Source organism: Kribbella catacumbae DSM 19601 (genome assembly GCF_000372465.1).
Taxonomy (GTDB): Bacteria; Actinomycetota; Actinomycetes; order Propionibacteriales; family Kribbellaceae; genus Kribbella; species Kribbella catacumbae.
The window spans coordinates 1-115,343 of record NZ_AQUZ01000017.1; the positions used below are offsets into that span (position 1 = coordinate 1).

At 67.8% G+C, this 115,343-nt stretch carries 101 protein-coding genes and 1 tRNA gene (1 of these 102 running past the window's edge); 73 read left to right on the forward strand and 29 right to left on the reverse strand.

Features of this window, described 5'->3' with window-relative positions; all coding sequences use genetic code 11:
- Window positions 1-964: 964 nt before the first annotated feature.
- Window positions 965-1,843, reverse strand: a complete 879-nt coding sequence (locus tag A3ES_RS0118770) for a prephenate dehydratase (protein WP_020388381.1) — start codon at window positions 1,841-1,843, stop codon at window positions 965-967.
- A gap of 39 nt (window positions 1,844-1,882) precedes the next feature.
- On the reverse strand, window positions 1,883-2,686 hold the full coding sequence (locus A3ES_RS0118775) for a lysophospholipid acyltransferase family protein (RefSeq protein ID WP_020388382.1): 804 nt from the start codon (window positions 2,684-2,686) through the stop codon (window positions 1,883-1,885).
- Between the two features lie 195 nt (window positions 2,687-2,881).
- Between A3ES_RS0118775 and A3ES_RS0118780 the strand changes: the two genes are divergently transcribed.
- The 8 genes from A3ES_RS0118780 (at window position 2,882) to proB (ending at window position 13,621) form a co-directional block, all read left to right on the forward strand.
- Complete coding sequence (locus tag A3ES_RS0118780) at window positions 2,882-5,194, forward strand: M64 family metallopeptidase (RefSeq protein ID WP_026162995.1); 2,313 nt, start codon at window positions 2,882-2,884, stop codon at window positions 5,192-5,194.
- Between the two features lie 36 nt (window positions 5,195-5,230).
- The gene (locus tag A3ES_RS0118785; RefSeq protein ID WP_020388384.1) at window positions 5,231-5,731 is read left to right on the forward strand and encodes an anthrone oxygenase family protein; all 501 of its coding nucleotides are present in this window, start codon (window positions 5,231-5,233) and stop codon (window positions 5,729-5,731) included.
- Between the two features lie 60 nt (window positions 5,732-5,791).
- Window positions 5,792-6,619, forward strand: coding sequence for a TIGR03936 family radical SAM-associated protein (locus A3ES_RS0118790; RefSeq protein ID WP_020388385.1), 828 nt, complete (start codon window positions 5,792-5,794; stop codon window positions 6,617-6,619).
- Between the two features lie 145 nt (window positions 6,620-6,764).
- On the forward strand, window positions 6,765-9,944 hold the full coding sequence (locus A3ES_RS0118795) for an Rne/Rng family ribonuclease (protein WP_020388386.1): 3,180 nt from the start codon (window positions 6,765-6,767) through the stop codon (window positions 9,942-9,944).
- Between the two features lie 129 nt (window positions 9,945-10,073).
- On the forward strand, window positions 10,074-10,391 hold the full coding sequence (gene rplU / locus A3ES_RS0118800; RefSeq protein ID WP_012919954.1) for a 50S ribosomal protein L21: 318 nt from the start codon (window positions 10,074-10,076) through the stop codon (window positions 10,389-10,391).
- A gap of 12 nt (window positions 10,392-10,403) precedes the next feature.
- Complete coding sequence (rpmA, locus tag A3ES_RS0118805; protein WP_020388387.1) at window positions 10,404-10,664, forward strand: 50S ribosomal protein L27; 261 nt, start codon at window positions 10,404-10,406, stop codon at window positions 10,662-10,664.
- Window positions 10,665-10,792: 128 nt separating this feature from the next.
- Entirely contained in the window at window positions 10,793-12,436 is a 1,644-nt protein-coding gene (gene obgE / locus A3ES_RS0118810; RefSeq protein ID WP_020388388.1) for a GTPase ObgE, read from the forward strand.
- Window positions 12,437-12,508: 72 nt separating this feature from the next.
- Complete coding sequence (gene proB / locus A3ES_RS0118815; RefSeq protein WP_026162996.1) at window positions 12,509-13,621, forward strand: glutamate 5-kinase; 1,113 nt, start codon at window positions 12,509-12,511, stop codon at window positions 13,619-13,621.
- Between the two features lie 126 nt (window positions 13,622-13,747).
- Here proB and A3ES_RS0118820 read toward each other — a convergent pair whose 3' ends face one another.
- Genes A3ES_RS0118820 through A3ES_RS0118835 form a run of 4 tightly spaced genes read right to left on the reverse strand, consistent with a single transcriptional unit; the run spans window position 13,748 to window position 17,163 of the window.
- A complete protein-coding gene (locus A3ES_RS0118820) occupies window positions 13,748-14,161 on the reverse strand; it encodes a universal stress protein (protein ID WP_020388390.1) in 414 nt (137 codons plus the stop codon).
- Window position 14,162: 1 nt separating this feature from the next.
- Window positions 14,163-15,665 (reverse strand): tripartite tricarboxylate transporter permease, encoded by a 1,503-nt coding sequence (locus tag A3ES_RS0118825; RefSeq protein ID WP_020388391.1) that lies wholly within the window; start codon window positions 15,663-15,665, stop codon window positions 14,163-14,165.
- Window positions 15,665-16,159, reverse strand: coding sequence for a tripartite tricarboxylate transporter TctB family protein (locus tag A3ES_RS0118830; RefSeq protein ID WP_020388392.1), 495 nt, complete (start codon window positions 16,157-16,159; stop codon window positions 15,665-15,667). Before A3ES_RS0118830 ends, A3ES_RS0118825 begins: the two co-directional genes overlap by 1 nt.
- Window positions 16,159-17,163, reverse strand: a complete 1,005-nt coding sequence (locus A3ES_RS0118835; protein ID WP_040455008.1) for a Bug family tripartite tricarboxylate transporter substrate binding protein — start codon at window positions 17,161-17,163, stop codon at window positions 16,159-16,161. Before A3ES_RS0118835 ends, A3ES_RS0118830 begins: the two co-directional genes overlap by 1 nt.
- A gap of 147 nt (window positions 17,164-17,310) precedes the next feature.
- On the opposite strand from A3ES_RS0118835, the gene A3ES_RS0118840 reads away from it, so the two are divergent.
- From A3ES_RS0118840 to A3ES_RS0118865, 6 genes are all read left to right on the forward strand, one after another.
- Complete coding sequence (locus tag A3ES_RS0118840) at window positions 17,311-18,918, forward strand: sensor histidine kinase (RefSeq protein ID WP_202806543.1); 1,608 nt, start codon at window positions 17,311-17,313, stop codon at window positions 18,916-18,918.
- A complete protein-coding gene (locus A3ES_RS0118845) occupies window positions 18,915-19,598 on the forward strand; it encodes a response regulator transcription factor (protein WP_020388395.1) in 684 nt (227 codons plus the stop codon). The genes A3ES_RS0118840 and A3ES_RS0118845 overlap by 4 nt, the downstream gene beginning before the upstream one ends.
- A 140-nt stretch (window positions 19,599-19,738) precedes the next feature.
- Window positions 19,739-20,797 carry an Ldh family oxidoreductase gene (locus tag A3ES_RS0118850; RefSeq protein ID WP_020388396.1) on the forward strand — a complete coding sequence of 353 codons (1,059 nt, stop codon included), beginning with the start codon at window positions 19,739-19,741 and terminating at the stop codon, window positions 20,795-20,797.
- Complete coding sequence (locus A3ES_RS0118855; RefSeq protein ID WP_020388397.1) at window positions 20,794-21,114, forward strand: putative quinol monooxygenase; 321 nt, start codon at window positions 20,794-20,796, stop codon at window positions 21,112-21,114. The genes A3ES_RS0118850 and A3ES_RS0118855 overlap by 4 nt, the downstream gene beginning before the upstream one ends.
- Window positions 21,111-21,551: a cupin domain-containing protein gene (locus A3ES_RS47585; RefSeq protein ID WP_020388398.1), complete on the forward strand. Its 441-nt coding sequence runs from the start codon at window positions 21,111-21,113 to the stop codon at window positions 21,549-21,551. Before A3ES_RS0118855 ends, A3ES_RS47585 begins: the two co-directional genes overlap by 4 nt.
- Before the next feature lie 81 nt (window positions 21,552-21,632).
- Window positions 21,633-23,009 carry a glutamate-5-semialdehyde dehydrogenase gene (locus tag A3ES_RS0118865; RefSeq protein ID WP_272944628.1) on the forward strand — a complete coding sequence of 459 codons (1,377 nt, stop codon included), beginning with the start codon at window positions 21,633-21,635 and terminating at the stop codon, window positions 23,007-23,009.
- Here A3ES_RS0118865 and A3ES_RS47590 read toward each other — a convergent pair.
- Window positions 22,999-23,688 carry a 4'-phosphopantetheinyl transferase family protein gene (locus A3ES_RS47590; RefSeq protein WP_020388400.1) on the reverse strand — a complete coding sequence of 230 codons (690 nt, stop codon included), beginning with the start codon at window positions 23,686-23,688 and terminating at the stop codon, window positions 22,999-23,001. The genes A3ES_RS0118865 and A3ES_RS47590 overlap by 11 nt on opposite strands.
- On the reverse strand, window positions 23,685-24,560 hold the full coding sequence (locus tag A3ES_RS0118875; RefSeq protein ID WP_020388401.1) for a winged helix-turn-helix transcriptional regulator: 876 nt from the start codon (window positions 24,558-24,560) through the stop codon (window positions 23,685-23,687). The genes A3ES_RS47590 and A3ES_RS0118875 overlap by 4 nt, the downstream gene beginning before the upstream one ends.
- Window positions 24,561-24,654: 94 nt before the next feature.
- On the opposite strand from A3ES_RS0118875, the gene A3ES_RS47595 reads away from it, so the two are divergent.
- A complete protein-coding gene (locus A3ES_RS47595) occupies window positions 24,655-25,836 on the forward strand; it encodes an MFS transporter (RefSeq protein ID WP_020388402.1) in 1,182 nt (393 codons plus the stop codon).
- Here A3ES_RS47595 and A3ES_RS0118885 read toward each other — a convergent pair.
- Window positions 25,833-26,285: an Lrp/AsnC family transcriptional regulator gene (locus tag A3ES_RS0118885; protein ID WP_020388403.1), complete on the reverse strand. Its 453-nt coding sequence runs from the start codon at window positions 26,283-26,285 to the stop codon at window positions 25,833-25,835. The genes A3ES_RS47595 and A3ES_RS0118885 overlap by 4 nt on opposite strands.
- Window positions 26,286-26,426: 141 nt before the next feature.
- Here A3ES_RS0118885 and A3ES_RS56760 point away from each other — a divergent pair, with 141 nt between their 5' ends.
- The 6 genes from A3ES_RS56760 to A3ES_RS0118915 all read left to right on the forward strand — a co-directional run bounded on the left by A3ES_RS56760 (window position 26,427) and on the right by A3ES_RS0118915 (window position 29,128).
- Window positions 26,427-26,555, forward strand: a complete 129-nt coding sequence (locus tag A3ES_RS56760) for a hypothetical protein (protein WP_020388404.1) — start codon at window positions 26,427-26,429, stop codon at window positions 26,553-26,555.
- Window positions 26,556-26,634: 79 nt separating this feature from the next.
- The gene (locus A3ES_RS55060) at window positions 26,635-26,793 is read left to right on the forward strand and encodes a hypothetical protein (RefSeq protein WP_020388405.1); all 159 of its coding nucleotides are present in this window, start codon (window positions 26,635-26,637) and stop codon (window positions 26,791-26,793) included.
- 18 nt (window positions 26,794-26,811) lie between these two features.
- Window positions 26,812-27,432: a nicotinate-nucleotide adenylyltransferase gene (gene nadD / locus A3ES_RS0118900; protein ID WP_040454996.1), complete on the forward strand. Its 621-nt coding sequence runs from the start codon at window positions 26,812-26,814 to the stop codon at window positions 27,430-27,432.
- Window positions 27,433-27,460: 28 nt separating this feature from the next.
- Window positions 27,461-27,928, forward strand: a complete 468-nt coding sequence (rsfS, locus tag A3ES_RS47600; RefSeq protein WP_020388407.1) for a ribosome silencing factor — start codon at window positions 27,461-27,463, stop codon at window positions 27,926-27,928.
- On the forward strand, window positions 27,925-28,569 hold the full coding sequence (locus A3ES_RS0118910; protein WP_020388408.1) for a histidine phosphatase family protein: 645 nt from the start codon (window positions 27,925-27,927) through the stop codon (window positions 28,567-28,569). Before rsfS ends, A3ES_RS0118910 begins: the two co-directional genes overlap by 4 nt.
- A 483-nt stretch (window positions 28,570-29,052) precedes the next feature.
- A tRNA-Ala gene (locus A3ES_RS0118915) sits at window positions 29,053-29,128 on the forward strand.
- Window positions 29,129-29,863: 735 nt separating this feature from the next.
- Here A3ES_RS0118915 and A3ES_RS52645 read toward each other — a convergent pair.
- The gene (locus A3ES_RS52645) at window positions 29,864-30,907 is read right to left on the reverse strand and encodes a GNAT family N-acetyltransferase (RefSeq protein WP_157630604.1); all 1,044 of its coding nucleotides are present in this window, start codon (window positions 30,905-30,907) and stop codon (window positions 29,864-29,866) included.
- Window positions 30,908-31,368: 461 nt separating this feature from the next.
- Here A3ES_RS52645 and A3ES_RS0118925 point away from each other — a divergent pair, with 461 nt between their 5' ends.
- From A3ES_RS0118925 to A3ES_RS57105, 7 genes are all read left to right on the forward strand, one after another.
- Window positions 31,369-32,253, forward strand: coding sequence for a LysR family transcriptional regulator (locus A3ES_RS0118925; RefSeq protein ID WP_020388410.1), 885 nt, complete (start codon window positions 31,369-31,371; stop codon window positions 32,251-32,253).
- 144 nt (window positions 32,254-32,397) lie between these two features.
- A complete protein-coding gene (locus A3ES_RS0118930; protein WP_020388411.1) occupies window positions 32,398-33,159 on the forward strand; it encodes an SDR family oxidoreductase in 762 nt (253 codons plus the stop codon).
- Between the two features lie 46 nt (window positions 33,160-33,205).
- On the forward strand, window positions 33,206-33,586 hold the full coding sequence (locus A3ES_RS0118935; protein WP_020388412.1) for a hypothetical protein: 381 nt from the start codon (window positions 33,206-33,208) through the stop codon (window positions 33,584-33,586).
- A complete protein-coding gene (locus A3ES_RS0118940) occupies window positions 33,583-34,488 on the forward strand; it encodes an NAD-dependent epimerase/dehydratase family protein (protein WP_020388413.1) in 906 nt (301 codons plus the stop codon). The genes A3ES_RS0118935 and A3ES_RS0118940 overlap by 4 nt, the downstream gene beginning before the upstream one ends.
- A gap of 52 nt (window positions 34,489-34,540) precedes the next feature.
- A complete protein-coding gene (locus tag A3ES_RS0118945) occupies window positions 34,541-35,230 on the forward strand; it encodes a hypothetical protein (RefSeq protein ID WP_020388414.1) in 690 nt (229 codons plus the stop codon).
- Entirely contained in the window at window positions 35,227-36,147 is a 921-nt protein-coding gene (locus A3ES_RS0118950; RefSeq protein WP_020388415.1) for an NAD-dependent epimerase/dehydratase family protein, read from the forward strand. Before A3ES_RS0118945 ends, A3ES_RS0118950 begins: the two co-directional genes overlap by 4 nt.
- 84 nt (window positions 36,148-36,231) lie before the next feature.
- Window positions 36,232-36,465, forward strand: a complete 234-nt coding sequence (locus A3ES_RS57105) for a phosphotransferase-like protein (protein ID WP_420323148.1) — start codon at window positions 36,232-36,234, stop codon at window positions 36,463-36,465.
- Window positions 36,466-36,583: 118 nt separating this feature from the next.
- On the opposite strand, the gene A3ES_RS0118955 is transcribed toward A3ES_RS57105, so the two are convergent.
- Window positions 36,584-38,167 carry an MFS transporter gene (locus A3ES_RS0118955; protein ID WP_040454998.1) on the reverse strand — a complete coding sequence of 528 codons (1,584 nt, stop codon included), beginning with the start codon at window positions 38,165-38,167 and terminating at the stop codon, window positions 36,584-36,586.
- 70 nt (window positions 38,168-38,237) lie between these two features.
- Window positions 38,238-39,002 (reverse strand): SDR family oxidoreductase, encoded by a 765-nt coding sequence (locus tag A3ES_RS0118960; protein ID WP_020388417.1) that lies wholly within the window; start codon window positions 39,000-39,002, stop codon window positions 38,238-38,240.
- 129 nt (window positions 39,003-39,131) lie between these two features.
- On the opposite strand from A3ES_RS0118960, the gene A3ES_RS0118965 reads away from it, so the two are divergent.
- From A3ES_RS0118965 to A3ES_RS0118995, 6 genes are all read left to right on the forward strand, one after another.
- A complete protein-coding gene (locus tag A3ES_RS0118965) occupies window positions 39,132-42,356 on the forward strand; it encodes an AfsR/SARP family transcriptional regulator (RefSeq protein WP_020388418.1) in 3,225 nt (1,074 codons plus the stop codon).
- The gene (locus A3ES_RS0118970; protein ID WP_020388419.1) at window positions 42,349-42,783 is read left to right on the forward strand and encodes a YybH family protein; all 435 of its coding nucleotides are present in this window, start codon (window positions 42,349-42,351) and stop codon (window positions 42,781-42,783) included. Before A3ES_RS0118965 ends, A3ES_RS0118970 begins: the two co-directional genes overlap by 8 nt.
- 428 nt (window positions 42,784-43,211) lie before the next feature.
- Entirely contained in the window at window positions 43,212-43,754 is a 543-nt protein-coding gene (locus tag A3ES_RS47605) for a VanZ family protein (RefSeq protein ID WP_020388421.1), read from the forward strand.
- A 318-nt stretch (window positions 43,755-44,072) separates the two neighbouring features.
- On the forward strand, window positions 44,073-45,008 hold the full coding sequence (locus A3ES_RS0118985) for a daunorubicin resistance protein DrrA family ABC transporter ATP-binding protein (protein ID WP_020388422.1): 936 nt from the start codon (window positions 44,073-44,075) through the stop codon (window positions 45,006-45,008).
- Window positions 45,005-45,757: an ABC transporter permease gene (locus A3ES_RS0118990; protein ID WP_020388423.1), complete on the forward strand. Its 753-nt coding sequence runs from the start codon at window positions 45,005-45,007 to the stop codon at window positions 45,755-45,757. Before A3ES_RS0118985 ends, A3ES_RS0118990 begins: the two co-directional genes overlap by 4 nt.
- A gap of 13 nt (window positions 45,758-45,770) precedes the next feature.
- Window positions 45,771-46,607 (forward strand): DUF4097 family beta strand repeat-containing protein, encoded by an 837-nt coding sequence (locus tag A3ES_RS0118995; protein WP_020388424.1) that lies wholly within the window; start codon window positions 45,771-45,773, stop codon window positions 46,605-46,607.
- 166 nt (window positions 46,608-46,773) lie between these two features.
- Here A3ES_RS0118995 and A3ES_RS0119000 read toward each other — a convergent pair whose 3' ends face one another.
- Both A3ES_RS0119000 and A3ES_RS0119005 read right to left on the reverse strand, forming a co-directional pair.
- Window positions 46,774-49,890, reverse strand: a complete 3,117-nt coding sequence (locus tag A3ES_RS0119000) for an ATP-binding protein (protein ID WP_020388425.1) — start codon at window positions 49,888-49,890, stop codon at window positions 46,774-46,776.
- A 36-nt stretch (window positions 49,891-49,926) separates the two neighbouring features.
- Window positions 49,927-50,355, reverse strand: a complete 429-nt coding sequence (locus A3ES_RS0119005; protein WP_020388426.1) for an iron chaperone — start codon at window positions 50,353-50,355, stop codon at window positions 49,927-49,929.
- A 172-nt stretch (window positions 50,356-50,527) separates the two neighbouring features.
- Between A3ES_RS0119005 and A3ES_RS0119010 the strand changes: the two genes are divergently transcribed.
- The 4 genes from A3ES_RS0119010 to A3ES_RS0119025 all read left to right on the forward strand — a co-directional run bounded on the left by A3ES_RS0119010 (window position 50,528) and on the right by A3ES_RS0119025 (window position 55,926).
- On the forward strand, window positions 50,528-50,971 hold the full coding sequence (locus A3ES_RS0119010) for an SRPBCC family protein (protein WP_020388427.1): 444 nt from the start codon (window positions 50,528-50,530) through the stop codon (window positions 50,969-50,971).
- A 51-nt stretch (window positions 50,972-51,022) separates the two neighbouring features.
- A complete protein-coding gene (locus A3ES_RS0119015; RefSeq protein WP_020388428.1) occupies window positions 51,023-53,668 on the forward strand; it encodes a winged helix-turn-helix domain-containing protein in 2,646 nt (881 codons plus the stop codon).
- A gap of 64 nt (window positions 53,669-53,732) precedes the next feature.
- Complete coding sequence (locus A3ES_RS0119020) at window positions 53,733-54,443, forward strand: DUF4386 domain-containing protein (protein ID WP_020388429.1); 711 nt, start codon at window positions 53,733-53,735, stop codon at window positions 54,441-54,443.
- Window positions 54,444-54,489: 46 nt separating this feature from the next.
- Entirely contained in the window at window positions 54,490-55,926 is a 1,437-nt protein-coding gene (locus A3ES_RS0119025) for a GuaB1 family IMP dehydrogenase-related protein (protein ID WP_026163002.1), read from the forward strand.
- A 190-nt stretch (window positions 55,927-56,116) separates the two neighbouring features.
- Here A3ES_RS0119025 and A3ES_RS0119030 read toward each other — a convergent pair whose 3' ends face one another.
- The gene (locus A3ES_RS0119030; RefSeq protein WP_020388431.1) at window positions 56,117-56,746 is read right to left on the reverse strand and encodes a formylglycine-generating enzyme family protein; all 630 of its coding nucleotides are present in this window, start codon (window positions 56,744-56,746) and stop codon (window positions 56,117-56,119) included.
- Window positions 56,747-57,097: 351 nt separating this feature from the next.
- Window positions 57,098-57,886, reverse strand: coding sequence for a helix-turn-helix transcriptional regulator (locus A3ES_RS0119035; protein ID WP_020388432.1), 789 nt, complete (start codon window positions 57,884-57,886; stop codon window positions 57,098-57,100).
- Window positions 57,887-57,999: 113 nt separating this feature from the next.
- Here A3ES_RS0119035 and A3ES_RS0119040 point away from each other — a divergent pair, with 113 nt between their 5' ends.
- Together A3ES_RS0119040 and A3ES_RS0119045 are read left to right on the forward strand one after the other, a co-directional pair.
- Complete coding sequence (locus A3ES_RS0119040; protein WP_020388433.1) at window positions 58,000-58,977, forward strand: TroA family protein; 978 nt, start codon at window positions 58,000-58,002, stop codon at window positions 58,975-58,977.
- Window positions 58,974-59,762 (forward strand): siderophore-interacting protein, encoded by a 789-nt coding sequence (locus A3ES_RS0119045; RefSeq protein WP_040455016.1) that lies wholly within the window; start codon window positions 58,974-58,976, stop codon window positions 59,760-59,762. The genes A3ES_RS0119040 and A3ES_RS0119045 overlap by 4 nt, the downstream gene beginning before the upstream one ends.
- A gap of 146 nt (window positions 59,763-59,908) precedes the next feature.
- Here A3ES_RS0119045 and A3ES_RS0119050 read toward each other — a convergent pair whose 3' ends face one another.
- On the reverse strand, window positions 59,909-60,931 hold the full coding sequence (locus A3ES_RS0119050) for an NADPH:quinone reductase (protein WP_020388435.1): 1,023 nt from the start codon (window positions 60,929-60,931) through the stop codon (window positions 59,909-59,911).
- Between the two features lie 50 nt (window positions 60,932-60,981).
- Complete coding sequence (locus A3ES_RS0119055; RefSeq protein WP_020388436.1) at window positions 60,982-61,206, reverse strand: DUF6458 family protein; 225 nt, start codon at window positions 61,204-61,206, stop codon at window positions 60,982-60,984.
- A gap of 103 nt (window positions 61,207-61,309) precedes the next feature.
- Between A3ES_RS0119055 and A3ES_RS47610 the strand changes: the two genes are divergently transcribed.
- On the forward strand, window positions 61,310-62,152 hold the full coding sequence (locus A3ES_RS47610; protein WP_020388437.1) for a TerC/Alx family metal homeostasis membrane protein: 843 nt from the start codon (window positions 61,310-61,312) through the stop codon (window positions 62,150-62,152).
- Here A3ES_RS47610 and A3ES_RS0119065 read toward each other — a convergent pair.
- Window positions 62,122-63,411 carry an MFS transporter gene (locus A3ES_RS0119065; protein WP_020388438.1) on the reverse strand — a complete coding sequence of 430 codons (1,290 nt, stop codon included), beginning with the start codon at window positions 63,409-63,411 and terminating at the stop codon, window positions 62,122-62,124. The genes A3ES_RS47610 and A3ES_RS0119065 overlap by 31 nt on opposite strands.
- Window positions 63,412-63,731: 320 nt before the next feature.
- On the reverse strand, window positions 63,732-63,971 hold the full coding sequence (locus A3ES_RS0119070; protein WP_020388439.1) for a hypothetical protein: 240 nt from the start codon (window positions 63,969-63,971) through the stop codon (window positions 63,732-63,734).
- Between A3ES_RS0119070 and A3ES_RS0119075 the strand changes: the two genes are divergently transcribed.
- From A3ES_RS0119075 to A3ES_RS0119170, 20 genes are all read left to right on the forward strand, one after another.
- Window positions 63,970-64,566, forward strand: coding sequence for a GNAT family N-acetyltransferase (locus A3ES_RS0119075; protein WP_020388440.1), 597 nt, complete (start codon window positions 63,970-63,972; stop codon window positions 64,564-64,566). The two genes, A3ES_RS0119070 and A3ES_RS0119075, sit on opposite strands and share 2 nt — an antisense overlap.
- A 301-nt stretch (window positions 64,567-64,867) precedes the next feature.
- Window positions 64,868-65,866 carry an ABC transporter permease gene (locus A3ES_RS0119080; protein WP_020388441.1) on the forward strand — a complete coding sequence of 333 codons (999 nt, stop codon included), beginning with the start codon at window positions 64,868-64,870 and terminating at the stop codon, window positions 65,864-65,866.
- Window positions 65,863-66,765: a carbohydrate ABC transporter permease gene (locus A3ES_RS0119085; protein ID WP_040455020.1), complete on the forward strand. Its 903-nt coding sequence runs from the start codon at window positions 65,863-65,865 to the stop codon at window positions 66,763-66,765. Before A3ES_RS0119080 ends, A3ES_RS0119085 begins: the two co-directional genes overlap by 4 nt.
- Before the next feature lie 31 nt (window positions 66,766-66,796).
- On the forward strand, window positions 66,797-68,464 hold the full coding sequence (locus A3ES_RS0119090) for a type 2 periplasmic-binding domain-containing protein (RefSeq protein WP_020388443.1): 1,668 nt from the start codon (window positions 66,797-66,799) through the stop codon (window positions 68,462-68,464).
- Window positions 68,465-68,629: 165 nt separating this feature from the next.
- On the forward strand, window positions 68,630-69,664 hold the full coding sequence (locus A3ES_RS0119095; protein ID WP_020388444.1) for an ABC transporter substrate-binding protein: 1,035 nt from the start codon (window positions 68,630-68,632) through the stop codon (window positions 69,662-69,664).
- Between the two features lie 145 nt (window positions 69,665-69,809).
- Entirely contained in the window at window positions 69,810-70,829 is a 1,020-nt protein-coding gene (locus A3ES_RS0119100; protein WP_020388445.1) for an endonuclease/exonuclease/phosphatase family protein, read from the forward strand.
- 195 nt (window positions 70,830-71,024) lie between these two features.
- Window positions 71,025-71,918 (forward strand): hypothetical protein, encoded by an 894-nt coding sequence (locus A3ES_RS0119105; protein ID WP_020388446.1) that lies wholly within the window; start codon window positions 71,025-71,027, stop codon window positions 71,916-71,918.
- Window positions 71,918-73,693: a GMC family oxidoreductase N-terminal domain-containing protein gene (locus A3ES_RS0119110; protein WP_020388447.1), complete on the forward strand. Its 1,776-nt coding sequence runs from the start codon at window positions 71,918-71,920 to the stop codon at window positions 73,691-73,693. Before A3ES_RS0119105 ends, A3ES_RS0119110 begins: the two co-directional genes overlap by 1 nt.
- 81 nt (window positions 73,694-73,774) lie before the next feature.
- The gene (locus tag A3ES_RS51320) at window positions 73,775-75,127 is read left to right on the forward strand and encodes a CHRD domain-containing protein (protein ID WP_157630606.1); all 1,353 of its coding nucleotides are present in this window, start codon (window positions 73,775-73,777) and stop codon (window positions 75,125-75,127) included.
- A 131-nt stretch (window positions 75,128-75,258) separates the two neighbouring features.
- Window positions 75,259-76,026 carry a phytanoyl-CoA dioxygenase family protein gene (locus A3ES_RS0119120; protein WP_020388449.1) on the forward strand — a complete coding sequence of 256 codons (768 nt, stop codon included), beginning with the start codon at window positions 75,259-75,261 and terminating at the stop codon, window positions 76,024-76,026.
- Window positions 76,023-76,919: a helix-turn-helix domain-containing protein gene (locus tag A3ES_RS0119125; RefSeq protein WP_020388450.1), complete on the forward strand. Its 897-nt coding sequence runs from the start codon at window positions 76,023-76,025 to the stop codon at window positions 76,917-76,919. The genes A3ES_RS0119120 and A3ES_RS0119125 overlap by 4 nt, the downstream gene beginning before the upstream one ends.
- 123 nt (window positions 76,920-77,042) lie before the next feature.
- Window positions 77,043-77,903 carry a trypsin-like serine protease gene (locus A3ES_RS0119130; RefSeq protein WP_020388451.1) on the forward strand — a complete coding sequence of 287 codons (861 nt, stop codon included), beginning with the start codon at window positions 77,043-77,045 and terminating at the stop codon, window positions 77,901-77,903.
- Between the two features lie 107 nt (window positions 77,904-78,010).
- Complete coding sequence (locus tag A3ES_RS0119135) at window positions 78,011-79,453, forward strand: DUF3375 domain-containing protein (RefSeq protein ID WP_020388452.1); 1,443 nt, start codon at window positions 78,011-78,013, stop codon at window positions 79,451-79,453.
- Entirely contained in the window at window positions 79,450-80,061 is a 612-nt protein-coding gene (locus A3ES_RS0119140; RefSeq protein WP_020388453.1) for a DUF4194 domain-containing protein, read from the forward strand. The genes A3ES_RS0119135 and A3ES_RS0119140 overlap by 4 nt, the downstream gene beginning before the upstream one ends.
- Window positions 80,054-83,434: an ATP-binding protein gene (locus A3ES_RS0119145; protein WP_020388454.1), complete on the forward strand. Its 3,381-nt coding sequence runs from the start codon at window positions 80,054-80,056 to the stop codon at window positions 83,432-83,434. The genes A3ES_RS0119140 and A3ES_RS0119145 overlap by 8 nt, the downstream gene beginning before the upstream one ends.
- Window positions 83,435-83,436: 2 nt before the next feature.
- Window positions 83,437-84,594, forward strand: a complete 1,158-nt coding sequence (locus A3ES_RS0119150) for a Wadjet anti-phage system protein JetD domain-containing protein (protein WP_026163006.1) — start codon at window positions 83,437-83,439, stop codon at window positions 84,592-84,594.
- Between the two features lie 150 nt (window positions 84,595-84,744).
- Window positions 84,745-87,264, forward strand: a complete 2,520-nt coding sequence (leuS, locus tag A3ES_RS0119155; RefSeq protein ID WP_051084750.1) for a leucine--tRNA ligase — start codon at window positions 84,745-84,747, stop codon at window positions 87,262-87,264.
- Window positions 87,265-87,276: 12 nt separating this feature from the next.
- Entirely contained in the window at window positions 87,277-87,696 is a 420-nt protein-coding gene (locus tag A3ES_RS0119160; protein WP_020388457.1) for a YjbQ family protein, read from the forward strand.
- Between the two features lie 96 nt (window positions 87,697-87,792).
- Window positions 87,793-87,999 (forward strand): hypothetical protein, encoded by a 207-nt coding sequence (locus A3ES_RS0119165; protein ID WP_020388458.1) that lies wholly within the window; start codon window positions 87,793-87,795, stop codon window positions 87,997-87,999.
- A gap of 124 nt (window positions 88,000-88,123) precedes the next feature.
- The gene (locus A3ES_RS0119170) at window positions 88,124-90,685 is read left to right on the forward strand and encodes an ATP-binding protein (RefSeq protein WP_026163007.1); all 2,562 of its coding nucleotides are present in this window, start codon (window positions 88,124-88,126) and stop codon (window positions 90,683-90,685) included.
- 688 nt (window positions 90,686-91,373) lie between these two features.
- Here the strand turns inward: A3ES_RS0119170 and A3ES_RS0119175 are convergent.
- Complete coding sequence (locus tag A3ES_RS0119175) at window positions 91,374-91,880, reverse strand: pyridoxamine 5'-phosphate oxidase family protein (protein WP_020388460.1); 507 nt, start codon at window positions 91,878-91,880, stop codon at window positions 91,374-91,376.
- Window positions 91,881-91,932: 52 nt separating this feature from the next.
- Here A3ES_RS0119175 and A3ES_RS0119180 point away from each other — a divergent pair, with 52 nt between their 5' ends.
- The 5 genes from A3ES_RS0119180 to ngcE all read left to right on the forward strand — a co-directional run bounded on the left by A3ES_RS0119180 (window position 91,933) and on the right by ngcE (window position 99,221).
- Entirely contained in the window at window positions 91,933-92,775 is an 843-nt protein-coding gene (locus A3ES_RS0119180; RefSeq protein ID WP_026163008.1) for a DegV family protein, read from the forward strand.
- Between the two features lie 807 nt (window positions 92,776-93,582).
- On the forward strand, window positions 93,583-94,200 hold the full coding sequence (locus A3ES_RS0119185; protein WP_237744997.1) for a ComEA family DNA-binding protein: 618 nt from the start codon (window positions 93,583-93,585) through the stop codon (window positions 94,198-94,200).
- On the forward strand, window positions 94,187-96,610 hold the full coding sequence (locus A3ES_RS0119190; protein ID WP_020388463.1) for a ComEC/Rec2 family competence protein: 2,424 nt from the start codon (window positions 94,187-94,189) through the stop codon (window positions 96,608-96,610). The genes A3ES_RS0119185 and A3ES_RS0119190 overlap by 14 nt, the downstream gene beginning before the upstream one ends.
- A gap of 92 nt (window positions 96,611-96,702) precedes the next feature.
- Complete coding sequence (holA, locus tag A3ES_RS0119195) at window positions 96,703-97,686, forward strand: DNA polymerase III subunit delta (RefSeq protein ID WP_020388464.1); 984 nt, start codon at window positions 96,703-96,705, stop codon at window positions 97,684-97,686.
- Window positions 97,687-97,802: 116 nt separating this feature from the next.
- Window positions 97,803-99,221 (forward strand): N-acetylglucosamine/diacetylchitobiose ABC transporter substrate-binding protein, encoded by a 1,419-nt coding sequence (gene ngcE, locus A3ES_RS0119200; RefSeq protein ID WP_020388465.1) that lies wholly within the window; start codon window positions 97,803-97,805, stop codon window positions 99,219-99,221.
- Window positions 99,222-99,390: 169 nt separating this feature from the next.
- Here the strand turns inward: ngcE and rpsT are convergent, their stop codons facing one another.
- A complete protein-coding gene (gene rpsT, locus A3ES_RS0119205) occupies window positions 99,391-99,651 on the reverse strand; it encodes a 30S ribosomal protein S20 (protein ID WP_020388466.1) in 261 nt (86 codons plus the stop codon).
- A gap of 271 nt (window positions 99,652-99,922) precedes the next feature.
- Between rpsT and A3ES_RS0119210 the strand changes: the two genes are divergently transcribed.
- The gene (locus tag A3ES_RS0119210) at window positions 99,923-102,952 is read left to right on the forward strand and encodes a S8 family peptidase (protein ID WP_020388467.1); all 3,030 of its coding nucleotides are present in this window, start codon (window positions 99,923-99,925) and stop codon (window positions 102,950-102,952) included.
- Between the two features lie 138 nt (window positions 102,953-103,090).
- Here A3ES_RS0119210 and A3ES_RS47620 read toward each other — a convergent pair whose 3' ends face one another.
- The 4 genes from A3ES_RS47620 to A3ES_RS0119230 form a co-directional block, all read right to left on the reverse strand.
- Entirely contained in the window at window positions 103,091-103,537 is a 447-nt protein-coding gene (locus tag A3ES_RS47620) for a protein kinase family protein (RefSeq protein WP_157630607.1), read from the reverse strand.
- A 106-nt stretch (window positions 103,538-103,643) separates the two neighbouring features.
- Entirely contained in the window at window positions 103,644-104,891 is a 1,248-nt protein-coding gene (locus A3ES_RS0119220; RefSeq protein WP_020388469.1) for a hypothetical protein, read from the reverse strand.
- The gene (locus tag A3ES_RS0119225; RefSeq protein ID WP_237744998.1) at window positions 104,888-105,427 is read right to left on the reverse strand and encodes a SigE family RNA polymerase sigma factor; all 540 of its coding nucleotides are present in this window, start codon (window positions 105,425-105,427) and stop codon (window positions 104,888-104,890) included. Before A3ES_RS0119225 ends, A3ES_RS0119220 begins: the two co-directional genes overlap by 4 nt.
- Before the next feature lie 73 nt (window positions 105,428-105,500).
- Window positions 105,501-106,094: a hypothetical protein gene (locus tag A3ES_RS0119230; RefSeq protein ID WP_157630608.1), complete on the reverse strand. Its 594-nt coding sequence runs from the start codon at window positions 106,092-106,094 to the stop codon at window positions 105,501-105,503.
- A 153-nt stretch (window positions 106,095-106,247) separates the two neighbouring features.
- Between A3ES_RS0119230 and lepA the strand changes: the two genes are divergently transcribed.
- The 4 genes from lepA to A3ES_RS0119255 all read left to right on the forward strand — a co-directional run bounded on the left by lepA (window position 106,248) and on the right by A3ES_RS0119255 (window position 110,264).
- On the forward strand, window positions 106,248-108,137 hold the full coding sequence (lepA, locus tag A3ES_RS0119235) for a translation elongation factor 4 (RefSeq protein WP_020388472.1): 1,890 nt from the start codon (window positions 106,248-106,250) through the stop codon (window positions 108,135-108,137).
- Window positions 108,137-109,048 carry an aminoglycoside phosphotransferase family protein gene (locus tag A3ES_RS0119240; RefSeq protein ID WP_020388473.1) on the forward strand — a complete coding sequence of 304 codons (912 nt, stop codon included), beginning with the start codon at window positions 108,137-108,139 and terminating at the stop codon, window positions 109,046-109,048. Before lepA ends, A3ES_RS0119240 begins: the two co-directional genes overlap by 1 nt.
- Before the next feature lie 42 nt (window positions 109,049-109,090).
- Window positions 109,091-109,717, forward strand: coding sequence for an MOSC domain-containing protein (locus A3ES_RS0119245; protein WP_020388474.1), 627 nt, complete (start codon window positions 109,091-109,093; stop codon window positions 109,715-109,717).
- A 172-nt stretch (window positions 109,718-109,889) separates the two neighbouring features.
- Window positions 109,890-110,264, forward strand: coding sequence for a hypothetical protein (locus A3ES_RS0119255; protein WP_157630609.1), 375 nt, complete (start codon window positions 109,890-109,892; stop codon window positions 110,262-110,264).
- Here A3ES_RS0119255 and A3ES_RS0119260 read toward each other — a convergent pair.
- Genes A3ES_RS0119260 through kduI form a run of 3 tightly spaced genes read right to left on the reverse strand, consistent with a single transcriptional unit; the run spans window position 110,261 to window position 112,664 of the window.
- Window positions 110,261-111,016, reverse strand: a complete 756-nt coding sequence (locus A3ES_RS0119260) for an IclR family transcriptional regulator (RefSeq protein ID WP_020388476.1) — start codon at window positions 111,014-111,016, stop codon at window positions 110,261-110,263. The two genes, A3ES_RS0119255 and A3ES_RS0119260, sit on opposite strands and share 4 nt — an antisense overlap.
- Before the next feature lie 20 nt (window positions 111,017-111,036).
- Window positions 111,037-111,828, reverse strand: coding sequence for an SDR family oxidoreductase (locus A3ES_RS0119265; RefSeq protein WP_020388477.1), 792 nt, complete (start codon window positions 111,826-111,828; stop codon window positions 111,037-111,039).
- Window positions 111,825-112,664, reverse strand: coding sequence for a 5-dehydro-4-deoxy-D-glucuronate isomerase (gene kduI, locus A3ES_RS0119270; protein ID WP_020388478.1), 840 nt, complete (start codon window positions 112,662-112,664; stop codon window positions 111,825-111,827). Before kduI ends, A3ES_RS0119265 begins: the two co-directional genes overlap by 4 nt.
- 154 nt (window positions 112,665-112,818) lie before the next feature.
- Here kduI and A3ES_RS0119275 point away from each other — a divergent pair, with 154 nt between their 5' ends.
- Complete coding sequence (locus A3ES_RS0119275) at window positions 112,819-114,333, forward strand: sodium:solute symporter family protein (protein WP_020388479.1); 1,515 nt, start codon at window positions 112,819-112,821, stop codon at window positions 114,331-114,333.
- 167 nt (window positions 114,334-114,500) lie between these two features.
- Window positions 114,501-115,343, forward strand: the 5' portion of a protein-coding gene (locus tag A3ES_RS0119280; protein ID WP_026163012.1) for an aspartate-semialdehyde dehydrogenase. Its footprint extends 183 nt past the window's final position; the window shows 843 of its 1,026 coding nt (coding positions 1-843); its start codon is at window positions 114,501-114,503; its stop codon lies beyond the right edge, outside the window.

Below are 115,343 nucleotides of genomic sequence, written 5' to 3' on the forward strand. Positions count from 1 at the left end.
CTCAAAGTCGTCCCCGCCTGCAGGGTTGCCACCTTGGGCGCCCGCCGGTCGTCTGTTCGCCTGGTTGGTGTCCGCTGGGTGCTCAAAGTCGTCCCGTACTCCGCGTGGCTGCCGCCTTGGGCTGCCGCCAGTCACGCGTCCGCGCGATGGGTGTCCGCCGGGTGTCCAGTCGTCCCGTACCCCGCGCGGCTGCCACCTTGGGCACCCGCCGGTCGCGATTCTCCACGATCCATGCCCACCGTGTGCCCAAGGTCGTCCCGGCACCCAGCACGGTCGCCGCCTTGAGCACCGGCAGAGTCACGCGTCCGCGCGGTTCGTGCCCGCTGGGTGCTCAAAGTCGGCCCGTACTCCGCGTGGCTGCCGCCTTGGGCGCCGGCCAGTCGCCCGTCCGCGCGATTGGCGTCCGCCGGGTGTCCAATCGTCCCGTACCCCGCGCGGCTGCCACCTTGGGCACCCGCCGGTCACGGTTCTCCACGATCCATGCCCACCGCGTGCCCAAGGTCGTCCCGGCACCCAGCACGGTCACCGCCTTGAGCACCGGCCAGTCGCCCGTCCGCGCGGTTCGTGCCCATTGGGTGCTCAAAGTCGGCCCGTACTCCGCGTGGCTGCCGCCTTGGGCGCCGGCCAGTCGCCCGTCCGCGCGATTGGCGTCCGCCGGGTGTCCAGTCGTCCCGTACCCCGCGCGGCTGCCACCTTGGGCACCCGCCGGTCACGGTTCTCCACGATCCATGCCCACCGCGTGCCCAAGGTCGTCCCGGCACCCACACGGTTACCGCCTTGAGCACCGGCCAGTCGCCCGTCCGCGCGGTTCGTGCCCATTGGGTGCTCAAAGTCGGCCCGTACTCCGCGTGGCTGCCGCCTTGGGCACCCGCCAGTCACGCGTCCGCGTGGTTGGTGTCCGCCGGGTGCTCTAAGTCGGCCGGCGCCCAAGCGGGGGTGGTGGGTGTTCGCCAGGGCCGGGTGGTTAGTGGTGGGGGCGGAGGGCGCGGTTGGCGGCTGGTTCGGCTATTTGGGCTCGGAAGGGGTGGGCGGGGTAGACGCCCAGGAGGCGGACCTCGACGGAGAAGAAGGCGAGTTCCTCCAGCGCCAGGGCTACGTGCGGGTCCTCGGGGTGGCCCTCGATGTCGGCGTAGAACTGGGTGGCGAAGAACGAGCCGCCGAGTTGGTAGCTCTCCAGCTTGGTCATGTTGACGCCGTTGGTGGCGAAGCCGCCCATCGCCTTGTAGAGCGCGGCGGGGACGTTGCGGACCCGGTAGACGAAGCTCGTGATGGTCGGTCCCGAGCCCACTTCCGGTACGTGCGGCTCGCGGGACAGTACGAGGAAGCGGGTCGTGTTGTGGTGCTCGTCCTCGACATCCGACGCCAGGATCTCGAGCCCGTAGAGCCCGGCCGCGGCCACCGGGGACAGGGCGGCGACGGTCGGGTCGCTCAGCTCGGACACCTCGCGGGCCGAGCCGGCGGTGTCGTCGGCGACGACGGTCGACCAGCCGTGCTCGCGGATGATCTTGCGGCACTGGCCGAGCGCGTGCACGTGGCTGCGGACGGTCTGGATCGACTCGATCGAGGAACCCGGTACCGCCATCAGCTGGAAGTGGATCGGCAGGAAGAACTCGCCGATGATGTGCAGCCCGGAGTCCGGCAGCAGGTGGTGGATGTCCGCCACCCGGCCGGCGATCGAGTTGTCCACCGGGATCATCGCCAGCCCGGCCAGGCCGGTACTGACCGCCTCGAGCGCGTCCTCGAACGTCGTACAGGGCAGCTGTTCGCGGTCCGGGAACATCTCGGTGCACGCCATCGCCGAGTTGGCGCCTGGCTCACCCTGATAAGCGATCGGTCCGTCCACGGTTTCCCAGCCTAGTGCCACCCTGTCTCACCCCTTGATTCAGGTGTCCGACTTGCGGACTTTCTTGGGGGCGCCGGTGGTCGCCCGGCCTTCCAGCTGCTTGGCCTTGGTGGCGTACATGTCGATGTACTCCTGGCCGGACAGCTCCATGATCTTGTACATGATCTCGTCGGTGACGGCCCGCAGGATCAGCCGGTCGCCCTCCATCCCCTCGTACCGGGAGAAATCCAGCGGCTCGCCGAACTTGATCGTCGGGGGCGCCAGCGAGGCGACCACCTTGCCGGGCGGCGCGACCACATCGGTACCGATCACCCCGCAGGGGATCACCGGGACCTTCGCCTCCAGCGCGAGCCGGGCGACGCCGGTCCTGCCCTTGTAGAGCTTGCCGTCGTGCGAGCGGGTGCCCTCGGGGTAGATGCCGAACAGCTCGCCGCGCTCCAGCACCTTCATGCCGGCCCGGATGGCGCCCTCGGAGGCGGAGCCGCCGGAGCGGTCGATCGGCACCTGGCCGGTGCCCTTGAAGAAGCCGCGCTGGAACCGGCCCTTGATCCCGGCGCCGGTGAAGTAGTCGGACTTGGCCACGAAGGTGACCCGGCGGCGGACCACCAGCGGCATGAAGATCCAGTCCGCGTAGGACAGGTGGTTGCTGGCGATGATCGCCGGTCCGAGCGCCGGGATGTGCTCGGCGCCCTCCACCTTCGGACGGAAGATGCGTTTGACCGGCGGGCCGACCACGACGTTCTTCAGCACCCAGTAGATGCCCTTGCCGTCGCCGTCACTGGCGTCGTCGACCGGGCGCTCCCGGTCTGGCTCGGGTCGCGGCGATTGCGCCGGTTCCGTCATCGATGTCCTTTCCTCACGTTTCCCCGAGCCCTCATGATGCCGTACGCTGCCCGCGCTCGCCGCAAGTCGCCGCGCCTGCCGTTGGGAAGTCGCCGCGCGGGAACGGCTGACAAGTTCGGCGCCAGCTTCGTAGGCTTCTGACGGCGGGCCTGACGCGGGCCGTACCGGGGCGCTGGAGCTGGGAGGGGCCGGGTTGTGAGGACTGGTTTCAGGACGAGGCGGCTGACCGCCGTACTGGCTGTGGCGGCTGCCGCCTTCGCTGGGCTCCCACTGGCAGCCGCTGCGGTGAAGCAGCCTGCAGCAACGCCCGCCGCCGCACTGGCGCCCGCCGCGACGGTGGTGCCTCTGCAGGTGACCGGGCCGGCGGCCTCGCGATTCAACCTGGTGGTGATGGGTGACGGGTACACCGCCGCCGACCTGCCGAAGTTCCGCGAGCAGGTGGACAAGCACCTGAATGTCCTCTGGAGCATCGAGCCGTTCAAGTCGTACCGCAACTACGTCAACGTGTACGCCGTCGAGATCGCCTCACCCGAGAGCGGCGTCGACTGCGACCCCAGCCTGACCTCGCCCAAGGTCGACACCCCGCTGCAGATGGGCTTCTGGGGCGGTTGCAACCCGGCATCGGTCCAGCGGCTGCTCACGGTCAGCTCGACCGCCGCCGCGCAGTACGCCGATCTGGTGCCCGGCACGACCGCTGCGAACCGGCAAATTCTTGCTATCGGCAACAGCGACACGTACGGCGGCGCCGGTGGTACCTACGCGACCGCCTCCGGTGGCAACGCGCTGTCGGCCCTGATCACGCCCCACGAGCTGGGACACTCGCTGGGTGGGCTCCAGGACGAGTACGACTACTACGCCCGCGGCGAGCGCGGAGCGGCGTACGGGGGTCCGGAGCCGAGCTCGATCCACCACACGCTGCTGACCGAGCAGCAGATGCTCGACCAGCAGAAGAAGTGGTTCCGCTGGCTGGGGGAGCCGTCCGAGTCAGGCGGCCCGATCGCCCGCTACGAAGCCGGTATGTACGCCGGCTCCGGCGTCTGGCGCCCCAGCAAGCACTCGATGATGAAGACCCTCGGCTACTACTTCGACCAGGTCTCCCGCGAACGGATGACTCAGCGAATCTCCTCCCGAGCCTCCCTCTTCCAAGCCAGTACTCCGGCCGGCCCGGTCGCCCCCAACCAACTCGTCTGGCTCCAGACCCTGCACCCGGCCAGCCACGAGCTGACCGTCACGTGGACTCTCGACAACACGGTTCTGCCCACCAACAACAGCCGTGCGGTGGACCTGGGCTCCCTCAACCTGTCGCCCGGCCCTCACACGCTGACAGCCAAGATCGTCGACCCCACCTCCTTCGTCCGGGACCCGGCTGTCCGAGCTTCCTCGGCGCTGACGGCCACCCGCACCTGGACCGTCAGCCCGGCGCTCAGCGCCTCCCCGTCCGGTGACTCGCCTACCTTCACCACCTCGACCTCGACCGAGCACCCGGTCAATGCGGATGAGGTCGTCTACGTGGAGACCACGCAGCCCGACTCCGAGCAGCCAGCCGTCGAGTGGCGAGTCGACGGGATAATGGCGCCAAACCCGGGCAACGACCGCGACTTCCCGCTGGCTCCACTCAACCTGACCGGCCGGCACACCCTCACCGCCACCGTCGGTACGAGCACGCTCACCTGGGAGATCGACGGCATCGAGCCGACCGTCGACTCCACCCTGTCCAAGCCGCTCCTCAAGATCACGAAACCCACCGGACCGGAGTACATCTACAACGACGCCTTCACGATGGGGCTGAAGGCGACGGACGACAGCGCCGGGTACGTCGTACCGGAGTTCCGCGTGGACGGTGATGGCTGGTACAACTACTACGGCTGGCCGACCGACGCGGATGCTCCGTTCAAGTTCACCGCCGAGGGCACCGCGATCGACCAGCTCGTCTACGGCAAGCTCGGCGTACCGCGGGTCGTGCCCTGGGACGACGTGCCGTCGGGCTACGGCCGGCATCGGATCGAGTATCGCGCTATCGATGCCTCTGGCAACATCGCGACGCCGCAACGACTCGCCGTCACGTTGTTGCGTCCGGCACCTACTTGCACGAAGACCATCACCGGCACCCAAAACGCCCCACTGACAGTGGTTTCCGGGGTCACCTGCCTGATCGGTGCCACCATCAACGGTCCGGTGATGGTTGCCCAAGGCGCCTCGTTGGTTGCCACCGACACCAAGATCGCCGGCCCGGTGAACGCTCGGAAAGCCGCCGATCTCCACCTCCTCCGTACTACGGTCAACGGTCCGGTCAGCCTCACCGACACCAGCCGAAGCGCAGTACTGGTCGGAGCCACCATCAGCGGGCCGGTCTCCGTCGTCGGCGCGAGTACGACGGAGCCCGTAGTACTCGCCGGCAACACGATCAACGGCGGGCTCGCTTGCTCCTCCAACACGGCCAAGCCCACCAACCTGCAGGCCCCGAACCACGTCTCCGGCCCCCGCGCCGGCCAATGCAGCGGCCTCTGACAGGTCACTGAAAGGCGGGTTGGGTAGCTTTCCGCCATGAACGGACTGCGAATTGCGTCGCTGCTGGTCGCCACGATGCTGATGGGCCTGGTAGCGGGGGTGTTCGGCATCTATGCGAACGCCTTCATGCCCGGCCTGGCCAAAACCGACGACAAGACCTTCGTCGGCGCGTTCCAGGCGGTCGACCGGGCGATCATCAATCCGGTGTTCCTCGGCCTCGGCTTCTTCGGCGCGCTGATCTTCACCGCGCTGGCCGGCGTGCTGAGCCTGAAGGAGAAGTCGCTGCCGTGGATCGCGATCGCCTTCGTGCTCTATCTGGCGGTCGTGATCATCACGGTGAGCGTGAACGTGCCGATGAACGACGCGATCAAGGCGGCCGGTGACCCGAACACGATCGACGTTACGGCCGTCCGGGCGGCCTTCGACGAGTCGAAGTGGCGGGCCTTCAACCTGGTCCGCGCGGTTCTCAACACCGCCGCCTTCGGCCTGCTCGCCTGGGCGCTGGTCGTGACCGGCAAGTCCAGCGCCCAACCGTGACGGCGAGGCTACGGCCGCCGAGATGTGAGCCGCGGGCGCACAAGCTGCCAGAATGGCGATGTGGCACCAGTTCAAGCTCCGCCGTCCCAGCAGCTTCCCGCGGTCCAGAAGCTGCGCATCCGCTTCGCCAAGCGCGGGCGGTTGCGATTCACCTCACACCGCGACTTCCAGCGCGCGTTCGAGCGGGCGGTCCGGCGGGCGGAGCTGCCGGTGGCGTTCTCGCACGGCTTCAGCCCGCACCCGAAGATCTCGTACGCCGGTGCGGCGCCGACCGGAGCCGCCTCGGAGGCGGAGTACCTGGAGATCTCGCTCACACATGAGCGTGATCCCGAGCAGGTCCGGGCCGACCTCGACGAGGCGCTGCCGCCCGGGCTGGACGTGCTCGAGGTGGTCGTCGCCGGGCCGGGGGCGCTGGCGGAGCGGCTGGAGGCCAGCGAGTGGCTGATCGCGTTGCCTGGGGCGGATCCCGCGGTAGCCGAGGAAGCCGTCGCGGCGTTCCTCGCCCGGGAGGAAATTCTGGTCGAGCGCATGACCAAACGGGGACTTCGCTCGTTCGACTGTCGGGACGCCGTTCTCCGACTCACCGTCGGCAGTGAACAGGCGCCGGTTGCGACGTGTGCGATACTGCAAGTGGTGTTACGGCACGGAACCCCGGCCGTGAGACCCGACGACGTTCTCGCCGGCGTGCTGCAAGTAGCGACGCTTCCGGTGACGGGCCCGGCTCTTCTGACCAGGCTCGCCCAGGGCCCGCTCACTGCGGCCACCGGCACTGTGGACGATCCGCTCGCTCGTGACCGCGACGCCACCCAGGCGACCGCGACCGGCCAGGCGGTCGACCACCAGACGCATGTAGCGGAGGGCGACGCCGCCGCTCCAGCTGCGCCCTAGGCGCTGGCGGGAGCGGATCCAGAAGGCTTCCGCCGTACCGGCTTTGCACCCCGGCAGCGGCGAGACCGAGACCGCTTTGGGGCAGCGCCGGACCCGTGACAGGGGTCGCAGGGTGCGCCGCAAGGCCTGAGGAGACCCGCACCGCATGCTCGACAACGAGCCGAACACCACCGAAGCAGCCGAAACAGCTGCCACCGCCCCCGCAGCCAAGCGTGCTGCCAAACAGCCGGCCAAGAAGGCGACGACCCGCAAGCGCACCACCAAGAAGTCCGCTGCGGCCGTTCCCGCTGAAGCCGAGGCTGTCAGCACCCAGTCCGACGCCGAGTCCGCCGACCCGGCGCCGGTCAAGAAGGCTGCCGCCAAGCGCACGGTCAAGAAGGCGGCCGCCAAGCGCCCCGCCAAGAAGACCGCGGCCAGTCGCGACACCGCCCAGGACTCGCTCCTGGAGGCCGACGAGGCTGCCGAGCAGCCCGCTGCCCCGGCGCGGACCGCGAAGAAGACCACCCGCAAGCGCAGTACCAAGAAGGCCGCCGCCCCGCAGCCTGACCTCCTCACCGAGGACACCCACCACACCGACGGCCCCCTTGCCGCGGCCGAACTCCCCGAAGAGCAACTGACCGACGAGGAACTGGCCGCAGCCGAAGCCGCCATCGGCAGCTCCGCGACCGCTTCCGGCCGCTCCGCGACCGCTCGCGGCAGGTCGGCGACAGCCTCGAGCGACTCGGCCACGGACACCTCCGGCGCGACCTCTTCCACTTCTTCTTCCACGGAGCGAGGCGGCGAAGCCGCCGATGCTCCGGCTGAGGGAACGCGGCGCTCGCGGCGCCGGGCTCCGGCTGCTGCCGCTGTCCTGTTCCAGGCGCCCACCGAGGTGCCTGCTCAGGCTCAAGCGACCAGCCCGGTCGAAGCCACCCCCGAGGAAGCCGCCCCCACCAGCCGCCGCAGGCGGCGTCCGTCGGCTGCCGAGCGCGCAGCCGAGGCAGCAGCCGCAGCAGCCGAGTCTGAGGCAGTAGAGCCGGAGCAGACCCCCGAGGTCGCCGAGGAGCAGCAGACCACCACCCGCCGTCGCCGGAGCCGCCGCAGCCGCGACGCTGACGAAGCCGCCGCCGCCGAGACCGCGGTCGAGGACGACGAAGAGACCGACGAGGACCAGAGCGCCGAAGCCGACGAGCTCGACGGCGAGGAAGGTGGCGAGGGTACCCGCCGTCGCCGCCGTCGCCGTGGTGGCCGCCGCCGCCGCAAGGCCGGTGACGCCGACTCCGAGGACAGCGCCGAAGAAGGCGACGAGTCGGAGGACGACCAGACCGAGGACGAGGCCGACGACGACCAGTCCGCCGAGTCCGACGACGAGACCGAGTCCGGTACGTCGTCCCGCCGCCGTCGCCGTCGTCGCCGCCGCAAGGGCGAAGACGCCGGTACCGCTGCGGACGACCCGGACGAGACCGTCGTCCGGGTCCGCGAGCCGCGCAGCAAGACCCCCACGAACGAGATCACCGCGGTCGAGGGCTCGACCCGCCTCGAGGCCAAGAAGCAGCGCCGCCGCGAGGGCCGCGCCGCCGGCCGCCGCCGCGCGCCGATCGTCACCGAGGCCGAGTTCCTGGCCCGGCGCGAGTCGGTCGAGCGGACGATGGTGATCCGAGCCCGCGAGGACCTGACTCAGATCGCCGTCTCCGAGGACAACGTGCTGGTCGAGCACTACGTCGCCCAGGCGGAGCAGAGCTCGCTGATCGGCAACGTGTACCTCGGCCGCGTCCAGAACGTGCTGCCCAGCATGGAGGCCGCGTTCATCGACATCGGCAAGGGCCGCAACGCGGTCCTGTACGCCGGTGAGGTGGACTGGGCGACCCTCGGCGGCGCCAACGGGCCGCGCAAGATCGAGTCCGTGCTCAAGTCCGGTCAGGCGGTCCTGGTCCAGGTGACCAAGGACCCGATCGGCCACAAGGGCGCCCGGCTGACCAACCAGATCAGCCTCCCCGGCCGGTACGTCGTGTACGTCCCGCGCGGCGGCAACGGCGGCATCAGCCGCAAGCTGCCCGACACCGAGCGGAACCGCCTCAAGGGCATCCTCAAGGACATCGTCCCGGACGAGGCGGGCGTGATCGTGCGTACCGCGGCCGAGGGCGCGACCGAGGACGAGCTGACCGCCGACGTCAGCCGCCTGCAGTCGTACTGGACGGAGATCGACAAGAAGTCGAAGAACGGCCAGGCGCCCGCCCTGCTGCACGGTGAGCCCGACCTGCTGATCCGGGTCGTCCGCGACCTGTTCACCGAGGACTTCTCCAAGCTCGTCATCTCCGGTGACGACGCCTTCGACCAGGTCAAGGAGTACGTCTCGTACGTCGCTCCGCACCTGGCCGCCCGGGTGGAGAAGTGGGCTGGTGACGGGGATGTCTTCTCGAACTTCCGGATCGACGAGCAGATCAAGAAGGCGCTGGACCGCAAGGTCTGGCTGCCGTCGGGTGGTTCGCTGATCATCGACCGGACCGAGGCGATGACGGTCGTCGACGTCAACACCGGCAAGTTCACCGGCTCCGGGGGCAACCTCGAGGAGACGGTCACCAAGAACAACCTGGAAGCGGCCGAGGAGATCGTCCGCCAGCTGCGGCTGCGCGACATCGGCGGCATCATCGTGATCGACTTCATCGACATGGTGCTGGAGCTCAACCGCGACCTGGTACTGCGCCGGCTGGTGGAGTGCCTGGGCCGCGACCGGACCAAGCACCAGGTCGCCGAGGTGACCTCGCTCGGACTGGTCCAGATGACCCGGAAGCGGATCGGGACCGGCCTGCTCGAGGCGTTCAGCGAGAACTGCGACCACTGCGGTGGCCGCGGGCTGACCCTGCACGACGAGCCGAAGGAGTCCCGCCGCCGGCAGGACGACGGCCGTGGCCGCGGCCAGCAGAGCCAGCAGCAGTCGCAGAACGAGCAGAAGAGCGACGGCGACAGCGGCGCGGCGAAGAAGACCTCCCGCAGCCGCAACCGCGGCAAGAACCGCGGCCGGGGCGACGACGAGCAGCCGGAGCAGGAGCAGCAGAACAACGACGCCGCTCAGCGCCTGGCGCAGATCGCTGCCGCCTCCCAGGTCACCAACGGTGACAAGGGCACGGACGAGCCCGTACAGGCGACTCCAGAGGCCGCTGAGACCGCTGAGGCGACGCCTGAGCAGGAGACTTCCGCACAGAACGGAACAGGCCGCAACGGCAGCACTCGACGCCGCCGCAGCAGCCGTAGCCGGGGTGCGGCGAGCAGTAAGGACACTGACGCAGGCAACAGCGGGGAAGACACCGGAGCGACCGCTCCGGAGCTGGCTTCAACCCCGGTTTGACCCGCGCCTGACGCGCGCCGTATTCTTGTCATTCGGCGCGCGTCTCGCGTGCCTCCTTTGTGTGGGCCGCAAACGTAGGTCTGTGCAGGCCCCGTAAGACTTCCAGACAAACAGAGAGTGAGATCCACGGTGTACGCGATCGTGCGCAGTGGCGGCACCCAGCAGAAGGTCGCCGTCGGCGATGTCATCGAGATCGACAGCCTGACGGACCAGGTCGGCGACACGGTTTCGCTGTCCGCAGTCCTCGTCGTCGATGGCGACACCGTGACGACCGATGCCGCCGCTTTGTCCAAGGTGGCCGTCTCGGCTGAGGTCCTCGGCCGTACCAAGGGCCCGAAGATCCACATCCTCAAGTACAAGAACAAGACCGGTTACCGCAAGCGCCAGGGGCACCGCCAGCACTACACCCAGGTCAAGGTCACCGCGATCGACGCGAAGAAGAAGTGAGCTGATACAGAGATGGCACACAAAAAAGGAGCAGCGTCGACCCGTAACGGTCGCGACTCCAACGCGCAGCGGCTCGGCGTGAAGCGCTTCGGTGGGCAGCTGGTCAACGCCGGCGAGATCATCGTCCGCCAGCGGGGCACGCACTTCCACCCGGGCACCCTGGTCGGCCGTGGTGGCGACGACACGCTCTTCGCGCTCGCCGAGGGCAAGGTCGAGTTCGGCGTCCGTCGCGGCCGTCGCGTCGTCAACATCGTCCCGGCCCCGGCGGAGTAACACCGCCACCCGGTTCGAGTCACAAGCCTTTGCGAAGGGCGGGTCCGCGGAATAGCGCGGCCCGCCCTTCGGCTATGTACAGAGTCAGTCAGTTAGTTAGTTCCCCAGCAGGAAGTAGAGATACACCGATGGCGATCCCCAGCTTTGTCGACCGGGTCACGGTGCACGTCACCGGTGGCAACGGCGGAAACGGCTGCGCCTCGGTGCACAGCGAGAAGTTCAAGCCACTCGGCGGACCTGACGGCGGCAACGGCGGTGACGGCGGCAGCATCATCCTGCGCGTCGACACCGACCAGACCACGCTGGTCGACTACCACCGCTCCTCCCACCGCTCCGCGACGAGCGGCCAGCAGGGCAAGGGCGATCTCCAGGCCGGCAGCAGGGGCGCGGACATCGTCCTGCCCGTCCCGGACGGCACAGTCATCAGTACTCCGGAAGGCGAAGTGCTCGCCGACCTGGTCGGCCACGGTTCCGAGTACGTCGCGGCCGCCGGCGGCAAGGGCGGCCTCGGCAACGCGGCCCTGGCCAGCTCCAGCCGCAAGGCCCCCGGCTTCGCGCTGCTCGGCGAAGAGGGCGAAGAGCGCACGATCGTGCTCGAGCTCAAGGTCGTCGCGGACATCGGCCTGGTCGGCTTCCCGAGCGCGGGCAAGTCCTCGCTGATCGCCTCGATCAGCCGGGCCCGCCCGAAGATCGCCGACTACCCCTTCACCACCTTGATCCCCAACCTGGGCGTCGTCGTCGCCGGTGAGCACGTCTTCACCGTCGCCGATGTGCCGGGCCTGATCGAGGGCGCGAGCGAGGGGCGCGGTCTCGGCCACGACTTCCTGCGTCACGTCGAGCGCTGCGCCGCGCTGGTGCACGTGATCGACTGCGCGACGTACGAGCCCGGTCGTGACCCGCTGAGCGACCTCGACACGATCGAGGCGGAGCTGAAGGCCCACGGCGGGCTGGAGGACCGGCCCCGGCTGATCGCCCTGAACAAGGTCGACGTCCCGGACGCCAAGGAGATCGCCGAGATGGTGACGGCCGAGCTCGAGCAGCGCGGCCACAAGGTGTTCTCGATCTCGACCGCGAGCCACGAAGGCCTGGACGGGTTGAAGTTCGCGATGGCCGAGATCGTCGCCAAGCGCCGCGCCGAGGAGGAGAAGCCGGACAACACCCGGATCATCCTCCGGCCGCGCGCGACCGGAGGGCCGGAGTTCAAGGTCAAGAAGACCCCGGACGGCATCTGGCTGGTGCAGGGCGAGAAGCCCGAGCGCTGGATCCGGCAGACCGACTTCACCAACGCCGAGGCGACCGGTTACCTGGCCGACCGGCTGAACCGTCTCGGCGTCGAGCGCCAGCTGCTCGAGCTGGGCGCGCAGGCCGGCGACGGCGTGCAGATCGGCGACGGCCAGAACGCTGTGGTCTTCGACTTCGCGCCCGAAGTACAGGCCGGGGCGGAACTGCTGTCGCGGCGTGGCGAGGACCAGCGACTGGACGAGGACCGTCCGGCGGCCCAGCGCCGCAAGGACAAGGACGAGCGGTACCACGCACTCCGGCTGGGCGAGATCGAGCGCCCGGCGGACCTGTCGGAGTACGGCAAGGGCTGGGTCGAGGACGAGGTCGACCTGACCCCGGCGGAGGCCAAGGCGGCTCAGAAGGCCGCCGAGAGGCTGGCGCGCAAACAAGCGCGCGAGCTGGCCGCCGCGGAGGAGCTGGAGGCCGAGCGCCTGTACCGGGCCGGCCAGGTCATCGACATCGATGCCGAGAGCAACAACCAGGACGCATGACCGGAGGCCGTCGACGACGCCGGCCCCGCTGATGCTCCCACTCCCACTGAGTCAGGAAAACTGATGCGGGACATGAAGCAACGGGTTGAGGTCGTCAAGGCCGGGCGGATCGTCGTGAAGGTCGGTTCGTCGTCGCTGACCCAGCGCGGGCGGATCGACCTCGAACGGCTGCGCCTGCTCGTCGACGCGATCGCCGCACGGCGGGTGGAGGGCACCGAGGTCGTGCTCGTCTCCTCTGGCGCGATCGCGGCCGGGCTCGCGCCGATGGGACTGCGCTCACGCCCACGCGACCTCGCCACCCAGCAAGCAGCCGCCTCGGTCGGCCAAGGGCTGCTGATGGCTCGGTACAGCGACGCCTTCGCCGCGCACGGACTCCGCGTCGGCCAGGTGCTGCTGACCGTCGACGACGTCACCCGGCGAAGCCATTATCGCAACGCCTACAGGACTTTCGCTCGCCTCCTCGAGCTGGGCGTCGTGCCGATCGTCAACGAGAACGACACCGTCGCGACGACCGAGATCCGCTTCGGCGATAACGACCGGCTGGCCGCGCTGACCAGCCACCTCGTGCATACCGACCTGCTGGTCCTGCTCTCCGACGTGGACGGCCTGTACGACGGCGACCCGCGCAAACCCGGTACGACGATGCTCACCGACGTCCGCGGACCGGCTGATCTCAAGGCGCTGCAGATCGGCCGGACGGGGAGCTCCGGCGTTGGTACGGGCGGCATGCAGACCAAGGTCGAAGCGGCCGCGATCGCCACCGAGGCAGGCATTCCGGTGGTACTCACCTCGGCCGCCCACGTCGGCGAAGCGCTGCGCGGCGACCCGGTCGGCACGCTGTTCCACCCGACCGGCCGCCGCCGCAAAACCCGCCTGCTCTGGCTCGCCCACGCCACTTCTGGCCAAGGCCGCCTCATACTCGACGAAGGCGCCGTCCGAGCAGTCACCGAGCGCCGCTCCTCACTACTCCCGGCCGGCATCACCGCCATCGAAGGCAAGTTCTCCGCCGGCGACCCGGTCGACCTCGTCTCACCCGCAGGCGTGGTGATCGCCCGGGGCCTGGTCAACTACGACGCCACCGAACTCCCCGACCTGCTAGGCCGCTCCACCCGAGACCTGGCCCGCGAACTCGGCCCGACGTACGAGCGAGAAGTAGTCCACCGCGACGACCTCGTCCTCCTGTGACGCGAGCCCACCAGTGGTGGGCTCGGACCTGAAGCGGTGACCGTGAACAGGGTAGACCTTGTTCACAGTCACCGGAGGGTGACCGAGCCCACCACTGGTGGGCTTGCAACAACGTTTTGGGCGGGGCTAGGCCGGCTCGGGGCTGGTGGGGTGGGATTTGATCGCCAGCACGGGGCATTCGGCTTCCAGGAGGATGGTTTGGGCCTGGCTGCCGAGGATGAGTTTGCCGACCGGGGTGCGGCGGCGGAGGCCGATGACGATGAGTTCGGCGTTCAGCTCTTCGGCCAGGCGGAGGATCTGGTCGGCCGCGTCTTTGCTCGCCACCAGTTGGGTCAGCTCGTGGTCGACACCGGAGTCGGTGAGGCGTTGCTCGATCGACTGCCACTCGGCGCCGGACGCGAAACGCTTGTCCACCAAGGCTTCCCCGCGCGACGAGTTCACCACGACCAGTCGCTGGCCGCGCAGGCGGGCTTCCTCGATCGCGCTGTCCAGGGCCGCGATGCCTTCAGGGGTTGGCACATAGCCGACGATGATCGCCATCTCAGTCTCCTACCTTGACGGGCTCGCGAGTCCGGAGCCGGGTGACGATCGGGGGAACGACGAGGACCAGCAGGATCACGACGTACACGATCTTCGCGAACCACGTGTCGGTCAGCCCGCTGATGTGTCCGTCGCTGATCTGCAGCGCCCGCCGCAACTGCACCTCGGCAGTCGGCCCGAGGATGATGCCGATGATCGCTGGTACGACGGGCAACCCGAACCGCCGCATCCCGAACCCGAGCGCACCCAGGACGAGTAGCAGCCACAGGTCGAAGGTGGACAGGTTGGCCGCATAGGCGCCGATGCTGGCGAAGAACAGGATCCCGGCGTACAGGTAAGGCCGGGGGATCCGGAGCAGTTTGGCCCACATCGGTGCCAGCGGCAGGTTCAGCGCGAGCAGGATCACGTTGCCGATGAAGAGGCTGGCCACCAGACCCCAGACCAGCTCGGGCTGGGTCTGCAGCAGTCGCGTGCCCGGCTGGATGCCGTAGCCCTGGAAGGCGCCCAGCATCACCGCGGCGGTCGCGGTGGTCGGGATCCCCAACGTGAGCAGGGGAACCAGACCACCCGCGGCCGACGCGTTGTTCGTCGCCTCGGGACCGGCGACGCCCTCGATCGCACCCTGACCGAACTCCTCGGGGTGCTTGCTCAGCTTCTTCTCGGTGACGTAGGACAAGAAGGTCGGGATCTCGGCGCCACCGGCCGGGATCGCGCCGAACGGGAAGCCGATCGCCGTACCGCGCAGCCAGGGCTTCCACGACCGGCGCCAGTCCTCCCGGGTCATCCGGGCGGCGCCGACGCTGATGATCTCGGCCGGCGTACGGCGTAGGTGAGCCGCGATCCACAAGGCCTCGCCGACCGCGAACAGCCCGACCGCGACCACGACGACATCGATGCCGTCGGCAAGTTCCGGCAGGCCGAGGGTGAGCCGTTGCTGGCCGGACGTCGGGTCGATCCCGATGGTACCGACCAGCAGGCCGATCGCGAGCGCGGCCAGCCCGCGGATCTTCGAGGAGCCGAGCACGGTGGTGACGGCGATGAACGCGAGCACCATCACGGCGAAGTAGTCCGGCGCGCCCATCTTGATCGCCAGCTTGACGACCCCCGGTGCGACCAGTGCGAGCGCCAGCGTACCGATCGTGCCGGCGATGAACGACCCGATCGCGGCGGTGGCCAGCGCGGCGGCGGCTCTGCCCTTGCGGGCCATCTTGTTGCCTTCGATCGCTGTCACCACCGAGGCGCTTTCACCTGGTGTGTTGAGCAGAATCGAGGTGGTCGAACCGCCGTACATGCCGCCGTAGTAGATGCCGGCGAACATGATGAAGGCCTGGGTCGGTTCGAGCGCGTAGGTGAGCGGCAGCAGCAGCGCGATCGTCATCGCCGGGCCGATCCCGGGCAGGACGCCGATCGCGGTACCGAGCAGGACGCCGACGAAGGCGTACAGCAGGTTGGTCGGATGGGCCGCGGTGGCGAAGCCGTTCAGCAGTTCGGAGAGCGCGTCCATCAGAGGATTCCCTTGAGGATCCCGACCGGCAAGGCGATGCCGAGGCCGAGGTTGAACAGGTACCAGGTGCTGACCGACAGGGCGACCGAGAGGATCGCGTTGCGGATCAGGTGCCGGCTGCCGAGCGCGAACGTCGTACCGAAGAACAGCACGGCGCCGGAGACCGGCCAGCCGAGCCGGTCGATCAGCAGGACGTTGGCGACGAAGGCGGCGACCAGCAGACCGAGTGTCTTCCAGTCGCTGCCGTGGCTGAGGTCGACGTCCTCACCGGCTTCCTGCTCACCGCGACCGCCGCGGAGGATGTCGGCCGCGAGCAGGACCGCCGAGACGACGAGCAGGATGCCGACCGCGATCGGTACCGTCTTCGGGCCGACCGGCCCGCGGGCACCCTCCACGGCGGCGAGCTGCGTCGCGTCGATCAGCGCCCAGCCGCCCAGGATCAGGAGGAGGAGGGCCACTCCGAGTTCGGAGCGGCCCTGCTTCACGGCGGCCATCAGACGACGAGACCCAGCTCTCGCAGTACGCCGGCGACCCGGTCGTTCTCCGAGGTCAGGAAGCTCTTGAACTCGTCACCGGTCTGGAACGCGTCCGTCCAGCCCTGCTTGGTCAGCGTCGTCTTCCACTGCTCGGACTCGTGCATCTTGGTGAGCAGCTCGACGAACTGCTTCTTCTTCTCGTCCGGCAGTCCGGGCGGCGCGACGATGCCGCGCCAGTTGGTGAAGACCAGGTCGATGTTCAGGCTCTTCAGCGTGGGCGCGTCGACACCGTCCACCGGATTCGCGCTGGTGACCGCGAGGATCTTCACGTCCCCCGACTTGGCCTGCTCGGCGACCTCGGCGATCCCGGTCGCGGCGAAGGAGATCTTCTTGCCGAGGATCGCGGTCAGCAGCTCGCCACCGCCGTCGTACGGGACGTAGTTGACGAGCTTCGGCTGGACACCGACGGCCTTGGCCAGCAGCATCGGCGTGAGGTGGTCGGGCCCGCCCTTGTTGGAGGCGCCGCCGACCGGCACCTTGCCCGGGTCCGCCTTCCAGGCCGCGACCAGCTGGTCCAGGCTCGTGTACGGCGAATCCTTCGGTACGACGATCGCCTCGGCCTCCTCGATCAGCTTCGCGATCGGGACGGTGTCCTGCAGGGTCGCCTTGGACTTGTTGGTGAAGACGGCCCCGACGACGCCGAGACCCATCTGCATCAGGATGTCCTCTTTGCCCTTCTCGTTGGCCAGCCGTTGCAGGCCGACCGTGCCACCGGCGCCGGCGGTGTTGAAGACCTCGACGGTGTCGGTCAGCTTGGCGTCCTGCATCGCCTTCGCGGCCGCCCGGGCGGTGGTGTCGTAACCGCTGCCGGGGGAGTTGGGGACGAGGACGCGCAGGCCCTTCAGCGGGCCGGTGCTGGCACCGCCCGAGGCGTTGTCGTCGGCGCTGACGCCGCAGCCGCTCGCCACGACGGCGAACGCCGCGACAGCGCTGATACTGGTGAACCACGTCCGTGCTCGCACGGCAGTCTCCTTGCTTTCGGTGGTGCGGTTGCCCGTCAGCGTGGCGTGGTGTTTTGCGGGTGTCACCGTTACTACCGCAAACTCAGTTGTGTTCATTGTGCTCACGCGATGATGGCGCGATCCGGCCGGTCCGAGCACAATCAGGGCGTGAAGACCAGACGGCGAGTGGTACTACGACCGCGGCGGTGGACGCTGGCCGGGCGGATGCTCGCCGTCCAGCTGCTGATCGTCCTGGTCGTGCTGGTCGGCGTCGCGGCGGTCTCGGTGGCGCAGTTGAGTGCGCGCTACCACGAGACCGAGGGCAACCGGGCGCTCGCGGTGGCAGAGCGGCTCGCGGTGACGGCCGGCGTACGGGATGTTGCCAGCCTTGGGCCTGCCTACACCACTCAGGCGCAGTCCGTGGTCGAGTCCGGACGGACCTTCTCCGGTTCGACGTACGTCGTGGTGGCGCTGCGCAACCGCCAGATCGTTGCTTCCACCGACCCGCTTCCGATCACCGGAAAGCCCTTGCTGCAGGAGACCGACGCGTTCCTCGGCCGGTCCTGGGTCGGGCGCGACGAGGTCACCGGTGCCGCGCTCGCGATGGCGCCGATCCTCAACGAGGACTCGGGGGCGACGGATGGCGTGGTCGCCGTCGGCCGGCAGTACCCCTCCGTGCTGGACAACCTGGCCGCGGCGATGCCCAACCTGCTCACCTATCTGGGGATCGCGAGCTTGCTGGGTGTGATCGGTTCGTTGCTCTTGGCAAGAACCGTGAAGCGGCAGACGCTCGGGCTGGAGCCGCGCGAGATCACCGGCCTGGTCGAGCAGCGGGAGGCGTTGCTGCACGGCATCAAGGAGGGCGTGCTCGCGGTCGACCTGGATCGCCGGATCACCATGGTCAACGACGAGGCCGCGCACCTGCTCGGCGTACCGGTCGTGTCGGCCGGGCGGGCGCTGATCGAGGTCGACGACACCGGGCGGCTGGGCGAGATCTTCGACGGTACGGACATCGCGACCGACCGGATCCTGCCCCTGCACGGGCGCGTGCTCACGCTGAACCGGATGCCGGTCCGCAGCCACGGCCGGCACATCGGCTGGGTGGCGACCTTCCGCGACCGGACCGAGCTGCTCGAACTGCAACGCGAGCTGGACCTGACCCGGAACACCACCGACACGCTGCGGGCGCAGGCGCACGAGTTCAGCAACCGGATGCACATCGTCAGCGGGCTGATCGAGCTGGGCGAGTACGACGACGTCCGCCGCTACATCCAGCGCGTCGCGGCCGACCAGACCGAGCTGACCGCGGGGATCACCGCGCGGGTCGCCGATCCGGCGGTGGCCGCACTGCTGATCGCGAAATCCAGTCAGGCCGCCGAGCGTGGGGTCAGCTTCGTCGTCGACCAGGCGACCTTGCTGTCCCGGCTGGACGAGCGGCTCGCGACGGATGTCTCGACGGTGCTCGGCAACTTGGTGGACAACGCTCTGGATGCCGCGACGGGTGCGCGGGATCCCTATGTCGCCGTCGAGGTGCTGGAGACGGCGGGCGCAGTACGGATCGAAGTACGGGACTCTGGGCCGGGTGTGGACAGTGGGATGCAGCATCGGGTGTTCACGCATGGTTTCAGCACGAAGGATGGTGCCGAGGATCGGGGGATCGGGCTGGCGCTGGTCCGGGTGATCTGCCGGAAGCGAGGTGGGGATGTGACGGTGCACAACGAGAACGGCGCGGTCTTCGTGGCGACGCTGCCGGTGCTGGCGCAGGCGCGGGCATGATCCAGGTCCTCGTCGTGGACGACGACTTCATGGTGGCGCGGCTGCACTCGAGCGTGGTCGCATCCCAACCGGGCTTCGAGGTTGTCGGTGCCGCGCGAACGGGCGCGGACGCGCTGGCCGCAGTACGGACTCTGCGTCCTGACCTTGTCCTGCTGGATATCTACCTGCCGGACATGAGCGGCCTGGAGGTACTCCGCCGCTTCCGCGAATCGTCATCGGACTACCCGGTCGACGTGATCGTCATTTCCGCTGCCCGCGACCTCGACACGCTCCGTACCGCGCTGCGCGGCGGCGTCTTCCAGTACTTGGTGAAGCCCTTCGAGGTCGAGTCCCTCCGCGCCCGCCTGACGGATTACGCCGGCCACCAAGCCGAGCTGCACGATCTCACCGAGGTGCACCAGGAAGAGGTCGACCGAGTCTTCCGCACCAGCAGCGGCCGAATCCCGCCGCCCAAAGGCATCAGCCCAGAAACCACCGATCTAGTACTACGCGCCCTAGGCGAGGCTCCCGAAACCGACCTCTCCGCCACCGAATGCGCCGAGGTCACCGGCCTCTCCCGCAGCAGCACCCGCCGCTACCTGGAACACCTGGTCACCGTAGGCAAAGCCGAAATGCGCCCCCGCTACGGCGTAGCCGGCCGCCCAGAACGCCGCTACCGGCTACTCAGCCGGAGTTCGTGATGTTGGGCGACCCGGACCTCCACCACTCACAAACGTCCCGATTCCACCCGGGAGCACGCCTGTGCACGCCTGGCCGTGGGCGATCAGTTGAGGTTTGTGAGTGGCGGCGGTCCGGCCCTCACACGCGATCGGAGCAAGGCATGACTCATCGTTTTCTGCCCGACGCGCTGCGCGCGTTCACTTCCGCCGTACTCCGCTCCGAAGGCGTTCCTGGTCCGGACGCCGAGTTGCTGGCTGACACGCTTGTGATGGCCGAGCTCTGGGGCCATGCGTCGCACGGCATGCTTCGGCTGCCCTGGTATGTCGCCCGCCTCCGCAGTGGCGCGACCGAGCGAGTCACCCGCGTCAGCACCACCAGGGACACCGGTGCTCTGCTGCTCCTTGACGGTGGCAACGGCATCGGGCAAGTCGTCATGGACTATGCGGTCGGCCGAGGTGTCGAGCGGGCCAAGGCGCATGGGGTCAGCGCAGTTGGCATCCGCAACTCCGGGCACTTCGGCACCGCGGCGTACTTCACGCGGCGAGCGGCCGAGCAAGGCTGTGTCGCCCTCCTCTGTACGAATGCGAGCCCCGCGATGGCTCCCTGGGGCGGCAAGCACAAGAGCATCGGGACCAACCCGTGGTCCATCGCCGCGCCCGCTGGCCAACGCGGTGTCGTCGTGATGGACCTCGCCAACACAGCCGTTGCCCGAGGCAAGATCTACCTCGCCGCCGAACGCGGTACGCCGATCCCGCAAGGCTGGACAGCCGATGCCGACGGCAACCCCACCACCGATCCGCGAGCCGCGATCGAAGGCCTGATCCTGCCGATGGCCGGCCCCAAGGGCTACGTCATGTCGTTCATGTTCGACATCCTGGCCGGCGTGCTGACCGGCAGCGCGTTCGGCGACCAGGTCGCGGGTCCGTACGAGCCAGACCGCCGGAGCGGCGCGGGCCATTTCCTCCTCACCATCGACGTCGCAGCCATGGCCGACCCGACCGAGTACGCCGAACGCGTCGAAACCCTGATCGACGCCACTCGCCAGGCACCCAAAGCCTCCTGGGCCGACGAGATCCTCGTCCCCGGCGAACTCGAGGACCGCAACGCGAAACTCCATGCCGCCGGCATCGAACTGACCGCCAAAACCTGGTCGAGCCTCACCGACCTAGCCGCGGAGACCAACGTAGTACTGCCGTCGACCGAGAAGGGCTCCGCATGATCACCCTCACCGTCTCCCTCCAGGTCCTCCCCGACCACCTCGAGGCGTTCGTCGAAGCGATCCGGACCAACGCCGAACGCTCCTTCACCGACGAGCCCGGCTGCTTGGCCTTCGACGTCAGCCAGGACCTCACCGACGACCACCATTTCGTCCTCCACGAGACCTACATCGACGAAGCAGCGGTCGAGAACCACCGCGCCACCCCGCACTTCAAGCAATGGCGCGCGGCCGTTGCGGAGCACGTAGTACCGGGTAGTCAGGCGAACACCCTGGCCCGCCGGCTCTTCCACCACCACAGCCCGGAGGCCGACCGATGAGCCTGTTGATCCACCCCGACCAGATCACGCCGTTCGATCGCGGCAACGGCGTCGTCACGATCCCGTACGTCGGCCGCTGGAACGCTGACGACAACCGGATCACCACCGGCCAGACGATCTTTGCCCCCGGCACCGGGCTGCCCGTGCACAGCCACAACGTCGAGGAGTCCGTGCTGATCCTCGAAGGCGAGGCGATCGCCGAGATCGACGGCGAGCGGTTCGACCTGGTCGCGGGGGAGGCGACCTGGGTGCAGGCCGGCATCCCGCATCGCTTCTTCAACCGCGGCGCCGGCCCGCTGCGGATCTACTGGGTGTACGGCGGCCGCGACGTGACGCGCACGATCACGGCAACCGGCGAAACCTTCGAGCACCTGTCCGAGAGCGACCGGGGCGGGATGTCCACCGGGTCGCCTAGTACGACAGCCGGAGTTCGTTGATGTTGGGCGGCAGGCCCGGACCGCCACCACTCACAAACCTGCCGTTTCCAGCCGGGAGCATGCCTGCGCACGCTTGGCCCGCTGCGATCAGTTGAGGTTTGTGAGTGGTGGCGGTCCGCCCCTCCCGCTCGCCGCAGGGGTGCCTGCGGCGCATGCTGTCGCAAGGTTGAGACGGCTACGCACGGCTGCGGAGGATCGTCCTACGATGGGACGGTGAGCGAGATCATCGAGTTGTGCCGGCACGCCCGCGAGGCCTCCTACGCGTTGGCGGCGGCATCCCGGGCGACCAAGGACGCCGCGCTGCACGCCATGGCGGCCGCGCTGCGGGCCAACACGGACGAGATCGTTGCGGCTAACGCGAAGGACGTCGCAGTCGCACGAGACGCCGGTACGCCGGAGTCGACCGTCGACCGCCTCGCGCTGGACCCGTCGCGGGTGGATGCGATGGCTGCTGGGCTCGAGCAGCTCGCTGGTCTGGTTGACCCGGTCGGCGAAGTCGTCCGCGGGTACACCCTCCCGAACGGCCTGGAGCTTCGCCAGGTGCGAGTGCCCTTCGGTGTCGTCGGCATCATCTACGAGGCCCGCCCGAACGTGACCGCCGACGCGGCCGGCATCTGCCTCAAGTCCGGCAACGCGGTGCTCCTGCGCGGATCCTCCTCGGCCGCCGAGTCCAACGCGGCGATCATCGCCGTACTGCGCTCCGCCGTCACCGAGGCTGGTCTGCCGGCCGACGTGATCCAGGGCGTGCCGGGCGACCGCGCCGCCGTCAAGGAACTCATGCAGGCGCGCGGCCTGGTCGACGTACTGATCCCGCGCGGTGGTGCCGGCCTGATCCAGACCGTCGTGTCCGAGTCGACCGTGCCCGTGATCGAGACCGGCGTCGGCAACTGCCACGTGTACGTCGATGCCGAAGCGGACCTGGAACTCGCCCTCACGATCCTGCTCAACTCGAAGACCCAGCGCCCGAGCGTCTGCAACGCGGCCGAGTCGCTGCTCGTCCACGCCGACGTCGCGGAAGCGTTCCTGGCCAAGGCTTTGCCGGCCTTGGCAGAGGCCGGCGTCACCGTGCACGGCGATCCGACAGTTGTTGCTGCTGGCAAGGATATCGTCGCGGCGACGGACGAGGACTACGGCACGGAGTACAGCTCATTGGATCTGTCCGCGGCCGTCGTCCCCTCGCTGGAGGCTGCGGTCGAGCACATCCGCAAGTACAGCTCGGCGCACACCGATGCGATCATCACCCGCTCACAGGCAGCGGCGCGACGCTTTGTGCAGGCAGTGGATTCGGCTGCCGTGGTGGTGAACGCGAGCACGCGATTCACCGACGGCGGCGAGTACGGGTTCGGCGCCGAGATCGGGATCTCGACGCAGAAGCTGCACGCGCGCGGGCCGATGGGGCTGCCGGAGATGACATCGACGAAGTACGTCGTGATCGGCGAGGGCCAGATCAGGACCTGAGCATCGGCGCCGCGTCGAACGACCGCACCTCAGGGCTCTGGTCCGACAGGATCGCGAGCGCGGCGGCGTACTCGACTCCGGCCTGCAGATCCACGAGTCGCACCGGCCCGTCGTACCCGGACCACTCGCGCAGCGCGGGCGGTTGATCGGGCGCGCTGACGATCACCTTGCGCAGGTCGGCGCGGATGCCGTCGCCGGTCGCCTTCACGACGGCTTCCTTGCGGGTCCAGTACTGCGTGAACGCGCGAGCGCGGGCCGCTGGTTCGAAGCCGGCCAGCTCGGTGGCCTCCAGATCGGACAGGCTGACCGCGGCGAGCGAGTCGGCGTCGATCGCGGGATTGATCAGCTCGACGTCGACGCCCACGGCGGCCGTGGGGTGGAAGGCGACGACGATGAGATCGCCTGAGTGCGACACCGAGAGCTGCATCCCCTCGGTGCTGACCTTCCCGTGCTGGCGGCCGCAGTCGGGGCAGCTCCGGTCGAGCTGGATGTCGGCCGGCGCGAGCTCTAGCTTGCCGGCGAGCACTCGCCTGACGATCGTGGCGCCGACGAGGAAGCGGCTCTTGTCCTCGTCGCGTGCATAGGCGGCCAGCCGGTCTCGCTCGGCTGGGGCCAGTTCTCCGACCAGGCCGGGGCGCGCGTCCGCAGTACGGCCCCACCAGACCTCTACCGCCGTCACAGCTGGCGTGCCGTCTCGTAGGCCCAGCTGATGGCTTCGGGGATGTCGGTGACGGGGTAGTGGACAGCTTTGATCTCGTGAGTCGGCGCGACGATGAGCAGCAGCCGCTTGAGGCGCTCGTAGCCGCCGGCCCGGAACGTCGGCAGCCGGAGCGCGGCGGTCAGGGTGAGGTCGGTGTCCGAGAGCAGTACGTGGGGGATGCTCTCCAGTTCGGCGAAGGTCTGCTGCTCGTCGGGGCGCTGGGTGCTTACTCCGTGTACGGCGATTGCGGCGGCGGTGAAGTCGGTGGCGCGCTCGGCGAACAGCTTGTTCTCTAAGGTGCAGCCGGAGGTGCCGGCGATGTCGCGCCAGCCGTCAGGCAGCTTGGTCGGCCGCCCGGTCGCTGGGTAGGCGAAAACCACTGTTGCCCGTGCAGCTACGTCCACCACGTCCCGCAGACCAAACCCGGTGGCGGGCAGCGCTAGGCCGTCCGGGATGCGAGTGCCGACAAGCTCGTGGATGCGGTGGGCCGGGGCTTCCTCGGCCGTGTTGGTGCCGGTCAGTTCGCCGTCGCCGAGGAGCCAGCGGTCGCCCCAGTCCTGCAGGGCGACAAGTACGGGCAGCAGGGCCCGGCCGCGCGGTGTGAGCTTGTACGCGTGCCGCATCGGCCGCTCCTGGTAGGCGACCCGCTCCACGATCCCGCTGTCGAGCAGACTGTTCAGCCGCTCGGTGAGGACCTTCCGGGAGATCCGCAGCGACTCCGCGAGCAGCTCGAACCGGTCCAGCCCGCGAGCCAGATCCCGGACGATCAGCAGCTCCCACCCGTCACCGACCACCCCGAGCGACTGGGCGATCGCACAGTCGGGCTCGGGGGAGTAGCTACTACGCCGCACGACAGCCTCCTCCGCTTGCTCCCACGCTATCCGGCTCTGTAAGTTCCTCTTGGGAACTCACTATAAGCGGGGGTGCGCGGTGTACTGGCGTCGAGTGGCGGAACTACCCGGCTGGCTCAAGGCAGTGATGCTCGGCCAGCTGGTCAGCTCGGCCGGTTCGCTCGCGTGGATCTACCTCACGCTCTACCTGGTCGAGGACCGCGGGATGTCGCCGCAACAGGCCGGGTTCGCGGCGGCGGCGTACGGGGTGGGTCTGCTGCTCGGGAACCTGTCCGGCGGCTGGTTCGGCGACCGCTTCGGTCTGCGGACGGCTGCGGTCGCCAGCCAGCTCACGTGGGCAGTCGCCTGCCTCGCAATGCCACTAGTGCCCGTAGGCGCTCTCGCTGCCGTCGCCGCGATCGCCGGCCTCTGCGGCGGCGCGACTCGCCCGAACCTGAGTGCGCTGGTCGCCACCGCTCTCCCTGCTGACCGCCGCCGTGAAGGGATTGCGCTCTCTCGCTCAGCCAGCAATGCCGGCTTCACCATCGGCCCGCCCCTCGGCGGCCTGCTCGCGGCGTACGACTTCTCCCTGGTCTTCGTCGTCGACGCCGTCTCCAGCGTCATCCTCGCCGCCGTGATCTGGCGCTACGTGCCGAGCGCGACACGCGTGGTGTCTGCTCACGTGTCGGGAGTGTTGCGGGCGCTCCGCCAGGACAAGTCGATCCTGGTCCTGCTTGCGTCGATCGTGGTCATCGACACTGTCTACCGCCAGCTCTTCGCGACCTTGCCGCTGCTACTGCGCGATGCAGGCTCGCCGGCGGTCGCGTACGGCGTACTGATCGGCCTGAGCTCGGTAGTCATCGTGCTCCTGGAAGCCCCGCTGGCCATTCGCCTCCGCAACCACCACGCATCCCGGGTGATCGCCATCGGCTTCGCCCTGGTCGCCGTCGGCCTAGCAGTCCTCGGCATCTGGCCGGCACTCGTCGGAGCTGCCATAGCGGTAGCAGTCATCACTGCCGGTGAAATGCTCTACAAGCCCACTGCCACAGCCCAAGTAGCCGACGCTGCCCCGGACGGGATGACAGGCCGCTTCTCCAGCCTCTACGCCGCCGCCTCAATCTCCGGCATGACCCTGGCGCCCGCCCTGGGCGGCACTACCTACCAACACCATCCCCGGCTCCTCTTCCCCCTAGCGGCCGTCCTGGCCCTAGTGGCCGCTGTAGCCGTCTACCTCGGTACTACGAGCCGGCGCCGGTCCTCAGTCGCTGCCGCGGCTCCTGCCCGTAGTACCGGCTAGGACTCCGGCAGTGGCGCCGGCCTCGCCTCCCAGCGCGTGGAGAGCACCACTGTCGTCCGTGTCCGCACCACCCCGTTGACGCGCCGCAGGGTCCCCACCACCGCCTCCAGCTGAGTCACGTCCGCCACCCGTACCTTCACCACCAACTCCTGGTCCCCAGCCACGAACCAGCAGTCCTCCACCGCCGGAATCTCCCGTACTCCGGCGACGATGTCATCCGTCTCCACGTCATCGCGCTGGAACAACCCCACCAGCGCACTCGTCCCCAGCCCGACCTGATCCGGCGCCACCACCGCGCGGTACCCGAGCAGCACTCCCCGCTCCTCCAGCCGTCTCACCCGCTCCTGGACGCTCGGCCCGGACAGGCCCACCACGCGCCCCAGTTCAGCCCAGCTCGACCGCCCGTTGGCCCGCAGCGCTTCGACCAGCTGTCGATCGATCGTGTCCATGACATCCTCCGTTTACCGCAGATTCGTAGGGAGATCAGCCGATCTGCCTTCAATTCGTTTGAGTCTTAGCAGGTCTTCCAGTACAATTTCAACTATCGAAGCCACCCGCTCCGAGTCCCGCTACGACCCTGTGAAGGAAACATGATCACCCCCGAAGTTGCCCAGGCCCACATCGACGAGATGCGCCGTGTCGCCGCGATCCACCAGCGCGCCAACGCCGTTCCCTCCGCTTGGCGCCGGCTGCTGACCCGCTACACCCGGCACAGCTGACCCACCTCCCGCGCGACCGGCAGGGCTTCGGGCCCACCGGTCGCGCTCGCGTCGGCCGGCAAGAGATAGGCTTCGCCTCATGCATTCCCTCCTCCTGCCGCAGCTCGCGGCCCTCGAAGAAGCCGCCAGCGAGGCTTCGCACATCTCGCCCTGGTGGTACGGCGGGTTCTCCCTGTTCGTCCTGGTCGTGATGCTGCTCGTCACCATGATCATGGGCAAGGGCCGGCCGCACAGCTGAGCGGCGGATCGAGCTGACGTGGATTCCCCGGAGAGGGTGCGACCTGGCCGCCGTATCGGCGTCATGGGCGGCACGTTCGACCCGATCCACCACGGCCACCTGGTGGCGGCGAGCGAAGTACAGTCGTACTTCGATCTCGACGAGGTGATCTTCGTTCCGACCGGGCAACCGTGGCAGAAGCTGGACCGGACGGTGTCGCCGCCCGAGGACCGCTACCTGATGACGGTCATCGCCACCGCCTCGAACCCCCGGTTCTCGGTCAGCCGAGTCGACATCGACCGGCCCGGTCCGACGTACACGATCGACACGCTGCGCGACCTGTCCAAGCTCTTCCCGGACGCGGAGCTGTTCTTCATCACCGGTGCCGACGCGCTGGCCCAGATCCTGACCTGGCGCGACGTCGACGAGATGTTCAAGCTGGCCCAGTTCGTCGGCTGTACCCGGCCGGGGTACTCCTCCCAGGAACTGCCGCTCGACCGGCTCCCGATGGACCGGATCACGCTGCTCGAAGTACCGGCGCTGGCGATCTCGTCCACCGAGTGCCGGCAACGCGTCGCGAAAGGCAACCCGACCTGGTACCTGGTGCCCGACGGGATCGTCCAGTACATCGCCAAGCGCGACCTCTACATCAACCACTAGAAGCCTGCATCACTATCAAAGGACCGTAATGCCTGCCACCGAACGCGCCATCGAGCTGCTCACCGCGGCCGCCGAGGCGGCCCACGACAAGAAGGCCGAGAACGTTCTCGCGTTCGACGTCTCCGAGCAGCTGGCCATCACCGACGCGTTCCTGGTCGCCTCCGCCTCCAACGACCGCCAGGTCCGCGCGATCGTGGACGCGATCGAGGACAAGCTCCGGGTCGACTTCGACGCCAAGCCGGTACGCCGGGAGGGCGCGCGCGAAGGCCGCTGGGTGCTGCTCGACTACCTCGAGGTGGTCGTCCACGTGCAGCACGACGAGGAGCGCAGTTTCTACTCCCTCGAGCGGCTCTGGCGTGACTGCCCGATCATCCCGCTCCCGGGCCCGGACGGCACCATCGCAGCACCGGCCCCCGTCGCCGACCGGTCCGCCGATGTCGACCCCGCGCCCGCCGCCGGGTCCTCCTCCGCCGAGCCCTCTTCCGCGGCCGAATGACCGCGGGCCGGCTGATCGTCTGGCGCCACGGCCGGACCGAGTGGAACCTGCAGGACAAGATCCAGGGCCAGGCCGACATCCCGTTGGATGATGTCGGTCTCGCTCAAGCGCGCGCGGCGGCCTCTCGCCTCGCCTCACTCGCCCCGACGCGCCTCTTCTCCAGCGACCTCCAGCGCGCCGCCGCGACCGCGGGCGAACTGGCCGTACTGACCGGCCTGAAGGTCGAGTACGACGAGGCGTTGCGCGAGATCGACGTCGACGACTGGGCCGGCCTGACGATGGAAGAGCTGGCCGCGATGCACCCCGAGGCCGCCGCCCGCATCCGCGCCGGCGAACCCCAACAGCGTGGTACAGCAGGCGAAACCGTCGAACAGGTCGCCGAACGCTTCGCCCCCGCCCTGGCCCGCGCAGTAGAACTCGGCGAGCCCTCGGACACCATCGTCGTAGCAACTCACGGCCTGGCAGCCCGCGTGGGCATCTGCCTCTTCCTCGGCATCCCCCAAGCCAACTGGCCGGCCTTCGGAGCCATCGCCAACTGCAACTGGATCTCCCTCCTCCCCGGCCGCCTAGGCTGGCGCATCGAAGAGTGGAACGCCGGCTCCCTCCCCGAACCAGTAATGAGCGACGACCCCCAACGCTGAGTTACACCGCGCGTCCGCCGCCCGCTCGCTCCCAGCTGTGGCCGCTCCCACCACCCCTCACCGCTCCTCCGTCGCGCGAGCCCGCTCCTCCGTCGCGGCACGTGGGCCTGCGCGACTTGTCTCGTGCTGGGGGAGCGCGGGCTCCCGGTGCGCAGACCAGCGATGATCACAACGTCGGTCACTTCCATGGCATGGAAGTGGTCAGCGCACGTAGCCCACGCACCCGGTTGCCCCTCCTACGTCGCGGTGGGTACGGACTTGCGGCTCGCCCTTGCCGGGGGAGCGGGTCAGCCGGCCTTTCGCCTGCCGTGGAAGCCAACCTCCGCGCGTTGAGAACCCCGATCGACCTATCACTGACAGGCCCACCCAGCCCGCCAAACCCACCCCTCTCAGACGTGCTCTTCCTCACCTCCACCCCCACCCCACCCGATTTTTCTTTGCGGCCCCCCATCCGCTAAACTTCCGGAGTCCGCAAGACACCGCGGGGCTTTGGCGCAGTTGGTAGCGCGCTTCCATGGCATGGAAGAGGTCAGGGGTTCGAATCCCCTAAGCTCCACCAAAAGCAACCAGGCCGGTCTCCCAAGAGACCGGCCTTTCCCTTGTACTCTGTCGTACCCGCGCACCCTCCGCCACTCGCTCCTACGTCCCTCCCAGCACCGGCCGCTCCCGTCCACCCTTCCGGCGCTCCTCCGTCGTGCTGGGTGCCCACGCGCGCGCAGTTTCGTGCTGGGGTTGCGTCCCTGAGCACCTCCGAGACGTATCACTCGATCTCAGTCAGGGGTCATCGCCGTGGTCGCCTGACAACTTCTCTACGTCTTCAAGACAGGCCCCTCCGGGGCCCGAAAGCGCGCCGCCACTACAGGGCGGGCCGCCTGCCCGCCGCTCCGCTCTGGGCGCGTCCCTTGGCTTGGCGCGCACGTGCCAACAGGGTGCCGGGTCGAAGACAGCAGAACTCGCCGTCAACGCTCGACACCCTGCCGGTGCACCACTCGCCGGAGAGGCCCGGCCACCGCTTCGGTCCGGTTGCCCACCCCGCCCGCCGATCCGTGGGGTTCCCGCATCGCCCCGCTAGCAATCGTGAAAGGGACGCTTCGGCACGACACGCGTCAAGAGCGCCTGCGTCCCTGCGGGATCTCCGACCCTTGACCCGCACCGCACCGAACCTAAGGGCGGCAGCTATCGGAGCGATGCGGGAGGACTGCCCGCGCGCTTGACACGTAACCGTCAAGTTGAGGGTCAACGCTGACATCCGCTGTGTTTCTGGCGTCCGCTCCGTTTCCCAGCGCCTGGCCAGTCAGAGGTGGAGCCGCTCCGCCAGACCGGCGATCTCGATTGTGACGAGGAGCCGTCGGGTCAGCTCGCGGAACCCTGTGCGTGCGTTGACGGCTCGCATCCCGGTGTTGGCGACAGCGGTGGTGCTGGACAGGCGACGCACGTTCGGCAACTCGTCCGCGAGCCGGAGGGCCATAGCGGCCTTCACCCAAGTCGCCAGTCCATGTCGTCGGTGCTCACCTACAACGACCGTGTCCTCCTGGCCCACGTCGACGCTTGAGCGGCCAACCTCCACCGCGGGGAATGCCGCCACCGTGGACGTGCCGGCGACGGCGGCGGCGGTGACCCACAGCTCGACACCGCGGTCGGCGCGTTCGCGCTCACTCTGGCGTACGAGGTCGCGGTCCCACACAACGACCGCACCCGGCGGCAGATGGTTATTTGGCGCATCGGCGATCGCGCGCTTCGCCAAGGCATAGGAGTCGACCAGGAGATCCGGTGCGCGGCCAGACCAGTGCACCAGCTGGTAACCGTCATGGTCAGTAGTGACGCTCCGCTCAAGGACAGCACGGTCGAGGGTCGCGAAGTCCAACACATTGATGACGAGTTCGTCACCGACAGTGGCGCCCAGATGGAGGGCATATCTCGCGCCGGGTGTATCCGCGAGGACCGTAGTGGCGAGAATCTCCGTACCCGCAGCCCGCTGGTCACGGACCACTTCAGTGAGAAGCGACCGACCGACGCCGTGGCCACGCATGTCGGGCAGGACGTAGATCCGCGTAAAAGCTGTCTTGGGCTCGCCGGCGGGACGGACCTCCGCGGCACCGATCACCGTCCCGTCGAGATAACCAGCCCACCGAGTCGTCCTCGGGTCGGAGAGCTGCTCGCGGAGACGCTCACAGGACTGAGCAGGTGCGGGAGCATACTCTCCGCGCTCGATCGCACCCACCGCACGCACCACGTCGCTCCATGCCGCAAGCCGTAACTCATCGACCTCAGGCCGCAGAAGGTCAACACCGACACCGGGAATTCGCACAGCCCCCAGACTAAACGCCATCCAGACCATGATCCGAGCCACAACGTGCAGCGGAAGGCGGGGAGTCGGCAGGCCACCGGACCGTCTACCGCCGTGGGAGGATTTTGGGAGCGAACCACCCGTAACAACCGTCTTGAAGCGGGTCCAGCCCGTATCAACCAGGACGGCGAGAACTCCTTGTAGATAAGGGAAAATGCGCCGCTCCGCATGAATCGCCAGGGTGACCCCCGCCCATGGCATGGAAGAGTCAGGGGTTCGAATCCCCTAAGCTCCACCCACCCGGTCATGTGACTCCCTCCACCGCCGCTGATCTGCGGTTTCGTTGGGTGCTGGGGGTTCATGTGGCTCAGGGTTCTTACTAGAACACGGCGCCGAAACAACGCCACGTGGTAGGACCCGGACACCGTTGGTAGCCACAGGGCCGCCTCCCCAGACGCCGGCCGTGGGTCGTCCCCTTCGCCTTTACGCTGATCCGATGACGAAGGAGCGGCGTGGAGCTTAGAGACATCGAGATCTTCCTGACGCTGGCCGAGGAGCTGCATTTCGGGCGTACCGCACAGCGGCTGCACCTCTCCCAGGCGCGTGTCAGCCAGTCGATCAAGAAGCAGGAACGAGATGTCGGCACCCCGCTCTTCGACAGGAGCACCCGTGCCGTAACCCTGACGCTGGTCGGCGAGCAACTGCGCGACGACCTGCGGCCGATCTACCGCGGCCTGAGGGAGAGCGTGGAACGGGCGAGCCTGGCCGCCCGCGGCAAGACCGAGGTGCTGCGCATCGGCATGATTGCGAGCAACGCCTACGACTTGGGCCCGTTCTGGACTGGATTCCGCTCCCGGCACCCGGAGTGGGACCTGCGGGTCCAGCACAATCCCTTCATCGACGCCTTCCGCGCCGTGCGCGCCGGGGAGATCGACATCCTGATCGCCTGGTTTCCCGTCGAGGAGCCCGACCTCGTAGCAGGACCGATTATCTTCACTGAGCCGCGCGTGGTGATGGTGGCCGCCTCCCATGTATTGGCGACGCGCGGGCGGATCTCCAGGGAGGGCCTCGCCGACTTCAACGTCCTGGGCACAGCCGTGCCCGAATACTGGGAGGACGCGGTCTCTCCGTTCTACACCCCAAAGGGCCGCCAGATCCCGCGCGACGACGTGGTCAGGGACTGGGATGACCTGACGTTCAAGGTCGCCAACGGTCAGCACGTTCAACCCGTGCACCTGCACGCACTCCGCTACCACTCCCGCCCGGACATCACCTACCTGCATCTGCACGACGCCCCACACACCCGGTGGGGACTGGTCTGGCGGGCCGGCGCCGAAAGCCCGATGATCCGCGCATTCGCCCAGGTGGTCCGCGATCTGGGTGCCGCATCCCTCTGACCTGCACCGATAAGCGCCCCTTATCGCAGTCTTGCAGTAATCGGCGTTGCTCCCGCCGATCGCCCTCCTTGATCCTGGTCATGGTCGCACGCTGTCAGTGCCGCGGTTCAGAGTTCAACCACACGAACAGACAAGGATCACTCAATGGGCAAGATCGCACTGGTCACGGGCGCCTCGCGGGGGATCGGACGGGCCATCGCGCAGCGACTGGCCGCCGACGGCGCGCTGGTGGCCGTCCACTACGGCGGCAACGAGCAGGCCGCGCGGGAGACCGTCGAGTTGATCGAGAAGGACGGCGGGCAGGCCTTTGCGGTTCGAGCCGAGCTGGGTGTTCCCGGCGACGTGGACACCCTCTTCGCCGCTCTGGAGACCGGGCTGCGCGCCCAGACGGGGCAGCTGCAACTGGACATCCTGGTCAACAACGCCGCGACCAACGTGGGCGGGCCGCTCGACACGATCACGCCCGAGGCGTTCGACCGGCTGATCGCGATCAACACCAAGGCCCCGCTCTTCATCATCCAGCGGGCACTGCCCCTGATCAACGACGGCGGCCGCATCATCAACATCTCCACCGCCGCGACCAGGATCGCGATGCCCGAGCAGCCGTACGTGATGAGCAAGGCCGCCGTGGAGGTGCTCGGCCGGTCGCTGGCCCACCAGGTCGGCGCCCGCGGGATCACCGTGAACACGGTCTCGCCCGGCCCGACGATGACCGACATGAACCCGTGGATGCTTGGCAACCCGCAGGTCCAGGAGATGGTAGGCAGCGGCAACGCGATCCCCAGGGTGGGCCGGGCCGCCGACATCGCCGACGTGGTCGGATTCCTAGCCTCAGAAGAGGGTCGCTGGGTGACCGGCCAGACCATCGACGCCTCGGGCGGCTGTTTCCTCGGGCCGAGGTTCTGACCTTGAACCGCTTTGGTCATGCCCTCCCCGTGTCACGGATCACCAATTGACCGCCAGACACCGGCCGTGGGCCGTCGCGTTGACGCTGATCTGCTCGGCCAGCATGCTGGCCCCCGGTCTGTGGGCGTTCTTCGCCCCGGAGTCGTTCATCGCGTTCGTCAACTACCACCCCTACAACGAGCACCTAACTCACGATGCCGGAGCGTTCCAGATCGGTATCGGCGCTGCTCTGATCTTCGCCCTGATCTGGCATGACGGTCTGGTTGCCGCGCTGGCTGGGTTTGCCGTCGCTGCCGGCCTGCACACGCTGTCGCACTACCTCGACCGGCACAGCGGCGGCCACAGCAGCGATGTCCCAACCCTCGGGCTGTTCGCTGTCCTGGCCCTGATTGCCATCTACCTACGTGTCCGCGGGAGCAAATCGTGAGAATCATCTTGGCCGGAGCAGGCGGCGCGATCGGGATCCCGCTCACCAGTGCGCTGATCAATGCGGGACACGAGGTCATCGCGCTGAGCCGTACCGCAAGCGGTGCGCCTGTCGGTGCCGAGCCGCTGGTCGCCGACGCGCTGGACCGTGATGGTCTCCAGCGTGCGGCGGCGGGTCGGCGCGCCGACGCGGTCATCCACCAGTTGACCGCGTTGAAGAAGGCGCCGATGCGGCATCGGGACATGGCCGCCACCAACCGGCTACGCGTCGACGGCACCGCCAACCTGATCGCGCTAGCCCAAGAGGTTGGCGCGACCAGGTTCCTCACGCAATCCATGATCTTCGGGTACGGCTATGGCGACCTCGGTCCCCGCCTGATCACCGAAGACGACCCGTTCGGTAGTCCGGGGCACGGGCCCTTCCAGGACCACATCAACGCCATGCGCTCCACCGAGCAGCAGGCTTTCGCCGCCGACGGCATCGAGGGCATCGCCCTGCGCTACGGCATCTTCTACGGCGCTGCAGGCGACCCCACCATCGACCAGGTACGGCGGGGCAAGCTGCCGGCGCCCAAGGGCGGCATCATGTCCCGCATCCACGTCGGCGACGCTGCGTCCGCCACCCTCGCCGCGCTGGAGCGGGGTCGTGGTGGCCAGGCGTACAACGTCGTCGACGACGAACCGGCGAGCTGGCGTGACTTCTACTGCGCGGTCGCCGAGGCCTACGGGGCGCGGGCGCCCAGGGCCGTGCCCGCGTGGCTGCTGAAGGCCACGCCGTACCTCCACGGGATCTTCACCGGCACTTACCGCATCTCCAACGCCAAGGCCAGGACCGAACTCGGCTGGACACCCGCCTATCCCACCTACCGTGACGGCATCCGGGCGATGGCGGAGGTCCGATGAGGCCGCGCGCCCTCTACATCGCGGTGAGGCATCCGAGTCAAAGGAGAGCACCATGACCACCACCGCCACGACCACCACGGCCACGCCTCGCGGCACCCGGCCGCCGCTGCTGATCCCCGTTCTGGTCTTCGCCGCGCTGAGCGTCGCCTACGTCGCCTTCAACCGCTCCACCCCGCAACCCGCCGCCACAGGCGCCGATGTCCTGGCGTACGCGCAGGCGAACGGCACCGCGATCAAGTGGGGCGCCTTCCTGCTGCTCGCCTCCGCGATCCCCCTGGCGCTGGTGGCGGCGGTACTCTACCGACGGCTGCGGGCCCTGAGCATCACCGCAGCGGCTTCGGCGCTCACCCTGGTCGGCGGAGTCCTCGCCGCCGCAGCGCTGACCATCAGCGCGATGTTCGCCTGGAGCGGCGGCCGCCTACCGGCCGACACCGGATCTGCGCTGCCGCGAGCTCTGGCCGATCTGTCGTTCCTGTTCGGCGGGCCCGCCTACGCGGTTGGCTTCGCCCTGCTCATCGTCGGGATCTCGTTGCCCGCCCTGTCGGCCGGTGTGCTGCCGCGCGCGGCTGCCTGGATCGGACTGGCGCTCGGCGCGGCGGGGATCCTGTCCGCGCTCACCCTGCTCGACCCTGCCTCCGCCTTCGGCTACCTGTTGCCGGTCGTCCGCTTCGGCGGCCTCATCTGGCTGGTGTTCGCCGCCGCCCTACTGCCGGGCACCCGCACCCCTGCGACCACCGCGTGAACGTCCTGCTCGCCGGCGCCACCGGCGCGATCGGCCGCCAGCTCATTCCCGCGCTGACGAAGGCCGGCCATCAAGTCACCGCGATCATCCGCAACCCCGGCAACCGAGAACGGGTGAAAGATCTCGGTGGCGACTCGCTCGTGGCCGACGTCCTGAACCGCGACCAACTCCTGAAGGCCGTCGACAGGATCTCCGCGCACGCCGTCCTGCACCAGGCGACCGCGCTGCGCGGCGCCTCACCCCGGCTGCGACCTGACGACCCCACCAACGCGCTGCGCTCCACCGGCACCACCCACCTGCTGCAGGTCGCCCAGGCGGTGGGCGCCACCCGGTTCGTCACCCAGTCGCTGATCACCGGATACGGCTACTTCGACCACGGCGATCGCGTACTCACCGAGGACGACCCGTTCGGACAGCAGCGCGGCACCTACGGCGACCCCGTCGTCGAAGGCTGCCGCTCCACCGAACAGCAGGTCCTCGCCGTCGACGGCATCGCCCTGCGTTACGGCATGTTCTACGGCCCGCATGCCTTCAGCGACAAGTTCGCCGACATGATGCGCAAACACCTGCCAATCCTCCCGGCAGGAGGCGGCGGGACCACGTCCTGGATCCACGTCGCCGACGCCGCCGAGGCCACCGTGGCCGCGCTGGAACGCGGCCGGCCCGGGCAGGCCTACAACATCGTCGACGACACCCCGATCACCTGGGGACAGTTCGCCGCAGTTGTCGCCACCGCGCACCACACCCCGCGCCCCAAGGCGATGCCCCGCTGGCTGCTGAAACTCACCGCCCCCTACCTGGCCTGCCTCATGGCCGACACCTCCATGCGCGTCTCACACGCCAAAGGCACCAGCGACCTGGGCTGGACACCCGCACACCCCTCCGTGCACGAAGGTCTGAAAAGGATCGCGACGTGAGCCTGACGCCCCGGCTGCTCTCTGCACAAATGGGTCTCCCGCCCGCGGGCGGGCAATAGTCAAGACCTGTGGAGGAAGGGATCACTGGTTCGCGACTCTCGCGGGCTCGACGTCGTCTGGGTGGGGTTCGCTGCGATCTCGATGAACTCGAGCGTCGAGAGGGTGCGCGAAAGGGACGTGCCGGGGCTCGCGCGGTGGTCTGAGGAGCGGGTCCACGAGGGGATGACCTACGACCTCTGGGTGGAGACGACCGTCCAGGCCGCGGAAGCATGCGCACATCAAATCGTGGCAGCCGCACGCTCACGTATATGTCCTTGATCGAGCCGACTACGACCCGATCACAAAGCGCGACACCGAGCCGGAACACGGTCGTGCCCGACATCCTGCGGCGGCGGGCCCGGACCGCTGTCGCGGTCCGGGCCCGGTCTCGTGCGGTTTACTTCGTGCCGGCCAGCTCAGGCTGCTGCTCCTCCTCCTTCACATCCTCGGCTGGGGCTGGAGCCGTTCCCGTCGGGCGTACATGCCGGAGGGTGGTCAGCGTCAGGACGACGGCTGCTACCGCCAGGGCGGCGGCGACGATTCCGACCACGTTGAGGCCGCTGGTGAACGCTGCCTTCGCGGCTTCGGCGAGTGGCCCGGCCGTCTCGGCGGGTAGGGACGCCGCTACTTCCAACGCCCCCGGCAGGGTCTCCCCGGCTTCGGCCGCCTGATCCGCGGTCAGGCCGCCGACCGCGTCATCGGCTTTGAGGCCGTAGACGAGCGAACCGACACTGCCGAGGATGGCCACGCCCAGGGCGGTGCCGAGGTCGCTCGCGGTGGAGCTCACGGCCGAGGCCGCGCCCGCCTTCTCCGGCGGGGCCGCGCCGACCACCAGGCCGGGTGCGAGCGCCATGGCCGGGGCGATACCCGGGTACAGGATGTAGAAGCCCGTGATGAGCAGCGGCAGCCCGCCGACGCTCTCCACCTGCGACATCAGGAGATAACCCACAGCGGACAGTACGAGTCCGGTGCTGATGATGTACGCGGGACGTACCTTCCTGGCGATGATCGGAGTGACCGTCGAGACGACCACCAAGACGATGGCGGCCGGGAGGATCCACAGTCCGGCCTCCAGCGGGGACTGGTCGGCGACCAGTTGCAGGTACTGCGTGAACAGCAGGTACACCCCGACGAGGGCGATCGCGGCGAGCATGTACATGCCCAGTGCGCCGGAGAAGGTGCGGTCCCGGAACAGCCGCATGTCCAGCAGCGGCGACTGCAGGCGCAGCTGGCGCCGGGTGAACACCACCGCGGAGACGACGCCGACGACCAGCGTGGCCACGGAGGTCGCGTTCACGCCGCTCTCGGCGAGCTGCTTGACGCCGTACACGAACGGCAGCATCGCGGCGAGGGAGAGCGCGACGCTCGGCAGGTCGACTCTTCCGGCGTTCGGATCGCGGTACTCGGGCACCAGGAGCGGCACGGCGACGAGGACCAAGGCCATGATCGGTACGCCGATCAGCAGGGCCGCGCCCCACCACAAGGACTCCAGGAGCAGGCCGCCGATGAGCGGGCCGAGCGCGACTCCGGCGGAGATGGACGAAGCCCACAGCCCGATGGCGACGGCCCTCTGGCGGGCGTCTCCGAACATGTGCGTGATCAGTGAGAGTGTCGCGGGCATGATCGCCGCAGCTCCCAGGCCCATCAGGGCCCGGCCGGCGATGAGCATTTCCGGGTTCGGCGCGTACGCCGAGAGGACGGAAGCGGCGCCGAACAGCGCGGCCCCGGCCAGTAGCAGCTTCCGGCGGCCCAACCGGTCGCCGAGCGTTCCCAGCGTGACCAGGAACCCGGCCATGATGAAGCCGTAGATGTCGTTGATCCACAGCACTTGCTCACTGCTGGGGCGTAGTTCCGCGGCTATGTACGGGGTGGCGAGGAACAGGACGGTCATCGCCAGGAACAGGAGCATGGTGGGCAGCAGGAGCACTGACAGGCCCAGCCATTGACGGATCCCCGCGCGGGGGGCGGTCGTGGTATGCATCGAATTGCCTTTCAGGGGTGAGTAATCAGGGGATGCCGCGGGATATATGCGGCCCGCGATCTCGGTGGGGTCAGTTGGCGGGGGCAGCGATGCCCTGTGCGAAGCCGCCGTCGACCGGTAGTTCGGCCGCAGTGGTGTACGTGGCGTCGAAAGCGAGGAAGAGGGCCGCCTTGGCGACCTCGTCGACCGTGCCGTGGCGTTTGAACGGCGTGGTCTCCTCGCCCTCCTTCTCGAACTCGGCGCGTTCGGCGTCGGTCAGCGTGGCGACGCCCATGGTCGGGGTCTTGATGTAGCCGGGCGCCACCGAGTTGACGCGAATGCGGCGCGGCAGGAACTCCGCGGCCAGCACTTTCGCGATGGCCTGCAGTGCCTCCTTGGAACCGGAGTAGCTGCTCAGACCTGGGTAGATCAGGTCGTTCGCCACCGTGGTCAGGACGAAGGCGCCCTCGTCGCGGACCAGCGGCGCCAGCGCCTTGACGGTGAACAGCGCGCCTTTGGTGTTGATGTCGAAATGCCGGTCGAAGGATGCCTCGGTGAGCTGGTCGAGCGTCTCGATCTCGGCGATGCCGTGGTTGAGGAAGACCGCGTCGATCGTGCCCAGCCGCTCCTTCGCCAGCTCGCCCAGTGCAGTGATGTCCGCCAGACTCGCCGCGTCCGAACGGACCACGTGGACCGCGCGGCCGGTCAGCCGGGTGCGGGCCGCCTCCAGCTTCTGCTCGTTCCGGCCCGTGGCGATCACGTCGGCGCCGCCGTCGAGCAGCGCCTCCACGATCGCCAGCCCCATCCCGTGGGTCCCGCCGGTGACGACCGCCTTCTTGCCTGTCAGTTCGCTCATCGCAGTCTCCTTGTAGACCGGAGACTCGATGCCTCCGCTTTGCCTGAGATCAACTCTGGAGCGGCCCGCTTGCGGTCGGCTGGAGCTTCGCTGGAGGTCCGCTTGCGGCGGCCCGGTTAAGGTTGCGCCATGCGATTCGGCGTACTCGGGCCCCTACTGGTGCAGTCCGCCGATGGCGACCCTGTCGCCGTGCCCGAGGCGAAGGTCCGGGCGCTCCTCGCGGCGCTGCTCACCGACCCGGGGCGGGTGGTCTCCGCCGACCGGCTCATCGATTTCCTCTGGGGGGACGCACCTCCCGCCGACCCGGGCGGCGCCGTACAGACCCGGGTGTCGCGGCTGCGGAAGGCGCTGGCGGCCGCGGGCGGCAAGGACCTAGTTGAGTACCGCGCCCGCGGCTACGCGCTGCGGGCGGCCCCCGAGATGATCGACGCCGGCCGCTTCACCGCCCTGACCGCCCAAGCCCGCCGGACCACTGACCTGCGCGAACGGAGCGCCCACCTCACCGCAGCCCTCAACCTGTGGCGCGGTGACGCCTTCGCCGACTTCGCCGATGAACTGTTCGTCCAACCGGCCGCCGCCCGCCTCGCCGAGCTGCGCCTCGCCGCGCACGAAGACCTCGCCCACACCCGCCTCGACCTCGGCGAGCACGCCGCGCTGGCCGCCGAACTCGGCGAACTCGTCGGCCGGCACCCCCGGCGCGAACGGCTTCGGTCCGTCCACATGCGCGCGCTCTACCTCGCCGGACGTCAGAGCGAAGCCCTCGACAGCTACCATGCGCTGCGCCGCCATCTTGGCGACGAACTCGGTGTCGACCCCGCCCCCGAACTCGTCGAGCTGTACGGCGAGATCCTGCGCCAGACGCCCGCCACCCACTTCACCGACGCCACCGTCGCCGCCGCGGAGGACGCGAACCGCGGCAACGTCCCGCGCGCCCTCGTCGAGCTGATCGGCCGCGACGAGGAACTCGCGCAACTGCGCGAGACCATGCGCGCCCACCGCCTCGTGACCCTCACCGGCACGGGCGGCGTCGGGAAGACCAGCCTCGCCCTCGCCGCCGCACGTGAACCGAGCCCCGAGCACCCGGACGGCACCTGGCTCGTGGAGCTCGCCGGGCAGGGTACGACCGCCGGCCCCGCCCAACTCGCCGACGCCGTCGCCGCGGTCCTGTACCTGCGCGACGACCAGCCCGGCATTCCCGACGATCCGGTCGGCCTGCTCTCATCGGCGTTGCGCGACAAGCGGATGCGGCTCGTCCTCGACAACTGCGAGCACGTCTCCGGCGCCGCCGCCGCGCTGGTCGAGACGCTGCTGCGCGAAGTACCCGGCCTCGCGGTCCTCACCACCAGCCAAGAGCCGCTCGCCGCAGCCGGGGAACGGCTCGTGACAGTGCCGCCGTTGACCGCCTCCAGCGCCGCCGCGCTGTTCACTGCACGCGCCGAGAACGCCGCCCCAGGCCTCGTCCTCGACGACACCGCCACAGTGGACGCCATCTGCCGCCATCTCGACGGCATTCCGCTCGCACTCGAACTCGCCGCCAATCGCGTTCGGGTGCTCGGCCTGCGCGAACTCGCCCAACGGCTCGACGACCGCCTCGGCCTGCTCACCAGCGGCCGCCGCGAGGCCCCCGCCCGGCAACAGACCCTCCGGGCAATGCTCGACTGGAGCTGGGACCTCCTGACCGCCTCCGAGCAGATCGTCCTGCGCCGCCTCGCCGTCCACGCCGACGGCTGCGCGCTCACGGCCGCCGAGGCCACCTGTACGGCGTACGGCGTCGAGCGCCGCGCCGTCCTCGACCTCCTCGCCCGCCTCGTCGACCGATCCCTCGTCAACGTGTCGTACGACGACGACGGTCCCCGGTACCGCCTCCTCGAGTCCGTGTCCGTCTATTGCGCCGAGAAACGCCGCGAACTCGGCGACGACGCCGAAGCGCGCGCCGCCCACGCCGCGTACTACACGGCGCTCGCCGAAGCCGCCGACGTTGGGCTCCGCGGCCACGCGCAGGACCGCTGGCGATGCGTCCTGGACACCGAGCACGCCAATCTGCGCGCCGCCGCCGACTTCGCCGCCGTACAGCCCGAGGCCGAACTGGAACTGCGTCTCGTCAACGCGCTCACCTGGCACTGGTTCCTCAGAGGACGACTCGCCGAACCGAAGCGGCTCCTAGCCGCCGCGCTGCGACGCGACCCCACCGCCGCCCCCGAGGCGTACGCGCGGGCCGCGGTCGCCGAGGCCGTCCTCAGACTCCAGTCCGGCGACACCGGCGTCCTCGCCGACGGCGCCCGAACCCGGCTCCTCGACCGCTTCGCCGACATCCACGATCCGCAGCTGCGAGCCCGCAGCCAATGGTTCCTCGCCCAGACCCTCACCAACTTCAGCGACCTCCACCTCGCCGACGACCTCGCCGATCGCGCGTACGCCGGTTTCGACGACGCCGACGACGACTGGGGACGGGCCGCGGTGGACTTCACCCGCGCCTACAACCTCTTCCACTGCAGCGAACTCGACGCCGCCGAAGCCAAAGCCGAACCCGCCCGAGCGCGGTTCGACCGCGTGGGCGACCGCTGGGGCCAAGCCCAGACTGCCGCCCTCCTCGGGCGACTCGCCGAGACCCGTGGCGACTATCCGCGGGCAGCCGCCCACCACCGGGAAGGACTCCGCGCCGCCGAGGAACTCGAACTGTGGCCTATGACCGCCATGATCCTCAGCGAACTCGGACGCATCGCCCTCCTCCAAGGCGACCTCGACCTCGCCGACGAACACCACCGGCGCGCCCAACGCATCGCCGTCGACCACGCCGACGTGCCCGCCCGCGAATACGCCGAGATCGGTCTCGCCCTCGCCGCGCGCCGCCGCGGCGACCTCGACACGGCCGAGGCCCACCTGCGCCGCTGGCACGAATGGAACCGGCAGCTCGACACCGAACTCGGCCTCACCTTCATCGCCGCCGAACGCGGCTTCACCGCCGAACTGCGGGGCGACCATGAAGTAGCGCTGGGCCATCACACCGAGAGCCTCCATGCCGCCCAGCGGATCGGCAATCCCCGCGCCGTCGCCCTCGCGCTCGAAGGACTCGCCGGAGCCCACTCCCTCGCGGGCCGCCTCGACCACGCCGCGCGCCTTCTCGGAGCCGCCACCGCCGCCCGTACCGCGCTCGGCGCTCCACTGCCACCGGCCGAAAGTGGCGACGTCGACCGCATCCGGGAGCGCCTGCGAAAGGCCCTCAGCGAGAACGACTTCGAGCGCCTCACCATCGAGGGCAAGGACCTCGACCTCTTCGACCCCGCCGCGGCCATCCCCCTGTGCCAGACTCAGGGAAACCATCCGAGCGCGAACCTTGGGGGCGGCCATGAGTGACCTCGACGACTTCCTCACGCCCACCTTGGCCCGCCAGACGGAAGCAGAACAAGCGCTGATCAACGGCGACCCGAGCCTGCGCCTGGCACTGACCTCGAGACATGACCCGCTGACCGTCTTCGGCGCGAAAGTGCCTGTTAGACAGGGATGGAAGGAAATCAGCGAGATCCTGGGCTGGCTGGCGACGCGCTGGTCCGACTCCACCGACTACCGCTTCGATGTTGTCGCGGCGGACGTCAGTGGCGACCTGGCGTACATCGTCGGCTTCGAACATGTCGCCAACTCTGTCGTCGGGGTCCCAGTGGAGCCATACACGCTGCGCGTCACGCACATCTTCCGCCGCGAGAATGGCGAGTGGAAGATCGCCCACCGTCACGCCGACTACGTCCCCATCGATCAAACCCTCGCCGGCCAAAGCCAAGCATGACTCCTTCACACCAGAGGCGTTTGGATTTAATTCGCGGCTCCCGCCGACGACGCCTCGTCGGCAAAGTGCCGCGATCATCTGGGGAGGTCAATCTCCTTCTGCGGGGGCAAAATCCGCCGCAGGTCCGGCGAATACCCTCCCCAAGCCCCGACGCTGCGGATGGACCGTTCGCCGGTATCGGGCGTGCGTAGCGTGAAGGGGGCGTCGACTCCCAGGGCGAAGTTGGAGTGCGAGGTCCTGCTGGGTCTTCGCGAGTGCGCGCAGCTTACTGAGGTTCACGCCGTGGTCGTCACCGTGTCTCTCGTTCACCTCGCGGGCCTTCGGATCCCCGAGCGCGGCCAGCTCGGCCATCACCTCGGCTACCGTCATCTCCGGCACCTCAGTCTCCTGTCCATCAGGAGATTCAGCCTAATTTGAGCGGAGGTTGCGTGATCAGGGGATGGAACACGTTCACCGGCGTCGTAATCATCACGACTGCACTGCTGCCGGTGGCCGCACTCGTGGTGTGGGCTCTGGCTCGCCGTCGGACTGCCAACGGCACCCCATCGGCGTGGCGCAGATCGTTGGCTGAGGTCGGCATCGTCTACGGGACGGTGCCGTGGGTGTGGATGATCCTGTTGCCGGGCAGCGGAGCCGGCGTCGTCCCCGGTCGGGTGAGCCTCGTACCGCTAACGGATCTGTTCACGATGTCGTCGGGCCAGGTCGTCGGCAACCTTCTGGTGTTCGCAGCGCTGGGGTTCTTTGCCCCGCTGCGGTTCGCGGCGCTGGCGTCCGTACTGCGGATCCTGGCGCTCGCGGCGGCCTGTTCGGTCCTGGTCGAGACAGCGCAGTACGTCCTGCAGCTGGATCGGGTGTCCTCTGTGGACGACGTACTGCTCAACGCCGCCGGCGCCGGACTGGCCGCGCTGGCGTCACGCCGCTGGTGGCGCGCAACGGCCACAGCACCAAACCCCGAACGCATACAGGCGTAACGACACGTCCGGTTGCAGTCGCCGGTCGATAGCGACGGTGACGGCAAGACGGACCTGATCCGGGTGGACCCGGCCGGGCGACTGCGTACGACGCCAAGCCCACTAGTGGTGGGCTCGCACCTCAAGCGGCGACCTTGGACAAGGTAGACCCTGTCCGAGGCCGCCGTTTGGTGTGCATGCCCACCACTAGTGGGCATGCCACGTCCCGGGGTCGCGATCGGGCCCTGCGGCATGCCCGGCGGGCGTCGCTGACACGGCCCGGAAGCCGTGTCAGGTGTATGGCGGGGGCGTGTCAGCGGTGGTCGCGAAGGTTGGCACATGACAAATTCTGCGATTGAAGTTTCAGGGCTGCGGAAGGCCTACGGGGACAAAGTCGTCCTCGATGGCATCGACCTGGAGGTTCGGGCCGGCACGGTGTTCTCGCTGCTCGGGCCGAACGGGGCAGGTAAGACGACGACGGTGAACCTGCTGACCACGCTGCTGCGGGCCGACGGTGGGACGGCGCACGTTGCCGGACATGACATCGCGACCGAAGCCAAGGCAGTGCGCAAGGTGATCGGGGTGACCGGTCAGTTCGCGGCGGTGGACGAGCTGCTGACCGGCCAGGAGAACCTCCAGCTGATGGTGGATCTCACCGGTGTGGCAAACGGCGAGCAGGTCATCGCGGAGTTGCTGGAACGGTTCGACCTCGCGGAGTCGGCGCAGAAGCTGGCGTCGACGTACTCCGGGGGGATGCGCCGCAAGCTGGACCTGGCGATGACGCTGGTCGGCAGCCCGCGGATCATCTTCCTGGACGAGCCGACGACCGGACTGGACCCGCGCAGTCGGCGCACGATGTGGTCGATCATCCGCGACCTGGTGGCCGACGGCGTGACCATCTTCCTCACCACCCAGTACCTCGAGGAAGCCGATCAGCTTGCCGACCGGATCGCGGTTCTCGACCAGGGCCGACTGGTTGCTCAGGGCACCCCCGAAGAGCTCAAGCGCCAGCTGCCCGGTACCCACGTCCGGCTCCGGTTCACCTCCGTCGCCGAACTCGACGCGGCCGCGCCTGTTTTCGCCGACTCCACCCGGGACGACGAAGCACTGACCCTGCGGATCCCCAGCGACGGCGGGACCAAGTCGCTGCGGGCCCTGCTGGACAAGCTCGACGAGCACGGCCTCAGCGCCGAAGAGTTCTCGGTCCACACCCCCGATCTCGATGACGTTTTCCTCGCCCTGACGGGCCACACCACGGAGGTAGTCGCGAAATGAGCACCACCAAGTCCCCCTCGCTGGTCATGCTGCGCCGCGACTTCAAGCACATCGCCCGGAACCCCACCTCGGTGTTCAACGCGGTGCTGATGCCGGTCGTAATGCTGTTCATGTTCGTCTACCTGCTCGGCGACGCATTCAGCGTCGGTGTCGATTACGTCGACTACGCGACGCCCGGAATGCTGCTGCTGGCCGTCTGCTACGGCCTGGGAGCCACCGCCACCGCGGTGAACTCGGACATGACGAAGGGCATCATCAACCGGTTCAAGGTGATGGACGTTCCCCGCTCCGCGGTGCTGACCGGTCACGTCGTCGCCAGCGTGCTGACCAACCTGGTCGCTGCCGCGGCCGTCGTCGGGGTCGCATTCGCACTGGGCTTCAACCCGTCGGCGAGCTTCGTCGACTGGCTCGCCGTGATCGGCTTCGTCGTACTGCTCGGTGCCGCGCTCGGTTGGCTCACGGTCGCCCTGGGACTGTTCGCGAAGTCGCCCGAAACGGCGGGTCTGGCCTCCGTGCCGCTGATCATGCTGCCGTTCTTCAGCAGCGCGATCGTCCCGGCGGACAAGATGGGCCCGGGCGTCCGGCAGTTCGCGGAGTACCAGCCCTTCACCCCGATCATCGAAACCCTGCGTGGATTCCTGAACGGAACTCCGGACACCAGCGACGCGATCATCGCCCTGGCCTGGTGCGTCGGGATCGGGCTCGTCGGCTACCTGTGGGCGTCTTCCACCTTCAAGAAGCGCGCCTGAGAGGAGAACTGAGATGCCTACCTTCGCCACGCCAAGTCCCATCACTGCGACCGTGGAGGTCGCCGGAGCCAAGGTACGGGTCACCGCGACCGACCGGAGCGACACCGTTGTACTGGTCGAACCCCTCGACACCGCGAACCGGAAAGACGTCAAGGTGGCCGGGAACACCAAGGTCGACCTGGCCGGCGGTCAGCTCTCGGTGAAGACGACCACTCCCGGGGACATGAACGGCTCGGTCGCCATCCTGATCGGCCTGCCCGCCGGCTCCAGCCTGGTCGCGCACCTCGCGTACTCCGAGGTGACCACCGAGGGCGCACTCGGCGCGACCGAACTGCAGATGGCGTCGGGCCGCTCCCGGCTGGATCGGGTCGACGCGCTGAAGGCGAACATCGCGTCCGGTGAGGTCGCGATCGGGCAGATCGCCGGGCGCGCCGACATCGACGGTACGGCGTTCGCGCTGCGGATCGATGAGGTCAAGGGAACCGTCGGGTTCTCGAGCTCGGGCGGGCAGGCCTGGATCGGCCATGCCGCGGCCGACCTCGACCTCAGCAGCGCCAGCTGTGACTTCGACATCGACCGCGCCGACGGCAACGTCACCGCCGAGACCGCCAGCGGAGCCATCCGGATCGGCCGGATGACCAACGGACAGGCGAAGCTGATGAATGCCTCAGGCAACATCGAGGTCGGCATCAGCGAGGGCGTCGCCGCCTCCTTCGACGTAGACAGCGAGCGCGGCGCCGTCCACAACTTCGTTTCCACGAAGGGAGAACCGGGTCCGTCCGACCCCAAGGTCTCGGTCTTCGCTCGCACCCGGCACGGCGACGTCACTCTGCACCGTGCGGCGGGCTGACCAAGTGCCCTGCGTCCGAAGTTCTTTGGCGCTTGCGGCGCCCAGGCACGCACCTCGCGGCAGCGGAGAAACGGCCACGATGGAAAAACATCGAGGCCGCTCCTCCGCCACCGCGATGCACGCACCTGGACACCGCAATCACTCAAATAACTTCGGACGCAGGGCACTAGGAAGCGAGCGTGACCTCGACCAACTCCGACCAGCTCGTCTGCGCACCCTCCTGGGTCACCTCGGCGAACCGTACTTCGCCGAGGTGACTGCGCGCGTCCCCCTCGATCCGGACCGCATCCGGGTGTGAGCGATCCGGCAGTCCGCGGATGCCGGTACTTGCCGCGAGCAACCGTGCCGCTTGTTCGTACTGGTCGAGGCGGGCCGCCAGATCGGCAAGCCCGACGAGCATCTTGGCGATCACGGCCGGGGCTCCCGCCTCGGACGCCGCCTGCCAGGCAGCGACGCGATGCGTACGGGACTCCCGGAAATCGTCGGCCAGATAGCCCAGCAGATCGTGGATCGCGGCGCGAATGGTCGCGTGCTCCGCGGTATCGCCCAGGAGCGTGGTCGCGAGGCCGATCTGACGGCGGGCTTCGCCCGCGTCACCGCCCAAGCGAGCGAGGCCTGCTTTGGCGAGCGCCAAGTCGACTAGCGCGTACGTCCAGGTGACTCCTTCGGCGCTCCGCTCGGCGTCGGCGATGGCGGCAGCGCTGGCGTCGCGATCGCCGTCGAGCCAGTACAGCAAGGCCTGCTGCGTCCGTACCTCGATGACGTCCTCGACCGCGCCGACCTCGGTGAGGGCCGCGATCGACTGTTCGTAGTACTCGCAGGCGCCGGCGAACTCACCCCGCATGGCAAGCGCGCTCGCCAGCTCGGACAGGACCAACGACATCCCGAACCGTTCGCCGAGCGTCCGGAACTCCGCGAGCGCCACCTCCAGTTGGGCCTCCACCTCCGGGCCGCCCTGACCGAGCAAGGTGCGCATCTTGCAGCCCTGCCACCGAGCCATGGCCCGCACCCAGGGGTCGCCGTAGTCCAGCAACGACTCGAATGCAGTCGCCGCTTCCTCGGGTGCCTGCAACAGGCGTTCCAGCGGGGCCGCGAAGGCCAGTACCGGGTGGTCCTTCTTGCTGAGCAGACTGGACTGGTACGCCTTGTGGATCCACTCCGCGCCCAGGTGTTCGTCGCCCCGTCCGGAGGTCACATAGAGCACCACCAGCCCGTACGTCATCGCGCGTACGTCATCGGCCACCTCGCCCGGGAGGTTGGCCGCCGCGATCAGCAACTCAAGGCCTTCAGTACGGCGCCCGCCCAGCCACCAGTACCAACCGGCGGCGGACGCGAGCCGCATCGCCGCTTGCCCGTCTCCGGCCGCGATCGCTCCCCGCAGCGCGGCGCTGAGGTTGTCGTGGTCGGCCTCGAGCGTGGCGAGCCATTCCAGTTGTTCGGCACGGCGCAGATAGGGCTCCGCGGTCTCGGCGAGCTGGGTGAAGTAGCCGACATGCGTCTGACGGGCATGCTCGGATTCGCCCGCTTCTGCGAGTCGTTCCGCGGAGTACTCCTTGATCGTGGTGAGCATCCGATAGCGCGGGGCGCCGTCACTGTCAGCGACCAGCAGGGACTTCTCGGCCAGCGAGGTGAGCAACTCCAGTACCTGATCCTGCTCGACGCCATCGCCCGAGCAGACCCACTCGGCCGCCTCCAGACTCGCCCCGCCCGAGAACACCGACAGCCGGCGAAGCACCATCCGCTCGGCGTCGGTGAGCAACTCCCAGCTCCAGTCGACCACCGCGCGCAGCGTCTTGTGCCGCGGCAACGCAGTACGGCTCCCGCTGGTCAGCAGGCGGAACCGGTCGTCGAGCCGGTTGGCGAGCTGATCGATCGACATGGTGCGCAACCGGGCCGCGGCCAGCTCGATCGCCAGCGGCATCCCGTCCAGCGCGCGGCAGATGCGCGCCATGGTCGGCAGGGACTGGTCGTCGAGATCCCTCCGTACTGCGCCCGCCCGGTCCCGCAGCAACCGGACGGCTGGCGAGGCCGCGATTTCGGCGAGGCCTGCGTCGGTCGGGACGGCCAGTGGCTCGACCTGCCACAGGGCCTCGCCGGTGATGCCGAGTGGTTCCCGGCTGGTCGCCAGGATTCGCAGCCGGCGGCATTCCCCGAGGACCCGATCGGCGAAGCGTGCGGCCGCCTCGATGACGTGCTCACAGTTGTCCAGGATCAGCAGAGCTTCCCGATCGCGGATCGCTGCGATGAGCCCATCCACCGGTTCCGCGCTGGGCGCCGTACCGTGCAGGGATTCCCGGAGTCCGAGCCCGGTGAGTGCCGCCTGGACCACGTCACTGTCGACGCCGCTGGCAGCGAGTTCCACCAACCAGACGCCATCCGGCAGGTCGCCGATCCGCGTGCGGGCGGCTTCTTTGGCGAGCCTGGTCTTGCCCGAGCCGCCCGGCCCGATCAAGGTGGTCAGCCGATGCTCCGCGACGAGCTCGCGGACCGCGGCGACATCAGCGTCCCGGCCGACGAAACTCGTGAGCTCGGCACGGACGTTGGTCTTCCGGTTCTCCTCCCGCTGGCCGAGCTCGCCTCGCAGCAGCGCGACGTGCAGGGCCGACAACTCCGGCGAGGGATCGACGCCCAGCGCCTCGGCGAGAGCTTCCCGAGTGCGCTCGTACACCAGCAACGCCTCGGAGTCGCGACCGGACGCCGCGAGGGCACGCATCAGTGCGGCGACAAGCCGTTCTCGCAGTGGATGCGCGGCCACCACATCAGTCAGTTCCGGTACCAGCTCGGCGCCGGTCTCCGCGTCGAACCGATCCTCCATCGCCGTCAGGCGTAGCCGCTCGAGCCGGGTCAGCACCGCGTCGAACGCCTCGCTGTCCTCCAGACCGACGTCCTGCAAGGCCGCACCACGCCACAAGTCGAGGGCCTCGCGCAGCAGCCGTACCCGCCGTGGACCCTGCTCAGTACGGGCCTGATCGACGAGGCGCTCGAACCGCAGGGCATCGACAGCGTCGGGCTCCACCGTCAACCGGTAGCCGCCCGTCTGTCCCTCGATCACACCTCCGGGCAGCGCCTTGCGCAGCCGCGAGGCCAAGCGTTGCAGGGCGTTCGCCGCGTCGGAGGGCGGGTGCTCACCCCAGATCCAGTCGACGAGCGTCGCCTTCGGGACCACCTGACCCGGTTCGAGCGCGAGGGCGATCAACAGCCCGCGTAACCGCGCGCCCGGTACGTCGGCGAGAACGCCGTCGTCCGAGCGCACCTCGAAGGGTCCAAGCATCGCGATCTGCACCTGGCAGATCTTGCCATGCGCGGTTGGCGGGCCGGTTCAGCTGACGGCCTTCTTGACCAGGGCGGCGAGCTGCTTCTCGACGGCAGGGGTCAGCTTGGTCAGGGCGTAGGCGACCGGCCACATCGTGCCGTCGTCGAGGTTCGCGGGGTCGTTGAAGCCGAACGTGCAGTACCGCGAGCCGAACTTCTCCGCGGCCTGGAAGAAGCAGACGTTCTTGCCGTCCTTGGCGTACGCGGGCATCCCGTACCAGAGCTTCGGCGAGAGCTCGGGCGCAGTGGCCTTGACGATGGCGTGCACCCGCTCGGCCAGTTCCCGTTCCCCGTCCGGCATCTCGGCGATCTTCTCCAGGACGGAGGCCTCAGCCTTGGCGCCGTTCTCGGCCGCCTTGAGCTCCTTCGCCCGCTCCTTCATCGCGGCGCGTTCGTCGGTGGTGAATCCGTCGTACGACTTGCTCTTGGTGGTCATGATGAGTCCCGTCTGCTGGAGCCGTTGTGGTGATCCTCATGCTACGAAGCCGCCCGCGGTCCCGGCTTCTTGAAAACTGATCGATTCCGGATTCGCAACCAATGGTTGCGTCATCCTCGACGGCAAGCTACCGTCATGTGCAACAAAAGGTTGCATATAGAGGAGCAAGAAGATGGTAGACATCCTGCACAGAGTCGGAGTCAAGGCGTCGGTCGACGAGGTCTACACGGCCTTGACCACGATCGACGGACTGGCCGGCTGGTGGACCACCAACACGGTCGGCGAAGGCAGCGAGGTCGGCGGCGTCGTCCAGTTCACCTTCGGCCCCGGTGGTTTCGACATGAAGGTCCTCGAACTCGTACCAGGCAAGCGGGTGCTGTGGGAGGTCGTCGAGGGACCGGAGGAGTGGGTCGGCACGCAAGTCGAGTGGGAGCTGGGCCAGGTCGACGAGTGGGCCATCATCTTGTTCAAGCACGAAGGCTGGAAGGAGCCGGTCGAGTTCATGAACCACTGCAGCACCAAGTGGGCGATCTTCTTGATGAGCCTCAAATCCATGATCGAAACCGGCAAGGGCTCCCCGGACCCCGACGACGTCTCGATCAGCAACTGGCACTGACTCCCCTCTCGCGCCGCGGCTAACTATGCTGGCGGAGCGGGGGAGGTGGCGATGTCATTGCTGGCGGGGAAGGTCCTGGTGCCCGGGCGGCGCCGTGGGGTGGTGGGCCGCGGGCGGTTGGGCGAGCGGCTGGCGCTCGGCGTGGAGTCGTTGGTGACCCTGGTTTCCGCGCCGGCCGGGTTCGGGAAGACGACCTTGCTGACCGAGTGGCTGGCCGCCGGCGGGCAGGTGGCGGCGTGGCTGTCGCTTGACGAGCGGGACAACGACCCCGGAATGTTCTGGGCTTATCTCGTCAAAGCGCTGAAGTCCGCGGCGCCCGCGGTCGGGGAGAGCGCGCTCTCGCTGTTGCAGTCACCCAAGCCGCCGATCGAGGCCGTGCTCTCGGCTCTCCTGAACGACCTCAGCGCAGTCGAGTACGACGTCGTGCTGGTGCTCGACGACTATCACGTCATCGAGGCGGATGAGATCCACGGCGGGATGACGTTTCTGGTCGACCATCTGCCGCCGCGGATTCATCTGGTCATCTCCACCAGGATCGATCCGGCTCTGCCGTTGGCGAGGTTGCGGGCGCGGGGTGAGCTGGTCGAGATCCGGTCCGCGGAGCTGCGGTTCACGGCTGACGAGGTCGCGGCCTATCTCAACGGCGTGATGGGATTGAGGCTCACGGTTGAGGACGTCGCAGTACTGGACGAGCGAACGGAAGGGTGGATCGCCGCCCTGCAACTGGCGGCGCTCTCGATGCAAGGGCGCGACGATGCCAGCGGGTTCATCGCCGGCTTCGCGGGGGATGACCGCCACCTCGTCGACTACCTGGCCGAGGAGGTGTTGCTGCGCCAACCCGAAGCTGTGCAGGACTTCCTGCTGCGGACCTCCATCCTGGATCGGTTGTGCGGTCCACTCTGCGATGCGGTCACCGGGCAGGAGGGCGGGAAGGACAGACTCGCCGCGCTGGAGCGAGCGAACCTGTTTCTCTTCCCGCTCGACGACCAGCGGCGGTGGTACCGATATCACCAGCTCTTCGCCGAGGACCTCCAGGCGCGTCTGCTCGACGAGCAGCCTGAGGCAGCGGCCGGGCTGCACCAACGCGCCAGCGCGTGGTACGAACACAACGGCGAACCGGCCGAGGCGATCCGCCACGCCTTTGCCGCCAAGGATTTCGGGCGAGCGGCCGACCTGATCGAGCTGGCGATCCCGGCCCTGCGCAGGACCAGGAACGAGGCCGTCGTCCGCGGCTGGCTGAAGCTGCTCCCCGACGAGGTGGTCCGCGTCCGGCCCGTGCTCTGTGTCATGTACGCCGGAACGTTGCTGATCACCGGTGAGCTGGACGACGTCGAGCGCTGGCTCCGGGACGCCGAGCGGTGGCTGCACCCGACTCCGGCGGACGACGAGGTGAGGGTCGTCGTCGACCACGAGGAATTCGCCCGTCTCCTGGAGTCGATCGAGACCTATCGAGCCGCGCAGGCGCTGGGCCGGGGCGACCTTCCAGGCACCGTCGGGCACGGCCGGCGGGCGCTCGCTCTCGCGCCTGAGGAGAGCTACCTCTGGCGTTCGGCAGCCGCCGGATTGCTGGGGCTCGCCTTCTGGGCGACCGGCGATCTCGACGCTGCCCACCAGGCGTGGTCGGACTGCACCGCGGGACTGCAACGCGCCGGCTACACGGCGGATGCCCTCGGCTGCGCGATCGCGCTGGCGGACATCCGGCTGGCGCAAGGCCGTCCCAGCGATGCGATGCGCACCTATGAACAGGCGCTGCTGCTCAAACCCGAGCAAGGTCAGCAGCTACCACGGGGAACGGCCGACATGTACGTCGGACTGAGCGACCTGCATCGCGAGCGCAATGACCTGCGGACGGCCACGCAGTACCTGGCCAAGAGTCAGGAGCTGGGCGAGCACGCCGGCCTGGCGCAGTACTCGTATCGTCGGCGCGTCGCGATGGCCAGGATCCGGCAGGCGGAAGGAGATCTCGCGGCAGCGGTCGACCTGCTCAACGAGGCCGAGCGCGTGTATGTCAGCGACTACTTCCCGAACGTACGGCCGATACCCGCCCTGCGCGCAAGGGTGTGGATCGCGTCGGGGGAGCTCAACGCGGCGCTCGGCTGGGTGCGTGAGCAAGGTCTGACCATCGACGATGAACTCAGCTATCTGCGCGAGTTCGAACACCTCACCCTGGCCCGCCTGCTCCTGACTCAAGCCTCCCCGGTGGAGGCTTTCCTGCAACGTCTCCTGCAAGCCGCGGAAGAGGGCAAACGGACCGGAAGCGTCATCGAGATCCTGGTGCTGCAGGCGCTCGCTCACCGGTCGCTAGGCCACAACGCCGCGGCGTTCGCCTCGCTGCAACGCGCGCTGACGCTGGCCGAGCCGGACCGCCACGTCCGGATCTTCATCGACGAAGGCCCGCCGATGACCACCATGCTGCGAACGCTCGCGAAACAAGGAAGCGTTCCCGCCCAGACGCTCCTGAGGACCGACCCCGGTACGCCGGTCAAACAGGGCCTGATCGAGCCACTCAGCGCGCGCGAGTTCGACGTACTGCGCCTGCTCGGGACCGATCTCGACGGCCCGGGGATCGCCCGCGAGCTGATCGTGTCCCTGAACACCGTGCGGACTCACACCAAGCACATCTATGCCAAGCTCGGCGTGAACAACCGCCGCGCCGCGGTACGCCGGGCTACCGAACTCGATCTGTTCTCCCGCTGAGTCACCACCAGAATCACCACTTGTGGTGATGCCTGCTCATCGCATCGCCTTCTAGCTTGCGGACATGACGACCATCACCCGCAGTACAGCACTGCCACCGACCATCCCCACGGACCCGACGAACAAGACGGCGCTCATCGCGGGCGTCCTTTACCTGATCACGTTCGCGGCCTCGATCCCGGCGCTTCCGCTCTACGACCGCCTCGTCAACGACCCGAACTACATCCTCGGCTCCGGATCCAGTTCGGGCGTACTGCTGGGCGGCCTGCTCGAAGTGATCACTGCCATCACCGTTATCGGTACGGCGGTCGTCCTGTTTCCGGTGCTCAAACAGCAGAGCGAACGTCTCGCGCTGGGTTTCGTCACCGCTCGCGTCCTCGAGGCGGGCTACATCGTCCTCGGCGTCGTGGCCGTTCTCTCGGTGGTGACCTTGCGTGAGAACGCGGCGGCCGGGACAGACCCGGCCACACTCGTCACTGTGGGTCAGTCACTCGTCGCGATCCACGACTGGACGTTCCTGCTCGGCCCCGGTCTCATCCCTGGCGTGAACGCGTTGCTGCTCGGCACCTTGCTCTACCGCTCCCGGCTCGTACCGCGCCTCATTCCCCTGATGGGCCTGATCGGAGCCCCGCTGTTCCTAGTCTCCGGGTGCGCCGTGGTGTTCGGCGCCTACGACCAGCTCTCCGTCTGGTCGGGGATCGCAACCGTCCCGATCGTCCTGTGGGAGCTTTCACTCGGCCTCTGGCTCACCTTCAAGGGCTTCAAGCGGGCGTGACGTAGTCTCCGAGGGGAACTGGTTTCTGGGTAGTGAGGTGAGTGGTGTGCGGTTTATTCGGGGACAGGCGCCTGAGCAGGATCTGACGTTCAACGACGTATTTCTGGTGCCGAACAGGTCTGCTGTTCAGTCGCGACTGGATGTGGAGCTGGCCACCCACGACGGGAGTGGCGCCTCGATCCCGATCGTTGCCGCCAACATGACCGCGGTTTCCGGGCGGCGGATGGCCGAGACGATCGCCCGGTGCGGTGGGCTGGCGGTGATTCCGCAGGACATTCCGGTCGAGGTGGTGACCGACGTGGTCTCGTGGATCAAGGAGCGGCACACGATCTATGACACCCCGCTGGTGATGCCGCCGAGCGGGACCGTGGGGGAGGCGCTCAACCTGCTGCCGAAGCGCGGCCACGGCGCGGTGATCGTCGTCGAGAACGGTCGCGCGGTCGGCGTGGTGACCGACGCCGACTGCGAGGGCGTCGATCGCTACACCCAGCTCCAAGGGATCATGTCGCGCGAACCGCTGACCTTGCCGGCGGGAATCGCGGCGGAGGCAGCCTTCAACCAGCTCAACGACGGCCACCACCGACTGGCGCCGGTGATCGACGAGGACGGCCGCATCGTCGGCATCCTCACCCGGCAACGCGCACTCCGCGCGACCTTGTACGAACCGGCTGTCGACGCTGCCGGCAAGCTGCGGGTCGCTGCCGCGATCGGTATCAACGGCGACGCCGAGCAGAAGGCGAAATCACTGCTCGACGCCGGCATCGACCTCTTGGTGATCGACACCGCGCACGGTCATCAAGAGCGAATGCTCGACGTACTGCGAACCGTCCGCGCCCTGCAGCCCACCGTGCCGATCGTGGCGGGCAACGTCGTCACCGCCGACGGCGTCCAGGATCTGGTCGAAGCCGGTGCCGACATCGTCAAGGTCGGCGTGGGCCCTGGCGCGATGTGTACGACCCGGATGCAGACGGCGGTCGGCCGGCCGCAGTTCTCCGCCGTGCTGGAGTGTGCGACCAGGGCCCGCGAGCTCGGCAAACACGTGTGGGCGGACGGCGGCGTACGGCATCCGCGGGACGTGGCGCTCGCGCTCGCCGCCGGAGCGTCCAGCGTGATGATCGGCTCGTGGTTCGCCGGTACCTACGAGTCGCCGGGTGACCCGCATCGCGACAGTGACGGCCGGATCTACAAGGAGAGCTTCGGGATGGCGTCTGCCCGCGCGGTGCGACTCCGTACAGCGGACGACACCCCCTTCCAGCGCGCTCGCAAGAGCTTCTTCGGCGAAGGGATCTCGACCGCGCGCATGTACCTCGACCCCGAGCGCCCCAGCGTCGAGGACGTGCTCGACTCGATCGTCTCCGGCATCCGCAGTTCCTGCACGTACGTCGGCGCCACCAACCTGGAGGAGTACCACGACCGCGCGGTCGTCGGCATCCAGAGCGCCGCCGGCTACACGGAAGGCAAACCCCTCAACACGAGCTGGTAGTCAGCGGAAGCCAACTCCAGCTGGCGATCGGCAGCCGGCAATCAGCGGAAGCCAACGCCGGTTGGCGTCCCGACCGACAGGACATAGTGCCCAAATCGTGCCTGTCCGCCACCTCCCTGAGCGTGGCGGGCCGGCCGAACACCGACTATGTCCTGTCGGTCGGGACAGTTCTCCGCGCCGGTGGACAACGTCAGCAGATGGTTTGGGCGAGGCGGAAGCCCAGGTCGTCGATGTGGAACGTGGGATGGCTCTTGCGACGGCTGGACGCCCGGCAGGCGTTGGGCGGGTCGTAGGCGCCACCGCCGCGGAACACGCGATACGGCCCGTACTCCGGTGAGTGGAGTTCCCAGGTCCACTCCCACACGTTGCCGAGCAGATCGTGGAAGCCCCACCGGTTCGGGACCTTGCCGCCGACCTCGTGCACCCGGCCGTCGGAGTTGTCGCGATACCAGGCGATCTCGTCCAGCTCGCCGTACCGCGCCTCGCGGCTGCCCGCGCGGCACGCGTACTCCCACTCGGCCTCCGACGGCAACCGATACCCGTTCACCGTCCAGTCACAGGTGACCCGCTCCCCGTCCCGATCCCCATCGACCAGCCCGTACGCGGGTACGAGCCCCTCCGTCACCGACAACTCGTTGCAGTACCGGACCGCGTCCAGCCAGGAGACATCAGTCGCCGGCAGCTCACCGGACGCGCCCTCGGAGTGCTGAGCCTGCGTGACCGCACAGCCCGCCAGCCGAAACGGCGGCACCTCCACGACCCACGACGTCCCCGACCCCTCGTCACGCAAGCCGACCTTGCCACCCGGAAGCTCGATCATCAGACCCAGGACGCTACCAGCGCCCCAAACCCCAGAGACTTCCCTCGGATCCCCCACAGGCCAAGGCGGATCTCCTACAGTCCGCCAGGGTTGGTCGCAGGGTTAGGCGCAGAGCCGGTTAGCAGCCGAGCGGCAGGCGGTCAGGACCCGCACCACGCCACCGCGTGAAGGAAATTTGCCGCTCCGCGACAATTTTCTTTCACGCGAAGCGCATGACCGCGCCCGAGGGCGCGATCCGCTGTCAGTGTGCTTGACCTCAACCAAAGTTGAGTTTCTAGGGCACCCTGGAACACGCCGCCGACGCTCACGCTGCCATGGAAGCCCGCACGGTAGTCGGCAAGACAGTCCTGCTCACCTGACGAAGTGGGAGTGGCGGCCGGGGGTGTGGCCGTAGGTGCGGGTGAAGGCGGCGATGAAGGCTGATGGGCTGGAATAGCCGACACGATGGGCTACCTCCGAGACCGGATGGGTGTCGAGGAGGACCTGGGCCGCGCGGAGGCGGAGGTGCGTTCGCCAGGCGGTGAAGGACCTACCGAACTCGCGGTGGAAGTCTCGTTGCAGTGTCTTCGGGCTGATGTGGAACCGCGCCGCCCACTCGTCCAGCTGGGTCGGATTGCCCGGGTCCTGGGCGAGTTCGCGTGCCACTCGCAAGGCGAAGCCTGGCCCATCCGTGTGAAGACCGGTGAAGTCGCGCACCGACGCACCGAGGCCGGCCATGATCCGCGCACGGGCCGCCAGGGCGTCAGCCTCGGCGTACCCGGGTGTGGCGATCTCCGCGACCAGTTGGCCGGCCTCCGGCGAAATGGCGACAGCGCCGAACCGAAGACCGGTCAGCGCCGCCGGTACTTCGCGCAGGCAGACCCGGAAGACGAGTTGACGGTCAGGGGCGTGCACCGCGTGGGTGACGGCGCGCTGCACCCAGACCGCCTCCGACGAACCGGCGAAGGAGGTCGCGCTCCCGTGCCGGGCCGACAGTGGGCCGTCGGGCGACCAGTAGAGCTGGTGGAGGAAGTCCTGCCGGCTCTCACCGAATTCGAGTCGCCCGGCGGAGACGCAGCGCAGCACGAGGATCCCGCCCGGCGTGCCCAGTCCGTAGCCGAACTCGCGGCACGACTCGGGGTCGGTGCCGAACACGGTCACCAAACTCAAAGGTGTCCTCCCGGCGACAGTGGCTGACCTGTGCGCGCTAGTGAGCGCATCGGAGTAAGGCTAGCCTAACTTCGATCCAGCCCTCTGTCAGAAAGAACCCCGCCATGTCTTTGCGCCTGCTGGGTGCACTCGCCGTCGCGTTCAGCCTGGTCGCGTGCGGCTCGTCCGATCCCGAACCGGCCCAGGCCGTCGAGACCCGGGTCTTCAAGGCCGACAACGGCGACATCACCGTCCCCAAGGATCCGCGGCGCGTCGTCGCCACCGGGTACGCCGTACCGGTGCTGATCGAGGCGGACGCGGCGCTGGTCGGCATCTCCAGTTGGCAGCGGGGCATCCCGATGATGTCGGCCGCGGACAAGGCGACGTACGAGAAGCTGGCCAAGATCGCGGGGGAGACGGCTGACTCGACCGACTACGAGAAGATCGCGCTGGCCAGACCCGACCTGATCGTGATCGGAGTGCCGAAGCCGGTGCTCGGCGACATCGATCTCGAGCGGCTGGAGGCGATCGCGCCCGTCGTCGCGATCGGGCCGACGCTGCCGTCGGCGTGGCGTGAGCTGTCCCGCCGGCAGAGTGACGCGGCGGGGCGCAGTACGAACTTCGATGCCGCCAAGACCGCCTACGAGCAGAAAGTCGCCAAGCTGAAGGCGAAATACGCGCCCGTACTGCGGGACGTCCGCTTCGGCCACGTCGGCGGTTACGGCGAGGTTGCCAAGGGCAACTTCCAGCACGAGTTCGAGGGATCGTGGGGGACCAACGTCGGCACCGACATCGGGATGAGTTACCCCGGCGAGGTGAAGAAGAAGGGCGGCGGCAGCCTCGACGTCGCCGAGCAGACCTCGATCGAGCTGCTGCCGGAGAGCTACGCGGACGCGACCGCGATCACCTACACGCTCGAACCGGACGGCTCGGTCGGGGAGGCCGTCAGGTACGTACTGGCCTCGCCGCTGTGGAAGAGCCTGCCGGCGGTCAAGGCGGGCAAGGTCTTCCCGGTGCGCTTCACGCAGGCGGCGACGTACGAGTCCGCGCTGCTCACGCTCGATTCCCTCGACCAGACGCTCGCGCCGTGGGCGGCCGGATGAACCGCGAGAACCCGGCCGAGCGGACCGCGCTGCATCACACCCAGGGAACCGGCATCGAGCGGATCGCGTACCCGATCGGAATCCGGACGACGACTGTCGCGGCGCTGGAGTACGTCACGCCGTACATGCTGCGGGTGACGCTCGAAGGTCCGGGGCTGGACGGCTTCCACACCTACCAGTTCGACGACCACGTCCGGGTGATCTTCCCTGACCCCGATGGCACGCTGCGCCTCCCGGTCCCCAATGAACACCTGATGCTCAACTGGCCGCATCCGCCGCCACGCAGCCGCAAATACACCGTACGCCGGTACGCCGGCCGCGAACTGGACCTCGATTTCGTCATCCACCCCGGCGGCCTCGCCTCCACCTGGGCCGTGCAACTGCAACCGGGCGACGAGGTCGCGATCGCCGGCCCGCCGGGTGCCAAGTCGTTCCCGCAGACCTATGCCCACTACCTCTTCGCCGTCGACACCACGGCCCTCCCCGCAGCGGCCCGCTGGCTAGAGGAATCCTCGGATGACGTCTCCGCCGACCTGGTCATCGAACACGACCACCCCGAGGAACCGGCCTACCCACTGGCCAAACGAGCCGACGTGACCATCACCTGGGTCCCCCGCGGCCAACTCGCCCCGGCCGTCCAGCAACTCCGAGCCGACCCCAGCACCTTCCTCTTCGCCGCCGGCGAAGCAGACTCGATCAAGCCCCTCCGCCCCTGGTCCAAACCCCGCCTTCCACACCTCTTCACCGGCTACTGGAAACAAGGCCAGACCGACCACGACGAGTAGGCGGTGTCCCTAACGACAGGTAGTGCACTGCGAGACGCTGTACACATCAACGCAGCTAGCGCTCGGGTGCACTGTTCGCCGTGCGCTATGTCCTGTCGCTCGGGACAGACCAGTGGCCGCAACCTTCAGGAATGCGCTTGCCCAGCTCAGCTGGAGGTCAGGCTGATGAGCACCTTTCCGGTGGCGCCGGACTCGACCGACTGGTGGGCCTGGACGGTTTGGTCGAGGGTGAAGTGGTGGAGCGGGAGACCGGCGGCCTCGCCTACGGGGACGGCGCCCGCCGCGATTGCGGCATTGATGTCCTCGGCGGCGGCCGCGATGAACTCCCAGCCCACGGAGTAGAGCAGCACGAACTGGTATCGCGAGTTCAGTCCCATGTTGGCGCGGATGTCGATCGCGAACGGCTGGTCGCCGTCGTTGGCGTAGATCGCGATGGTGCCGCGCGGACGCAGTACTGCGAGGTCAAGCTCGTTGTTGGCGCCCGCGGCCACCTCGACGATCAGGTCGACGCCTTCGGGCGCGAACTTGCGGATCTGAGTCGCGGCGTCCTCATCGCGGTAGTTGACGACGTGATGTGCGCCCGCGACCGACGCGTACTCCGTCTTGGTGGGGCTGGTCGTCGCGATCACGGTCGCACTGGCCCAGCGAGCCAGCTGGATCGCTGCGTGCCCCACGGCTCCGGCCCCGCCGGCGACCAGGATCACCTTGCCGTCGAGCGCGCCCGGCGAGAGTCGCGCCGGCCCGCCCTCGGCAACGGTCAGCGCGCGATGTGCCGTGATCGCCGGGATGCCGATGCTCGCGCCGAGGTCGAAGGAGGCGTCGTCCGCCAACGGAAACGCCCGCTCGGCGGGGATGACGGTGTACTCCTGCGCCGTCCCGCTCAAGGGTCGCCCGAAAGCGGCCAATGTCACCCACACCCGATCGCCGACGGCCAGGCCATCGACGTCAGGTCCGACGGCATCGACAACGCCGGCGCCGTCCTGGTTCGGGACTGACTCGACCACGTCGCCGCCGTACAGGCCGGTGCGGGCTTTCCAGTCGGTCGGATTCACGCCGGAGACCACTACCCGGATCCGTACTTCGCCGGGTCCTGGTTCGGGAATGTCACGATCGACGAGTTGGAGAACGGAGTCGGCTGCGCCGAGCTGGTCGAACACGATGGCCTTCATGCTCGCTATAGCTGCTGGCCTCGCCGCCTTATTCCAGCTGTGCGGAGATTTCAGATCCGCGGATCCCTGGGGTCGGGGTGGTCGTCGACGACCGTGGTGTGGGAAGAGCGAGTGCGCTGGCCGTTGAGGAGGAGCACCAGGACAAGGCCGAGGGCGCCTGCTCCCATCAAGATGTAGCCGACCATGGTCAGGTCGACGCCGCTGATCCGGTCCGAGACGGCGAACGCGAGCACGCCGCCGAGGGCGAGCAGAAAGATCCCTGCGCCGATACCCATCAGACACCTCCAGTTCTCGTGCGCCGTACTGTCCGGGCGGCCAGCAGCGCCTCCTTCGCGTACCCGCGGATCGGGCGGGCAAACTGGGCGAGGGTGGCGACGAGTGGCCGGCCTGTTCGCCGTACTGCTGTTCGTCGTCCATCTTGGCGGGGCGTCCGGCTCGGAGTTCGTGGCCGGCTACATCACGGAGTACAGCCTCAGCATCGACAACCTGTTCGTCTTCGTCATCATCATGGCGAGGTTCGCCGTGCCGGGGATGGCGCAGGACAAGGTGCTCTACATCGGCATCGTCGTCTCGATGCTGCTCCGGGCCATCTTCATCCTGGCCGGCGCGGCCGCGATCGCCGCGGCGAGCTGGGTGTTCTACCTCTTCGGCGCGTTCCTGGTCTACACGGCGGTCAAGCTGGCGCTCGAGGGTGACAACGACGAGACCGACTTCCAGGAGAACGCCGTCCTCCGCGGTCTGCGCAAGATCCTGCCGCTGCAGCACGACTACGACGACGGCAAGCTGGTCACCAGGAACGCCGGCGGCCGGCGGATGCTGACCCCGCTGGTGATCGTGATCGCCGCGATCGGCATGGCCAACGTGATCTTCGCGCTCGACTCGATCCCGGCCATCTTCGGCCTGACCCAGGACGCGTACGTCGTACTGACCGCGAACGCCTTCGCCCTGATGGGACTGCGCCAGCTCTACTTCCTGATCGGCGGCCTGCTCGAACGCGTCATCTACCTGAACGTCGGCCTGTCGGCGATCCTCGCCTTCATCGGCGTGAAACTGATCATCGAGGCCCTGCACGGTTCGCACATCGACGACATCGGCGCGATCCACCTGCCGCACATCGGCATCCTCACGTCGCTCGGCTTCATCGCCGGAACGCTGCTCGTGACGACGGTCGCAAGCCTGATCAAGACCGGCTACGACCGCCGTCGCGTCGAAACGGAATAAACCGTCTCAGCAGCCGGTACAACGTTCCGCGGGGCCGGCCGCAGTCGCAGATAGAGCAGCGGGATCGGCGAAAGGATCAACCCGGACGCGACCAGCGCAGTACGGATCGATGTTGAGCCGGCCAGGGCGCCGAGCGGGGGACCGCCGGCCACCTGGCCGATCGCGTTCGCCTGGGACACCATCGAGATCACCGTGGCCCGCGACTTGGAGTCGAGGTTGCGGTTGAGCCAGGCCGACTCGACCGGATACGCGATGGTGCCGGCGATGCTGCCGACCCACATCGCAGCCAACGCGAGCCACAGGTACCCGGCGAGCGCGAACCCGACGACGCCGCCCAGCTGGAACAGGCTGAGCAAGGCCAGCAACCCATTCGGGTGCAGTGAGTTGACGCGTTCCGGCGAGACCTTGTTGACCACTAGCGAGCCGCAGAGTGCGAGGAGCGTGCCGACCAGCGAGAACACAGCGAACCAGACCGCCGGATCGGTCGTTCCGAGCAGATCGGGGAAGCTGAAGTCCGACAGGATCTTCACCGACCACAGCCGGTCGAAGACTTCGCTGGACAGCCCCGAGACCAAGCTGATCAGCACCAGCGTGCGGACCACCGGACGGCGCCGGGCGACCGCCAAGCCGTGTTTGAAGGTTTCGCCCATCTGCCGGAAGGTCTCCCGTTCGGCCTTCGGGGTCGGGTGGAAGTTCTGTTCCCGCATGAAGACGAACAGAGCCAGCGCCGTCAGCATCATGCCCACACCCGACAGTCGCAGCGGCAGGCTCAGGCTGACCAGGCCGATGGCCCCCGCGGAGACGATGCCGGCGATCCGGAAACCGAGGCTGATCTGCTGACTGCGGACGAAGATCCGGCCGATCTTGTCCTCGCCGACTTCATCGGTGATCCAGGCCTGATCGGCTCCCGAGGTGAACGTGAAGCCGAGACCCCAGAGCACCTGCGCCGCGAGGACGGCGAGGAATGTCGGCACCAGTCCCTGGAGCAGGAGGCCCGCGCCGATCAGGACAAAACCGATGATGACGGACAGCCGCCGGCTGTAGAGGTCGGCGACGATGCCGGTCGGGATCTCGAACAGGAAGCAGGCGACCTCGAGCGTCGTACCGACGAGCACGAGCTGGAGCGGGCTGAGACCGACTTCCTTGATCTGGTAAACGAGGCTGAGGGTGAACGCCAGTGAGGACAGGTAGGCCCAGGCGCCGTTGAAGGCGCAATAGGTGCGAGCCGGATCGGCGGCCCGGTAGGCAGGCAAAAGCATCGTGGATTCGCTCCTGAAAGCAGCACGTGTGCGGGCATGGCAAAGCGCGACCGTTCAGAGGCGACGGTCAAAGCGCCGACGTGACGCACTACGGCCGGTCCGGCGGTGGTGCGCTTTCAGGAAGAAGCTTGCATGTGCGCGATGGTAGGGCAGCGATTCCACCCGCCGCCCCCCAATTACCCGATTGCGCACCCCCACCGGGGGTACCATCAAAGAAGCCTGGCCCGGCCGTTCCCCCGTGATGGTCGGGTCAGGTCCTTTCTGCCCGAAGCGCGGCCGACCGAAATCGCTGCGGGTGAGTGCCTCGTCGTACGGCGGTATCACGTGCTGCGGACCAGGAAGATCTCACCTACGACCTCGCCGACTGGGCGGAGGTCGAGATGGCGGCCGCCAAGGATATTGTTGCTGAGAGCAACTTGCTTGGGCTGCCGCGGTACGTCGTACACGGTGACTTCGCGGAGTGGAACCTGCACTACGAGGCCGGCCTGCTGACCGGGCACTTCGACGTACCGATGGATCGAACGCCAGCTCGGCCTCACCGGCACTACGCTCTGAGGCATGCCTCTGCTCGTCGATCCGGCGTTGCCACCAGGAACACTCAGCAATCTCGAACAGCCACACCTGAGGGTCGACGAGGAGTTGCGGCTACGCCCGTGGCGCGCTAGCGACGCACCGATGGTGCAGGCCGCGTTCGAGTGCCCGAGTATCCAGCGCTGGCATGTCCGGCGTCTGGACTCACTCGACGAATCCGTCGAATGGATCGCGCAGTGGGAGCCGCGCTGGACCGCCGAGGAAGCGGTGAGCTGGGCAGTGGTCGCCAGCGATGATGAGCCGCTGGGGCAGGTGGGGTTGCGCAGTATCTCCCTGGTCGAGGGAGACGCCGGGCTTTCGTACTGGGTGGCGCCGGCCGCACGCGGTCGAGGGGTGGCTGCCCGGGCGGTTGAGGCCGTGCGCGAGTGGGCCTTCGACGAACTCGGCTTCAACCGGCTGGGCATCCAGCACTCGATCGCGAACGAGGCGTCCTGCAGGATCGCCGGCAAGACCGGTTTCGTCCTGGAAGGAACGCTGCGCCAGGCGATCAGGCACGCCGACGGCTGGCACGACTGGCACCTCCACGGCCGGGTACGCAGCGACGGCGCAAGATTCACGTCTTGACATAAGTCTCGGCGCACAGTTGACTGGTATATAGTTCACGAAGGTAATAAACTCCCGCATCGGTCCGGGGTCGCAGCGCAGAGCGACTCCGCCCGGCGCTGACGGCCGCCCAGGTCTCGTGGTGAATCCACGGGGCCTCGCTGTGTTGTTGTCGTAAGCAACTTTCCGGTCAGAGTCGGAAATCCCTTGTAGTAAAGGGTTAAAGCTCCCTCTTCCACTCCCCGGAGTTCTGTGCCATCCTCCCGGTTGAAGCCAAATCCTATCGGATATCGGTTTGGTATCAGCAGGAAGGGACGCAGGAGTGAGCGGAACGATCGAGGTGAAACCGGCGCCACCGGCGCCGGTGCTGAAGCAGGTGGTGACGACCGCCAGGATCAGGCGGCCGAGCCGCTGGACGGAGGCCCGGCGCAGCTTCCGCCGGCATTGGCAGCTCTACCTGCTGATCATCGTCCCGCTCGCGTACTTCGTGATCTTCAAGTACATCCCGATCTCCAACGCGGTGATCGCGTTCAAGGACTACAGCCCGATCAAGGGCCCCTGGGGCAGCGACTGGGTCGGCTTCCGGAACTTCGAGCTGTTCTTCCAGAACCCGGTCTTCTGGACCCTGGTGAAGAACACCTTCATCCTGGCCGCCTACACGGTGCTGGCCAGCTTCCCGATCCCGATCATCTTGGCGATCGCGCTGAACGAGATCAGGACCGGCTTCTTCAAGAAGACCGTCCAGCTGGTCACCTACGCGCCGTACTTCATCTCCACCGTCGTCGTGGTCTCGATGACGATCCTGGTGCTGTCGCCGCGGATCGGGTTCGTCGACGACGCGATCGGCCTGTTCGGGATCCCGGCGATCGACTTCCTCGGCGATCCCAACTACTTCCGCCACATCTACGTCTGGTCCGACGTCTGGCAGACCACCGGGTACTCCGCGGTGATCTACCTGGCCGCGCTGGCCGGGATCGACCCGGCGCTGCACGAGTCGGCCAAGATCGACGGCGCGAGCCGGATCATGCGGATCCTGCACGTCGACCTGCCCGGCATCATGCCGACCGCGGTGATCATCTTGGTGCTCGGCGTCGGCAACATCATGTCGATCGGGTTCGAGAAGGCCTTCCTGTTCCAGAACCCGCTGAACCTGGCCCAGTCGGAGATCATCGCCACCTACGTCTACAAGACCGGCCTGCTGAACGCGGACTTCAGCATGGCGACGGCAGTCGGCCTGTTCAACTCCGTGCTCAATCTCTTCCTTCTCCTCGGCGTGAACTTCGCCGCCAAGCGGATCACCGGGAGCGGACTGTGGTCATGACCAAGGAAAGCGCGTCCACGATCGCCGAGACCCGGACCGACCGGATCTTCCTGGCCGGCGTGAAGGTGATGCTGACCATCGCCCTGATCGCGGTCCTGGTGCCGCTGGTCTATGTGGTCGCCAACTCGTTCAGCAGCGCGGGAGCGGTCAGCTCCGGCCAGGTCTTCCTCTGGCCGGTCGAGCCGAGCCTGCGCGCGTACCAGGAGGCGCTCAGCGATCCGCAGATCCTCAAGGGCTACTACAACTCGCTGGTCTACGCCGTCGGCGGCACCTTGATCAGCGTCACGCTGACGGTCGCGATCGCCTATCCGCTGTCGCGCAAGACCTTCTTCGGCCGCAACCTGATCATGAGCCTGCTGCTGTTCACGATGCTGTTCTCCGGCGGTCTGATCCCGACGTACCTGGTGGTCCAGGACCTGGGCATGCTGAACACCCGGTGGGCGATGGTGATCCCGAGTGCGATCGGGGTCTGGCAGGTCATCATCGCGCGCACCTTCTTCCGCCACACCATCCCCGACGACCTGTACGAGGCCGCCGTCCTCGACGGCGCCAGCGACCTGCGCTTCCTCTGGTCGATCGTGCTGCCGCTGTCCAAGCCGGTGATCGCGGTGATCGCCCTGATGTACGCGATCTTCCAGTGGAACACCTACTTCGACGCACTGGTCTATCTCAAGGACCCGGGCCTTTATCCGCTGCAGATCGTGCTGCGGAACATCCTGATCCTGAACTCCACCACCGGCGCCGCCGCGGACGTCGCGGCGACGCTCGAACGCCAGCAACTCGCCAACGTGCTCAAGTACGCGCTGATCGTCATCTCGAGCCTGCCCGTACTGATCATCTACCCGTTCATCGCCCGCCACTTCACCAAGGGCGTGATGGTCGGTGCCGTCAAGGGTTAGTAGTCCTGTTCCAGAAGGGAAACGAAAGAAAATGCGCTCAACCAAACCCAAGGTGGTGGCCGGCCTGGTGGCTGCCATCGCGCTGGCTGTCGCGGGCTGTAGCTCCGACAAGTCCGACGACGGCGCCAAGAACGAGGTGAGTGCCGACGGCAAGGTCATCATCGACACCTTCGCGCCGCAGGGACCCGACGACAACCTCGACAGCAACCTGGTGACCAAGGCCATCAGCGACAAGTTCAAGATCCAGTTCCGCTGGCAGACCACCACTCTCGACGCGGGGGCAGCCAAGGAGAAGCGCCAGATCGCGCTCGCCAGCGGCGACTACCCGGACCTGTTCATGCTGATTCCCTGGGTCGACGGCATCACCCAGGCCGAGGTGCAGAAGCTCGGCACTCAGGGCGTCGCCGTACCGATCGAGCAGCTGATCAAGGACAACGCGCCGAACATCCAGAAGCAGCTGGACTCCAACAAGACGCTGAAGGAGATGTCCACCGCGCCGGACGGGCACATCTACGCGCTGCCGCAGTGGTCGGACTGCTTCCACTGCACCTACCCGGACAAGCTCTGGATCAACTCGGCCTGGCTGAAGAAGCTCAACCTGCAGATGCCGAAGACGACCGAGGACCTGCGCACCGTACTGCGGGCCTTCAAGACCCAGGACCCGAACGGCAACGGCAAGGCCGACGAGATCCCGATGACCACGGACGTCCAGGACAGCAGCCTGATGGGCTTCCTGATGAACGCGTTCGCCTACAACCCGGTCGGCGGCAACAGCAACCGCTCGCTGCTCGCGCTGAACGGCGACAAGGTCGTCACGCCGGTCAACTCCGATGCCTGGAAGGAGGGCCTGAAGTACATCAACTCCCTCTACAAGGAAGGCCTGATCGACAAGGCCTCCTTCACCCAGAACGCGGAGGCGCTGAAGGCCACCGGCAACAACCCGAAGGCCGTCGTCGTCGGCTCCGTGCCGGTGCTGTGGCCCGGCATCTTCGTCCAGCTGGGCTCCAAAGACGGCCGCGACAAGCAGTACGACGCAGTACCGCCGCTGACCGGTCCAGATGGCAAGAGCTACACCGGCTACAACTACCCGAGCTCGACCGGCTACACCTTCATGCTGACCAACAAGGCCAGCAAGGAGGCGCAGGTCGCCGCGGTCAAGATGCTCGACTACATCTACAGCGACGAGGGTCGCAAGGTCAGCGTGATGGGTCCGGAGGGTGTCGGCTGGTCCAAGCCGCGTCCGGGAGACATCGCCCTCGACGACAAGACGAAGGTGGGGTACTACCGGTTCAGCGAATCCGAGCACAAGAAGAACATCTCCTGGGACTCGATGGCGCAGTACAACATCACGCTTGCCTACCGCAACGAGCAGGCGGTACCGGCCGACATCTACTCCGACTCGGGCCTCGAGCGCCGGCTCTTCCAGGCGACCAAGCAGTACGAGGGCCACGAGGACAAGGCGCAGTGGTTCCCGCTGGCCTCGGTCTGGGTTGACCCGAGCCTGAGCGGTGAGCTGGCAACCTTGCAGACCAACCTCAACAGCTATGTAACGCAGAACCAGCTGGCCTTCATCACCGGGACGAAGAACCTCGACACCGGCTGGGAGGCCTACGTGAAGGGCCTCGACAGCACGGGGATGACCAGGTACCTCGAGCTCGAGCAGCAGGCCTACGACAAATACAAGTCCGGCAGCAAGTAACCCCCCCCACCTTCTGATCATTCGCCCCCTTTTCACCCTCCAGGTGAAAAGGGGGCGAATGATCAGGTTGGTTGGGCCCTGCCCCTCTGCGTCAAGGAAGTCGAGCTGACCGGTTAGGAATGCCTATCCAAAGTTGTTGTAGCCTCAACCATCGACCTTGGAGAGATGGGACTGCTTGTGATGGGAACGGCTCGGCGGCTGGCCGCCGGTGCGGTGATGATGACGGTGCTGCTGGCAGGCTGCGGCAGTAACGACAACAAATCGGCTGACACCGGGGTCGGTGACACCGAGGTGGCGACCGGTGGCAGGTTGTTCTCGACCGCCGACGAGGCGACCGCGAAGCTCGGGTCGGACGCGCAGCCGGGGGTCTTTCCGCGGACGGTGAAGCACGCGCTCGGCGAGACCAAGCTGGAGAAGAAGCCCGAGCGGGTCGTGGTGCTCGACAGCGGTGAGCTGGACGGCGTCCTGGCGCTCGGCATCACGCCGGTCGGGATGGCGACGAACGCCGGGCAGAGCGGCGTACCGGCGTACCTGAAGGACAAGGCGCAGGGCATCAAGACGGTCGGCGGTGTCACCGAGCTGAACCTCGAGGCGATCGCCGCGCTGAAGCCCGACCTGATCATCGGCAGCAAGCTGCGGGCCAACGACCTCTACCCGAAGCTGACCGCGATCGCGCCGACCGTGTTCAGCATCCGCCCCGGCTTCCCCTGGAAGGAGGACTTCCTGCTGCTGGCCGACTCGCTCGGCGAGGAGGCGAAGGCCACCGGGCTGCTGAACGACTACCAGAAGCGCGCGAACGAGGTGAAGAGCAAGGTCAGCGGGTCGCCGACGATCTCGCTGGTCCGGTTCCGGCCGGGCGACATCCGGCTCTACGGCAACCTGTCCTTCATCGGCGTGATCCTGAAGGACGTCGGCCTGCCGCGGCCGAAGGTGCAGGACATCAAGGAGCTGGCGGTCGAGATCTCCCAGGAGAACATCGCCCAGGCCGACGGTGACTGGATCTTCTACTCCAGCTACGGCAAACCGGACCAGACGGGAGAGAACACGGTCGTCAACGGCAAGATCTGGAAGGCGCTTCCCGCGGTCAAGGCCGGCAAGGTCGCCCGCGTCGACGACGAGGTCTGGTTCCTCGGACTCGGCCCGATCGGCGCGATGGCCACCTTGAGCGACCTGGAGAAACTGCTGGCCGGCAAGAACTGACGCGACGTAAGTTGCCTTAGGCAAGCAATCTTGGCCGTCCCTTCGGACGGGACGGGTCGTACCAAGGGATGAAATCGGACCGGCGTCAGGATGATCGGGCCCTCCCGGGCTTTGGTCCTGACCCCGGGTCCGCAAGAATCGGTTCATGTCCGACCGCCAGACTCTTCCCAGCCGCCGCAAGCCGGGTGCCGGCCGACGCAAGCCGAGTACCGGGCGTGCCGCTGCCCGGCGGGAACGCCGTGGCGGCAAGTGGCGTCGCGGCTGGGTCATCGCGGTGCTGGCGATCCTGACGGCCGTGCCGTTGGTGTTCCACCGCCACGTGCCGAACTCGATCGGCAACCTCGGCAGCCTGCTGGACACCTTCCTGCCCTGGGTCGGCGTCGTGATCCCGATCCTCGCCGTCGCGGCGATCGTCCGGCGGTCGGCCAGCGCCGGGGTGGCTCTGCTGATCCCGACCGTGATCTGGGGCCTGATGTTCGGGAACCTGATGGTCCCGGGCAAGGGCGGCGGGCAGTACGACCTGCGTGTGCTGTCGCACAACGTGGACGCGGCCAACAAGGATCCGAAGCGGACCGCGTCGGAACTGCTCGGCGCCGACGCGGACGTCATCGCGCTGGAGGAGATCACTGCGGCTGACCTGAAGATCTACAAGGCCCAGTTCGCCAAGACCTATCCGCATGTGGTCGCGCGCGGCACCGTCGCTTTGTGGTCGAAGTACCCGGTCGAGGAGAGCGAGGCGATCGACGTCGGCTTCGCCTGGACCCGGGCCTTGCGGGCCGAGGTGGCCACCCCCGAGGGCAAGGTCGCCGTCTACGTCGCACACCTGGCCTCGGTCCGGGTCGGCACCAGCGGCTTCACCTCGGGCCAGCGCAACGACACGATCAAACAGCTGGGTCAGCAGATCGCCCAGGAGAAGGTGGCCGGCGTGATCGTGATGGGCGACTTCAACGGTACGGCGAACGATCGCAGCCTCGCCCCGCTGACCGCCGGGCTCCGCTCGGCCCAGGGCGCCGCCGGTCACGGCTTCGGCTTCACCTGGCCGGCCAAGTTCCCGATGGCCCGGATCGACCACATCATGGTCCGCGGCGTCACCCCCACCAAGGCGTGGGTGATGACGTCCACCGGCAGCGATCATCTGCCAGTGGTCGCCGAGATCCGGATCTGACGGCGGTCAGGCATCGCGATGCTCGTCTTCGCTGCCCTGTTCGTGCTCTGGGCCTGGCCGCGGCCGATCGCAGTACCGGTGGAAACCGACGAGTGACCTCCCGGTACCGCTGGTCGTTGTAAGACCAGTGGTGCCGGAGGTTCCTTCCCTGTGGGATGCCGGCGTCGGCCCCGTCTCCTTGCGAAGGACCCCCGAATGCCCGCTGCAGTACCTCTTGCCCGGAGGGCCTTCCTGGCCCGGATCGGTGTCCTCGGTGCGGCGCTGGGAGGTGGTGGGCTGCTGACCCGCAGCCTGCTCAATCCCGCCGATGCCGCGACGAACCCGCTCCTCCCGCCCGCGGTGGACCTGGTCCGCCCAGTCCTCGCGGCCCTCGCCCGCGACACTCTGAACGGTCTGACCGCGTTCGCCTTGCCCGGTCCGGACCAGTACTCCCGCACCCAGCGCGCGAGCAGCCGCACTCCCGGTGCGATGGAGGCCGGCGCGACCGACTTCATGATCAACGCGCTGGAACACTTCGTCCCGTTCCCCGATGCTCTCGCCCAGCCGATCAGTGCCGCCCTCGTGACGGGACTGGCCGACACGGGCATCAGCCTGCCGGGCCTCGAAGTACTGCCTGCTGAGCTGCGCACGCTGGACCAGGCGTTCGCCGCGCTGTTGCAGAGTGACGAGACGCTGCCGCTGTCGTTCCCGATCGCCGGTCTGCTGAACCTGATGGCGACCCAGGTGAACCCGGCCGCGGTGAACGGCCCGCATCTGTCGCCGTTCGCGCGGCTCACCTACGCCGAGAAGGCCAAGGCGTTCGAGCTGATCGAGAAGACCGACTCGGACCTGGTCGCGTTGCTGGACGTGCAGTTCCCCGAGCCGTTGAAGGCTTCGGTGTCCGGGCTGCTCAAGTTCGTCGGCGGCGCCCTGATCGAGTTCGCCACCTTCGGCGCGTACGGCGAATTCGCCGTGTTCGACCCGAAGACGAAGCAGTTGCGTAAGCGGCCGGTCGGCTGGACCCTCACCGGCTACCAGCCGGACGGGCCCGTCGAAGGCTGGGACGACTTCATCGGCTACTACCAAGGGCGTACGGAGGTGCACGACTGATGCGCGACGTGATCGTGATCGGAGCCGGCGGTGGTGGACCGGTGGTCGCCAAGGAGCTGGCAGCGAAGGGCCTCGACGTTCTCCTGCTCGAGGCCGGACCGCGGCACGCGAAGCCGCGGGAGGAGTGGACGACCTTCGAGGACGACGCCAACAACCCGCTCACCGGGTACTTCCGGCTCGGCCCGACCGACCGGTCCAAGCCGGCCTGGTACAGGGAGTGGCCGCAGAACTCGTTCGTCTGGCAGTTGTCCGGCGTCGGCGGCACCACCCAGCACTTCTACGGCAACTACCCGCGCGCGTACCCGGGCGTCTTCAAGGGGTACGACGGCGCCGACCGCAACGAGTACGACGTGAACCACCGGTTCCCGTTCACCTATTCGGAAATGGTCCCGTACTTCGAATGGGTCGAGGCGATCATGCCCGTCCAGACGGCCGCGATGGGGCACAAGGAGCAGCTGTTCTTCCGCGGTGCGGAGACGATGAACCTGCCCGTGCAGACCACGAAGACGACCCGCGGACCGTCGTACCGGCCGCAGGAGAACGCGATCCTGCAGCCGGGTGGCACGGCGGGCAAGACGTCGGACAAGAACCTGCTGAACTACCCGCAGGCGACCGGCTGCACCTTCTGTGGTTACTGCTTCCAGGGGTGCATGCGACCGAATGGTGCCCCGCGCAACCAGTTCGCGAAGCGCTCGACGGACAACAGTTATGTGCCGATGGCGGTGACGGCCGAGGTCTGGGCCCGTGGCGGCAAGCCGGTGGAGTTGATCGCCGACGCCTATGTGACCAGGGTGCATACGGAGTCGCGGCACGGAGTGCTGACCGCGTCCGGGGTGACGTGGCGGGACAACGTGTCGGGTGACGAGCATCGCGAGGATGCTCGGGTCGTGGTCATGTCCGGTGGGTGCACGGAGAATCCGCGGCTCTGGTTCAACAGCGGGCTGCCGAATCCGAACGGCTGGGTCGGGCGCGGCTACACCGATCACTTCTTCGACTGGATGATCGGGTCGTTCGACGACTACACCGGCAATCCCAAGGGCGTCGGGTCGAGCGCGCGGCTGGACTACCCGCCGTACGGGGGACTGGAGAACGTCGGGCTGCCGCCGGCGTTGAACGCCTTCGCCGGGACGCTGTCGGACAGTGGGATCCGTGGTCAGTACAGGAACGGCCGCGGTCAGACCGGGCCATGGGACGGGCCGGCCGGGCGGCTGATGGGACCGGAGCTCAAGGAACTGCTGGCCGGTGGGATCGACAAGCTGCTCACCGTGCTGGTGATCACCGATGACGATGTCGAGGCCCAGAACCGGGTCACCACGTCGGCGCTGCCGGCCGATGAGAACGGGCCGATCCCGAAGGTCACCTTCCAGCAGCGGAAGCGGACCAAGCGGACGCTGAACAACCGCGAGTTCATGGCGCGCAAGGCGGCCGAACTGCTGCGGGGCGCGGGCGCGAAGAAGGTCTACCGGATCGACTGGGCGCCGCTCATCCTGCACGTCCAGTCGTCGATGCGGATGGGGGAGTCCGAGCACAACTCGGTGCTCGACCCCCGCGGCGAGACGCGAGCGGTCAAGCGGCTGTTCATCGCCGACAACTCGGCGCTGTCGAACGGCCTCGGCGGACCGAACCCGACGCTGACCAGCCAGGCGCTGGCGACCCGGACCGCGGAGAAGATCTTCCAGACGTACTTCGACGGCGACCCGTGGGTCCGCAAGGAGACGCCGGTGGTGTCGACCGACCCGCGGATCAGCGTCCGGCTGGGCCAGCTGGGGCTGTAGAAAATTGATCTGAACCGATGGCGGAATTCCTGCGTGCTGTTGGTCGAGGGCACCGAAGACCAACTACGAAAGGCTTTCCCGATGTCTGTTCGCCAGTTTGTCCTGCCAGCTGTCGTCACGGGTGTGGCGGCGTCGACGATTGTCGCCGGTGTCGCTTTCGCCCATGACGGTCACTCCATACAGCCCGCCCAGGTGACTGACAGCAAGGCGTCGGCGGTGTACTTCGCCGCTGGGCTGAGCGGGCGCAACGAAGTACCGGTCGCGGGTGGTCCGGCCGTCAACGACCCGGACGGACGGGCGACTGCAGTCGTCCGGATCAAGGGCGACCAGGTCTCGTACGCCGTCCGCTGGCAGAACATCACCGCTCCGAAGGCGTTCCACATCCATCAGGGCGCGGCGGGCACGAACGGTGGCGTGAAGATCGACTTCCTCGGCTCGGACATCCCGGCCGGAGTGTCGGCCGTGACGGGCAGCGTGAAGGTGCCTGACAAGGCACTGCTCGACTCGATCCGTGCGAACCCGGCCGGGTTCTACCTGAACCTGCACACGGCTGAGTTCCCCGGCGGTGCCGTTCGCGGTCAGACCCAAGCGTTGAGCCGCTCGGTGGATCTCAACGGAGTACTGAACGGCAGCGCTGCGGCGAACCTGCAGGCGGTTGCCGATGGCAAGCAAGAGGTGCCTGGCCCGAAGCCGTCCGGTGACCAGGACGGCCACGCCGAGTGGTTGCTGAAGGCAAGCGGTGACAAGCTCTCATATGCCGCTGTCTGGAGCAGGATCGGTGCGCCGACCAACGGCCACATCCACGCGGGCGCCAAGGGTGTCAACGGCGCGGTCGTGGCTGATCTCTTCGCTGACGCGGACGGGCTGCCGGCTTCGGTGACCGGTGTCGCCGGTACTGCGACGGTCGGCGCCGAACTGGCCGGACGCCTCGCGAAGGAGCCGGCCGCGTTCTACACCAACCTGCACACCGCCGAGTTCAGCGGTGGCGCCGTGCGGGGGCAGCTCGCGAAGAACACCCACGGACAGCCGCGTGCGTTGCAAGCAGCCGTCGTTGGTGGGTCGCAGATCTACCAGTGCGTCGCCCAGCCCGGTGGTGGGTTCGCGTTCGGTCAGTTCGGCGTGGCCGCAGTACTGCGGGAAGGCATCCTGCACTCGTTCTCGAAGCCGGTCGACGGCCCGCCGCAGTGGATCGCGCCGGACGGTACTGCGGTCACCGGCAAGCTGGTCAGCAAGTCGGCGAACGGTCAGGGCAACATCCCGGAGTTGCTGCTCGACGCCCAGCAGATCGGCGGGCGGAGCGGCATCCTGGCCGACACCACCCAGATCCTGCGGCTGAACACCGTCGGCGGGGTTGCCCCGGCCGGTAGTTGCGACCCCGAGAAGGACGCCATCGCGATGGTTCCGTACCAGGCGGACTGTCTGTTCCTTGGCTGACCGGGGCGGTGGGGTGGGGAAAGAATCCAACACAGCGTGTCTGTCTTGCGAACATCGGCGTCCGGGCAGATCCTGCTGCCTGGGCGCCTTCGTTCGTAGGCTCGGGGGTAACCGATCAGGAGGGATCCGAGATGACGATCACGCAGAGCCGAGCGGATCTGGCGGCGCTGGCGACGCAGTACGCCGAGCAGGGCTTCGTACTGGTGAAAGGCCTGCTCAGCAAGGAAGAAGCGGCGGCGTGCCGGGAGGCCGGCCATGCGTTGCTGGCCCGGCTGAACCGCGATGACGACCCCACTTGGCAGTCCGCGATGGGGATGTCGGACGCGAAGACGCGGCTCCAGCACCTGCACGACGCGCAGTTCTACGACGCGGTCTTCTCGAAGCTGCTGGTGGACCCTCGCTTCACCGATGTGGCTGCCGCAGTGATGGGGGTGGAGGACGTCCAGCTGCACCACACCAAGCTGTTCGTGAAGCCGCCGGAGAACGGTTCGCCGTTCCCGCTGCACCAGGACTATCCGTTCTTCCCGCACACGTACCACCGGGTCGGGGCCGCGATCTTCCACTTCGACGACGCTCCTGTGGAGAAGGGCTGCGTCCGGGTGATCCCGGGCAGCCACCTGGCCGGGCCGCGGGAACACGATGCGGAGGGCTCGTTCCACCTGCCCGACGTACCGTTCGAGGACGCCGTCCCGCAGCCGGCCGAGGCCGGAGACGTGCTGTTCTTCACCTATCTGACCGTGCACGGCTCCGGCGTCAACGTCAGCAGCGAGGCCCGCACGACCTGGCTCGTCCAGTACCGCGACCCGTCCGACCCGCCGACCGTCAAGACCCACGAACACTCCCTCGGCCAGGGCATGATCCTGCGAGGCATCGACCCGACCGGCAGAGGTTCGGTTTGAGCCTGGCAGCTGTTGGGACGGCGGGGCGGTTCGTCGACCTCGCGGGGCTTCTGGAGTCCTGCGAGGTCGGGGGCTTCCGGGCTGACTTCGTGAGCTGGGGGCACTACCGGCCGGAGTACTGGCGGAACTACTGGCACAGTCACTCCTTCCATGAGGTCTGCCTGGCCTACTCGGGCGAGGGCCGCTTCAACTCCGGTACCACGACGTACGAGGTCAATGCGGGCGATGTGTTCCTGGCCCGGCCGGGTGACGTGCATGAGATCGAGTCGAGCCGGTCGGCGCCGCTGGGGATCGCGTTCTGGGGCTTCACCTTCCGCGCTGTGTCGACTGTCTCCGGTACCGGCTGGTGGTCGGGGTTGATGCGCTCTGACGGTCCAGTGGTGTCGAGGGAGCTCGGTGGGCTGCCTGCGGTCATCACTGCGCTGGCGGACGAGGCTGCGGAGCTGCGATCCGGCTATGGCGAGGCGACGGCTGCTCTAGGAGCTGCGCTGGTGCTGGGCACGGCACGGGCGTTCGCACTCGACGAGGACTTGTCAGTCGCCCCCGTAGTACGGGATCGCCGGCCAGTGGTGGTGGAGGCGATGCAGCGGCACCTGCTGGACAACCTGGCTCGCCCGGTGACCGTGCGAGAGGTTGCGGCCGCAGTACACCTGTCCGAGCGCCATGCGGAGCGGCTGTTCAGGCAGGTCGTCGGCGCCTCGATGATGTCCACCCTGCGCCGCCTTCGGCTTGAGCTTGCCGCGCAGCTACTACTCGACCCGGCATTCACAGTCACCCAGGTTGCCCACGCTTGCGGGTACTCCGACGTACGGCCGTTCTCTACTGCGTTCAAGCGCCACTACGGCCGTACGCCGGGGGAGTACCGCCGTACCGGCGGGACTTCCTTCGTCTAGAACGCGAGGCGTTTCCGGGTCGTCACTGTCGGTCAGCTCGATCACTGAATGTAGTCCGGCCTGTGGACGAGGGTGGTCCGCGCTGGTCAAATGCAGGGACGCATCACCATTTCTGGAGGAGATATGAGGAGTCGACTCGGCCGGATCATCGGCATCATCGCGCTGGCACTGGGACTCGCCACCCTGCCACTGCTGTCGGCCACCGCCATCACCGGTGGCGAACCGGATGGCAACCGTCATCCGAACGTCGGTCTGATCCTGTTCTACCAACCCGACGGACGGTTCCGCTGCACGGCAACCCTGGTCTCGCCGACCGTCCTCGTGACCGCCGCGCACTGCACGCTCGGCACCAAGGGCAAGACGCTGGTGACCTTCGACTCGGTGATCGCCGAGCAGCCGCCGTCGCCGTTCCCGGTCGCGGCCGACCCGGCGGCCGGTTACACCCAGGCCGAGCTCGAGAAGGCCGGCTACAAGTCCGGTACGGCGCACTCCCACCCGGCGTACTCCGACTTCACCGACCTGGACAACTGGAACGACGTCGGCGTCATCGTGCTCGACCGCCCCGTGACGACCATCGCGCCGGCCAAGATCGCGCCGGCGAACTACCTGAACGCCTACCAGCAGCCCAAGCTGAACAGCACGATCTTCACCTCGGTCGGCTACGGCACCGAGGTCCGCAAGGCCGATTCCGGACCGCAGAAGCCGACTCCGATGTCCTACCCGCTGATCCGGCGCCTGGCTGAGGAGCCCGGCCAGAAGCTCACCCCGCAGATCCTTCAGGTGAACGGCAACGAGCACGACAACCGGGGTACCGGCGGCACCTGCTTCGGTGACTCCGGCGGCCCGACGTACCACGGTGGCTACGTGGTCACGGTGACCAGCTACGGCTACACCGCGAACTGCCGCTACCTGGACGGCCTGCAGCGGATCGACATCCCGGTCGTGCAGAACTGGCTGAAGACCTTCGGAGTCACCTTCGGCTGAGTCGATCGGTTCGTTCACGACCGCTCCTCCCGGCGCCTGAGCGCGGGGAGGAGCGGTTTTGTCCGTGCGTCCCACTAGCATCGGTGCGAAGCGGATTGGGAGGCTGAGTGGACTACGACGAAGTGGAAGCCCTTCGACGGACCAGTGCGGCCTGGCGGCTGTTGCGGGCGAAGAACGCGCCCCTGGTGATCGGCTTCCTCGGGCGAGTGTTCGTCGAGGACAATGTCCGTGGCATCGCGGCCGCCGACCTGGTGGCCCGCCTGGACGACGAGCTGTACTCACTGAACGGGCGGCTGGGGGAGGAGACCTTCCCGCGTCCCGCCAAGGAGTACCTCGACGAGTGGGCGTCACCGGACTACGGCTGGCTGCGCAAGTACTACCCGCCGGGTGCGGACGAGCCACACTTCGACGCCACCACAGCAGTCGAGAAGGCACTCGCCTGGCTGCAGTCCCTGCAAACCAGATCGTTCGTCGGTACCGAGTCGAGACTGACCACGATGTTCGATCTGCTGCGCCAGTTGGTGTTCGGTGCCGAGTCGGACCCCGACGTGCGGTTGGTGGAGCTGGAGCGGCAGCGCGGCGCGCTGGATCGCGAGATCGAGCGGGTGCGCTCCGGCCAGGTGGAGCTGATGGACACCTCGGCCCAGCGGGATCGGTATCAGCAGTTCGCCCGGACCGCGATCGAGCTGCTGGCGGACTTTCGCGAGGTGGAGAACAACTTCCGCACCCTCGACCGGGAGCTGCGCGAACGGATCACCGGCTGGACCGGGTCCAAGGGAGAGCTGCTCGAGGACGTGCTCGGCAGCCGCAACGGCATCTCCGATTCCGATCAGGGCAAGAGTTTCCACGCCTTCTACGACTTTTTGCTGTCCCCGCAGCGACAGGCCGAGTTCAGCGAACTGTTACAGCGGGTCCATGCCCTGGAAGCGGTCGGGCAGGTCGATCCCCGGATGCGGCAGATCCACTACGACTGGCTCGATGCAGGGGAGCGCACGCAGACCACGGTGCGGCTGTTGTCGGAGCAGTTGCGGCGCTTCCTGGACGATCAGGTGTTCCTGGAGAACCGGCGTGTTCTCGACCTGGTCAAGGGGATCGAGGCCACTTCCCTGCGGCTGCGCGAGCAACCGGCCATGGCGGTCGGAGCAGAGGTCGACGCTGTTGCGCCGACCGTGAACCTGCCAATGGAACGGCCGCTCTACACCCCGCAGGCCAAGCAGCAGGTCGACAGCAGCAACGTGGACGACGAGGTTGCCGAGCTGGATGCGGCAGCTCTCTTCGAGCAGGTGTACGTCGATCCCGAACCACTGCGCGGCGGCGTACGGCGTGCTCTGCGGGGCCGGCGTCAGGTTGGCCTGGCGGAACTGCTGCAGACGCGTCCGATTGAGCAGGGACTGGCTGAGCTCGTCACGTATCTGTCGCTCAGCGACTCTGGTTTCACTGTGGTCTACGACGAGGAAGTCCGGGAGGAACTGGGCTGGCACGACCCAGCCGGACAGGAACGGACCGTGAGTCTACCGAGGGTGACCTTCGCCCGGACGGAGGAGTCGTGAGCCAGCCCGTGGTCGCCCGGTCGGAGCTCGATCTTCCATTGGTGGTGACAACCCTGCTCAAAGGGGTCGTCTACCAAGATCAGCACGAGAAGGTCTGGAGCCACCTGCTGCCGCTCCGCGCTCAGGTGGCCGACTATGTCGCGACAATGGGCTTGATCGTCGTCATCGACGAAGCGGAGGGGTATGCCTTCCTGCGGTCCCGGCCGGTGGAGGACGACGAGCAGGCCGTGCCGCGGTTGATCGCGCGGCGCTCGCTCTCGTTCCCCGTCAGCTTGCTACTTGCTCTTCTGCGCAAGCGGTTGGCGCAGTTCGACGCCGACAACAGCGACACCCGCCTGATCCTCAGCCGCGACCAGATCGTCGAGTTGATCCGGGTCTTCCTGCCGGTCAACAGCAACGATGCCCGGCTGGTCGACCAGATCGACACCCAGATCGGCAAAGTGATCGAGCTGGGCTTCCTGCGCCGGCTTCCCGGCGAGGACAACCAGTTCGAGGTCCGCAGGATCCTGAAGGCCTTCGTCGACGCCCAGTGGCTGGCGGACTTCTCCGAGCGGCTGGCCGGGTACGCAGACGAGGTTGCCGGCCCGGTGGAGGGTACCGATGACTGAGGGATTGTTCAGTGCGGTTGAGTTGCACGATGCCGAGGCTGCGGAACTGGTCGGCTACCGGCTGCAGCGGCTGGAATTGCGCAACTGGGGAACCTTCGATCGCCGGGTCTGGGAATTCGGGCTGGGGGGCAGCAACGCCCTGCTGACCGGGGATATCGGATCCGGCAAGTCGACCGTCGTCGATGCGATCACGACGCTACTGCTGCCCGCGAACCGGATCGCCTACAACAAGGCGGCCGGCGCCGAGACCCGCGAACGCAGCCTCCGCTCGTATGTCCTCGGCTACTACAAGTCCGAGCGGAGCGAGACCACCGGCACGTCGAGGCCGGTCGGGCTGCGCAAGGAGGATTCGTTCTCCGTGGTACTCGGAGTCTTCCACAACGCCGGCTTCGACAGCACAGTCACGCTGGCCCAGGTGTTCTGGACGGTGGCAGGGCGGCAGGGACAGCCGGAGCGCTTCTTCGTGGTCGCGGACACCGGGTTGAGCATCGGCACGGATTTCAGCGACTTCGGGCCCGAGCTGACCGGGCTGCGCAAACGACTCCGGGCCCGCGGCGCGTTGGTCAAGGATCACTTCCCGGAGTACGGCCGGGAATACCGACGACGGATGGGGATCGAATCGGAGCAGGCTATGGACCTGTTCCACCAGACTGTCTCGATGAAGTCGGTCGGCGACCTGAACGACTTCGTTCGCACCCACATGCTGGAGCCGTTCGACGCAGCCTCCTGGATCGACAAGCTGGTCGGGCATTTCGACGATCTGACCCGGGCGCACGACGCCGTCGTACGGGCCAGAGCGCAACTGGCCGAACTGGAACCGTTGCTCTCCGACTGCGCGGTGTACGACCGGCTGACGGAACAGATCGCCGCGTTGACGGCGGAGCGGACGGCATTGCCGTTCTTCTGCGCGGACCGGAGGGTGGATCTGCTGGAGAGTCAGCGGCTGCGGCTGAGCGCCGACATCGCGCAGCGCGAGGAAGAGTTGAGCCGGATCCGCGGCGAACTCCGCGAGTTGAGTACCGAAAAGGGACGGCTGGAGCTGGAACGAGCCGGATACGGCGGTAACCGGATCGGCGAGCTCGAGCGGTTGATCGACTCTGAGACCTCGGCGGTCGGGCCGCGGCAGCAGAAGTTCCAGCGCTATAACGAGCTGCTCGCCGAGACGGAGCTGGAGGACGTAGAAGCCGCGGAGCAGTTCGAGAGGCGCCGCCGGCAGGTGCTGGAGGAGCTTGCCGCAGCCGAGATCTCGGCCGGCGACGTACAGAACCAGCTAACCGAGACCGCGGTCGAGAGGGTCCTGATCGAGGACCAAGGCAAGGAACTGAACGCTGAGCTGCTCAGCTTGCGGAAGCAGCGGAGCAATATCCCGCGCCGCACACTCGAACTCCGTCAGGCGTTGTGTGACGACTTGCGGCTGAACACGGCCGATCTGCCGTTCGCCGGTGAACTGATCCAGGTCCGGCCCGAGGAGTCGGAATGGGAAGGCGCGGCCGAGCGGGTACTGCGTGGCTTCGGCACCTCGATCCTGGTCGGACAGGACCACTACGCCGAGGTGTCGGACTGGATCAACGGGCGGCATCTGAACGGCCGGATCGTGTACTACCGGGTGCCGAAGGCAATGGTGCCTACCGTGGTACGGCCTGATGTGGCCCGTCCACTGTTCGACAAACTCGACCTCAAAGAGTCGGCGTTCTCCGACTGGCTGGATCGCGAGCTGGTCAAGCGGGCCGATCACGACTGCGTCGACACCATGTCAGAGTTCCGTCGAGCCGCCGTTGCGGTGACCCGGTCCGGACAGATCAAGGCGCGCGGAGGCAGGCACGAGAAGAACGACAGCACCCGGATCGACGACCGTACGTCGTACGTTCTGGGCTGGACCAACGAGCTGAAGATCCAGACCCTGCTGGCGCAGGCACAAGGCATTCAGACCAGGTTGCAGCAGGCGGCGGAGACGCAACGGAAACTGAATGACCGCCTTCGACAGGCTGACGCCCGCAAGAGTGCCCTGGGCAAGCTGGAGGAGTTCGGGGACTGGGCGGACCTGGACTGGCAGAGCCTGGTGAAACGGATCGCCGGGTACGAGGCCGAGAAGGCCGAGCTGGAGCGCTCGACCGGGCAGCTCGCGGAGGTCGCCGCAAGGCTGGCTGATCTGGACGTGCAGCTAGCGGCGAGCACGACGCGGCGGGACGAGCTGATCAAGCACAACGGTAAGGATGAGAGCAGCTTGGAGGACACCGAGCGTCAACTGACAGCCGCGCGGGTCGTCCTGGCCGGCGACGGCTTGGCCGATGCCCAGAAGATGTTCAGCTCCCTGGCGGCACGGATCGAAGCCGAGCCTGTCGAACCCGCCGGCTACGGAGCGGTCGAGCTTGAGTTGCAGCGGGTGCTGACCACGGCCTTGGAAGGCAAGGACAGGGCGCAGCACCAGGCGGCGGGCCGGGCAGTCGGCAAGATGCGGGAGTTCCGGCAGCGATATCCGGTCGACGCCACTGAGCTGGACGATTCGATCGACGCTGCCGCGGAGTACCGGCGGCTGCATGATCGGTTACGTGACGACGACCTGCCCCGATTCGAGGAAGATTTCAAGGCCTACCTGAACACCAACACGATCCGCGACATCGCGACCTTCCAGTCACAACTCAACAAGCAGCTCGACCTGATCGGGTCCCGCGTCACCACCATCAACGAGTCGCTGGTCAGTATCGACTACAACCCGGATCGCTACATCCGGCTGGAGACGACCGCGACCCCGAACGTGGAGATCCGCGAGTTCCGCCGGGACCTGAGGGCCTGCACCGACGACTCGCTGCCAGGTGAGGACACTGACCAGTACTCCGAACAGAAGTTCCTGCAGGTCAAGCGGATCATCGAACGCTTCCGTGGCCGGGAAGGGCAGACCGAGCTCGATCGGTCCTGGACCAGACGGGTCACCGATGTACGGCAGTGGTACGTGTTCACCGCGTCAGAGAGGTGGCGGACAGATGACACCGAGCATGAGCACTACACCGACTCGGGCGGCAAGTCCGGCGGGCAGAAGGAGAAGCTCGCGTACACCATCCTCGCGGCGTCACTGGCCTACCAGTTCAAGCTCGAGTGGGGTGCGAGCCGGTCGAAGACGTTCCGGTTCGTGGTGATCGACGAGGCCTTCGGACGCGGGTCGGACGAGTCGACCCGGTTCGCGCTGTCGCTGTTCCGGCGGCTTGGTCTGCAGCTGCTGATCGTCACGCCGTTGCAGAAGATCCATGTGATCGAACCCTTCGTGTCCGCCGTGGGGTTCGTGGACAACCCGAATGGGGCGTACTCGAGGCTGCAGACGTTGACGGTCGAGGAGTATCGCGAACGTCAGGCTTCCCGGGCAGCCCGGGCCGGGTGACGATGACCTGGACCCTGCCGTCCGAAATCGTCCAACGGCTCCGCGACCGGTGGCTCAAAGGGGGCGACCTGGCCGCGCTGGTGACCGGCCGGGGCTGGCAGCCGATCGCCCTCACCATCAAAGGCCCCTCAGTCACCGAGCTGGGCGACGACCTTGCCGCGGTGCAGGCCTGGGCAGCGAGGTGGACCGCTCAGGGCGACCTGCGGGTCGAGTCCCGGCCGCTCGGTGGGCGCAAGGTGGGGACGAACGCGGTGCCGGCCAAGGCGTGGATCGATACTCCACAGAAGTTGTGGCGGGTGCTCGGCGTCGTCCGGGAGGTCGAGCGGTTCGTCGACTTGTTCGAGCGGACCAGCGAGCTGGAACCGGTGCTGCTCGGCTGGATGGCGGACCACCCGCTGAAGGTGCTGTCGTCGGCTGACAGCTGGTTGCGGCTGGTCGCGACGGTGACGTGGGTGGCCGGGCTGGAGCGCACCTCGGACGTCTACCTGCGGCAGATCGCCGTACCGGGCGTGGACACCAAGTTCATCGAGGCCAACCGTTCGGTGCTGACGGACCTTCTCGATCTGCGGTTGCCCGCCGGAAGGATCGACATCTCGGTGCCGCGGGCGGACTTCACCGCGCGGTACGGGTTTCTCAGGAAGCCCGGATACGTGCGGATCCGCTATCTGGACGGCGAGCCGCGGGGCTTCACCGAGATGGCGCTGCGGACGTCGGAGCTGGCCGCGAACCCGTTGCCGGTGTCGACCGTCTACGTGGTGGAGAACGAGGTCACCTATCTGGCCTTTCCCGCCGTGCGTGACGCGGTCGTCCTTTGGGGCAGCGGGTATGCGGTTTCGGTTCTCCGCTCGCTGTCGTGGTTGCGGGAGCGCGAGCTGATCTACTGGGGCGACATCGATACGCACGGTTTCCGGATCCTGCATCGACTGCGGGAGTATTTCCCCGCGGCCAGGTCGATGCTGATGGACCGGGCGACGTTGCTGTTGCACGAGGGCCAGTGGGTGGACGAGCCAGTCCAGGTGCGCGAGCCGCTGACCCGGCTGACCGAGGCGGAGACAGCCCTCTACCACGATCTTGTCGAAGACCTGTTCGGTCCCGCTGTCCGGCTAGAGCAGGAACGGGTCGGTTTCGCGGCCCTGGAGGCTGCACTCGGACCCGGTTAGAGGTGCGCTATTCTGAGACGCATGCGAGTGACCCTGCTCCTTATCTAGCCGTACTGGCAACCAGGCGCCATCTACAGCGCCGATCAGTGCGGCGTCCCCTCCTGTGCGAGGGGCTTTTTCATTTGCGGGCAGCTTTCTGGCAGGGTTCCCATGACATCACTAGAACGCAGGAGTACGACGGTGAGCGACCAGGTGGAGCACGAGGCGGACGACGCGATCGACCGCGGCGGCTACGACTTCAACGTCATGCAGGCCAAGTGGCGGCCGGTCTGGGAGAAGCTCGACCCGTTCAAGGCGCGCGACGACGGCTCCGCGGAGCGCCGGTACGCGCTGACGATGTTCTCCTACCCGTCCGGTGACCTGCACATGGGCCACGGCGAGGTGTTCGCGCTGCACGACGTGCTGTCCCGGTTCTGGTTCCAGCAGGGGTACGACGTGCTGAACCCGATCGGCTGGGACTCCTTCGGGCTGCCCGCCGAGAACGCGGCGATCAAGCGCAACGAGCACCCGGCGACGTACACGTACGCCAACATCGAGACCCAGGCGGAGTCGATCCGGCGGTACGCGCTGAGCTTCGACTGGTCGCGCCGGCTGCACACGTCCGACCCGGAGTACTACCGGTGGACGCAGTGGCTGTTCCTGCGCTTCTACGAGCGCGGACTGGCCTACCGCAAGGCGTCGTACGTGAACTGGTGCCCGAACGACCAGACGGTGCTGGCCAACGAGCAGGTCGTGCAGGGCCGCTGTGAGCGCTGTGGCTTCGAGGTGACCAAGCGCGAGCTGACCCAGTGGTACTTCAAGACCACGGCCTACGCGCAGCGGCTGCTGGACGACATGGACCAGCTGCAGTGGCCGGAAGAGATCCTGCTGCAGCAGCGGAACTGGATCGGCCGCTCCGAGGGCGCCTTCGCCTCCTTCGAGGTGGAGGGCCGCGACGAGCCGATCAAGGTCTTCACCACTCGTCCCGACACGCTGTTCGGCGCCACCTTCATGGTGGTCGCGCCGGACGCCAAGCTGGCCGAGGAACTGGTCACGCCGGAGCAGCGCGAGGCCTTCGACGAGTACCTGAAGGCCGTCAAGGCGTCGACCGAGATCGAGCGGCTGAGCACCGACCGGGAGAAGACCGGTGTCTTCCTGGGGTCCTATGCGACCAACCCGGTGACCGGTGAGCGGATCCCGATCTGGGCCGCCGACTACGTGCTGTCCGACTATGGCACCGGCGCGATCATGGCCGTGCCCGGGCAGGACTCACGGGACTGGGAGTTCGCGGAGAAGTTCGGCCTGCCGATCGTACGGACCGTGCAGCCGGAGGCGGGTTTCGACGGCAAGGCGTTCACCGGCGAGGGGCCGGCGATCAACAGCGCCAACGACGAGATCAGCCTGGACGGGCTGCCGATCACCGAGGCCAAGGCCCGGATCATCGACTGGCTGCAGGACAAAGGCCTGGGTGAGCGGACGATCAACTTCCGGCTGCGCGACTGGCTGCTGAGCCGGCAGCGCTACTGGGGTGCGCCGATCCCGATGATCCACTGCGCCGCGTGCGGCGAAGTACCGGTCCCGGATGACCAGCTGCCGGTGGAGCTGCCCGACCTGCGGGGCGAAGCTCTCGCTCCCCGGGGTGTCTCGCCCCTGGCGTCGGCCCGCGACTGGGTCGAGGTCAGCTGCCCGAAGTGTGGCGGTCCCGCCGAGCGGGACACCGACACGATGGACACCTTCGTCGACTCGTCCTGGTACTTCCTGCGCTACCTGTCGCCGGACTACACCGAGGGCGCGTTCGACCCGGAGGCCGCGCGCCGCTGGATGCCGACGTACCAGTACGTCGGTGGGAAGGAGCACGCCGTCCTGCACCTGCTGTACGCGCGCTTCTTCGTCAAGGCGCTGCACGACATGGGGATGCTGGACGCCACCGAGCCTTTCGCCCGGCTGCTGAACCAGGGCCAGGTGATCAACGAGGGCAAGGCGATGAGCAAGTCGCTGGGCAACGGTGTGAACCTGGGCGACCAGCTGGATGCCTTCGGCGTCGACGCGGTCCGGCTGACGATGGTCTTCGCCGGTCCGCCGGACGACGACATCGACTGGGCCGACATGTCGCCGGGCGGCTCGCTGAAGTTCCTGCAGCGGGCCTGGCGGCTGAGCGGGTCGGTCGAGTCCCCGGTCGGAGTGGACTTCAGTACCGGTGATCTGGCGCTGCGCAAGCTGACCCACCGCACGGTGGCCGACGCGACCGAGCTGATCGAGTCGTACCGGTTCAACGTGATGATCGCGCGCGTGATGGAGCTGGTGAACGCGACCCGCAAGGCGATCGACTCCGGCCCGGGTGCGGCCGACCCGGCCGTCCGCGAGGCGGTCGAGACGGTGTCGATCCTGCTGAGCCTGGTCGCGCCGTACACGGCCGAGGACATGTGGGAGAACCTGGGCCACGAGCCCACGGTCGCCAAGGCCGGCTGGCCGAAGGTCGACCCGGCTCTGCTGGTCCAGGACTCGGTCATCGCCATCGTCCAGATCGCCGGCAAGGTCAAGGACCGGCTGGAGGTGTCACCCGGCATCTCCGACGCCGAGCTGGAGCAGCTGGCGCTGGCGTCCGAGGCCGTGCAGAAGGCTCTGGACGGCCGGGGCACCCGCAAGGTCATCGTCCGCGCGCCGAAGCTGGTCAACATCGTCCCTGCCTGAGACGCTGCACGGATGCGTTCAGAGCTGATCGACGTCGGAACGGGCGGCCGCGAGGTCGTATTCGACCTGACGAGCAAGTGCGAGCAGTTCGTCTCCGCTGGGGCCCATCAGGCCCGGGGAGACGGACTGCTGCACGTGTTCGTCCCGCACGCGACCGCCGGGATCGCGATCCTGGAGACCGGGGCGGGCAGCGACACCGACCTGCTCGCGGTACTCGAGCAACTGCTGCCGCGCGACTTCGGCTGGCAGCACCGGCACGGTGCGCCGGGCCACGGGCGCGACCACGTGCTGCCCGCGCTGATCCCGCCGTACGCGTCGATCCCGGTGATCGGCGGCCGGATGACCCTGGGCACCTGGCAGTCGATCTGCCTGGTGGACACCAATGTGGACAACCCGCAGCGGCAGGTCCGCCTTTCTTGGTTGCCGAGGTAACTGTTTTTTCAATTACGCGACAGCTTATTGACGACTTATTGCGATGTTGCCGAATGCGTTACGCATGCGAAACACGTCTCCGCTTGAATACTCCACATGGCGGCCCTGGAGAACCTGCGTGAGCACTGGCTCGTGGTCGGTACCGAGCTCCTGGTCCGCGCGACCAGAGGTATTTGCGACGGCAGTCTGCTGAATGCGGATTCGGGTCGCGCCGACACCCGCGCGCGGATCGAGGAATGGTCCGGCGTGCTGTCTCTTTATGCCCCGGTCACTGAGAAAGATTCGATTCGCGTCAGCGCCTGACGCGGCAATCAATCGCTTGTCGCTCCGCTGTCCCGCAGTGTGGTCACTGGGTGCATACGGCCCCGACACCCCTGTCACGCTATGTTGTGGGGGGACTGTGAGGCTCTGAATGGGGTGACGGGCTTTGTCGGACGCGGATGGCCGAGTTGAGGGACGGCGTGGTTTTGCCGATCTCTTGCTTGACTTGAGGGTCCAGGCAGGGCTGTCGCAGGAGGAGCTGGCCGACCGGGCGAGGCTCAGCGTGCGGACCATCCGCGAGCTCGAAGCGGGCCGGGTCGCCCGGCCGCGCAAGGACTCCGTCCGGCTGCTGGCCGAGGGCCTCGGACTGCGCGACGGTGATGCCGGCCGATTCCTGGCCGCCGCCGGGCACGCGAGTGTGCGGCCCGTGATAGCTGTCGCCGACCCCGCTCCGACGGGCCTGCGCTGGCGAGGAACCAGGCCGATCCCGGACGGCCTCGTCGGTCGCGACGTCGAGTTGGCGGAGATCGAGAAGCTGCTTCGGCAGAACCGGCTCGTGACGCTGGTGGGGCCGGGTGGCGTCGGCAAGACCGAGCTCGCCCTGGCCGCCGCCGATCGGGTCTCGTCGGTGGATACGACGGTGGTGGTCGTCGACCTCACGACGGTGCAGCGCGACGCCGCAGTACCGTCGGCGATCCTTGATGCCTTCGGGACGGCTCCTGGGACCTCGGACCTCGACGACGTGTTGTCCGGGCGCAAGCCGGGTGATCTGGTGATCGTCGAGGACAACGCCGAGCACGTGCTCGACGGGGTGGCGACCGTGGCCAACCGGATGGTCCGCACCTTCCCGGGCATCGGCGTACTGGTGACGTCGCGGATTCCGCTCGGTCTGCCGGATGAGGTCGTACGCCGGGTGCAGGTGCTCGGCGTACCGTCCAATGACAAGGATTTCGACGAGATCGCGGCTTCGCCGGCCGTGGAGATGTTCTGCCGGCGGGCGGCGCGGGTTCGGCCTGATTTCTCGCTGACCACTGAGAACGCGGCGATTGTGGCTCGGCTCTGTCAGCGGCTTGATGGATTGCCTTTGGCGCTTGAGCTCGCGGCGGCGCGAGCCGGGTCGTTGTCGGTGGAGACGATTCTGGCTGCTCTGGACGACCGGTTCCGGCTGCTGTCGGGGCCGCGGCGGTTCGGGGCTCCGCACCAGCGAACGCTGGCAGACACGATCGCGTGGAGCGTCGATGCGCTCTCCGACCCCGCGCGACAGCTCCTGTACCGCGCTTCGATGCTGGGGTCGCCCTTCACGCTGGACGCGGTAGTCGGCGTGTGCACGGGTGCGCCTATCGATCCGCTGGATGTCCCGATGCTGCTGGCCGAGCTGGTAGACAAGTCGTTGTTGCAGCCGGTACTGGAGTTCGAGCAGCTGTACGGCGCCCGCTACAAGATGCTGGAGACGATCCGCGAGCACGCCTACGCGGGGCTGTCCTCGCAGGGCGATGATCTGGTCGAGTTCAAGGATCACACTGTCGCCTGGTGTTCGAAGTACGTCGAGAGCCTGGACGGCGCCTGGTCGAGCCCGGACCGCGAGCGGCGCTACCGGGCGGCCAATGCCAACTCGGCGACCTTCGAGGTGGCGCTGGAGCGGGCGGCGGCGCTGGAGCAATGGGACGACGCTGCGGCGATAGTGCTCGGCTTCCGGATCGCGTGGCAGTACCAGGCCAGCGTGGCCGAGAGCGGGATCCAGTGGGCGAGCTTGTGTGCTGAGAACGTCCAGGACAAGGAGGTCAGCGGCAGGCTGCTGGCCATCGCGGGCCGGCTGTCCAACCTGACCGGCGACGTCCGGGCCGCCCGCCGCTACTACGGCGAGGCGCGGACTCTGATCTCACCCTCGTCGGAGATGGGGCTGATGGCTCGTGGCGGCTGGGTGTCGTCCGGGTCGCTACTGCTGGACACACAGAGCTTGGCGGAGATCCCGGCACTAGTGGCCGACGCACGGTCGCATGGAGACGTGCAGCGGTCTGCGACGGTGCAGGCGATCTGCGGGCTCGCCCTGGCGCGCTGGGGCCGGCTGCCGGAGGCGAAGGAGCTGCTGCTCGCCTGGGAGGCCGCACTGGTCAACCCGGGCGTCTACCCGGATGAGATCGCCTACTTGGCGCTCAGCAGGGTCGAGCTGGAGCTGGGGAACCTGGATCAGGCTCGCCGCTGGGCAGAGCTCGCCAGGGGCAGTCAGGCCTCCGACGACCCGGAGCGGACCAAGGTGGCCGGCTGCCTGGCGATGGTGGAGTTCCAGGCTGGGCATTTCGAGTTGGCTCAGTCGCTGCTCGATGAGGCCGACGCGGACATCCGTGGGCATCGTGGGTACTTCGACTATCTGGTGATGCTGTACCGGAGCCGGTTGGCCCGGCGTACGGGGGATCTGGAGCAGGCCAGGGCGTCTATCCGGGACGCGGTGAGCCGGTTGCTGGTCGAGGGACGCGTCGTCTACCTGCTCGACGTCATGCCTGAGGCTGTGGCTGTGCTGCACGCGTTGGGGGAGCACGAGCAGGCGGACCAGCTCTGTGGGCAGCTGCTGGCCTGGCAGCGGACCATGGACCCGCCGATGCTGCCGACCGCCTGGGCGGTGCTGCAGGAGTCCTGCGCGAGCGCTCCGGTGGCCGAGGGGTGGCCGCTGCCTGACCCGGCCGAGGCTGCCCGCCGGCTGGCGGACGACGTACTCGCTGCGCTGTCCTGACGTACCTCCTGCCCTTTCTGACTCAGTCGAGGCGCTGGCGGACGACGTACCGGGGCCTGTTTCGTTACGCCGATTCGCGGAAGCTGCCGGGGAACTGCCGGTACTTCTGCCTCGTCCGGACATGTCTGCCGGAACAAGAATTGCAGCCGTAGGACAGGTTCCACGAAGACAGAGATCTGAGACCGGATTCGAGCCATACGGGCAGGGAATGGGGGCGGTGACCATGACGAGGCAACCATGGCGCACCGGACTGCCGGGTAGCACTTCGAATCCGGAGCAGGCGACGCGGAGTACATCCGACGGTCGGACGGTGGGGGCGCCGGACAACTGTCGAGATCTTCGGGGTGCTGCTTCGTGTGGAGCTGTCCTACCTCACACCGGGGGCCGTGCACCGTCAGGGCACGTGACCCGGGGCGGGGTCCCAGCAGTGACCAGGGCACACGACACAGGGGACGAGTGCCGGTCCGGTCGACACGGGAAAGCCGGCGGGTTTGGTCACCCGCCGGTGGGTCGACCGCTGGGACCTCCCGGGGGGATCGCGGCGAGCATCACAGGGGACTGCTCACCGCACAGCCGGTACCAAGCCAAGTGAGCTGACACCGAGGGGGAGTCAGCTCTATCGGCGAGGTGGAGGGCCACACAGGGGATGGCCTCCACCTCGCCGAGGCGCTTCCGCGTCTCAGTCGTCTCAGCTGAGCAGCGCAGGCTTGTCGAACGCGTAGCCGACCATCCAGTGCGGCTGGAGGCGGCAGTAGACGATGTCATCGGCCCAGCTCGACGGTGAACTGCCGTAGTGCGCGACCAGATGACCCTCGATCTCGGCGAAATCCGGGTGGTCGGTGGTCAGGAACTCCACCTGGCCGTGGCTGAACACGCCGATCCGCTCACCGTCGACGTACGAGATGCTGGCCGCAGGTCTGGCCTTCAGTTGCCGTGCCTTGGCCGCCTGACCCGACGTCGTGAACACCCACCGCGCGTGCAGGAAATGCCCGTCGACGGCGCTGATCCGCGGCTCACCCTTCGCCGTCACGGTCGCCAGATTGAGCGTGCACATCCCCTGCAGCACCTGGACCAGCTCGGCCGCGGTCAGCCGGCGGTCGTCGGTGATGATGGCGTGCAGATGCTCCGTGGAGCGCTCGTAGGCCGCCTCGAGCAGCCGCTGCAGTTCCTCGACTTCTTCGCTGGACTCCCTCATTGGCTGAGTCTGACACCAGGCGCCGACGAAAACTGTCCGGTAACCTCGCTGCATGTCAGCCCGCGTGCACGTCGTCACCGACTCCACTGCGGGTCTGTCGGCGCACGAGGTGCTCCGGCTCCCGCTGACCGTCGTACCGCTGCAGGTGGTGATCGGCGGGACGTCGTACGACGACGGCGCGACCAGCTCGGATGCGGTCGCGGAGGCGTTGAAGACCTTCACCCCGGTGTCGACAAGTCGGCCGGCTCCGCAGTCCTTCGCGGATACCTACGCCGAGTGCGCCAAGGCCGGCGTCGAGTCGATCGTGTCGATCCACCTGTCCGGGGACATGTCGGGGACGTTCGAGGCCGCCATGATCGGGGCGAAGGAGTCGCCGATCCCGGTGCGGGTGGTCGATTCACGGTCGTTGGGGATGGGGTTGGGCTTTCCCGTCCTCGCTGCCGCGGCGGCTGCTCTGGATGGCGCCGATCAGGCCGGCGTCGAGGCGGCCGCTCGGGCGCGGATGGCGGCGGTGTCGTCGTACTTCTACGTGGACACGCTGGAGTATCTCCGGCGCGGCGGCCGAATCGGTGCCGCCCAGGCACTGCTCGGTACTGCGCTCGCCGTCAAGCCGCTGCTCACCATCAGCGGTGGCCGGATCGTGCCACTGGAGAAGGTCCGTACGTCGAGCCGCGCGATCGCCCGCCTCGCCGACATCGCCGTGCAACGTGCGGGAGACGGTCCGGTGCAGGTCGCCGTCCACCACTTGGCCAACCTCGACAAAGCGCACACCTTGGCGGACGGCCTGGCCGAACGCCTGCCCCAGGCGGAAGAGATCGTGCTGCGCGAGGTCGGCGCGGTCATCGGAGCCCATGTCGGTCCCGGCATGCTGGCCGTTGTCATCGCGCCCTACTGACCGGCTGCCGTGCCTGCCACCCGGTCCTCGCCAGGCCGACCGACCGACCAGCACCTGATCATTCGCCCCCTTTTGACCACCACCAGCACCTTGTGCACCGGCCAGGCACCCAACCAAACGACGCCCACCCTGCTCCCAAAGCCGATCACCTAGAGGGCTACAGCCGGAGTTGGTGATGTTGGGCGGCAGGCCCGGACCTCCGCCACTCACAAACCTCCTGTTTCCCCTCGGGAGCACGCCTGTGCACGCCTGGCCGGGTGCGATCAGTTGAGGTTTGTGAGTGGCGGCGGTCCGGCCCAACCCGACGACCGCACGCTGAACATCACGAACTCCGCCTGTAGTACCAGCCAGGTGGGGAGGGAAATGTCCCAGACCGGGGGCAAGATCCGCCCCGGGTCCCGCGAAAACCTCCCCAACTGCACCCGCCTCTTGCCAAACCACGCCGGATGGGTCGGACGAGCGCTCTACCCCTCCAGGCGGCCGCTGCGATCACCATGGCTCGGCGCGCGGGTGAAAAGGGGGCGAATGATCACAAGGGGTTGGCGCGCGGAGTGACTGAGCCGGTTGTCCCCAGGCTCGCAACTCGTTGCTCCGGACGCGGGAAAGGCTCGTACTTTCCCTGGTGTGAAGCTCTCCCGCCGACCCCCACCTCCGGACCCGGAAGCCCGCCGGCAATCCCTCTCCCGGCTCCACGCCGCCAGCCACCCGCAAGACCCCGAAGAGGTCAGAGGTGGCTGGACACCGCCGGCAGCTCCGCCCGACCGTTTGAAAGGACCGCTATGGACCCTGTCACCACGTCATGTGGTCGTGCTCGCACTCGTCCTGCTCGTTGGGCTGACGTGGGCGGCCTACGCCCTCTTTCGGACCAGCCCCGAGACGATCCCCAACCCACCGACCAGCCTGACCTCTGGTTCGCCGGTCGCCACGCCGACCCTCGGGACGACTCCGCTCGGCCCGAGCAGCGCCGGGTCGCCCGGGAAGCCGGCGATGGTGGTGGTGCACGTCGCCGGCAAGATCCGTCGTCCTGGCTTGGTTCGGATCTCGGCGGGCTCGCGCGTCGCCGACGTACTGGCAGCTGCGGGTGGAGCGCTACCCGGCGTCGACCTGACCACGCTCAACCTCGCGCGCCAAGTGACCGATGGCGAGCAGATTGTCGTCGGCGTCCCTGCGCTGGCACCACCCGGCACGCCTACCGTCGGGCCACCGGCTAGTACGCCGGGTGCGGCTGCCGGAACGCCGCTCGACCTCAACACCGCGACCCTCGCGCAGCTCGACGGACTGCCGGGTGTGGGACCGGTTCTCGCGCAACGGATCCTCGACTGGCGCACCGAACACGGCCGCTTCACCAGCGTCGACGAGTTGCAGGAAGTCCCGGGAGTGGGCCCCAAGAAGTTCGAATCGCTGAAGCCCCATGTCCGAGTCTGAGAGTCTTCCCGCGACGTCGACCGCGGCGTTGGTCGGCGTGCCTGACCGCGGGGCCGATCTGCGGCTGCTGGCTCCAGCGGGCGCGGGGTGGCTGACGGCCGTCTTCCTGATGGGAACGAGCGCGTCGACTGCTGTGTGGGTGGCCGTGGTGGCGGCGTTCGGGATGGCAGTCGGACTCCTGACGCTGTGGCTGACCGGGCTGCTGTGGGTGGGGCGGCTGGTATCACGGCGGGTGGTGACCACCGGGGTTGGCGTCGGGGTTGTTGTGGTGGGGATGGCGCTGGCTGCTGGGCTGCAGGTGGAGAGGTTGCAGGCGGGGCCGGTGATGGAGCTGGCCCAGTCGGGGGCGGCAGTGAAGGTGCGGTTGAAGGTGGTGGGCGACCCCGCTATACGGAGTACTGCGGGTAGTCGGAGGCCGCCGTACGTGGTGGTTCGGGCGACGGTGGAGGAGGTGACTGGCAGAGGAGTGACGACGCGGGTTCGTACGCCGGTGTTGGTGATTGGGTCTGTGCGATGGAAGGAGGTGAGATTCGGCCAGCACGTCGAGGCGACCGGGCGGCTCGAATCGGTCGACAAGGGCGGCGATGTCGCTGCGATGTTGTCGTCGCGGGTTGCTCCCCGGGTGCTCGATGAGCCCGCTTGGTGGTTGCGCGCGGCCGAGCGAGTCCGTGCCGGTCTGCGGCAAGCCGTAGCCGGAGAGCCGCCAGCAGTACGCGGGTTGGTGCCGGCGCTCGTCATGGGTGACGAGTCCGGCTTGCCACCCGAGCTGGTCAAGGACTTCGAGACGACTGGGCTCACGCATCTATCAGCTGTCTCCGGCACCAATCTCACGCTGCTGTTGGCGTTTGTGCTCCCGCTCGCCCGTCTCATCGGCGTACGGGCTCGCGGGTTGACCGTCGTCGGGCTCGCCATGGTCGTGGTGTTCGTAGTGCTTGCTCGGCCACAACCCAGCGTTCTCAGGGCGGCCGCGATGGGCTTGGTCGCCTTGGCTGCGATGACCGGTGGCGGCGGGACACGACGGGCGGTGCGAAGCCTGTCGGTCGCCGTGATCGCGCTGTTGCTGGTGGACACGTCGCTCGCGAAATCTGCCGGGTTCGCGCTGTCCGTGTTGGCGACTGCGGGCATCGTCCTGCTCGGACCGGGCTGGCGCGATGCGCTCGCCCGCTGGATGCCGGTTCGCATTGCGGAGGCGGTTGCGTGCCCACTCGCTGCACAGCTGGCCTGTACTCCGGTGGTCGCGTGGCTCTCCGGCCAGGTCTCGCTGGTGGCCGTCGCGGCGAATCTGCTGGCAGGTCCCGCAGTAGGTCCAGCGACGATCCTCGGCTTCGGCGCAGCCGGAATCGCCTTGCTGAGCGCGGATCTGGCTCGCCTCCTCGGCTGGTTGGCGGGCTGGCCCGCGAGGTGGATCATCTTCGTCGCGGAGAAGGGCGCCGACCTGCCCGGTGCCTCCAGCGACTGGCCCGCCACGGTGATCGGCGTCGCGGTCCTGACACTGCTCTGTCTCGCGCTGGTGATCGGCCTGCACCGGATACTCGCGCGCCCGATCGCGATGGTGCTCGCCGTCATCCTCCTTGCCATCGCAGTACTGCGCCCAGTCCGCTCGCTCGGCTGGCCGCCCGCAGACTGGCTGATGGTCGCGTGCGATGTGGGCCAGGGCGACGGATTGGTCCTGCACGCGGGCCGCAGTACTGCGGTAGTGGTCGACACCGGCCCCGACCCGGCAGCCATCGACCGCTGCCTACGCGAGCTCGACGTGCAGTACGTACCTGTCCTCGTGCTCACCCACTTCCACGCGGATCACGCCGGCGGCTTGGCGGGCGTGCTGCGAGGAAGGACCATCGGTGAGATCGAAGTGACGCCGTACTTCTCGCCGCCCGCGGAGTACAAGCGCGTCCTGGAGCTCGCCGCCCTGCACCGGATCCCGATCCGGACAGTCACCTACCGAGAGAAACGCGTGGTCGGCCCAGTCGCATGGACCTCGCTCTGGCCGGCCCGGGTGCCCTCGCCAGGTCGACCGAACTCAACCGCCGACGAAGGCTCGCCGGAGAACAACGCCAGCATCGCCATGATGGCCGAGGTGTCCGGCCTCCGGCTTCTGCTCACCGGCGACCTGGAGCCCGAATCCCAGCGAGCCATCCTCGCCACCGGCGCCGACCTGCGAGCGGACGTCCTGAAGGTCCCGCACCACGGCTCCAGCCGGCAGGAACCAACCTTCATCGCCGCCACCCAAGCCAGACTCGCCATCATCTCCGCCGGCCTCAACAACGACTACGGCCATCCAGCTCCCCGGACCCTCGACCTCCTCAGCCACCAAGGAACGAAGATCGCCCGCACCGACACCTCCGGCTCGATCGCCCTGCAAAACTCCGGCGACCAGCTCTCCATCACCTCCGGACGAACCCACCCGTGAAACGACGATCCGATCGTGGCGGACACCGGCGACGGCACCTCCGGAAGGGCTGGTGGGGATTGTCGGTCGGGCATGGCATGCTGGCGGGCGTTATGGCTGCTCGAAAGAACTCCGCGCCCAAGCTCGGCGACGTGCTGCTCGTCACCGGTCCGGAAGCGTTCCTCGCCGACCGGGCTGTTCGCTCTGCGATCGCTGCCGTCTCGAAGGGCGGGGTCGAGATCGAGGTGACCGAGGTCGGTGGGGCCGACCTGGACGTCGGTGTGTTCGCCGAGCTGACCGGGCCGTCGCTGTTCGCGGCCGAGCGGGTGATGGTGCTCCGGACCTTGGAGAACCTGCCCGCCGAAATGGTCTCCCACCTGCTCGAGTACGCCGCTGCCCCGTCCGAGGACGTGCTCGTCGTCCTGGTCCACTCCGGTGGGCAGAAGGGCAAAGCAGTCCTCGACAAGTTGCGGAAGGCCTCGGTCAACGAGGTGGTCGCGACTGCGCCGAAGACGTGGGAGCTGCCACAGTTCGTCCTCGGCGAGGTCAGACTGCTCGGCGGGAGTATCGACGAGCGGGGCGCCAATGCGCTGGTGGACGCGGTCGGCCACGATCTGCGGGCGCTGGCCGGAGCGTGCTCGCAGCTCGTCTCGGACTCGGGCGGCCAGCCGATCAGCCCGGAACTGATCGGCCAGTACTTCGGCGGTCGCGCCGAGGTGACGAGTTTCGCGGTGGCCGACGCGGCGATCGCCGGGCGCACCGAGCCCGCGCTGGAACAGTTGCGCTGGGCCCTGGATTGCGGCGTCGCGGCGGTGCTGATGACGAGCGCGATGGCCGGCGGGTTGCGGGGCCTGGCGAAGTACACGAGTGCTCCGAGCGGGCTCCGTGAGGCCGACCTGGCGCGCGAGGTCGGCGTACCGCCGTGGAAGTTGAAGACTCTCAAGCAGCAGGCTCGCGGCTGGACCGCGGGCGGCCTCGCCACCGCGATCAAGGCAGTCGCTCAGGCCGATGCCGACGTCAAGGGCGCCTCCGGCGACGCCGGCTATGCCCTGGAACGCATGGTCATCACCGTGAGCCGCGCTCACGGCCGCCGCTGACGCTGACCTCAACCTGCACGCTTGCACCCAGGGGCAGACCTTGACTTCACTCGGTAGGTAGGAAAAATTCTTTCCAGCAAATAGCTGATGTAGTTACTTGTCGGAGGGCGGGACCGATGACCACTCCCAACAACCTGTCGCGGCGGCTGTTTCTGCAGCGCGCGGCAGTCGGGACCTTGCTGGCGACGGGCGGCGGAACGCTGCTGTCGGCCTGTGCGAGCGGCGATGACAGCGGCGGCACCGGCGGGGGTGGTGCGGAGAAGACATCCGCGAACCCGTTCGGCGTACAGGAGGCCGACCCACTCGACGTCGTCATCTTCAAGGGTGGCTACGGCGACGACTACGCGAAGTTCCACGAGTCGCTGTACAAGAAGAAGTTCGGCAAGTCGGAGATCAAGCACAAGGGCATCACCGACATCACCCCGCAGCTCCAGCCGCGGTTCAACGGCGGTACTCCGCCGGACGTGATCGACAACTCCGGCGCGTCCCTGCTGCCGATGTCGACGCTGGCCAGCTCGGGGCAACTCGCCGACCTGACCGTGCTGTTCGACGCGCCGTCGATCGACGACCCGAACGTCAAGGTCCGCGACACCCTCGAACCGATCGCGCTCGATGCCGCCATGCGCGACGGCAAGCCGCTCGTGCTCGAGTACGTCCTCACCGTCTTCGCGATCTGGTACGACAAGAAGCTCTTCACCGAGAAGGGCTGGGAGCCGGCCAAGACGTGGGCGGACTTCCTCACGCTGTGCGGGGAGATCAAGAAGGCCGGCATCGCGCCGCTGGCCTACCAGGGCAAGCACGGCAACTACATCGGCCAGGTCGTGATGGACATGGCGGTCAAGCACGGCGGCCACGAGGTGATCAAGAAGATCGACTCGCTCGAGCCGAACGCCTGGATGCACCCGTCGATCAAGCTCGCCGCGGAGGCCCTGCTGGAGCTCCGGAGTAAGGGCTTCATCCTGCCCGGCACGGACGGACTGGACCACATCCAGTCTCAGACCGCCTGGAGCCAGGGCAAAGCCGCGTTCATCCCGAGCGGTTCCTGGCTGGAGAACGAGCAGAAGCCGGTGGCGCCGAAAGACTTCCTCACCACCGCGACCTTCACGCCGTTGCTGCCGGACTCGAAGCTGCCGGTCGACTGCACCGGGATCAGTGCCGGTGAGAACTTCATCGTCCCGGAGAAGGCCAAGAACAAGACGGGCGGTCTGGAGTACCTCCGGCTGATGCTGTCCAAGGAGGGCGCCGGCAAGTTCACCGAGCTGACCGGCTCGCCGACGGTCGTGAAGGGCGCGGCCGAGGGCCTCAAGCTGAGCCCGGGCGCCGAGTCGTCCAGCGCGCTGCTGAAGTCCGGCGGACAGAACAACTGGACGCAGTACTGGGCTGCTTGGTACTCGACGATGGATCAGCCGATGCGCGGCGTGTACGCCGAACTCGCGGCGGGCCGGATCACTGCCGACGAGTTCCAGAAGCGGGCCCAGAAGCTGGCCGACGAGACCGCGAAGGACCCGAAGACCAAAAAACAAACCCGCAGCTGAGGGGGCGTGCTAGCAAACCCGCAGCTGAGGGGGCGTGCTAGCAAACCCGCAGCTGAGGGGGCGTGCTGGCAAACCCGCAGCTGAGGGGGCGCTGGCAACCCGCAGCTGAAGGCACGCAAAAACGATCGGCCTCGTTCCGGTATCGGAGAGGCCGATCGTCAGGGCGTGGTCAGAGGGAAGCGGCCTTCTTGAAGATGGACGACTTCCGGTTCGCAGCCTGGTTGGCGTGAATGACGCCCTTGCTGGCGGCCTTGTCGAGCAGCCGAGCGGCAACGCGGGCCTGCTCCTGCGCCTTCGCGGAGTCGCCGTTGTCAGCAGCCTCGCGGAAGCGGCGAACAGCCGTCTTGAGGGTCGACTTCACCGACTTGTTGCGAAGCCGCGCAGCCTCGTTCTGGCGGTTGCGCTTGATCTGGGACTTGATGTTCGCCACGGATGCAGAGCCTCGATCAGTTTTGGGATCAGTACAGGAAAGGTGGTGCGTGCACGGGTGAGTACCGACGCACACGCGCGAACAGACAGATTAGCAATAAGCGGCCGCCAGCACCAAACCGGCCATTCCTGGTGACACGGCCGGGGCTGAGCGTGACATCGCAGCGGGCTGACGGCATACTCGGGGCCCTCAGTGACGCTGATCACCGCGGGGGTGGTGTCTGTGGCCGTCACGAATCCGCTCCACTCAGCTCCTTGCCTGGAGGACCTCCGTGCCAGCTTCCGCCCGCCGTCGTACCCGCCTGCTCGTCGTGGCCTCGGCCTCCGCCGCTGCCCTGCTGATCGCCGCCGGCGCCCAAGCCACCGCGGCCACCACGCAAGCCACACAACCTCCGGCCGGCCCGACCTCCGACGCCGCGCAGAGCGAGACCGTCAAGGAATCCCCGACCGGCTCCTACATCGTGCAGCTCGACGACTCCCCGGTCGCGGAGTACGGCGGTGACATCGCGGGCCTGCCGTCCACCCTGGCGCTCCCCGGCGGCAAGCTGCTCACCGGCGCCCGCCAGGTCACGTCGTACGTCCAGCATCTCGCCCGCGAGCGCGGCGATCTGCTCCGCCAGGTGCCGGGCGCGAAGAAGCTCTACGACTACAACTACACTTACGCCGGTTTCTCCGCCCGGATGTCGCATGACGAAGCCGTCAAGCTGGCCAAGTCGTCGGGTGTGAAGAGCGTCGAGCCGAGCGAGCTGCAGCACCAGGACACCGTCGATACACCCCGGTACCTCGGACTGTCCGGCAAGGGCGGCGCCTGGCAGCAGGCGGGTGGCATCGACAAGGCCGGTGACGGCGTGATCATCGGCGTGATCGACTCCGGCTACGTCCCCGAGCGCGCCAGCTTCGCGCCGATCAAGACGACCCGGCAGTCGGACGCCCTGGTCGCCAAGAAGTGGAAGGGCACCTGCCAGGTCGGCACGGAGGCTCCGGTCGCCTGCAACAACAAGGTGATCGGCGCCCGGTACTTCGACGCCGGCATCGGCGACCGCCCGATCGCCGACGAGTTCCGCTCGCCTCGCGACTACGGCGGCCACGGCACCCACACCGCCAGTACCGCGGCCGGCAACAACGGCGTCGAAATGAGCGTCCTCGGCCGGGACTACGGCAAGGGCTCGGGCATCGCCCCGCACGCCAGGCTCGCCATCTACAAGGCGCTCTGGGCCGTGGATGCGACCGGTGGCGGCAGCGGTACCGACGCGGACATCATCGCGGCCATCGACCAGGCCGTCGCGGACGGCGTCGACGTGATCAACTACTCGATCTCCGGCTCCGGCTCGACCTACGTGAACACGACCGGCCTCGCCTTCCTGCGCGCGGCCAAGGCCGGCGTATTCGTCGCGACCAGCGCCGGCAACACCGGCCCGGGCGTCAGCACGGTCGGCAAGAACTTCCCGTGGGTGACGACCGTTGCCAATGGCACCCATGATCGCGACGTCCAGACCACCGTCACCTTGGGCAACGGCAAGTCGTACACGGGAGCCGGCATCGGCGCCGGTACGCCGAGCGCTCCGATGATCCTGGCCAAGGACGCCGGCCTGGCGAACGCCAACCCCACGAACCTCGTGCTCTGCATGCCGGGCACGCTCGACGCGGCCAAGGTGACCGGCAAGATCGTCGTCTGCGACCGCGGTGTCAGCGCGCGGGTGGACAAGAGCCTGCAGGTGAAGAACGCCGGCGGTATCGGCCTGATCCTGGTCAACCCGACCGCAAGTACTCTCGACTCCGACCTGCACTCCGTCCCCGCCGTGCACCTCGACCACGTGACCAACCCGGAGATCAAGGCCTATGTCTCCGGCACCGCCAACCCGACCGCACAGGTCGGCGCGGCCCAGACCGTTCGGGTGAACGCGCCCAAGGTCGCCAGTACGTCGAGCCGCGGCCCGTCCCTGGCCGGCAACGGTGACCTGCTCAAGCCCGACATCATGGCGCCGGGCACGAACGTCCTCGCGGCGACCAGCGCGTTCAGCGCCGCAGGCGGTCAGTACGCGTTCATGAGCGGTACTTCGATGGCGTCGCCGCACATCGCCGGCGCGGCCGCCGTACTCAAGAGCAAGTACCCGAACTGGTCGCCGATGGCGATCAAGTCGGCCCTGCTGACCACCGGCAACTCGCTCGACACCAACGGCGAGCCGATCAAGAACGACTCGGGCTCGGCGGGCAACCCGTTCGGGTACGGCGCCGGCATGATGCAGGCGAAGAAGGCGATGGACCCGGGCCTGGTCTACGACTCGTCGTACGACGACTGGGCGAGGTTCGTCTGTGGATCGGGGCAGGTCGCGCCGACGCACGAGATGTGTGCCAAGGGCAAGATCGACCCGAGCGACCTGAACTACCCGTCCATCGCGGTCGGCGACCTGGCCGGCCAGCAGACGGTCAAGCGGACCGTGCGCAACGTCGGCCTGTTCCCGGAGATCTACCGCCCGAAGGTGGAAGGCCTGGCCGGGTTCCAGGTCACTGTCTCGCCCAAGCTTCTGATCGTCCTGCCTGGCCGCACCGCGTCGTACACGGTGACCTTCAAGCACGACGGGGCACCGCTGGAGCAGTACTCCTTCGGCAAGCTCAACTGGACGTCCAGCCGGCACGTGGTCAGCAGCACGCTGGCGATCCGGCCCCTGACGGTCAAGGCGCCGGTGCAGGTCAACGGCACTGGCACCAGCGGCTCGCTCGAGGTTCCGCTCATCTCTGGCTACAGCGGCACGCTGGCGACGTCGGTGAGCGGCCTGACTGCGGCCACTGTCGCCGAGACGACCTTGAAGGACCCGGGTGGCGTCTCCTTCCCGACTGCCAACCCAGCGGCCAACGCCCACGTCGCGAAGTACACGGTGAATGTCCCGGCTGGTGTTAAGCACGCGAGGTTCTCCACTTTCGACGCTGACTACCCGGCTGGCACTGACCTCGACGTCTTCGTCTACAAAGCCGGCACTACCGCATTGCTCGGCAGCAGCACTGGCGGCTCGGCTGAAGAGGAAGTCAACCTCGCTAGGCCTGCGGGTGGCTCGTACGACGTGTACGTCGACCTGTTCGCCGGTGCGGCCGAGCAGGTGGTCAAGCTCAACCACTGGGAGATCAACGAGCCAGCGGGCAACCTCACTGCCACCCCCGCCTCCCAACCCGTCACCGCTGCAGGCCAGACCTCGGTCACTGCTTCCTGGTCCGGCCTGACCGCAGGCACTCGCTACCTAGGCCGCCTCGCCTACACAGACGGCGCCGACGGCTCCGGCTCAACCTTGGTCCGCATCAACAGCTGAGTCGCTTGCGCAGCCAGTCGAGATGCTGGATAGCCGACTCGCGCTGCCACGCACGGATGGTGGGCAGCCCCGCAGGAGACTGCTGGTGGCTGCCCCACCACTGCCCTCCCGCAACACCCGCGATGAACCCAGTGATCCCTACATCGTCCGGCAGCGCCGGCAGGTCCACTGAGCCTTGCATGTCGCCGTACATACTGCGGCCACCGGCGCATCCGGCCACGGCGACGGCTGCAACGCAGCGGTCAGCTCCTCGAGCGCGTCGAGCACCCGGGTCGCGTCCTGCGGGTGCCACGGGTGTGGTGGGAGGTAGCCATCGATGTCCTCCATCAGCATCCCCACCCAGTCGCCGTCGTCGTAGACGTCGTACAGGAACGGGGTGTGCGGCAGCGAATGTGCCGCCAGCCCTTGCATGGCGGCGATCTCGTTGCGGAACAGGGTCGGCGTGTCCGGGTTCAGCGAGCTGCCAACGGCCTTGAGGAAGGCCCGGCGACCGGTACTGGTCACCAGACGAGCAGCGACGCCGGGGGAGAAGCCGCCCTGCTGGGTCGCAGCGGAGACCACAGACGATCCCAGTGCTCGGTCCACCCATCCTCGGACCTGTGCAGGAAGCTCCTCGTAGGGCATACGTACCCCAGTTGCGTGTGCCATGCCTACCGAGGGTAGGTGCGGAGCGTTGGTCGGGGCTTGGGAATTAAGGGAAGCCGAGGTCTGGGCCGGCGGGGGCGCCTTCTTGGGGGCTGTCCTGGATGCGTTCGCAGGTGCCGTTGAGGACGTCGCAGCGGATGGTGACCATGCGGTCGGTGCCGAGGCCCGCGGAGTTGAGGAGGTGGGTCGGGTCCTCCCAGATGGCCTCGTTGTCGACGCTGACGAGCATTGACGAGACGTTGAAGCGGGTCGGTTCGCCGCTGTCGACCAGGTAGCCGTGGATGCCGTCGATGTCCACGACCAGCACCTTGCCGTCCGGCGAGAGGGTGCCGGCCGTGCCGCCGCACTTCCCCTGGATGGTCTTCAGCTTGTTCGCGGTGTCCAGCGTGGCGACGCGCACGCACAGGCCGGGCGCGTTCCCGTTGTTGCCCGGCGCCTCCTGGTCGCTGAGCAGCATCCGGTCCGTACCCCGGTACGCCGTCAGCTGGTGCTTGTCAGTGTCGACCGTGATCGGCGTCGCGCCCGGCCGCCAGACCTTGGTCAGGTACTTGTCCCGATCCAGCAGGAACCACACGCCATGGCCGTTCCAGCCGACCACCTCCGAGTTGGCACCGGCCGGTGTCGCAGCCAATCGCTTGCCGGTGGCAACGGAAACGGTGACGACCTCAGCCTTGCCACGCGAAGCCGGCGCGACGTACGCCAACTGACTGCCATCCGGCGACAAGGACGCGCCGTCGTCGGTCACCGGTCCGAACGAGCGAAACTTCCCGTCAGTCGTCAGTACGCCGATCTCCGCCGTCACCTGGCTGCTGGCCTTGCCCGACTGCCGGTACACCGCCCAGCCGCACTCGACCCGGCCGATGCTGAAGACCTGTTGCCCAGCCTGGAGCGGCACCCGGACGCCGCGGTCCTCGAGGTAGCCGCCGTTCAGATCCACGTCCTTGGCCATCATGAACGGCACTTTCGGCGCCGCCCCGAACGGCAGCTTGTTCAGCTCGGCGTAGTTCGGGTCGGTGTACTCCCGCCTCTCGTACTGCAGCGCGTCGACGGCCGGCGCCGTCGGGCACAGCACCGAGGCCGGCGGCGGTGCTGACTTGTTCCGCGAGATCGCGATCGGAATCGCCACCGCGATCACCACCGCGGCCATCGCGAGCCCGACCGCCAGGACCGGTACCCAACGCCGCTCGGCGCTCGGCGCGGCCGGAAACAGCTCCGGCGGTACTGCGTTGTCCGGCACGGTCCGGGCGGCGGCGTCGAGAGCGTCCGACAACCGCTCTTCGAGACGCTTGGTCATCGGTCCTCCTTCAGCTTGTGGCCCAGACTCTTCAAGGCGCGGGACGTGGTCGACCGGACGGACACCTCGCTGATCCCGAGAGTCTGGGCGATGTCGGCATCGGACAGCTGCAGGTAGAACCGCATCACCAGTACTTCGCGCCGCCGGGCCGGCAACGTCGCGAGTGCCGCGAGCACCTCCCGGCGGTCCTCGCCGATCATTGCCGCGCTCTCCGCGGACCAAACGGCCGGCTCGGGCTGGCCCCGGTGCAGCAGCGCGAGCTTGCGGCGCCGGAGTACGGACCGGCTGGTGTTCAGTACTGCGGAGCGCAGGTAGGCCTCGACCCGGGTGCCGTCCTTGATCTTGTCCCAGCTCCGGTACATCGCGGCGAAGGCTTCCTGGACGGCGTCCTCGGCCGACGGGCGGTCGCCGAGCATCAGCAGGGAGAGCCGGACCATGCCGGCCCACTGCTCGCGGTACAGGCGAGTGATGGCGGCCTCACGGTCCGTGTCCGGCGCAGGCGGCGCCTCAGGACGGCTGCCCCCGCTCAGCATCATGTCGCTCACAGTAGAGAGACACCGGCTCAGCGCATTTGTTGCACGCTGAGCCGGTGAAGGGTCTGCTGCTGGATCAGCGCCAGGGCACGGCGAACAGTTCGCCTGGCTTCTCGGTCCGGAGCGCCTTGCACTCACCGGTGGTGACCCGGCAGCGGTACATCGTCTGGCCCGTGGCCTTGGTCGGGTCTTTGGCAGGGACTTCGCCGAGCACGATCGCATCGGTCGGGTTTTCGAAGACCGCCGGGTATCCGGCCCTGAACCCGGCGGGCAGCCGCAGCTTGGTGGTATTCCCACCAGCGACGTCGATGGCGACCCAGGCGTGAGTGAGCAGCATCGTCCCTCCGTCCGGGGAGAAACTGATGCGGGGCCCGGGCAAGGACGCGTCGTTGGAGCAGTACTCCCGCTTCACCTCGGGTCCGTTCGCAGCCAGGGTGGCTGCCTTGGCGCAGTAGCCGGCTTTGCCGTTGGAGGTCAGGTAGCCGATCGTGCCGGCGCCCCGAGCGACCGTGATCTCGTTGCCGAGGTCCGCCACCGTCCGTGCCTCCTGCGATCCGGGCTGCCAGACGAACGCCGGCTTGCGTTCCGGACCGGCTGGGGTCAGCCAGATGCCCTCCTTGTTCCAGCCCCAGGGCATCAGCATCGGCGTCGGGATCCGAACGCTGGACACTTCCTTGCCGTCCGCGACGTGACCGGGTTCAGCCGTGACTCAGAGTGATGAAGTGCCGGTCGAAAACCGGTGGGGCGGCATGGGATGATTGGTGGGTTGCGCGGACCCTGCCGCGCGCTTGGATCGACCACCCGAGACGAACTGGAATCTTCCGTGCCCGCTGGCCCCACGTCCGTTCCGCAGCCCGGTCGTACCGACCCGTCGCTGATCCGGAACTTCTGCATCATCGCCCACATCGACCACGGCAAGTCGACGCTGGCCGATCGGATGCTGCAGATCACCGGAGTGGTCGACGGCCGCGCGATGCGGGCCCAGTACCTGGACCGGATGGACATCGAGCGCGAGCGCGGCATCACGATCAAGTCGCAGGCGGTCCGGCTGCCGTTCGCGCCGAAGCCGGACACCCCGGGTGGACTGATCGCGCCCGACGGTACGACGTACATCCTGAACATGATCGACACCCCCGGCCACGTGGACTTCACCTACGAGGTGTCCCGGTCGCTGGAGGCGTGTGAGGGCGCGGTGCTGCTGGTCGACGCGGCGCAGGGGATCGAGGCGCAGACGCTGGCCAACCTCTACCTGGCGCTGAACGCGGACCTGCACATCATCCCGGTGCTGAACAAGATCGACCTGCCCGGCGCGATGCCGGAGAAGTACGCCGCCGAGCTGGCGCACATCATCGGCTGCAAGGAGTCCGACGTACTGCGCGTGTCGGCCAAGACCGGCGAGGGCGTCGAGGAGCTGCTGAGCGAGATCGTCGCCCAGGTCGAGCCGCCCAAGGGCGTCAAGGACGCTCCGCCGCGGGCGCTGATCTTCGACTCCGTCTACGACACGTACCGCGGCGTGGTCACCTACGTCCGGGTGGTCGATGGTGAATTGACCCACCGCGACAAGATCAAGATGATGTCGACCGGCGCGGTGCACGAGATGCTCGAGGTCGGTGTCATCTCGCCCGAGCCGATGAAGTCGCCGAGCATCGGCGTCGGCGAGGTCGGCTACCTGATCACCGGCGTGAAGGACGTCCGCCAGTCCCGAGTCGGTGACACCGTCACGTCATCGATCCGCGGTGCCACGGAAGCGCTCGGCGGCTACAAGCACCCCCAGCCGATGGTGTACTCCGGGCTGTTCCCGATCGACGGCGACGACTACCCGACGCTGCGCGACGCGCTGGAGCGGCTGCAGCTCAACGATGCCGCCCTGCAGTACGAGCCGGAGAGCTCGGGCGCGCTCGGCTTCGGCTTCCGCTGTGGCTTCCTCGGCCTGCTGCACATGGAGATCGTCCGCGAGCGGCTCGAGCGCGAGTTCGACCTGGACCTGATCTCGACCGCGCCGAACGTGGTCTACCGGGTCCAGATGGAGGACGGCAAGGAGCACGTCGTCACCAACCCGAGCGAGTTCCCCGAAGGCAAGATCGACGAGATCTACGAGCCGGTGGTGCGGGCGACGATCCTCAGCCCGAAGGACTTCATCGGCGTCATCATGGACCTGTGCCAGACCAAGCGGGGCAACCTGCAGGGGATGGAGTACCTGTCCGAGGACCGGGTCGAGCTGCGCTACACGCTGCCGCTGGCCGAGATCGTCTTCGACTTCTTCGACCAGCTGAAGTCGAAGACCAAGGGCTACGCGTCGCTGGACTACGAGCCGACCGGCGAGCAGGCCGCGGCGCTGGTCAAGGTCGACATCCTGCTGCAGGGCGAGACGGTCGACGCCTTCTCGGCGATCGTGCACCGCGACAACGCCTACGCGTACGGCGTCGCGCTGGCCGGCAAGCTGAAGGAGCTCATCCCGAGGCAGCAGTTCGAGGTACCGATCCAGGCCGCGATCGGGTCCCGGATCATCGCCCGGGAATCGATTCGGGCGATCCGCAAGGACGTGCTGGCCAAGTGCTACGGCGGTGACATCACCCGGAAGCGCAAACTGCTCGAGAAGCAGAAAGAGGGCAAGAAGCGGATGAAGATGGTGGGCCGGGTCGAGGTCCCCCAGGAAGCCTTCATCGCCGCCCTCAAGACCAGCGAGTCCCCGGGCGACAAGACGAAGAAGTAGTGCCGGTCGAGATCCCCGCGGAGTTCCTGAAGGTCGGGTCGCGGGGACCGGAGTGGGTCGCGTGGCTGGACCGGCTGCCGCGGCTCACGAGCGACCTGCTGGCCGAGTGGGACCTGCGGGTCGACGGCCAAGCGACGTACGGGAACTGTGCCCTGGTGGTTCCTGTACTCACAGCGGACAGCACGCCGGGAATGCTGAAGGTGCAGTTCCCGCACTGGGAGGCCGAAACCGAGCACCTCGCGCTGCGGATCTGGGACGGCAACGGCGCGATCCGGCTGCTCAGGGCGGATCCGCGACGGTTCGCGTTGCTGTTGGAGCGGGCGCAGCCGCGGGACCTGACCAGCGTCGAGGAGATTGAGGCGATCGAGATCGTCGCCGCCATGTACAAGCGGCTGCACGTGCCGGCCGGCCCGCAGTTCAGGGTGCTGTCCGGTGAAGCGAAGCGGTGGGCGAGCGAACTGTCCGAGCTCCCCGCCTCGTCGGCAGTGCCCCACCGGTACGTCGAGCAGGCGGCCGCGCTGGCGCGGGATTTCGCCTCTGACGCCGAGACCGACGGCAAGCTGATCCACACGGATCTGCACTACTTCAACGTGCTCGCGGCCGACCGCGAACCGTGGCTGGTGATCGATCCCAAGCCCCTGTCGGGCGATCCGCACTACGAGGTCGCGCCGCTGCTGTGGAACCGCTGGGACGAGATCGCGTCAGCGCGGGACCTGCGCTTCGCCCTGCGGCGGCGGTTCTACACGATCGTCGACGCGGCCGGCCTGGACGAGAACCGGGCCCGCGACTGGGTGATCGTCCGGCAGATGGTGAACGTCAAAGGCGCCATCCAGGACGCCGGCACCGACCAGGTCCTCCCACACGACTGGCTGACCCGCAACATCGCCATCACCAAGGCAATCCAAGACTAAATAGGTGGCTGTGCGGCCGGTGTGGGGGAGACGATGGCTGTCATGCGGCTGCTGACGGTGAATGTGGTGGAAGGGTTGATTCCGGGGCCCAAGGAGACTGGGCTGACGGCGATTGACAAGCGGCCGCAGGGTGGGCGGGTGGCTGTGGGGGTGCTGGGGCTCGAGCGGGATCGGGTTTGTGACACGAAGAACCACGGCGGGCCGGACCAGGCGGTCTACTGCTATGCGCAGGAGGATGCTGACTGGTGGGCGGGTGAGCTGGATCGCGATATCCCGCCGGGGTTGTTCGGCGAGAACCTGCGGACCGAGGGGCTTGATATCACCAACGCGCTGATCGGCGAGGTCTGGCGGTTGGGTGAGTCGGTCGAGGTGATGGTCCGCGCGCCGCGCATGCCGTGTGTCACCTTCCAGCACCGGATGCAGCTCAAGGGCTGGGTCAAGCGCTTCCAGCAGGCAGGTTGCCCGGGCGCCTACCTCAAGGTCCTGAAGACGGGCACGATCGGCGCCGGCGACCCCATCGAGATCCTCAGCCGCCCCGATCACGAGGTCACCATCGCCGACATGTTCGCTGCCCAGGACTCCGCCAAGATGCAGGGCATGCTCGACTCCGGTGTGGACCTGATGGACGAGCTCCGCGAGGCCGCCCAGCGCATCGCCGCGCGGGCATGAAGGGCCTGCTCCCCGCTCCCGGACCACTGAGACCGCTGGCCCTGGCGACGCTGCTCAGCCGCGTCGGCAACGGGCTGCTGATGACCGTCAGCGTGCTCAGGTCAGGTCGAGCCGCGGAATCGCGGACCCGGCGACCGCCGCGCGAGCGACCAGGACCGCCGGATTGTTGCTAATGGCATCCATGGTGCTCTTCGCCGGCGCCTCGGGTGGCGGTGTTGTCGTCGCCGTAGCGCTGCTGGCGGTCGGGGCCCTGGTCCAGGTGATCGGCGAACTGCTGCAGTCGTCCGGCTCGTTCCTGCTCGGCTTCGACCTCGCGGCAGACGAGGCGCAGGGGCAGTACCAGGGCGTCTGGAACACGAGTATGTCGATCAGCACGATGCTCGCCCCGATGGTGCTGGCGCTGTTGCCGCTGGGGCTTGGGGTGCCGGGCTGGATCATCCTCGGGGTGTGGTTCGCGGTGATCGGCGTTCTGTTCGTACCGGTCGTGCGATGGGCCGCCGCCCGCCGTACTGCGACGCTGGAGCGGGCGGCGGCGTACAGCCTCTAGTGCGTGGGCTCCAGGTAACCGAGGGCAGCGGAGATCTTGCGGGCCGCCTCGATCGCGGCCGGTGCCATCAGGGCGACCTGGGCGATCGACTGCTCCAGCGAGAGTGTCGAGATGCTGACCGCGGCGATCGCCGTACCGGTGTGGTCGTGGATGACGGCCGCGACGCAACGAATGCCCGGCTCGTTCTCCTCGTCGTCCAGCGCATAGCCGCGAGAGCGGACCTGAGTGAGATCGGCCTTCAGGGAGGCGGCCGTCGTGTGGGTCAGGGGAGTGCGGGCCGGCAGACCGGTACGGGTGACGAGGGCGTCGAGCGCTTCGTCGTCCTTCTCGGCGAGCAGCGCCTTGCCGATGCCCGTGCAGTGCAGCCAGAACGCCTTACCCACCCGCGAAGGCATCCTGTACGGCTTCGGCCCGTCAAGGCGGGCTACGTAGATCGCCTCGTCGCCGTTGAGCAGGCCGACGTGCACCGTGCAGCGGGTCTGCGAGACGAGATCGGCCAGCACCGGCCGGGCCACCGTCGCCAGGTCGACGTTCGTGAGCGCGTGACCGGCCAGCCGCAGCGCCTTCGGGCCCGGATGGTACGAGCCGTCCTCCGCCTGCGCCACGAACTCGTGCTCGACCAGCGACGCCATGATCCGGTGCACGGTCGATTTGGCCAGGCCGGTGGCCGTCACCACGTCGGTGAACCGGGAGTGCTCGAGGACCGCGTCGAGCACCATCAGCGTCTTGTCGATGGCCGAGGGCGAACTCATATCGCTCATCCTGTCACCTCTTACCTGGCTAGCCAGCCACCGTCGACCGCGAGAATGTGTCCGTTGACGTAGTCGGAGGCCGCCGAGGCCAGGAAGACCGCGGCTCCGACCAGGTCCTCGGGCCGGCCCCAGCGCCCGGCTGGGATGCGGTCGCGGATGGCCGACGCCCGTTCCGCGTCGGCCCTGAGATCGGTCGTGTTGTCGGTACTGATATACCCCGGCGCGATCGCATTCACCTGTACTCCGGCCGGGCCCCACTCATTGGCGAGAGCCTTCGTGAGGCCGGCGACCGCGTGCTTGCTCGCGGTGTAGGCGGGCACGGTGATGCCGCCCTGGAAGCTCAGCAGTGAGGCGATCGTGATGATCTTGCCGCCGCCACGCTGGACCATCGCGGCACCGACCGGCCGGGTGACCGCCCAGGTGGAGTTCAGGTTCACGTCGATGACGTGCTGCCAGTCGGCGGCCGCGGTACTGGCCGCCGGAGCTCGCCGGATGGTCCCGGCGTTGTTGACCAGGATGTCGATCGGGCGACCCGCTGCGGCGGCGACCGCCTCGGTGGCGGCCGCCTCGACCGCTGCCGGGTCCGCGAAATCGGCCGTGATGACGCGAGCCTGCCCGCCGCCGTTCTGCTTGATCGCTTCCAGCGTGTCTTCGAGCGCCGCGTCGCGGGCCATCAGGATCAGCTCGGCGCCGGCCGCGGCCAGCCCGGCGGCGATCGCCGCACCGATCCCGCGCCGTGCTCCGGTGACCAGCGCCGTCTTCCCTGCCAGCGACAAGCTCGACGGCGGAGCCGGCTCCGGGGCCTGCGTCATCGAAGGTCCGCCACGTTGACGCCGTCCATGTCGGTGAAAGCCTGGTTCTCGCCGGCCATCGCCCAGACGAAGCTGTACGACGAGGTGCCGACGCCCGAGTGGATCGACCAGCTCGGCGAGATCACGGCCTGGCGATCGGCGACCAGCAGGTGCCGGGTCTCCTCGGGCTCACCCAGCAGGTGGACGATCCGCTCGGACTCCGGCAGGCCGAAGTACAGGTAGCACTCGGTACGCCGGTCGTGGGTGTGTGCGGGCATCGTGTTCCAGGTGCTGCCCGGGTGCAGGGTGGTCACGCCGAGCACGATCTGGCAGCTCTTGACGCCGTCGGCGTGGATGTACTGGTCGATCGTGCGGCGGTTCGCGGTCTGCTGGTCGCCGAGCTCGAGCCGGTTGCCTTCGCCGGGCTGCACGAGCGTGGTCGGGAAGTCGGTGTGGGCCGCGGCGGAGAACAGGTAGAACGCGGCGTCGGTGCCTTCGAAGACGATCTCGCGCGCGCCGCGGCCGGCGTACAGGCAGGCGCCGGTGGTGAGCTCGAACTTGGTGCCGTCGACCGTCACGGTGCCCGTGCCGCCGACATTGATGATGCCGGCCTCGCGGCGCTCCAGGAAGAACTCGCTGCGCAGCTCCGGCCAGGTGCCCAGGGTGAGCGGGCCGCTGACCGGACAGGCGCCGGCCAGCACGATCCGGTCGTGGTGGGTCAGCACCGCGGTGATCGTGTCGGCGGTGAACAGGTCATCGACCAGGTACGTCCGGCGCAGCGCGGCGGTGTCGAACCCGGGCACCTGGTCGGGGTGGGTGGCGTGCTTGACCTGGAGGGCTTTCTGCGACGAATTCACAGAACTAGGTTCTATCTCGCGGAACAGTCTGTCAAACCACGTCCGTGTCGTGGGCTGAAGGTCCCCGATTGGTCTCGGTGTTTGTTCCGCCTCTTGACACTTGGTTCTGACAGATGGAACCTTCCATCACATCCCGCCCCGAGGAGGACCTCTGATGACCGCGCTCGACTGGACGGTGCTGGCCGGCTATTTCGTGCTGATGGTGGCGATCGGGCTGTGGTCGCGCACCAAGATCAAGACGGTGGTGGACTACTTCACCACCGGCGGCCGGATCCCCTGGTGGCTGTCCGGCATCTCGCATCACATGTCCGGCTACAGCGCGGTCATGTTCGTCGCGTTCGCGGCGGTCGCCTACAACTACGGCATCACCGTGTACGTGTGGTGGGCCGTGTCGATCGGTGTCGGTGTCGGCATCGGCGCGTTCATCTTCGCCGCCCGCTGGAACCGGCTGCGGGCGAAACACGGGGTCGTCTCGCCGCTGGAGTATCTGGCCCGCCGCTACAACCTGCCGACCCAGCAAGTGCTCGCGTACTCCGGTGCCGCGCTCAAGGTGGTCGACATCGCGGCGAAGTGGGTCGCGATCGCCGTACTGCTGAACGGCTTCACCGGCGTACCGATGCGCTGGGGCATCCTGCTCACAGGCGTGGTGACGATGCTGTACGCGACGCTCGGTGGACTGTGGGCCGACGTGCTCACCGACTTCGGCCAGTTCATCATCCAGGCCGCGGCTGGGATCGCGATGTTCGTCGGCGTCCTGACCCATCTGGACGGCATCCCGACGCTGTGGAAGATGTGGGACCAACTGCCCGAGGGGCACGGTGACGCGCTGACCGGGCCGTACACACCGATCTTCCTGATCGCGTTCCTGTTCATCAAAACCTTCGAGTACAACGGCGGCATGTGGAACCTGGCGCAGCGCTACATGGCCGCGCCGTCGGGTTCCGCGGCGAAGAAGTCGGCACTGCTGTCCTCGGTGCTGTGGCTGGTCTGGCCGCTGGTGCTGTTCATCCCGATGTGCGCCGCGCCGCTGCTCGTGCCGAACCTCGGCAAGGCCGAGCAGTCGTACGTCGAACTGGCGCAACTGCTGCTGCCGAGCGGGCTGATCGGCTTGGTGCTGGCCGGGTTCTTCTCGCACACGATGGCGATGGTCGCCTCGGACGCGAACGTGATCTCCTCGGTGATCACCCGCGACATCGGCCCGGTACTGGTGCCCAAGCTGCGCCGGCTGTCGGATGTGGCCACCCTGAAGTTCGCCCGGATCACCACCTTCACGTTCGTCACGCTGAGCATGCTGATCGCGATCATCACCAACGGTCAGGGTGTGGTGCTGAAGATCGTCGTGGACCTGGTGGCCGCGACGATGGGGCCGATCTCGATCCCGCTGATGCTCGGGCTGCTGCCCTGGTTCCGGCGCTCGGGATCGCGGGCGGCGATCGCTTCCTGGGCGTCCGGGCTGATCGTCTGGTCGATCGTCAAGTGGGGTATCGGTTCGACCGACACGACGATGGTCGTGGCGTTGCCACTGGCAACCTCCCTGATCGTGTACGTCGGCCTCGGGCTGCTCCTGCCGGAACGCCGTCCGGAGGTCGACGTGCTGCTCGAATCGCTGAACCATGACCCCGACGAGACCGGCGAGGTGCTCGCCAGGCGAGCGGCCGCGGTCAGCTGACCAGCATTCCGGAACAATGTTCCACAAGGCAGAACTCAAACCCTCCTGAGGAGCCTCATGCCGAACATCACCGTCGAACTGCTTCCGGGGCTCGCACGGGCGTCAGTTGCCGGCCGGATGGTGGATGGTCGGTCAGGTGGGCGGAAGCCTTCTAATAGGCTGTTCTCATGCGAGTAGGAGTGTTCGGGGCAACAGGTCAGGTCGGCGGCGTGATGCGGCAGTTGCTGGTGGAGCGAGAGTTTCCGGTCGACGAGATCCGGTACTTCGCTTCCGCCCGCTCGGCCGGCAGTCAGCTTCTGTTCGGCGCCGAGAAGATCACCGTCGAGGACTCGGCGACCGCCGACTTCAAGGGCCTTGACCTGGCCCTGTTCTCCAACGGGAAGACGGCCTCCAAGGAGTTCGCCCCGAAGGTCGCCGCCGCGGGAGCCGTCGTCGTCGACAACTCGTCCGGCTGGCGAATGGATCCCGACGTCCCGCTGGTGGTCGCCGAGGTCAACCCGGGCGACCTCGACCATCTCCCTAAGGGCATCGTCGCCAACCCGAACTGCACCACGATGGCCGCGATGCCCGTCCTCGCGCCGCTGCACCGGGAAGCTCGCCTCACCCGCTTGATCGTCTCGACCTATCAAGCGGTCTCCGGCTCGGGCGGCGTCGGCGTACGGGAGTTGGAGGAGCAAACTCAGTCTCTGGCTTCTGACTCCGGCCGTCTTGCGCACAGCACCGAGGGGATCGTTCTCCCGCAGCCGCAGGTGTACGCCCGGCCGATCGCGTTCAACGTGCTCCCGCTGGCCGGAGCGATTGTTGCCGATGGCACCGGTGAGACCGACGAAGAGCAGAAGCTGCGCAACGAGAGCCGCAAGATCCTGCACATCCCGGATCTTCTGGTGGCCGGCACCTGCGTGCGCGTGCCCGTCTTCACCGGTCACTCGCTCAGCATCCACGCCGAGTTCGCCGACCCGATCACGCCCGAGCGCGCCACCGAGCTGCTGGCCACGGCTCCCGGCGTCGAG

Coding starts and splice junctions, on each gene's coding strand:
- holA (WP_020388464.1), top strand. CDS start 96,703: ATGGCTGCTCGAAAGAACTCCGCGCCCAAGCTCGGCGACGTGCTGCTC.
- A3ES_RS0118775 (WP_020388382.1), bottom strand. CDS start 2,686: ATGACGGAACCGGCGCAATCGCCGCGACCCGAGCCAGACCGGGAGCGC.
- A3ES_RS0118825 (WP_020388391.1), bottom strand. CDS start 15,665: ATGGACGCGCTCTCCGAACTGCTGAACGGCTTCGCCACCGCGGCCCAT.
- A3ES_RS0118945 (WP_020388414.1), top strand. CDS start 34,541: ATGACCACCACCGCCACGACCACCACGGCCACGCCTCGCGGCACCCGG.
- A3ES_RS0119145 (WP_020388454.1), top strand. CDS start 80,054: ATGACTGAGGGATTGTTCAGTGCGGTTGAGTTGCACGATGCCGAGGCT.
- A3ES_RS0119045 (WP_040455016.1), top strand. CDS start 58,974: ATGAACCGCGAGAACCCGGCCGAGCGGACCGCGCTGCATCACACCCAG.
- A3ES_RS0119220 (WP_020388469.1), bottom strand. CDS start 104,891: ATGACCAAGCGTCTCGAAGAGCGGTTGTCGGACGCTCTCGACGCCGCC.
- A3ES_RS0119055 (WP_020388436.1), bottom strand. CDS start 61,206: ATGGGTATCGGCGCAGGGATCTTTCTGCTCGCCCTCGGCGGCGTGCTC.
- A3ES_RS0119190 (WP_020388463.1), top strand. CDS start 94,187: ATGTCCGAGTCTGAGAGTCTTCCCGCGACGTCGACCGCGGCGTTGGTC.
- obgE (WP_020388388.1), top strand. CDS start 10,793: ATGGCGATCCCCAGCTTTGTCGACCGGGTCACGGTGCACGTCACCGGT.
- A3ES_RS0118990 (WP_020388423.1), top strand. CDS start 45,005: ATGAGCACCACCAAGTCCCCCTCGCTGGTCATGCTGCGCCGCGACTTC.
- A3ES_RS52645 (WP_157630604.1), bottom strand. CDS start 30,907: ATGGTCTGGATGGCGTTTAGTCTGGGGGCTGTGCGAATTCCCGGTGTC.
- A3ES_RS0118820 (WP_020388390.1), bottom strand. CDS start 14,161: ATGGCGATCATCGTCGGCTATGTGCCAACCCCTGAAGGCATCGCGGCC.
- A3ES_RS0119075 (WP_020388440.1), top strand. CDS start 63,970: ATGCCTCTGCTCGTCGATCCGGCGTTGCCACCAGGAACACTCAGCAAT.
- ngcE (WP_020388465.1), top strand. CDS start 97,803: ATGACCACTCCCAACAACCTGTCGCGGCGGCTGTTTCTGCAGCGCGCG.
- A3ES_RS51320 (WP_157630606.1), top strand. CDS start 73,775: ATGTCTGTTCGCCAGTTTGTCCTGCCAGCTGTCGTCACGGGTGTGGCG.
- A3ES_RS0119085 (WP_040455020.1), top strand. CDS start 65,863: ATGACCAAGGAAAGCGCGTCCACGATCGCCGAGACCCGGACCGACCGG.
- A3ES_RS0119225 (WP_237744998.1), bottom strand. CDS start 105,427: ATGATGCTGAGCGGGGGCAGCCGTCCTGAGGCGCCGCCTGCGCCGGAC.
- A3ES_RS0119175 (WP_020388460.1), bottom strand. CDS start 91,880: ATGAGGGAGTCCAGCGAAGAAGTCGAGGAACTGCAGCGGCTGCTCGAG.
- A3ES_RS0118930 (WP_020388411.1), top strand. CDS start 32,398: ATGGGCAAGATCGCACTGGTCACGGGCGCCTCGCGGGGGATCGGACGG.
- A3ES_RS55060 (WP_020388405.1), top strand. CDS start 26,635: ATGCATTCCCTCCTCCTGCCGCAGCTCGCGGCCCTCGAAGAAGCCGCC.
- A3ES_RS0118855 (WP_020388397.1), top strand. CDS start 20,794: ATGATCACCCTCACCGTCTCCCTCCAGGTCCTCCCCGACCACCTCGAG.
- A3ES_RS0119275 (WP_020388479.1), top strand. CDS start 112,819: ATGACCGCGCTCGACTGGACGGTGCTGGCCGGCTATTTCGTGCTGATG.
- A3ES_RS0119130 (WP_020388451.1), top strand. CDS start 77,043: ATGAGGAGTCGACTCGGCCGGATCATCGGCATCATCGCGCTGGCACTG.
- A3ES_RS0119095 (WP_020388444.1), top strand. CDS start 68,630: ATGGGACTGCTTGTGATGGGAACGGCTCGGCGGCTGGCCGCCGGTGCG.
- A3ES_RS0118885 (WP_020388403.1), bottom strand. CDS start 26,285: ATGGACACGATCGATCGACAGCTGGTCGAAGCGCTGCGGGCCAACGGG.
- rsfS (WP_020388407.1), top strand. CDS start 27,461: ATGCCTGCCACCGAACGCGCCATCGAGCTGCTCACCGCGGCCGCCGAG.
- A3ES_RS0119110 (WP_020388447.1), top strand. CDS start 71,918: ATGCGCGACGTGATCGTGATCGGAGCCGGCGGTGGTGGACCGGTGGTC.
- A3ES_RS0119105 (WP_020388446.1), top strand. CDS start 71,025: ATGCCCGCTGCAGTACCTCTTGCCCGGAGGGCCTTCCTGGCCCGGATC.
- A3ES_RS0118985 (WP_020388422.1), top strand. CDS start 44,073: ATGACAAATTCTGCGATTGAAGTTTCAGGGCTGCGGAAGGCCTACGGG.
- A3ES_RS56760 (WP_020388404.1), top strand. CDS start 26,427: ATGATCACCCCCGAAGTTGCCCAGGCCCACATCGACGAGATGCGCCGT.
- A3ES_RS0118960 (WP_020388417.1), bottom strand. CDS start 39,002: ATGAGCGAACTGACAGGCAAGAAGGCGGTCGTCACCGGCGGGACCCAC.
- A3ES_RS0118795 (WP_020388386.1), top strand. CDS start 6,765: ATGCTCGACAACGAGCCGAACACCACCGAAGCAGCCGAAACAGCTGCC.
- A3ES_RS0119100 (WP_020388445.1), top strand. CDS start 69,810: ATGTCCGACCGCCAGACTCTTCCCAGCCGCCGCAAGCCGGGTGCCGGC.
- A3ES_RS0119090 (WP_020388443.1), top strand. CDS start 66,797: ATGCGCTCAACCAAACCCAAGGTGGTGGCCGGCCTGGTGGCTGCCATC.
- A3ES_RS0119010 (WP_020388427.1), top strand. CDS start 50,528: ATGGTAGACATCCTGCACAGAGTCGGAGTCAAGGCGTCGGTCGACGAG.
- A3ES_RS0119245 (WP_020388474.1), top strand. CDS start 109,091: ATGCGGCTGCTGACGGTGAATGTGGTGGAAGGGTTGATTCCGGGGCCC.
- A3ES_RS0119120 (WP_020388449.1), top strand. CDS start 75,259: ATGACGATCACGCAGAGCCGAGCGGATCTGGCGGCGCTGGCGACGCAG.
- leuS (WP_051084750.1), top strand. CDS start 84,745: ATGACATCACTAGAACGCAGGAGTACGACGGTGAGCGACCAGGTGGAG.
- A3ES_RS0119050 (WP_020388435.1), bottom strand. CDS start 60,931: ATGAAGGCCATCGTGTTCGACCAGCTCGGCGCAGCCGACTCCGTTCTC.
- A3ES_RS0119065 (WP_020388438.1), bottom strand. CDS start 63,411: ATGCTTTTGCCTGCCTACCGGGCCGCCGATCCGGCTCGCACCTATTGC.
- A3ES_RS0119040 (WP_020388433.1), top strand. CDS start 58,000: ATGTCTTTGCGCCTGCTGGGTGCACTCGCCGTCGCGTTCAGCCTGGTC.
- A3ES_RS47585 (WP_020388398.1), top strand. CDS start 21,111: ATGAGCCTGTTGATCCACCCCGACCAGATCACGCCGTTCGATCGCGGC.
- A3ES_RS0118845 (WP_020388395.1), top strand. CDS start 18,915: ATGATCCAGGTCCTCGTCGTGGACGACGACTTCATGGTGGCGCGGCTG.
- A3ES_RS0119020 (WP_020388429.1), top strand. CDS start 53,733: ATGACGACCATCACCCGCAGTACAGCACTGCCACCGACCATCCCCACG.
- A3ES_RS0119015 (WP_020388428.1), top strand. CDS start 51,023: ATGTCATTGCTGGCGGGGAAGGTCCTGGTGCCCGGGCGGCGCCGTGGG.
- A3ES_RS0119165 (WP_020388458.1), top strand. CDS start 87,793: ATGGCGGCCCTGGAGAACCTGCGTGAGCACTGGCTCGTGGTCGGTACC.
- A3ES_RS0118830 (WP_020388392.1), bottom strand. CDS start 16,159: ATGGCCGCCGTGAAGCAGGGCCGCTCCGAACTCGGAGTGGCCCTCCTC.
- A3ES_RS0118955 (WP_040454998.1), bottom strand. CDS start 38,167: ATGCATACCACGACCGCCCCCCGCGCGGGGATCCGTCAATGGCTGGGC.
- A3ES_RS0119255 (WP_157630609.1), top strand. CDS start 109,890: ATGGCATCCATGGTGCTCTTCGCCGGCGCCTCGGGTGGCGGTGTTGTC.
- A3ES_RS0119180 (WP_026163008.1), top strand. CDS start 91,933: ATGTCAGCCCGCGTGCACGTCGTCACCGACTCCACTGCGGGTCTGTCG.
- A3ES_RS0118910 (WP_020388408.1), top strand. CDS start 27,925: ATGACCGCGGGCCGGCTGATCGTCTGGCGCCACGGCCGGACCGAGTGG.
- A3ES_RS0118965 (WP_020388418.1), top strand. CDS start 39,132: ATGCGATTCGGCGTACTCGGGCCCCTACTGGTGCAGTCCGCCGATGGC.
- proB (WP_026162996.1), top strand. CDS start 12,509: ATGAAGCAACGGGTTGAGGTCGTCAAGGCCGGGCGGATCGTCGTGAAG.
- A3ES_RS0119265 (WP_020388477.1), bottom strand. CDS start 111,828: ATGACGCAGGCCCCGGAGCCGGCTCCGCCGTCGAGCTTGTCGCTGGCA.
- A3ES_RS0118995 (WP_020388424.1), top strand. CDS start 45,771: ATGCCTACCTTCGCCACGCCAAGTCCCATCACTGCGACCGTGGAGGTC.
- A3ES_RS0119150 (WP_026163006.1), top strand. CDS start 83,437: ATGACCTGGACCCTGCCGTCCGAAATCGTCCAACGGCTCCGCGACCGG.
- A3ES_RS0119260 (WP_020388476.1), bottom strand. CDS start 111,016: ATGAGTTCGCCCTCGGCCATCGACAAGACGCTGATGGTGCTCGACGCG.
- A3ES_RS0119070 (WP_020388439.1), bottom strand. CDS start 63,971: ATGCCTCAGAGCGTAGTGCCGGTGAGGCCGAGCTGGCGTTCGATCCAT.
- A3ES_RS0118785 (WP_020388384.1), top strand. CDS start 5,231: ATGAACGGACTGCGAATTGCGTCGCTGCTGGTCGCCACGATGCTGATG.
- rpmA (WP_020388387.1), top strand. CDS start 10,404: ATGGCACACAAAAAAGGAGCAGCGTCGACCCGTAACGGTCGCGACTCC.
- A3ES_RS0118970 (WP_020388419.1), top strand. CDS start 42,349: ATGAGTGACCTCGACGACTTCCTCACGCCCACCTTGGCCCGCCAGACG.
- A3ES_RS0118850 (WP_020388396.1), top strand. CDS start 19,739: ATGACTCATCGTTTTCTGCCCGACGCGCTGCGCGCGTTCACTTCCGCC.
- A3ES_RS0119030 (WP_020388431.1), bottom strand. CDS start 56,746: ATGATCGAGCTTCCGGGTGGCAAGGTCGGCTTGCGTGACGAGGGGTCG.
- A3ES_RS0119160 (WP_020388457.1), top strand. CDS start 87,277: ATGCGTTCAGAGCTGATCGACGTCGGAACGGGCGGCCGCGAGGTCGTA.
- A3ES_RS0119005 (WP_020388426.1), bottom strand. CDS start 50,355: ATGACCACCAAGAGCAAGTCGTACGACGGATTCACCACCGACGAACGC.